83 protein-coding genes and 2 pseudogenes (1 of these 85 running past the window's edge) are annotated in these 106,978 nt (G+C 49.5%); 51 read left to right on the forward strand and 34 right to left on the reverse strand.

All coding sequences use genetic code 11. The features are described 5' to 3' along the window. The 4 genes from adhP to malQ form a co-directional block, all read right to left on the reverse strand. A protein-coding gene (gene adhP, locus J7438_RS01690) for an alcohol dehydrogenase AdhP (protein ID WP_209275178.1) crosses the window boundary here: on the reverse strand, positions 1–642 show its 5' portion. It extends 378 nt beyond the left edge of the window; 642 of the gene's 1,020 nt are visible here — the first part of the coding sequence; the start codon lies at positions 640–642; the stop codon falls past the left edge of the window. 460 nt (positions 643–1,102) lie between these two features. Continuing rightward, positions 1,103–2,452 (reverse strand): carbohydrate porin, encoded by a 1,350-nt coding sequence (locus tag J7438_RS01695; protein ID WP_209275179.1) that lies wholly within the window; start codon positions 2,450–2,452, stop codon positions 1,103–1,105. 540 nt (positions 2,453–2,992) lie between these two features. After that, positions 2,993–3,484, reverse strand: a complete 492-nt coding sequence (locus J7438_RS01700; protein ID WP_209275180.1) for a DUF2244 domain-containing protein — start codon at positions 3,482–3,484, stop codon at positions 2,993–2,995. A gap of 54 nt (positions 3,485–3,538) precedes the next feature. Beyond that, positions 3,539–5,770: a 4-alpha-glucanotransferase gene (gene malQ / locus J7438_RS01705; protein ID WP_209275181.1), complete on the reverse strand. Its 2,232-nt coding sequence runs from the start codon at positions 5,768–5,770 to the stop codon at positions 3,539–3,541. A 1,008-nt stretch (positions 5,771–6,778) separates the two neighbouring features. Between malQ and J7438_RS01710 the strand changes: the two genes are divergently transcribed. The 4 genes from J7438_RS01710 (at position 6,779) to J7438_RS01725 (ending at position 7,696) form a co-directional block, all read left to right on the forward strand. Further along, entirely contained in the window at positions 6,779–7,138 is a 360-nt protein-coding gene (locus tag J7438_RS01710; protein WP_209275182.1) for a hypothetical protein, read from the forward strand. Positions 7,139–7,216: 78 nt separating this feature from the next. Beyond that, complete coding sequence (locus tag J7438_RS01715) at positions 7,217–7,390, forward strand: hypothetical protein (RefSeq protein WP_209275255.1); 174 nt, start codon at positions 7,217–7,219, stop codon at positions 7,388–7,390. Continuing rightward, positions 7,350–7,514, forward strand: coding sequence for a transposase (locus tag J7438_RS28155; protein WP_209275183.1), 165 nt, complete (start codon positions 7,350–7,352; stop codon positions 7,512–7,514). Before J7438_RS01715 ends, J7438_RS28155 begins: the two co-directional genes overlap by 41 nt. Further along, entirely contained in the window at positions 7,457–7,696 is a 240-nt protein-coding gene (locus tag J7438_RS01725) for a hypothetical protein (RefSeq protein ID WP_209275184.1), read from the forward strand. The genes J7438_RS28155 and J7438_RS01725 overlap by 58 nt, the downstream gene beginning before the upstream one ends. Positions 7,697–8,313: 617 nt before the next feature. Here the strand turns inward: J7438_RS01725 and J7438_RS01730 are convergent. After that, positions 8,314–9,042 (reverse strand): hypothetical protein, encoded by a 729-nt coding sequence (locus J7438_RS01730; RefSeq protein WP_209275185.1) that lies wholly within the window; start codon positions 9,040–9,042, stop codon positions 8,314–8,316. 874 nt (positions 9,043–9,916) lie between these two features. Between J7438_RS01730 and J7438_RS01740 the strand changes: the two genes are divergently transcribed. The 5 genes and pseudogenes from J7438_RS01740 to J7438_RS01760 all read left to right on the forward strand — a co-directional run bounded on the left by J7438_RS01740 (position 9,917) and on the right by J7438_RS01760 (position 12,841). Continuing rightward, on the forward strand, positions 9,917–10,123 hold the full coding sequence (locus J7438_RS01740) for a transposase (RefSeq protein WP_209275186.1): 207 nt from the start codon (positions 9,917–9,919) through the stop codon (positions 10,121–10,123). 14 nt (positions 10,124–10,137) lie between these two features. After that, a pseudogene (locus tag J7438_RS28160) lies at positions 10,138–10,347 on the forward strand (IS110 family transposase); the annotation flags it as partial. 49 nt (positions 10,348–10,396) lie between these two features. After that, positions 10,397–10,609: a hypothetical protein gene (locus J7438_RS01750; protein ID WP_209275188.1), complete on the forward strand. Its 213-nt coding sequence runs from the start codon at positions 10,397–10,399 to the stop codon at positions 10,607–10,609. 341 nt (positions 10,610–10,950) lie between these two features. Beyond that, positions 10,951–12,345, forward strand: a complete 1,395-nt coding sequence (locus J7438_RS01755; RefSeq protein ID WP_209275189.1) for a hypothetical protein — start codon at positions 10,951–10,953, stop codon at positions 12,343–12,345. Positions 12,346–12,370: 25 nt separating this feature from the next. Continuing rightward, the gene (locus J7438_RS01760; RefSeq protein WP_209275190.1) at positions 12,371–12,841 is read left to right on the forward strand and encodes a hypothetical protein; all 471 of its coding nucleotides are present in this window, start codon (positions 12,371–12,373) and stop codon (positions 12,839–12,841) included. 393 nt (positions 12,842–13,234) lie between these two features. On the opposite strand, the gene J7438_RS01765 is transcribed toward J7438_RS01760, so the two are convergent. The 4 genes from J7438_RS01765 to malE form a co-directional block, all read right to left on the reverse strand. After that, the gene (locus tag J7438_RS01765) at positions 13,235–14,371 is read right to left on the reverse strand and encodes an ABC transporter ATP-binding protein (protein ID WP_209201766.1); all 1,137 of its coding nucleotides are present in this window, start codon (positions 14,369–14,371) and stop codon (positions 13,235–13,237) included. Between the two features lie 111 nt (positions 14,372–14,482). Continuing rightward, positions 14,483–15,373: a maltose ABC transporter permease MalG gene (malG, locus tag J7438_RS01770; protein ID WP_209201767.1), complete on the reverse strand. Its 891-nt coding sequence runs from the start codon at positions 15,371–15,373 to the stop codon at positions 14,483–14,485. Between the two features lie 175 nt (positions 15,374–15,548). Beyond that, positions 15,549–17,105 (reverse strand): maltose ABC transporter permease MalF, encoded by a 1,557-nt coding sequence (gene malF, locus J7438_RS01775; RefSeq protein ID WP_209275191.1) that lies wholly within the window; start codon positions 17,103–17,105, stop codon positions 15,549–15,551. A gap of 28 nt (positions 17,106–17,133) precedes the next feature. Then, positions 17,134–18,351, reverse strand: coding sequence for a maltose/maltodextrin ABC transporter substrate-binding protein MalE (gene malE, locus J7438_RS01780; RefSeq protein ID WP_209201769.1), 1,218 nt, complete (start codon positions 18,349–18,351; stop codon positions 17,134–17,136). A 544-nt stretch (positions 18,352–18,895) separates the two neighbouring features. On the opposite strand from malE, the gene J7438_RS01785 reads away from it, so the two are divergent. The 4 genes from J7438_RS01785 to dmsD all read left to right on the forward strand — a co-directional run bounded on the left by J7438_RS01785 (position 18,896) and on the right by dmsD (position 25,049). Then, positions 18,896–21,352, forward strand: coding sequence for a glycogen/starch/alpha-glucan phosphorylase (locus J7438_RS01785; RefSeq protein WP_209275192.1), 2,457 nt, complete (start codon positions 18,896–18,898; stop codon positions 21,350–21,352). Then, positions 21,345–23,564, forward strand: coding sequence for a 1,4-alpha-glucan branching protein GlgB (gene glgB / locus J7438_RS01790; RefSeq protein WP_353620084.1), 2,220 nt, complete (start codon positions 21,345–21,347; stop codon positions 23,562–23,564). The genes J7438_RS01785 and glgB overlap by 8 nt, the downstream gene beginning before the upstream one ends. 47 nt (positions 23,565–23,611) lie before the next feature. Further along, complete coding sequence (locus tag J7438_RS01795) at positions 23,612–24,361, forward strand: class I SAM-dependent methyltransferase (protein ID WP_209275193.1); 750 nt, start codon at positions 23,612–23,614, stop codon at positions 24,359–24,361. Between the two features lie 94 nt (positions 24,362–24,455). Then, complete coding sequence (dmsD, locus tag J7438_RS01800; protein WP_209275194.1) at positions 24,456–25,049, forward strand: Tat proofreading chaperone DmsD; 594 nt, start codon at positions 24,456–24,458, stop codon at positions 25,047–25,049. 156 nt (positions 25,050–25,205) lie between these two features. Here the strand turns inward: dmsD and ydiJ are convergent, their stop codons facing one another. Together ydiJ and J7438_RS01810 are read right to left on the reverse strand one after the other, a co-directional pair. After that, entirely contained in the window at positions 25,206–28,280 is a 3,075-nt protein-coding gene (gene ydiJ, locus J7438_RS01805) for a D-2-hydroxyglutarate dehydrogenase YdiJ (protein WP_209275195.1), read from the reverse strand. A gap of 188 nt (positions 28,281–28,468) precedes the next feature. Beyond that, positions 28,469–29,035 carry a DUF4202 domain-containing protein gene (locus J7438_RS01810; protein ID WP_209275196.1) on the reverse strand — a complete coding sequence of 189 codons (567 nt, stop codon included), beginning with the start codon at positions 29,033–29,035 and terminating at the stop codon, positions 28,469–28,471. A 111-nt stretch (positions 29,036–29,146) separates the two neighbouring features. Here J7438_RS01810 and J7438_RS01815 point away from each other — a divergent pair, with 111 nt between their 5' ends. The 11 genes from J7438_RS01815 (at position 29,147) to J7438_RS01865 (ending at position 42,338) form a co-directional block, all read left to right on the forward strand. Further along, entirely contained in the window at positions 29,147–29,815 is a 669-nt protein-coding gene (locus J7438_RS01815) for a Rossmann-fold NAD(P)-binding domain-containing protein (protein WP_209275197.1), read from the forward strand. A 104-nt stretch (positions 29,816–29,919) separates the two neighbouring features. Then, positions 29,920–31,635: a VRR-NUC domain-containing protein gene (locus J7438_RS01820; RefSeq protein ID WP_209275198.1), complete on the forward strand. Its 1,716-nt coding sequence runs from the start codon at positions 29,920–29,922 to the stop codon at positions 31,633–31,635. 283 nt (positions 31,636–31,918) lie between these two features. Continuing rightward, positions 31,919–32,182, forward strand: a complete 264-nt coding sequence (locus J7438_RS01825; protein ID WP_209201777.1) for a hypothetical protein — start codon at positions 31,919–31,921, stop codon at positions 32,180–32,182. Between the two features lie 254 nt (positions 32,183–32,436). Beyond that, entirely contained in the window at positions 32,437–34,359 is a 1,923-nt protein-coding gene (locus J7438_RS01830) for a PrkA family serine protein kinase (protein ID WP_209275199.1), read from the forward strand. Positions 34,360–34,454: 95 nt separating this feature from the next. Next, on the forward strand, positions 34,455–35,744 hold the full coding sequence (locus J7438_RS01835) for a YeaH/YhbH family protein (RefSeq protein WP_209275200.1): 1,290 nt from the start codon (positions 34,455–34,457) through the stop codon (positions 35,742–35,744). Next, on the forward strand, positions 35,731–37,314 hold the full coding sequence (locus J7438_RS01840; protein ID WP_209201778.1) for a SpoVR family protein: 1,584 nt from the start codon (positions 35,731–35,733) through the stop codon (positions 37,312–37,314). Before J7438_RS01835 ends, J7438_RS01840 begins: the two co-directional genes overlap by 14 nt. Before the next feature lie 1,434 nt (positions 37,315–38,748). Next, entirely contained in the window at positions 38,749–38,844 is a 96-nt protein-coding gene (locus tag J7438_RS28165) for a VRR-NUC domain-containing protein (protein ID WP_353620086.1), read from the forward strand. Between the two features lie 111 nt (positions 38,845–38,955). Continuing rightward, positions 38,956–39,195, forward strand: coding sequence for a type II toxin-antitoxin system VapB family antitoxin (gene vapB / locus J7438_RS01850; RefSeq protein WP_209201785.1), 240 nt, complete (start codon positions 38,956–38,958; stop codon positions 39,193–39,195). Beyond that, positions 39,195–39,608, forward strand: a complete 414-nt coding sequence (vapC, locus tag J7438_RS01855; protein ID WP_209201786.1) for a type II toxin-antitoxin system tRNA(fMet)-specific endonuclease VapC — start codon at positions 39,195–39,197, stop codon at positions 39,606–39,608. Before vapB ends, vapC begins: the two co-directional genes overlap by 1 nt. Before the next feature lie 174 nt (positions 39,609–39,782). Further along, positions 39,783–40,961: an RING finger domain-containing protein gene (locus tag J7438_RS01860; RefSeq protein WP_209275201.1), complete on the forward strand. Its 1,179-nt coding sequence runs from the start codon at positions 39,783–39,785 to the stop codon at positions 40,959–40,961. 213 nt (positions 40,962–41,174) lie between these two features. Next, entirely contained in the window at positions 41,175–42,338 is a 1,164-nt protein-coding gene (locus tag J7438_RS01865) for an RING finger domain-containing protein (protein ID WP_209275202.1), read from the forward strand. A 78-nt stretch (positions 42,339–42,416) separates the two neighbouring features. On the opposite strand, the gene ettA is transcribed toward J7438_RS01865, so the two are convergent. Continuing rightward, the gene (gene ettA / locus J7438_RS01870; protein ID WP_209275251.1) at positions 42,417–44,084 is read right to left on the reverse strand and encodes an energy-dependent translational throttle protein EttA; all 1,668 of its coding nucleotides are present in this window, start codon (positions 44,082–44,084) and stop codon (positions 42,417–42,419) included. A gap of 309 nt (positions 44,085–44,393) precedes the next feature. Here ettA and J7438_RS01875 point away from each other — a divergent pair, with 309 nt between their 5' ends. Next, positions 44,394–45,362: a hypothetical protein gene (locus J7438_RS01875; RefSeq protein ID WP_209275203.1), complete on the forward strand. Its 969-nt coding sequence runs from the start codon at positions 44,394–44,396 to the stop codon at positions 45,360–45,362. Here J7438_RS01875 and J7438_RS01880 read toward each other — a convergent pair. Next, a complete protein-coding gene (locus J7438_RS01880) occupies positions 45,357–45,566 on the reverse strand; it encodes a hypothetical protein (protein ID WP_209275204.1) in 210 nt (69 codons plus the stop codon). The two genes, J7438_RS01875 and J7438_RS01880, sit on opposite strands and share 6 nt — an antisense overlap. On the opposite strand from J7438_RS01880, the gene J7438_RS01885 reads away from it, so the two are divergent. Beyond that, the gene (locus J7438_RS01885; RefSeq protein WP_209275205.1) at positions 45,557–46,975 is read left to right on the forward strand and encodes an SET domain-containing protein; all 1,419 of its coding nucleotides are present in this window, start codon (positions 45,557–45,559) and stop codon (positions 46,973–46,975) included. The genes J7438_RS01880 and J7438_RS01885 overlap by 10 nt on opposite strands. Positions 46,976–47,193: 218 nt before the next feature. On the opposite strand, the gene J7438_RS01890 is transcribed toward J7438_RS01885, so the two are convergent. Then, complete coding sequence (locus J7438_RS01890; protein WP_209275206.1) at positions 47,194–48,180, reverse strand: SET domain-containing protein; 987 nt, start codon at positions 48,178–48,180, stop codon at positions 47,194–47,196. A 357-nt stretch (positions 48,181–48,537) separates the two neighbouring features. Here J7438_RS01890 and glyA point away from each other — a divergent pair, with 357 nt between their 5' ends. From glyA to J7438_RS01910, 4 genes and pseudogenes are all read left to right on the forward strand, one after another. Further along, a complete protein-coding gene (gene glyA, locus J7438_RS01895; protein WP_209201792.1) occupies positions 48,538–49,803 on the forward strand; it encodes a serine hydroxymethyltransferase in 1,266 nt (421 codons plus the stop codon). A 262-nt stretch (positions 49,804–50,065) separates the two neighbouring features. After that, positions 50,066–50,527: a transcriptional regulator NrdR gene (gene nrdR / locus J7438_RS01900; RefSeq protein WP_101746570.1), complete on the forward strand. Its 462-nt coding sequence runs from the start codon at positions 50,066–50,068 to the stop codon at positions 50,525–50,527. After that, positions 50,528–51,211, forward strand: a complete 684-nt coding sequence (locus J7438_RS01905) for a zinc metallopeptidase (RefSeq protein WP_209201793.1) — start codon at positions 50,528–50,530, stop codon at positions 51,209–51,211. Between the two features lie 127 nt (positions 51,212–51,338). After that, a pseudogene (locus J7438_RS01910) lies at positions 51,339–51,623 on the forward strand (LysE family translocator); the annotation flags it as partial. A 26-nt stretch (positions 51,624–51,649) separates the two neighbouring features. Here J7438_RS01910 and J7438_RS01915 read toward each other — a convergent pair. The 3 genes from J7438_RS01915 to nrdD all read right to left on the reverse strand — a co-directional run bounded on the left by J7438_RS01915 (position 51,650) and on the right by nrdD (position 55,687). Then, a complete protein-coding gene (locus J7438_RS01915; protein ID WP_209275207.1) occupies positions 51,650–52,933 on the reverse strand; it encodes an Rcat domain-containing protein in 1,284 nt (427 codons plus the stop codon). A gap of 68 nt (positions 52,934–53,001) precedes the next feature. Continuing rightward, positions 53,002–53,487 (reverse strand): anaerobic ribonucleoside-triphosphate reductase-activating protein, encoded by a 486-nt coding sequence (nrdG, locus tag J7438_RS01920; protein ID WP_209275208.1) that lies wholly within the window; start codon positions 53,485–53,487, stop codon positions 53,002–53,004. Positions 53,488–53,554: 67 nt separating this feature from the next. After that, positions 53,555–55,687: an anaerobic ribonucleoside-triphosphate reductase gene (gene nrdD, locus J7438_RS01925; RefSeq protein ID WP_209275209.1), complete on the reverse strand. Its 2,133-nt coding sequence runs from the start codon at positions 55,685–55,687 to the stop codon at positions 53,555–53,557. 494 nt (positions 55,688–56,181) lie between these two features. Between nrdD and J7438_RS01930 the strand changes: the two genes are divergently transcribed. From J7438_RS01930 to J7438_RS01940, 3 genes are all read left to right on the forward strand, one after another. After that, entirely contained in the window at positions 56,182–57,129 is a 948-nt protein-coding gene (locus J7438_RS01930) for a C2H2-type zinc finger protein (protein WP_209275210.1), read from the forward strand. Between the two features lie 233 nt (positions 57,130–57,362). Continuing rightward, the gene (locus J7438_RS01935; RefSeq protein ID WP_209275211.1) at positions 57,363–58,427 is read left to right on the forward strand and encodes a C2H2-type zinc finger protein; all 1,065 of its coding nucleotides are present in this window, start codon (positions 57,363–57,365) and stop codon (positions 58,425–58,427) included. 220 nt (positions 58,428–58,647) lie between these two features. Further along, on the forward strand, positions 58,648–59,388 hold the full coding sequence (locus J7438_RS01940) for a UPF0149 family protein (protein WP_209275212.1): 741 nt from the start codon (positions 58,648–58,650) through the stop codon (positions 59,386–59,388). Positions 59,389–59,510: 122 nt separating this feature from the next. Here the strand turns inward: J7438_RS01940 and J7438_RS01945 are convergent, their stop codons facing one another. Both J7438_RS01945 and J7438_RS01950 read right to left on the reverse strand, forming a co-directional pair. Next, positions 59,511–61,271, reverse strand: a complete 1,761-nt coding sequence (locus J7438_RS01945; RefSeq protein ID WP_286196312.1) for a mechanosensitive ion channel family protein — start codon at positions 61,269–61,271, stop codon at positions 59,511–59,513. Between the two features lie 104 nt (positions 61,272–61,375). Then, complete coding sequence (locus tag J7438_RS01950; RefSeq protein WP_209275213.1) at positions 61,376–62,515, reverse strand: RING finger protein; 1,140 nt, start codon at positions 62,513–62,515, stop codon at positions 61,376–61,378. Between the two features lie 215 nt (positions 62,516–62,730). Here J7438_RS01950 and J7438_RS01955 point away from each other — a divergent pair, with 215 nt between their 5' ends. Then, positions 62,731–63,003, forward strand: coding sequence for a hypothetical protein (locus J7438_RS01955; protein ID WP_209275214.1), 273 nt, complete (start codon positions 62,731–62,733; stop codon positions 63,001–63,003). Positions 63,004–63,086: 83 nt separating this feature from the next. Here J7438_RS01955 and J7438_RS01960 read toward each other — a convergent pair whose 3' ends face one another. The 5 genes from J7438_RS01960 to J7438_RS01980 form a co-directional block, all read right to left on the reverse strand. After that, on the reverse strand, positions 63,087–64,592 hold the full coding sequence (locus J7438_RS01960; protein ID WP_209275215.1) for a CoA-acylating methylmalonate-semialdehyde dehydrogenase: 1,506 nt from the start codon (positions 64,590–64,592) through the stop codon (positions 63,087–63,089). A gap of 175 nt (positions 64,593–64,767) precedes the next feature. Further along, entirely contained in the window at positions 64,768–65,946 is a 1,179-nt protein-coding gene (locus J7438_RS01965) for a pyridoxal-phosphate-dependent aminotransferase family protein (protein WP_209275216.1), read from the reverse strand. Between the two features lie 118 nt (positions 65,947–66,064). Then, on the reverse strand, positions 66,065–66,547 hold the full coding sequence (locus tag J7438_RS01970; protein WP_101746558.1) for a MaoC family dehydratase: 483 nt from the start codon (positions 66,545–66,547) through the stop codon (positions 66,065–66,067). A 130-nt stretch (positions 66,548–66,677) separates the two neighbouring features. Beyond that, on the reverse strand, positions 66,678–67,682 hold the full coding sequence (locus J7438_RS01975) for an alpha/beta hydrolase (protein ID WP_209275217.1): 1,005 nt from the start codon (positions 67,680–67,682) through the stop codon (positions 66,678–66,680). A 36-nt stretch (positions 67,683–67,718) separates the two neighbouring features. Next, positions 67,719–69,068, reverse strand: a complete 1,350-nt coding sequence (locus J7438_RS01980; protein ID WP_209275218.1) for a hypothetical protein — start codon at positions 69,066–69,068, stop codon at positions 67,719–67,721. Positions 69,069–69,272: 204 nt separating this feature from the next. Here J7438_RS01980 and J7438_RS01985 point away from each other — a divergent pair, with 204 nt between their 5' ends. The 3 genes from J7438_RS01985 to J7438_RS01995 all read left to right on the forward strand — a co-directional run bounded on the left by J7438_RS01985 (position 69,273) and on the right by J7438_RS01995 (position 76,517). Continuing rightward, positions 69,273–70,970 (forward strand): AMP-binding protein, encoded by a 1,698-nt coding sequence (locus J7438_RS01985; RefSeq protein ID WP_209275219.1) that lies wholly within the window; start codon positions 69,273–69,275, stop codon positions 70,968–70,970. 113 nt (positions 70,971–71,083) lie between these two features. Then, positions 71,084–74,980 carry an ATP-dependent RNA helicase HrpA gene (gene hrpA / locus J7438_RS01990; protein ID WP_353620085.1) on the forward strand — a complete coding sequence of 1,299 codons (3,897 nt, stop codon included), beginning with the start codon at positions 71,084–71,086 and terminating at the stop codon, positions 74,978–74,980. Positions 74,981–75,278: 298 nt separating this feature from the next. Further along, on the forward strand, positions 75,279–76,517 hold the full coding sequence (locus J7438_RS01995; RefSeq protein ID WP_209201808.1) for an OprO/OprP family phosphate-selective porin: 1,239 nt from the start codon (positions 75,279–75,281) through the stop codon (positions 76,515–76,517). A gap of 122 nt (positions 76,518–76,639) precedes the next feature. On the opposite strand, the gene J7438_RS02000 is transcribed toward J7438_RS01995, so the two are convergent. The 4 genes from J7438_RS02000 to msbA all read right to left on the reverse strand — a co-directional run bounded on the left by J7438_RS02000 (position 76,640) and on the right by msbA (position 82,037). Beyond that, positions 76,640–76,828: a hypothetical protein gene (locus J7438_RS02000; RefSeq protein ID WP_209201809.1), complete on the reverse strand. Its 189-nt coding sequence runs from the start codon at positions 76,826–76,828 to the stop codon at positions 76,640–76,642. Between the two features lie 41 nt (positions 76,829–76,869). Beyond that, positions 76,870–78,312 carry a bifunctional D-glycero-beta-D-manno-heptose-7-phosphate kinase/D-glycero-beta-D-manno-heptose 1-phosphate adenylyltransferase HldE gene (gene hldE / locus J7438_RS02005; RefSeq protein WP_209201810.1) on the reverse strand — a complete coding sequence of 481 codons (1,443 nt, stop codon included), beginning with the start codon at positions 78,310–78,312 and terminating at the stop codon, positions 76,870–76,872. Between the two features lie 224 nt (positions 78,313–78,536). Further along, positions 78,537–80,006 (reverse strand): hypothetical protein, encoded by a 1,470-nt coding sequence (locus J7438_RS02010; RefSeq protein ID WP_209275220.1) that lies wholly within the window; start codon positions 80,004–80,006, stop codon positions 78,537–78,539. Between the two features lie 216 nt (positions 80,007–80,222). Next, a complete protein-coding gene (gene msbA, locus J7438_RS02015; RefSeq protein ID WP_209275221.1) occupies positions 80,223–82,037 on the reverse strand; it encodes a lipid A export permease/ATP-binding protein MsbA in 1,815 nt (604 codons plus the stop codon). Between the two features lie 334 nt (positions 82,038–82,371). Between msbA and J7438_RS02020 the strand changes: the two genes are divergently transcribed. Beyond that, positions 82,372–82,650: an AbrB/MazE/SpoVT family DNA-binding domain-containing protein gene (locus tag J7438_RS02020; RefSeq protein WP_209201813.1), complete on the forward strand. Its 279-nt coding sequence runs from the start codon at positions 82,372–82,374 to the stop codon at positions 82,648–82,650. Next, complete coding sequence (locus J7438_RS02025) at positions 82,650–83,036, forward strand: type II toxin-antitoxin system VapC family toxin (RefSeq protein WP_209201814.1); 387 nt, start codon at positions 82,650–82,652, stop codon at positions 83,034–83,036. The genes J7438_RS02020 and J7438_RS02025 overlap by 1 nt, the downstream gene beginning before the upstream one ends. Positions 83,037–83,055: 19 nt before the next feature. On the opposite strand, the gene J7438_RS02030 is transcribed toward J7438_RS02025, so the two are convergent. Together J7438_RS02030 and J7438_RS02035 are read right to left on the reverse strand one after the other, a co-directional pair. Next, positions 83,056–84,864: an anthrax toxin-like adenylyl cyclase domain-containing protein gene (locus tag J7438_RS02030; protein ID WP_209275222.1), complete on the reverse strand. Its 1,809-nt coding sequence runs from the start codon at positions 84,862–84,864 to the stop codon at positions 83,056–83,058. Positions 84,865–85,317: 453 nt separating this feature from the next. After that, entirely contained in the window at positions 85,318–86,577 is a 1,260-nt protein-coding gene (locus J7438_RS02035) for a hypothetical protein (RefSeq protein WP_209275223.1), read from the reverse strand. Between the two features lie 348 nt (positions 86,578–86,925). On the opposite strand from J7438_RS02035, the gene typA reads away from it, so the two are divergent. Then, the gene (typA, locus tag J7438_RS02040) at positions 86,926–88,743 is read left to right on the forward strand and encodes a translational GTPase TypA (RefSeq protein WP_209201818.1); all 1,818 of its coding nucleotides are present in this window, start codon (positions 86,926–86,928) and stop codon (positions 88,741–88,743) included. Between the two features lie 55 nt (positions 88,744–88,798). Here typA and J7438_RS02045 read toward each other — a convergent pair whose 3' ends face one another. Next, entirely contained in the window at positions 88,799–89,881 is a 1,083-nt protein-coding gene (locus J7438_RS02045) for a hypothetical protein (protein WP_209275224.1), read from the reverse strand. A 226-nt stretch (positions 89,882–90,107) separates the two neighbouring features. Between J7438_RS02045 and pip the strand changes: the two genes are divergently transcribed. Together pip and dtd are read left to right on the forward strand one after the other, a co-directional pair. Beyond that, positions 90,108–91,061, forward strand: coding sequence for a prolyl aminopeptidase (gene pip, locus J7438_RS02050; protein ID WP_209275225.1), 954 nt, complete (start codon positions 90,108–90,110; stop codon positions 91,059–91,061). A 38-nt stretch (positions 91,062–91,099) separates the two neighbouring features. Then, positions 91,100–91,537, forward strand: a complete 438-nt coding sequence (gene dtd, locus J7438_RS02055) for a D-aminoacyl-tRNA deacylase (RefSeq protein ID WP_209275226.1) — start codon at positions 91,100–91,102, stop codon at positions 91,535–91,537. Between the two features lie 67 nt (positions 91,538–91,604). On the opposite strand, the gene J7438_RS02060 is transcribed toward dtd, so the two are convergent. Beyond that, positions 91,605–92,201, reverse strand: coding sequence for a hypothetical protein (locus J7438_RS02060; protein WP_209275227.1), 597 nt, complete (start codon positions 92,199–92,201; stop codon positions 91,605–91,607). Positions 92,202–92,346: 145 nt separating this feature from the next. Continuing rightward, positions 92,347–94,089 carry an arginine--tRNA ligase gene (argS, locus tag J7438_RS02065; RefSeq protein WP_209275228.1) on the reverse strand — a complete coding sequence of 581 codons (1,743 nt, stop codon included), beginning with the start codon at positions 94,087–94,089 and terminating at the stop codon, positions 92,347–92,349. Positions 94,090–94,281: 192 nt separating this feature from the next. Here argS and J7438_RS02070 point away from each other — a divergent pair, with 192 nt between their 5' ends. From J7438_RS02070 to J7438_RS02095, 6 genes are all read left to right on the forward strand, one after another. Then, complete coding sequence (locus J7438_RS02070; protein WP_209275229.1) at positions 94,282–94,875, forward strand: SPOR domain-containing protein; 594 nt, start codon at positions 94,282–94,284, stop codon at positions 94,873–94,875. 104 nt (positions 94,876–94,979) lie between these two features. Further along, on the forward strand, positions 94,980–95,522 hold the full coding sequence (hslV, locus tag J7438_RS02075) for an ATP-dependent protease subunit HslV (RefSeq protein ID WP_101749044.1): 543 nt from the start codon (positions 94,980–94,982) through the stop codon (positions 95,520–95,522). A 28-nt stretch (positions 95,523–95,550) separates the two neighbouring features. Continuing rightward, entirely contained in the window at positions 95,551–96,888 is a 1,338-nt protein-coding gene (gene hslU, locus J7438_RS02080; RefSeq protein ID WP_209201825.1) for an ATP-dependent protease ATPase subunit HslU, read from the forward strand. A gap of 76 nt (positions 96,889–96,964) precedes the next feature. Further along, complete coding sequence (locus tag J7438_RS02085) at positions 96,965–97,342, forward strand: gamma-butyrobetaine hydroxylase family protein (RefSeq protein WP_209275230.1); 378 nt, start codon at positions 96,965–96,967, stop codon at positions 97,340–97,342. A 75-nt stretch (positions 97,343–97,417) separates the two neighbouring features. Beyond that, positions 97,418–97,648 carry an antitoxin MazE family protein gene (locus tag J7438_RS02090; protein ID WP_209275231.1) on the forward strand — a complete coding sequence of 77 codons (231 nt, stop codon included), beginning with the start codon at positions 97,418–97,420 and terminating at the stop codon, positions 97,646–97,648. Next, positions 97,645–97,968, forward strand: a complete 324-nt coding sequence (locus J7438_RS02095) for a type II toxin-antitoxin system PemK/MazF family toxin (RefSeq protein ID WP_209275232.1) — start codon at positions 97,645–97,647, stop codon at positions 97,966–97,968. Before J7438_RS02090 ends, J7438_RS02095 begins: the two co-directional genes overlap by 4 nt. Here J7438_RS02095 and J7438_RS02100 read toward each other — a convergent pair. Continuing rightward, positions 97,903–100,662, reverse strand: coding sequence for an ankyrin repeat domain-containing protein (locus J7438_RS02100; RefSeq protein ID WP_209275233.1), 2,760 nt, complete (start codon positions 100,660–100,662; stop codon positions 97,903–97,905). The genes J7438_RS02095 and J7438_RS02100 overlap by 66 nt on opposite strands. Positions 100,663–101,007: 345 nt before the next feature. Here J7438_RS02100 and J7438_RS02105 point away from each other — a divergent pair, with 345 nt between their 5' ends. From J7438_RS02105 to J7438_RS02115, 3 genes are all read left to right on the forward strand, one after another. After that, a complete protein-coding gene (locus J7438_RS02105; RefSeq protein WP_209275234.1) occupies positions 101,008–102,957 on the forward strand; it encodes a hypothetical protein in 1,950 nt (649 codons plus the stop codon). A gap of 240 nt (positions 102,958–103,197) precedes the next feature. Beyond that, positions 103,198–104,550 (forward strand): ankyrin repeat domain-containing protein, encoded by a 1,353-nt coding sequence (locus tag J7438_RS02110; RefSeq protein WP_209275235.1) that lies wholly within the window; start codon positions 103,198–103,200, stop codon positions 104,548–104,550. A gap of 128 nt (positions 104,551–104,678) precedes the next feature. Further along, a partial coding sequence (locus J7438_RS02115; protein ID WP_209275236.1) for a DUF1601 domain-containing protein occupies positions 104,679–106,978 on the forward strand: 2,300 nt, incomplete at its 3' end.

Here is a 106,978-nt window from a genome sequence, read left to right on the forward strand (position 1 = left end):
GTCGATAAAGTGAGTGGCTCCCAGATCCAGGGATAATGCTTTCTTATCAGCCCCGGTATCCACAGCAATCACATTAAGCCCCATGGCCACGGCATACTGAATGGCCAGGTGACCAAGCCCGCCCACACCGACAACGGACACCCAGTCACCGGGTTTGGTGCGGCTGACTTTCAGGGCCTTATAAGTGGTAACCCCGGCACAGAACAGGGGGGCAGCATCAACAAAGCTGATGCCATCGGGAATCTTGACCAGATAGTCGGCGGCGGCTAAACAAAACTCGGCATAGCCTCCGTCCACGGAGTAGCCGGCGTTGTGCTGGGCCAGGCAGAGGGTCTCCTTGCCTTCCAGGCAGTATTCGCAATAGCCACAGGCGGAGTAGAGCCAGGGAATACCCACACGGTCGCCGGTTTTGATATGACCTACCTGGTCACTGACTTCTATAACGGTACCGACGCCTTCATGGCCGGGCACCAGCGGCAGTTTCGGTTTAACCGGCCAGTCGCCATGGCAGGCGTGGAGGTCGGTGTGGCAAACGCCACAGGCATGGATTTTTACCAGGGCATCCCGGGCACCGAGTTTTGGCACCGGCAGGTCTTCGATGGTGAGCTGTTCTTTAAAGTGATGGATGACGGCGGCTTTCATGGTGTCTCCTGTTGGTTGGGGTAGTTGGTCCGGTTCGCTGTTAAGGGGAGCCGACATGGGCGTAGGAGGGTGTTGGGTTGAACTCTGAGCTCGAATGGAATCGTCACGAAATAATTTGTACATTTCTGAGTCTCAAAACTTCGTTCGTCCTGAGCCTGTCGAAGGGCGTGAACTCCGGCCTCATCCATCGTGCCAGCCATCCTTCGACTCCGCTCAGGATGAACGGAGTCCAGGTTCAAAATGTCCCAATAATTTAAGAATCATTGCTTACCTTCATCCGTTCATCCTGAGCGGAGTCGAAGGAGGCTCGGGGTGAATGGAACTGGGAAGTTATTTCAGGGCCAACCCCTTCACCCAATCTTCGTCTGGGCATCAAAGGTGGCCCATCGGAGGTGGTAACAAAGGTGCTTTTTATGCAGAGCACGGGAACGAGGGAATTGTCCAACTTACATTCAGTGGATCAAAACCAGATTTCTCCTTCTACACCGAACTGGTAGGTGCTCTTGTCTTTGCCATACTTCTCACCCCAGCCATCTTTGTCAATAATTTCGTTGCTTGAGTCTTTGCTCATGAAAGTAACGAACGGTTTGATCTGTGGTCGGCCGAAGTAATCGGAGTTCACCGTAAATACTGCTGCAATTTCAGCGGCGTAGATATTAGTTTTGTTCTCTACATTGCCAACACCGAGATTTATATCACCCCAGTAGTCTTTCTCGAAGCCGTAAGAAGCGGTGAACTCCCAGCGGAAGTTATCGTTAACCATGTAGGAAGGGCGCAGGGCAATCAGCAAACGATCAACGGTATCACCGTCAGCATTCGGGTTTGATCCCAGGCCCCAGATCTTCTCACCGTGCAGGTAGGTGACTTCAGAAGCCATCTGCCAACGATCATTGATATTCAAAACACCGTAGGAAGTAAAAAAGATACTATTACCCTTATCGCTATCAACTGTGGATGTGCCACCACTCCATTGACCAAAGTTTACACCCCGGTTGGCCGCTAAACCCCTGCCATAGGCCAGGGCTGTGGTAGTCCAGCCATCGAGCCCGTAGTAGTTACCGTTGTAAGTGATAGCAGCACCAATGCCGTCAGTGGCTTCCTTATCAGTGTACTTATCTTTATCTCCGGCCATCATGAATTTGACATCAAAGTTAAAGCTGCCACCGAGCGCTTCGTGATTGTAGCTATAAAGGTCTATAGAGTGGAGGGTCTTGCCATCCGGTTTGTCGGCCTTTTCACCAGGGTCTACAGAAACAACCGCAATACCGCTGCTGTTCTGCTCATAACCAAAGCCAACACCGGAAGACTGCTTCCAGAATTCACCGGAGAGCAGGCCAGCTGCACGGTTCAGGAAGCGACGACCCGCCCAGATGTCGGCATCTTCTGGCAGATAGCTCAAGCCCCCCAGACGGAGATAGGCTTCTTTGACTTCAAAGGGGCCTTCATTTCTGTTGTTGCTGTCTTCACTACCAGTGGAGGAGTAAAAGCTGGAGTCACCATTGCCGTATTCCGCACGAACACCGAGCTGCGACCAGACGCCGTTCTGGAACGCGGTGTTCTTGCTGATATTGAACTCTACCTGGTTCGGATTTTTGCCGGTAGTAGCCGCCAGGTTGTAGTCAGGCTTGCCATATTCATTGCTGGTAGAGGTACCGTTTTCATCCACCCGCCAGCTGGCACGAATGTAGCCATTTACCTCCCAACCATCGGTCAAAATATCGGTCGGTTCAGGAGCTTCATTGGCCATAGCGTTGCCGGATAGCAGAGCGATGGCACCAGCCAGAGGCAGAATGCGTAGATTTTTGGTCACAACCAGTTACCTTCATGTGTGTGTTGCTATGGCTCCAGCTTCCTCCAGCGTCATGTTGTCAGGGCAAGCATGATGCTGATTAAGTGGCCGCGAAATTGAAAACCGGCAAACAGGTAAAGCAGGTAGCCATTCGTTAGTTTGTGTTGAAAAAACAAGGCCCGCTGTCCATGCAGTAAAATAAGTAATAGGAACGTCGTATAAATTGAATTGTGTTTAATGATTTAACACAGTCTCGACGGAAGGTTGAGGTTCATCCTGGTTAGTTATCTGTGTGTTGCTCAGATTTTCAATGCTGCTCAGCTGCGTACGTTCACCGGCCCGGTGCCAAGGAAAACATCAGGCACAATGAAAAATCTACTAATACAGCCAAGCGTTGAAAGTCATACCCTGCTAGCTGAGTGAAGTTAAAATGCGCTGCCATCCTCGCTACGGGCGCTATTCTCGGACAGCCACCTCGCTAGCCAGAGCCTTTTAAGAATTTAGTTCAGGGTCTGGAGATGGGCAAAAAAAATGTTCTCCGTATGAGCTGTTTTTCTGAATTTACTGAGACATGTAAGCGTTGCTGAACAGTTTTTTCAGGCGCTCAATCAAGATCAGCTTATCCTGCCGGTTCAGAAAAGATCCCAGCTCCAATTCCTTGCCGTGAGAGCGAATATGAATGGAGGGTGCTTGCCATGGATGAGTTGCCTCACGAATGATCAATTGACACCATAGGCGGTGATAATGGTGAGTGCTCAGTGGTGTATAAAAGCCCTTTTGAATGGTGACCTGATGCTCCTGAAAAGTGATCAGCTCTTTCCGCTGACGTTGCCATGCACAGTAATAAATACCGGCAAACAGGGCAGTCACTTCCAGTATGGAAAAAGGCAGGATAACTTTAGCGCCTGCCAGAAAGAAGCCAGCAGCGATGGCCAGGGACACTAAGGTTATCAGCCCCAGTAACAGCAGATTCTGCCGCCAGCTCATGGAGTTATTGGGCTCCAGAAGTATCCTGCCATCCATGCTTTTAGGGGGGAAGTTTATCGTTACCATTACTCCTCATATCTAATTACCCATTATTACTGACATTGTAGTCAGTTATTGTGTTCAGGCCTTGCGGGTCAGCCCAAGATTTTTGAACAACACCCGGTTTTCCTCACTGGCAAATATCTCGCTGATAGTGCGGGTCAGTTTGCGGCTCCAGTTACGGTACTCGCTGCTGGTTCCGGGAACATTCACCGGTGTATCCAGTTCAAGCACATCTTCCAGCTGGATAACAATGATTTTGGATGCGGTTTTGCCCAGGTAGTAATGGATCTTTTCCATCAGTTCCCGGCTATAGCCCATAGAATTTAAATCACTGGGGTCTACGCCATGAGGCGCTTCGCCAATATCGGCAAGTGTGTTGAGCAGAGCCAGTTTGTCTTCATGGCGTGCAACTTTTTCCTGCTCTGTTCTGGCCCAGTCGTAGATACCCAGCTCCTGTCGTAGATCAAGGTCATTACAGTTCCACCAGGCCCTGAGCGTGGGAATATCGTGATTGGAAATACAGGTCAGGGCTCGCGATTTGTACTTTTCTGGTGCCAGAAAATGATCTTCGACCCTGGAAAAGAGCACCACTTCATTGGAGTAGCAATGGGCTGGTGGCAGCGCTGCTTCTATTTCCGGCGGTACGGTCCCCAGGTCTTCACCAAAAATCAGGCATTGCTGTCGCTGGCTTTCCAGTTTAATGATGCCTAGCAGGTCATTAAATGGATAATTAACGTACACGCCATAGTCTGCGGTTTTATCCGGCGGACACCACCAGAGCCGGAGTATTCCCATCACATGATCAATCCGCAGTGCAGCGCAGTGCTGCATATTGGCATAAACCATATCTATAAATGGTGCATACGCCTGCTCCCGCAGCCTGTTTGGGTTGAAGGGCGGGAGTCCCCAGTTCTGCCCCTGTGGCGCAACGGTATCGGGGGGAGCGCCGACGCTGGCATTGAGAACATAGTCGTCACGGTGGGCCCAGACATCGGCTCCGCCCCGGTCTACGCCTACGGCAAGGTCCCGGTAAATACCGACACGCATTCCGGACTCAAGGGCGGCCTGCTGGGCCTCAACCAGTTGTTGCTCGGCCAGCCACTGCAGGTACATATAAAATCGAATTCGTTCTTTTGATCGGGCAACAAAATCCTTTACCTTTGGGCTGTCAGGGGCCTGATAGTCCGCAGGCCAGCAGTTCCAGCCCCAGCTATGGATATCTCTGGATCTGAAGTGCTCAAAGAGGGCTTCATAGGTGGCCTGAAGTTCGAGGTCTTGCCCTTTTTCTTCACAGTAATGGCCAAAGTCCGCTGACTTGCAGGATTGGTTGGCGCTCTCTTTTTGACCAGAAGCTTTTTGACCAGAAGCGTGTTTCTCAAAAAAGTTGAAAGCCATTTCCAGAACAGAAAATTTCAGCGAGGCAACCCGGTCATACTCCACATGTGAGCTGTCCCTGGCTTTCTGTAACTGACGCAGAAAGTCGTCACTGTTCACATGTTGCTGTATTTCCGCTGAATTCTGAAACTCCTTCAGCGCCGTAACATCGATATACAGTGGGTTAATAAAATTCCGGCTCGACGGGCTGTAAGGGCTGCAATGCAGAGGGTTGGACGGGTAGAGCGAATGAATTGGATTCAGGCCGACAATATCAGCCCCTTGTGGCCCGAGTTTGTTCACCAGCTGCTTAAGGTCACTGAAATCCCCCATTCCCCAGTTGTTTTCTGAGCGAAGGGTATAGAGTTGCACACTGACGCCCCAGATTTTTTCGGTAGGGCCGGGTTGTTCAAAACTGAGGATATTTGGTTCATAGCAGGTCTGTGGTGCGACGATCAGGCGGCAACTTTCCTGATGGGATTCCAGGGCAACGGATAGCTCATGGTAGCCTGCAGGAAGATCTTCCGGCAAAGGGCAGAGCAGCCGGATCCGCTCCTGTTGATCCACCGAGAGCCTGTCTTGTTCCGGAAGTTCTGACAGGTTTATGGCGAGGGGTATTGAGCGGCTGTCTTCCAGAATGATTTCACCATGTAGCGATTTATTCCGATGGGCTTCATCAACCTGAACGGGAACCGTAAAAAGCTCTCCGCAATGAACCACGTGAACAATAGGAATCAATGATGACCATTGCTTTCGGAGCATGCTGTCGATTGAGGCCTGGACTTCCAGCTCGTTACCGGCGGCAATACCCATGGCTTTTAACGCATTGCGTTTATAGTCCGTCTCAATGGTGACTGGATTGCCAGCTGCATCAATATAATGGGCGGGAATACCACAAAGCTGGGCCAGAGCATCAATCTGCTTTATCTCGTGCATGGTGGACTCTTTTATGGGTAACTTCAGGGGTAACGAAACATAACCGTTGATGACGGCGGGGGGCGGATATTAGTGAAAATAGTATAGACGGTATCTGAATTGATTTAATGGTCAGGTACTCCCAATCAGAGTGGCTTATAATGAACAGCTTATTGAGTTTGGTGAAGAATTGCTGGATACACCCAAAGCTGACCCTAACCCGGATATTTCATAAACATGCTCCCGTTCTCGCTTGTCCTTTGCCGCTCTAAGGGTTTGTCCCAGAATAACTTCATCATTTTACTCAGTCCGGGAAAATGTCGCCGCCCGCTGCCCGCATAAGCACAAGCGGTTCCGGATTTTCGGGAAGCGGGAGGCGTGCAGCGGGCAGCGTCTGTAGAAATATGGAAGATATTTCAGGACAATTCCTTACCGGGCAAGAGCAGGAGATGGAACCGCTGATCAACACATGCACAGGATCGGTTGGATGAGCTGTTGGAATATCAACAGGAAGAGAACATTCTACTGGATGCCTGATGCTCTTGTCGGAAATTGATAATCCGGTTTTCTGACCATAGCCTCCTGGGGAAAGTCATTTGGTTAACTGGTTCTCGTCCAAAAACACAACCCGCAGTGTAGTATGGAACTCCATTACGTACCTCATGAAATCTGCTCCCAGCTTTCCGGTATCTCGCAATGGCTTGATGCCCATCCACAGTTCAATGACTGGATTTATGAGGACTTAAGTTCTGGTGATAAACAGAACACTGGGCGGAACGGACTATCAGCAGAATCCGTTCTTCGTGCGGCACTCCTGAAACAGTATTTGAATTGTGATTATGACTACTTGTCGTTTGTTTTGATGGACTCCATGCTCTTTCGAGACTTTTGTCGCCTCGAACCAAACCAGCACCCCAGTCGCTCCAGTTTGCATGGGCTCATCAGCCTCCTTACTGCATCTACTCTGGTAAAGAAGAACGGCATCAGCATTATAAAAAACTGCTGCAGTTGACCCGAAAATCCCGGAAGGTGCATATCGTAGCAACTTTCAAGCTTGCAGACGCCCGTCAGCAGGGGCAGTGTCTCCTGGCTGATGATGCCGAAAAATGGCAGGCTGATGTGGATCACCGGTTGCCCCTGGTGGATGCAATAGTCTCTCAGACAGAGCGCAGGGTCTTGAAGGGTGAAAAGATGCCAGCCCGGGAGAAAGTGGTTAGCCTGTATGAACCCCATACGGATATCATCGTAAAAGACAGGCGGCAAGTGCAGTATGGCCATAAACTGAACCTGGTTCAGGGAAAAAGTCGATTGATCCCGGATCTGGTTATCAAGGAAGGTAGTCCAGCGGATTCTGACCGATTCATTCCGATGATGGAAAGACAAAAATAACTTTATGGACGTGTACCTCGCCAGACAAGCAGTCACGGCGGATACGCGTGTCGCGCAAATTTGTAAAAAGCCAAAGCCATGGGAATCAGCGATGTGGCTTTTAATAAAAAACGTGGACTTGAAGTCGAAGAGATGACTAAAAGTCAGTATGTGTATAAAACGCTCTTTCGCTTCCGGGCAGGTATTGAAGCAGGAATTTCCCGGCTAAAAGATGTTGCTCAGTGCTACGGCACTGTTTGCTGCGATTGGTGATATATCAGCATTTAAAAATGGCAGGGAAATGGCTGCCTGGCTGGGCTTGGTCAATCGACCGGTAGCGTGCCCACGTTGCTGGGGATCAGCAAACGGGGCGATACCTACCTGCGAACCCTGTTGATACACGGTGGCAAAACCGTTGTCAGGGTAGCCGACAAACACGACGATCGCCGTAATAATTGGATTAAAGAGCTTGATCAGTGCAAGGGCAAGAATATATCAGCAGTAGCTGTTGCCAATAAAAACGCTCGCATTGCCTGGGCTGTGTTAACCAAGAAAGAGTCGTACAAGGCAGCAGCATGAGCATCGGCATCAAACTATTAAACATTTGTCGTTAGAAAAGAAAAGCAAAAGCGGTTAATCAGTGTAAGAAGCCTGCAACGAGTTGCGTGGATAAAGTTCAAATGTTGGCATAAAAGGTAAGACCTGCACTCCCTTGAACCTGACCGGGGGCAGGGCCCGAAGAGGCCGAAGACCTGATGAGGTGGGAGTGAGCGGATTCCATCAGGGCCAGAGGCATTGAGACCTCACCCCAAAGGCCGGTCTCTTTATTAAGAGAATGGAAGCATTACTCTTTAAAAGCCATTGTGACAACTTTCCCTTGCATCGCGGGGCGGACCATATATGACCCCTGCTTTCTTCGGTAAGCAATTTATATATCGGGTGACTGTCTTTATAAGACAGTCACCTGTTTTGATGAATTTTTTTCCTGCTCTGGTGATCAGCGAAGGCATCAATGGTCTCTTTAGATAGCCATGTTGATGATAATACTGCGACAAATATATGGCTGGCAGGGCGTTCGCCGCAAACTTGGCAGAGCCCCCATATAACATTGCGTGATCGCACTGTGATGATTATCGTTTTTTATCCCTGAGAAAAAAACATTCGTGCGACTATCCAACTTTTGGATATATTGACTTTTAAGTTGGATCATCATCCGTTGCCAGTTTTTTTAGATTTATAACCTCTCGCTCATTCAGGATTCTTGCTTGAGGTATAGAAGATATTGATATGGTGCCGTCAGGTTCAATGGATACTTGGGGTGAGGTTACTATCTGGCAGTCAATGTCAGATGCCGAAAGCAGGCTGATTAATGGTTGTGCACCATTCAGATCTTGTCTCAGGAGCATTGCTCTCATATAGTCACTGCTGTTTGCTTCTCCAAAAGTCAAGATTGCCTTGCCCGGGTTTTCTGTGGTGGAACGTTCAAGAAATTCATTGATTAAACTGGCGGGATTAGGATCTGCCAGAATCAGACCGGTATCATCAATGCTTCCTCCAATCAAATGCATCAGGCTTCTGTTTTGATAGTAGCCGTTGTTTTGGTCGAATTTATCCAGGAGTCCTATTCCTGTGCAATATGTCAGTCCTTCGGTGCGCAGTATAGTTTTTGTGTCAGTGGCAACATAGCGTTTACCCATGGGGACATTATGTGTATTGGCCTCACGAGACAACGTGCGAATAGTGTTTTGCTTTTCTGTATTGTTTGTTTTTCCTATCCTGCGGCCAAATTTGTTGCTGTTGATTTTCTCTACCGCTTGATCTCGCCGGGTTCCTGTATAACTCAGGTCGCTCTGAAGCCTGTTTAGTTCATTGCTGCTGATTGACATAGAAGTTGCGTGTCTAAATGATGAGATAAGGCTTTGCACTGTTTAATCCTCAAAATTGCAAGGTAAGTTTCCTCGTAATTGTTCAGCACCCAGCAAAGGCATATTACTGTAATTCTGAACAGCTTTAAGTAGAGACTGGTATATACCCATAAGTAGCTGACGACAAATAGCTCCGATTTCTGTAGCAGCCTGAGATTTTCTGCTTTAATTTGGCCATTCGAACATCCTGTTCGTTGCCATCGTTGTCGAAGGGGGTTGTAAAATCTGACATTAAGCGCAATGTTTCAGTTTTGAACTCAATGAGTCGTTTAAACAGGTCGTAGGCTTTGGTATGTTTGATTTTTTTTACGCCCAGGCCCTTGCCGATGTTTCTCCATATAGGCGACTAGGCGACTGTTAAAGCACGCTGAAGTAAGTGGTCATAAATCTTCTCAATTCGTTCACTGATAACCCCCCGGCATTCGCTGCATATCGGTGATCTTAAAGCCCTTGCAATAATGTCAGGAAAGACTGAGTAATTTCATCAGACGGTGGTGGCTTACTGTTGTTTTGATTTTGCCAACCCTGTCTTCCAATTCTCTACATCGTTCTTCCAGGCAGGCAAATCTTATGCGAAGCTGCGTATTCTCTTTCAAGAGAACCTCAGTCGATAAAGTTGCAGGTGACTGTGGAACCATGTTGGCAAATGTTGGTAAAAAATATTGCTTGAGAGTTTGGTATAAAAATCAGAAAATTCCAGATTTAGGTGAGGGGTGCTGAACAGTTACAAATTATCCTCTCTTTTCTTGCCAGTAATTATTGAATTTTATTGCTATTGCAGGCCAAAGCCGTTCATCTAATCAGCTCCATAACTACCCGGATTGCTTAAAGCGGATTTTCCTACCTGATAGCGTCTGAAAGCCTGCGACCATCCATGGGCAAGGTTAACAAATCAGGAACTAATCAAAAAGGCCAGGTTGCTTTTCTCGGAATTGATCTGAGCAAAAAGAGTTTCCAGCTACATGGTGTTGATGCCAAAGGTCATGTGGTTATCAAAAAGAAACTTAATCGCAAAGCACTCTTGCCCTTTATTGCTAATCTGCCTCAATGCGCTATTGGCATGGAAACTTGTGGAGGTTAACTACTTATTATGGCCCCCAGTTCGTAAAACCTTACGTAAAGTCAAACAAGAATGATGCTGCTGATGCTGAGGCTATCTGTGAAGCAATGCAACGGCCCAGCATGTGCTTTGTACCAACCAAAACGATTGAGCAGCAGGATATTCAGAGCCTGCACAGAATACGCAGCCAGGCCGTGGCCAGAAGGACTGCATTGGGTAACCAGATCAGAGGTTTGTTAATACAGGGTCATTATTCCCAAGTGCATAGCCTTCATTCGTAAACAGATCCCCCTGGTGCTGGAAGATGCTGAAAACGGTTTAACAGTGTTGTTCCGTGAACTTCTCAGTGAACTGTACGAAGAGATGAAACACCTGGACGAGCGAGTAGAAAAGCTTGAACAAAAGCTCGAAACCATTGCAGCCAATAATGAAGCTTGCAAACTATTGCTAAACTCTTTAGTCATGATGGAAAACTTTTCCTTGCAATGCGGGGCGGAGCATATATGACCCCTGCTTTCCCCAAGTCCTGAGCAGCCTGGCTGCTCATAAATGATGTTTTATCAAAGCGCTGATTGCCTTTGTCCTTTCTGGACATTGATTACCGACAAAAAAACTGATTTTTTGGATACTCCCGGTCGTGATATTTGGTTATTTTGGCTTTAGATTCTTTGGATGTCCTGTAATCCGTTATCCTGTAATCCGCCTTGTTTCACCTTATCTCGCCTCCAGCTTTCAATCTCAATGTTTCGGGAATTTTTTGTTAGGCATTCTTACACACTTGTTAGCAATAATTTGCTACCAACAAGTTATAAGGCTCAAAATACTTAAAATTATGAAGGAATAAAGACTTGGATCAATTAGTAAACCCGTCCCTGTTGCCAGGGGCATATACCCCAGAACACTCTAAAATGGAGGCAAACAGCTTATCTACAAATAGTGATGATAAGAAGTATCTTCCAGGCGCAGCAGGACACAAAGAAATTAATTGTGGAAATATGGGGCTTTCATCAAGGTGCATTTCTGAGGTTATGATCGAAAAAGATAAGGATAATCACTACATCGACCTTGCAAAAAATATAGTCCTCACTGTAGATCCCACGCTTCATGATTCAATTGATGAGGACTCCTGGAAAAACATGGCTGATAGTTTACAGTTTTCAGGTATTGATTCATTAGAGAAAGCCACTGCTATGGATTTAAAGGTATGCCCTCCATGTCCGGTCTTTCACACATGGGTCGCACTGCATGGTACCACCATATTTAATGGCTTGAATAATCCTGAAAAATACCAGGGGATGAATTATGTTCAAAGGATATTAGAAGAAGGAACTGAACTCAGTAAAAATGATATCCCACTGCTTATAGTGTTTTCAGATATGAAGCTAAGAGAATCTCAAATTGATCAGATGAAGGGTGAATTTAAAAAACATGATAATATCTTATGTGTCTCTTTGGAAACAGACCTACAGCTAGAATTCCCAATAGAATTAAAGGAATATGCTTCATCTATGGACGTTAGGTTTTTGGATTCTATTAGAATTGTTGTATCTCAAAACATTACTAAGACTATAAGTTTTTGCATGGATAAGGCAAAGTCTGAAAACAAACCCCAACTGGCTGATCGTTTAGAAAAGCTCGGCGTTAATCATTTGTTTTATTCAGATATTGATAATCAATGGTTATCCAAACCACCTTATATATTAGCTAGACATGGGATGTTTACTCTGCCAATAATGGCAAAAAAATTGCCACTCATCACCTTTCATTGTGGTGATTGGTTTGTAGAAGAACTATCTGATTATGATAGAGAGCGTTTAAAGGCGCATAGGTCATTTTTCTCTGATTTTCCTTACTTAAATAAAAATAATTCAAAAAAATGGTCTAAGGAGAAAGCGAGAAAGCTATTTGATTATATTTTAAGTGGTAAAGCAAAATTGAATTATCAATATCTATCAAAACAGATCGTAAAAATTTCCTCTGACTATCATTCTCTATTGAAACCTGATGATGAAGTTGTTTCCTGGGAAGGTGACAATGGTTGTTTCTTTGTGACAGAGCACTCTAAAGATGCTTTTTTAAGAGCCGCTTCAAAGAGAATCCAAGAGATAAACCTTCATCAAAAGCCAAATACTAAATGTTGTCATAATCCAGACCCATCATACTATAGAGAAGCTCATAGTCTCGTTGGAATGCAATTACTCAAGCATTATTATTATGGAAAGGATTACACATGGGACGTTTGATAGAAGAGAGGAATGGATTTAAACCATGCAATGTAATAATCGTTTCTATCGGGCCATTGGCACGCTGGCATCACTGAAAAGCTATGCTCAGAAAATGGCAACTATTTCTAACAAAGTATTCTATGAACTTCTTGGTGCACCTCTCAAAAATTACCGTTGGAGTTGGGGAGCTGCCCGTCCTGATAATTCTGTTATGTTGACATGTTGGAACGAAAAGCGTCGGAAAATAAACGGCAAGACGTATGCTTTGATTCTCTGGTCCGATAAGGCTATCGAAGCTTGGCCAGAAAGTAATCAGAAATCACCTGGTATGGCTGAGCGTCGTCATCATGCCGAGATGATTACCCAAGGTGCGAAAACATATATTCGTCTTGTCAAGGGAGAGGCTGGTGTGATTGATGATGTTAATGACCGTGGCGATGTATCCATTGATGAAGACGGTGCAATGCTTGTGGCTCTTGATGGTAGAATGCCCATTCGTAAACTGAAGATTTGATACAATGTTTGATATCATTGTGATTGTGTTGATAGTGTTATCTCCATTAATTATTCATCTGTTTAAACGCTGGATGACAGTTGACCCACAGAATGCATCCAGACCGAGACAGCATAAACCCCGTGAGCATGTACTGCATCAGTACGGATACGACAAATATGGGAATAGGCTAAAATAGCGGATTTTAACGACCTGTAAGAGTAACCAGTCCTCCCTCTACCTTCTCCCTCCTGATCCGGATATTTCTTGATTATTCGGGCAATTTGTCTACTTACCCTGAATACTGTGCCAATCAACCTTCGACCGTGCATCCTGAGCGGGGTCGAAGGACGCTCAGGGTGAACGGAGATTTTACACATCAAACTCATCGAAATGATGTACCAGGGTCAGTGGTTATTGATCAATTTCCGGTGCCCGGGTTCGGCGAAAGGCAACGCCGTTGGCATCGAACAGATAACAATGCTCAGGTGACAGCTCGATACGTATTTTACTGCCTTCTTCCCGGCGAAGGGAGTCTTCTACCCGCACAATAAAATGCTCTCGAATGGTGTCGTGGCCCATATAGATAAATGACTCGGCACCCAGGCGCTCCAGTGCTTCAATACGTCCATCAACGGCATTGCCATTGTCGGTCTCCGCCAGGGTATGTTCCGGTCGAATCCCTAACACAACACGGGAGCCCGGATCGGCTTTGCTGGTATCGACACAGGCTTTCAGTGTTTCGCCTGTGGTCAGACGAACATGCGTCTCTTGTTCTCCATTTTTTTCAATGACGCCGTCAAAGAAGTTCATTTTGGGTGAGCCAATAAAACCGGCAACGAACAGGTTGGCCGGATGGTGATAAAGTTCCAGCGGTTTGCCCACCTGCTCAAGGTTGCTGGCCGCGCCTTGTGCCAGGGGGCTCAATACCACAATCTGATCCGCCAGGGTCATGGCTTCCACCTGATCATGGGTGACGTAGATGGAGGTGGTTTTCAGTCGGCGATGTAATCTGGCGATCTCCTGCCTCATCTGGACACGCAGGGCGACATCAAGGTTCGACAGAGGCTCATCAAACAGAAAGACCCTGGGCTGTTGCACAATGGAACGGCCAATAGCAACCCGCTGTCGTTGGCCTCCGGACATGGCTTTGGGTTTACGCTCCAGCAGTGCCTGCAGTTGCAGGATGCGGGCGGCTTCATCAACCCTCTCATCAACAACGCTTTTTTGTGCCCTGGCCAGCTTCAGGCCAAACGCCATGTTTTCGGCAACGGACATGTGGGGATAGAGGGCGTAAGACTGGAAGACCATGCCCACACGCCGCTCATTGGGTGGCCAGTCATTCACCTTCTCGCCATCAATGCTCAGCTCACCGCTGGTGATATCTTCCAGTCCACAGATCATCCTCAGCAGCGTTGACTTGCCACAACCGGATGGGCCGATGAACGCGATAAATTCACCATCACCAATGTTCAGGTTGATATCTTTCAGAGTCCAGGTTTGCCCCTGGTCATAACTTTTCGCAATGTTGACGAGTCTAACTTCTGCCATAGGACACCTTTAACAGATCGCTGCCCGCCGCCCGTTGCCCGTTGCCCGCAAAAGCCGGATTTGCTTACGCTTTTACGGGCAGCGGGAAGCAGGCGGCGGGCGGCGTTTTTTTTAACCTTTGACACCGCCCGATGTTAGTCCTCCGACGATCCAGCGCTGGCAGGCAAGGAAAATAATGGTAATGGGAAAACCGGAGAGCACAGCGGCAGCGGCAAAGTCGCCCCATAAATAGTTCTGTGGGTTCAGGTACTGCCTTGAGCCCACCGCAAGGGTGAGATTATCCATACTCTGGAGTAGCACGGATGCCACCGGGTATTCGGCAATACTGGCGATAAATGCCAGGATAAAAACAACCGCCAGAATGGGAACGGACAGCGGCAACAGCACAAAACGGAATGCCTGCCAGGGCGTTGCCCCATCAATAGCCGCTGCTTCTTCCAGAGAGTTATCGATGGTTTCAAAGTACCCTTTGATCAGCCAGATATGCAGTGCCATGCCTCCCAGGTAGGCGATTGTGACGGAACCCAGGCTATCCAGACCGAGCCAGGGGATGTAGTCACCAATCTTGTCAAACAGTGAGTAGATGGCAACAAGCGCAAGGACGGCCGGGAACATCTGCAGGATCATCATGGCCGTCAGCATCTGTTGTTTAAACCGGAACCGCAGCCGGGCAAAGGCATAGGCACCGGTTGTCGCCAGAATCAATATCAGGGCAGAGCTGGTGATGGCGACCTTGATGGAGTTCCACAGCCAGGTCAGCACCGGAAACGGTGGTTGGGTAATAGAGCCATCGGCATTCTCCCAGGGGATACCCAGTGCCAGATACCAGTGTTCAAGGCTGGGGTTTTGAGGAATCAAAGAGCCCGTGGCAAAGTTACCGGTGCGCAGGGAAACCGAGATAATCATGAAAAAAGGGAACAGGATAATCAGCAGGAAAAGCCACATCACAATACGGGCTGACCAGACCCGGTACTTCAGATTTCTTGGTTGCACCATTGCCATGACACAGTCTCCTGTATGGCTACGTAAAAGCTTTACCACAAAGGCACAAAGTCACTGAGAAGAGATGTTTCCCGTTTCCAAAGCTTCAGGATGTTGAATAAATGCATCAAAATAAGTCTGCAAAAAGCGCTTTGTGTCTTGGTGTCTTTGTGGTTCAAAAAAATGGTTCCCGGCATTACTGCAATCGTCGTGTTGCTGTCAGGTTTGCCCAGGCAATAAAGCCCACCATCAGAAAGATCGCTGTGGCAATCGCGGAGGCCAGACCGTAATCCTGGCCATAGGAGCCAAAGGCAATACGGAAGGTGTAGCTCACCAGGATATCCGTAGTTCCGGCCGGGGTAGTGGCGTGGAGCATGTCCGGAGCGCCACCGGTTAACAGGGCGATCAGAACCAGGTTGTTAAAATTAAAGGCAAAGCTGGCAATCAGTAGTGGAATCAGCGGTTTGATGATCATCGGAATGGTAATGTGGAAAAGATTCTGGATCGGTGAAGCGCCATCAATGGCCGACGCTTCATAGAGATCATCCGGAATACTTTTCAGCAGCCCGATACAGAGGATCATCATGTAGGGGTAGCCCAGCCAGGTGTTGACAATAATGACCATGGATTTGGCCAGCAGCTCATTACTGAACCATTCTGGTTTAATTCCGAAGAGCATATCCAGTAGCAGGTTGATTTCACCAAAGTTCTGGTTAAACAGCCCTCTGAAAATCAGGATGGAAATAAAAGCCGGTACCGCGTAAGGCAGGATCAACAGCAACCGGTAAACACCATTCCCTTTCAGCGGCTCCCATTGCACCAGACAGGCCATTAACAGGCCGATGATCAGTGTGAAGGCGACAGAAAGCCCGGCAAAAATAACCGTCCAGGTAAAGATCTTCAGGAAAGGTCCCTGAATACCCGGGTCAGTAAAGACCCGGACAAAGTTATCCCATCCCGTATAGATGGTGAAACCGGGACCCATCTGCTCGGTACCGGCTTCATTGGTGTAATACCCCGTAGCCATATCCGGATAGATGATCTCTCCCGTGCGGTTATCGACTAGGGCAAGGCTTTGTTCCGGGTATTGCCGGTCAGAGTGGTCATCGGGACGATAAATCCTGGCAATAGCCCCGAACTTTCTCAGACTGGTCATGGCCAGCTCAGTGCCATCAGGCAGAACAATATCCAGCTTCTGCAGGGTCGAACGCTTTTTGATGACGTCCCGGATAGGGAGGGCCGCTCCGGTTGGCACATGGATGGATTCAAAGGCTTTCAGCTCCTGAGGCTTGTCACTTTCGGTAAATGGCTCGGTCAGGTAGTGCGCCTCACCGCCTGCAGCGCTGGTCAGCATCAGCCGGAAGCTGGGGCCTTCCTGATACATTTTGAAAGAAAACGATTCGCCGCCCGTACGGTAGGTCTTTGCCAGGTGTATAGCCCTGACCCGTTCAAGAGAAAGCAGGTGGTTGGAGCTGTAATTGGTAAAGGCGACATTGACCGTGTAAACCAGCGGAAAGACGATAAAGGTAATTATCCCCAGAAGGCTGGGGTAAACATAGCGATAGTTGTACCCTTTTCTACTGATAACAACCCATGTACCTACCGCTGCGAGAAGCAGCACGAGCATGGCAAAAGCCAGTTCTCCCTGGGCATACATCAAGGTCACACCGTATAAAAGTACCAGATCAATAACGGCAACAATACCGATCACCAGATAGGCACCGTTACTGTTGCTGGCTCTTGATGTGCTCATGGGGTGCTGGCCTCTCGACAGGAAACGGTTAGCCGATGATGCGTTTTGCCGCGTCGTTCAGGGCTTCACGGTAGTTTTGTCGGCCACTGGTAATATTGCGCAGAGCGGTCTCCATGGCAGACCAGAATTTACCCATCTCGGGAACATTTGGCATGATCAGGCCCTGTTCAACATTCTTGTACGTTGCTGCGATACGAGGGTCTTTCATCAGTTTTTTCATCAACGCCCTATTGGCTACGGCACCAAGAGGGACGTCGTTGTTCATAACGGTCAACCCCTGTTCGGTGAGCAGGTAATTCTCCAGAAACTCTTTGGCAATGGACTTGTTAGGGCTGGCATTATTAAGTGCTGCCCCCCATACGCCAACGAATGCCTTGGCCGGTTTGCCATGAAGTTTGGGCAGTGGTGCAACACCATAGTTGATTTTACTCTTATCCAGATTCGCCCAGGCCCAGGGGCCGGTGATCATCATGGCGACTTTCTGCTGGTTGAAATTGGCTTCCATCACGCCATAGTCAACGCCACGTGGCATCACGCCTTTATCGATCAGGTCGAGCAGCATCTTGGCACCTTCCATTGCGCCTTTGTCGTTTACACCGGTTTTCTTAACGTCATAGCCTTTGGCCGTTTTCTGAAAAACATAACCGCCATCTGCTGCCAGCAGTGGCATGGTGAAATAGGGTTGAACCTGATCCCACATAATCGTAATGATGCCTTTTTCATTCTTCTTGTTGGGGACTGGCTGCTGTTTCAGTTTACTGGCCAGGGGAAACATTTCTTCAAAGGTGGCAGGCGGTGTTGGCAGGATCTCTTTGTTATAAATAAGGCTGATGGCTTCCAGAGAGACAGGGTAGCCATAGATTTTGCCATTACTGGTCATGGCTTCCCAGCCAATGTTGTTCACGCCTTTTTTAAACTCTGATGATGGGCGGACAGGTGCCAGCAAACCACTTCTCGCCCATTCACCATATCGGTCATGGGCCCAGAAAATAATGTCAGGTCCGCTGCCGGAGGCTGCTGCCTGTTGAAAGCGGTCGGTAATATTTTCCGGGATTTCGACTTTAACGGTTATCTCCATGTCTTTGGTAAACTGGGCACCGACCTTGCGAATACCTTCATAGGCTTTGTCGCCACCAACCCATATCAACAGCTCGTCAGAGCTGAAGGCCGATACGCTACCGGCAAAGATCAGTGACAGTGCTGTCAGGATAGCTGGGAAAGTTTTTTTAATCAGCGAAGGGATCATTTCTGATTTCTCCGGGCAAACCAGGCTGCTTGAAAGCGGCTGGCTATTCGGGTAAGGGACGTCGTTAACAGGTTAAAAGAACCATGGTTGATTACTAAAAAACCAGTCAGGTCTTAGCCAGATGAATGAATCGAATACCGACTAATAATAATCGCTGTGTTTGAGTATGCCAGTAAGAATATCCAATACATTAATTAAGGTGATGTTTTGGTTATTAACAGTTTGTTTTTAATACTACTTTTCCGCTGCGTGGTTATATTTGAATGTCAGTTGTTATTTGATTTATATAAATCAGTTATTTGTCGTCGTTTATATTGCTTAAATTGATATAACTCTAAAAAAAAACGACAAAAGTATACCTAATCAGGGTCAGGCAACTATAACTTACTCATGGTTTTCCATTATTGGTAATGGCGCAAGGACTAACTTTGCCTCCATATACCGGTTCTTAGTTTTTAGTTACTTCTCTCAAGCTGTTTTCTGTGACGACTCCTCTCAATAGATCAATCTGACAAGCTTGAGCTGCCACAAGAGAGTGTTTGATATGGATAGAATCAATGTAGATCTGAGTTCAGTTCGTAATATGGATACGGTTCAGATTGAACAGGGAATTCGTCGTCATCTTGAACAGTCTCTCGGGGTTGAACCCGAGGAAGCGACCCCCGGCGATTACTGGGAATCATTAAGCCTGCTGGCCAGGGAGATCAATCTGGATCGTACCAGGAATACCCGGAGGGATGAAAAAGACCAGGGAGCCCGAAGGGTTTACTACCTGTCACTTGAGTTTATGGTAGGGCGCTTGCTGGGCAATAACCTTCATAATCTGGGGATCTACCATCAGGCTGAAAAAGCCATGGCCAGTTTTGGCGTGAGCCTTGCGGATGTTCTGGAATACGAAACGGATCCGGCACTGGGTAATGGCGGGCTTGGACGACTGGCGGCCTGTTTTCTCGACTCACTGACCACTCTGAACGTTCCCGCATTTGGTTATGGCATTAATTACCGCTTTGGTCTGTTCAAGCAGGGCTTTGTCAGCGGTAAACAGGTGGAAAGCCCGGATGCCTGGCGGGAAGACAATTTTCCCTGGGGCATTGAAAAACCGAAAAGAAAACAGGTTATACGATTATACGGCAAGGTCAGGGAGGTTGATGGCAAAAAGCTGTGGGAGGATACCCAGGAAGTGCTCGGTGTTCCCTGGGACTTGCCAATAACCGGCTATAACACTGAGCGTGTTAACACCCTGCGCCTCTGGGAGGGGCGGGCGACAGAAGGGTTCGACCTGGACAGCTTTGATGCCGGTCGTTATCAGGATTCCAGGTTCCGGGAAATTCTTGCAGAAAATATCAGTCAGGTGCTCTATCCAAACGACAGTCATCCGGAAGGCAAAGAGCTGCGCTTTATTCAGCAGTATTTCTTTGTTGCCTGCTCGCTGGCGGATCTTATTGCCCGTTACAAGCGTGAGCATAAAGGCTGGGAAGAATTCACCAGTAAAGTCGTTATTCAGTTAAATGATACGCACCCGGCAATCGCTGTGCCTGAGATGATGCGAATACTTATGGATGAAGAGGATTTTGTGTTTACCAAGGCTTTGGAAGTATGCCGCAGCGTTTTCTGCTACACCAACCATACGCTGCTGCCTGAAGCCCTGGAAACCTGGCCTCAGGGGTTGGTCGCAAGGGTTTTACCCAGACACATGCAGTTGATCTATAAACTGAACTACCACTTTCTGAATAAGGAGGTAGAAGCACGGTGGCCCGGTGACCATCAGATGAAACGTCGCCTGTCTATTATTGAAGAGCCGGCAAATCCTGCGGAACCACAAATGGTACGTATGGCATACCTGTCGGTTATTGGCAGTCATAAAGTCAATGGTGTGGCTGCTTTGCACTCAATGCTGGTGAAGGCAAATCTCTTCCCGGAATTTGACCAGCTCTGGCCTGAGAAAATTGTCAATGTCACCAATGGCGTAACCCCCAGACGCTGGCTTGCCAACTGTAACCCTGAACTTGCTGAGCTGATTGATCAGACGCTCAGCGGCGACTGGCGCAGCGATCTTGCCCAATTAAGCGAGTTAAAGACCCGGGCTGATGATCCACAGTTTCAGGAAACATTTGCCCGGATCAAACTGGACAATAAGAAACACCTGACTGGTGTTATAGATGAGCTGGGCGGTGTCAAAGTCAATCCTGAGGCGATCTTTGATGTGCAAATCAAGCGTCTGCATGAATACAAACGGCAGCAGCTGAATCTTTTGCATATCATCGCGATTTACCGTCGTCTGCTCGAAGACCCCGACCTGGATGTACCACAACGGGTGTTTATTTTTTCAGCCAAAGCAGCGCCGGGTTATCTGGTGGCGAAAAACATTATCTACGCCATTAATCGTGTGGCTGAGCGAGTCAATAATGACCGCCGCATTCGGGACAAGCTGAAAGTGGTGTTCCTGCCCAATTACCGGGTCAGTCTGGCTGAGAAAATCATTCCTGCGGCCAATGTTTCTGAGCAGATATCCACCGCCGGTTTTGAGGCTTCAGGTACCGGGAATATGAAATTTGCCCTGAATGGCGCGTTAACCATAGGAACCCTGGATGGTGCCAATGTGGAAATTGCTGAAGAGGTGGGCGAGGACAATATCTTTATTTTCGGCAAGACGGTGGATGACGTCAGTGATCTGCGTCAGCGGGGTTATAACCCCCGGGATGTCTATCAGCACAATGAAGAACTGAAGGCGGTTATTGACTGGCTGGCATCGGGAGACCTCACTCCTGACGAGCCGGATGCCTTTCGTCCACTGGTGGAATCTCTGCTGGATTCGGACTACTTCCTGACCCTGGCAGACTACCAGTCTTACAGTGACGCCCATGACCGGATCGTTCAAGCCTGGAAGAATCCATCCCACTGGTGGCGAATGGCGATCATTAATACCGCATCCATGGGCAAGTTTTCATCGGATCGGTCCATTGTCGACTACTGTAAAACCATCTGGAATATTGATGTCTAGGATTATGGACGATGCTCTTGAAGGTATCCGGCTGGATTCTGACAGCCGGGATACCGTGCTTGATGACCTTCTGAATAGCTGCTGTGCCAGCCCCTTTGATTTGCTTGGTTGGCATCCCGCCAGAACCGGTAAAGGGCTGGTAGTCAGAGTATGGCGGCCAGACGCCATCAGTGTGGATGTTATTGATGAGGTTACCGGAAAGAGCCTGGGGCCCGCGACTGATATTGCACCGGGGCTGTTTGAGCTGCAATTTCCGGAGATCTCTCAGCCTCTGGCGTATCACCTGCTGGTCACCAATGCCCAGCATCATCAGTTCAGGGCTAACGACCCTTATCAATTTTCCAGCCTCTGTCGCACAGAGCCGGTCATCCGCCACAACTGGCTGCACCATACACTGGGTGCGCACCTCCATTCTGTGACGCTTTCAGGCCATAGCTGGCAAGGCGTCATATTTCGTGTTTATGCGCCCCATGCCCGCAGTGTCAGTGTGATTGGTTCATTTAACCACTGGGATGGTCGGCTGCACCAGATGGCCGGCAGCAACAGTGGTATATGGCAGTTGTTTATTCCTGAAGTAACAGCGGGGGATCTGTATAAATTTGAGCTGAAAGACCCGAATGGTCAGCTTCTGCCCCATAAGGCGGACCCCTTTGCCTTTTATGCAGAGCAGCCACCGGGGAATGCATCCATTGTCTATGATTCCCGCAAATATCAATGGCAGAATACGGTGTGGCATCAGCGCCAGGGGTTAGATCGACCGGTCTGTATTTATGAGGTACACCTGGGCTCCTGGAAAAAAGGCAAGCTTGGGCAGCTGTTGAATTACACTGAACTGGCTGAACAACTGGTGCCTTATGTGCAAGAGATGGGGTTTACTCATGTTGAATTTCTCCCGCTTCACGAGCACCCTTTTAATGGTTCCTGGGGTTATCAGCCGGTAGGTTTATTTGCGCCAACCAGCCGTTACGGTGATCCGGATGGGTTGAAAGCATTAATAGACCGGTTTCATGATGCTGGTATCGGGGTCATTCTTGACTGGGTTCCGGCACACTTTCCCTCTGACACTCATGGCCTGGCCCGCTTTGATGGCACCCATCTTTATGAATATGAAGATCCCCAAAGGGGATGGCATCCGGACTGGCAGACACATATTTATAACTACGGACGCCCGGAGGTCAGACACTTTCTGATCAGCAATGCGTTGTTCTGGTTTGAACAGTTCCATGTGGATGGTCTGCGGGTGGATGCGGTCGCTTCCATGCTCTATCTCGACTATTCAAGGGGCGCAGGCGAGTGGCAACCTAATGTTCTGGGGGGCAATGAACACCTTGAGGCCGTCCAGTTTATCAGGGAGCTGAATGAAACCGTATACCAGCACTATCCCGATGCCATGATGATTGCTGAAGAGTCTACCAGCTGGCCGGGAGTCTCGATGCCTACTTACGACAACGGGCTGGGGTTTGGTTACAAGTGGAATATGGGGTGGATGCATGACAGCCTGAATTACCTGGCCCGCTATCCGGAGCATCGTCGTTATCACCATGATCAGATCCTGTTCAGCATGGTGTACAACGACAGTGAACACTTTATTTTACCGCTTTCCCATGATGAGGTGGTCCATGGCAAAGGCACACTGCTCAGCCGAATGCCGGGAGATGAGTGGCAGCAGTTTGCCAACCTTCGCGCTTTGTACGGTTATATGTTTGGGCATCCCGGTAAAAAATTGTTGTTTATGGGCGCGGAGCTGGGTTCCTGCCGTGAATGGAATCACGATGGTCAGCTGGACTGGTTGTTACCGGAGGAAAGTCAATTTTCCCGTGGTCTAACGACTATGGTCAGGCATTTGAATGCCACTTACCGGGCCTCACCTGCCTTATGGCATTTCGATTACAACCCAACGGGCTTTCAGTGGTTAATTACCGATGATGAGCTTCAGTCAGTTATCGCCTTCAGTCGGCATACCGTCAATGACTCACCGGTGGTGGTCATTTGTAATTTTACCCCGGTGGTCAGGCCCCATTACCGGCTGGGAGTCCCCGTAGCCGGTGTCTGGAAAGAGGTGTTTAATTCCGACAGTCGTGAGTTTGCCGGCAGTGGTGTGTTGAATGAACTGTCCCTGGTGGCAGAACCTGTGCCAATGCATCATCAGCTGCATTCATTAGTGATGACGCTACCGCCATTAGCGACGGTTTTTTTGCACCTGAACGAATAAACCATTTCTCTGGATATGAGCAGATTGCTCATTAAGGATGCGCGAATATGAGTCATTTTTTCACGCCGGATGATTATGCCATTGCAGTGGCTGAGTCCCCCGTTGGCAAATACGTCTACACCCCTTATGTAAAAAGTCTGTTTATGACGCATCCAGTGAACTCTGTGCTGGATCTGCGCTGCAGCGAAGGTTTCTTTTCCCGCCTTGCCCTGGCGGCCGGGGCTGAGTATGTGGTGGGTGTGGATCAGTGTCCGGCCATGCTGGATCGGGCTATACAGTTGAACGAGTCTGCTGACCCTGGTATTGAGTACAAGCAGGCGGATCCAACAACATTGCGACTGGAGCGTTCATTTTCAGCGGTGCTGGCCTTCTGGCTGACCTGTCGTCTGGCGAGCCTGAGCCATCTGAAAGAGCTGGCTGAAACCCTCTGGTATCATACGTCACCGGGCGGCTATAGTTATCTGCTGGCGCTGGATTCTGAGCGTCATGCCCGGGTACAGGGTAATCCTCAGGCACCGGATGACTGCTATGGAAAAAAAGTGGACGCTGTGGCAAACCTGCAGGACGGTGATCCGTTTGAACTGGCCATTCAAGTCGGGGAAACTGAGGTTCATTTTACCGATTACTGCTGGTCTACCGATACTATTGTCCAGTGCTTGCAAGAAGCAGGTTTGACCAACGTGAATGTGCTTTACCCAAACGTTTCTGAAGAAGGGCTTAAGGCCAGGGGGGGCGATTACTGGGCAGCATATCAGGCCGATCCGTTTATTGTGGCGATTGAGGCGTTCAGGAAGTGAGGGATAGTTTTTCGGTATTACTCCATATACTCAAGAAAATCGCCCGCTACTATAGTTCGTCGTCTCCGTATGTTTGATTTCAGGAAGTGCCGAGTTGTCTGCTGTTGCCGTTCTTCCCAGAATGCTGGGAACCCTGTTTTATTACTCTCCAATCTCCGAAGAAGCCAGCAGCGTTATCGCCGAACTGGCTGAGCTGCCTGCTCTGCTGGACTGGCAGAATCCTTCTCTTATTGAAGAAGCTGCTGCACAGCTGTGTTCTGTGGATATAGCGGAATTGACTTATCAATTTTCCCTGCTGTTTGAGGGGCAGGGCGCTATGCCAGCGCCGCCCTGGGGATCGGTTTATCTGGACCGGGAGAATTTGCTGCTGGGTGAAACGGCGCAGGCTTATCGCCAGTTTCTGCGGGCAAACCAGGTGGAACTGGATACCGATTTGAATGAGCCGGAAGATCAGTTTGGCCTGATGATTCTGGCCATGGCTTACTTTATGGAAACGGAGAATGACGATGCGGTGGTGGAATTGCTTGGCACCCATCTGCTGCCATGGTCTGGCCGTTATCTGGAATTGCTGGCAGAGGCGGATGAGAGCGGCTTTTACCGTGCGCTGGCGGTGGTGGCTGATGAATTCCTGAAGGAAGTCTCTGCAGCGTATGATGTAATGGCGGAACCCCGTCAGTTATATCGATAAGCTTTTTGCACCGCAATATACATTAAGGCTGTCGTACTAGCACTTGAACCACAAAGGCACAAAGACACAAAGTTTTTATGGGCTTGCCTGAGCTACGCACGGCAAACAATAAAGGCTTCCTTTGTGTCTTCGTGTCTTTGTGGTGCAAAAAACTGGCTAATTCACAGCCTGTTGTTTCATCACCTGCAGCAGTGCCTGAACCGGGTGTGGAATCTTGCCATCACCATAACGTTTCACCTGGCTGCGACAGGAATAACCGGTAGCCACCAGCCTGCCACTGTGTTCAGGGTTCTGCACAACCTCCTTCCAGCTCATATCGTAGAGCTTTCTTGAGGTTTCCTGATTACGGGTCTCATGGCCGTAGATGCCCGCCATGCCACAACAGCCGGTGGCTTTATAGGTGAGTTTAAGGCCCAGGTCACTGAATAACTGTTGCCATTGAGCAGGAGCTGCGGGGACATTGGAGATTTCTGTGCAGTGGCCCAGTAGCACAAAGTCTTCGCTTTTGTTGGAAAGAGCCGTGCTGGCAAGGTTTAATTGCAACTGACGTATTGTTTCTGACTGTTTGGCAAACCATTCGGACAGGAGCAGTACTTCCGGGGATCTGTCGCCCATCACTTCCCGGTACTCATCCCGATAGGTCAGGGTAACCGCCGCATCAATGCCCACCAGGCTGATGCCAGTGTCGGCCAGTGCTTTCAGCTCCTCACCATTGGTTCTGGCGATTTTTTCAAACCGACCCAGGAAGCCATAGACATGGAGTACTTTTCCATTGGGGCGGTAAGGGGCAATCAATGGGCGGTAGCCAAGACGAATCAGCAGTTCAACCAGGTCGGTCAGCAGCGGTGTTTCAAAGAAGCTGGTAAAGGCATCCTGAATAATAATGACGGTTTTATCCCGTTCACTATCGGGGATGGCATCCAGCAACGTGCGGTTGGCAATGGCCGCACCAGCACGACAGCAGTCGTTAACCGGCGATGAACTGGTAATCGCCGGAATATCCTGCAGACCAATGGTTTTGCTGGCAAGGGTATTGGCCACTGACCAGCCCATAACCAGATTGTAAGCCGGTTTGATCCTGGCGAGTACCGGCAGCATTGGCTCCAGTAAACCGGCCACATGGTGTTTGACCGGTCTCGGGTAGCGGCCATGATAAAGTTCGAAGTAACGGGAGCGCAGGTCGGGCACATTGACCTGAATCGGGCATTGCCCGGCACAGGACTTACAGCTCATGCAGTTATCCAGAGCTCCATACACCTGATGACTGAAGTCCTCTTCACCCCGCCATTTGTTCACCAGGTTTATCAGTTTCTGACCACCGTTGTAGAGTGGGCCCGCCTGACGGATCTTATGGCTTTCGCCAGCTATGTCGGCACCAGCGGCGGTTTGTAACCGCAGCCACTCCCGCACCAGACCAGAGCGGCCTTTCGGGGATTGCGTCCGGTCATAGGTGGCTTTCCAGGTGGGGCACATGGCGCTGTTGGGGTTGTAATTAAAGCAGGCACCGTTGCCGTTGCAGTACAAACTGCTGGTAAACGCGGCAAAGGCATTGCGCTCAATTTCCCGGTCCTGCTGGCCACGGGTGGGCACTTCATCAATCTTCAGCAGCTGAACCGGTTCGGTGGCGGGGGTGGCAATCTTGCCGGGGTTTAACTGGTTGTAAGGATCAAATACGCCTTTAATTTCCTGCAGCACCGGGTAGAGTTCGGCAAAGAAGTCCGGTGCGTATTCCGAACGGATTCCTTTACCGTGCTCGCCCCAGAGCACACCACCATAACTTCTGGCCAGGGCGGCCACGTCATCACTGATTAACCGGACCAGTTTCTCCTGTTCCGGGTCTTTCATATCGATGGCCGGGCGCACATGGAGAACACCGGCATCCACATGCCCGAACATGCCATAGGAAAGGTGGTGACTGTCCAGTAGTGCCCGGAAAGCCTGAATAAAGTCAGCGAGATTTTCCGGAGGAACCGCCACATCTTCCACAAAGGGTATAGGGCGTGCGTCGCCTTTCATATTGCCCAGCAGCCCGACAGCCTGCTTGCGCATGTTCCAGATTTTTTTAACATTGCCGGTGCCTTTCACGACGCTGTGACCGGCACGCCAGATACTGACCGGTTCTTCCAGTACGGCTGTCAGGCGATCGATACCCTGCTGAATCTCCGTTTCATTGTCGCCGGTAAACTCGACAAAGTTGATGCCGTCAATATCATCACTCTGCCCGGGAAAGAAGTCTTTGACGTTTTCCCAGACACTGTCAGCCTTTGCCAGCCCAAGCACACGGGAGTCGATGGTTTCAATGGAATCTGGCACAGCGGACATCAGTGTCTGGGCATCCTGCAGCGAGTCCTGGAAACTTTTGTAGAAAACCAGCACCAGGGCAGAGTGTTTGGGAATAGGCAGCAGGTTAACTTTAATCTCACTGATGATGGCCAGGGTTCCTTCGGAACCGCAGAGAATGGCATTCAGATCATGCTGGTTATCTTTATTGACAATATTGGCCAGGTCATAGCCGGTCAGGTTTCGATTCAGGTGAGGGAATACGTCAGACACCTGTTGTTGATGTTCGCGGTGGGTCTTTTTCAGGGTGTTATAAATCTCGCCAATGCGGTCCTGTCGTTGACACAGCTGCTCTAGTTGATCGTTATCGACTGGTGAGGAGTTCCATACCGTGCCATCGGCAAGCACCGAGGTCAGTTCAAGTACATGGTGCCGGGTTTTGCCATACACCACAGAACCCTGACCGCTGGCATCGGTATTCACCATGCCGCCCACGGTTGCCCGGTTGCTGGTGGAGAGTTCCGGGGCAAAGAACAGGCCTTCTTTCGCTGCCAGCTCGTTCAGGTAGTCTTTGACCACGCCGGATTGAACCCTGGCCCAGCGCTCTCTGGTATTGATCTCCAGCACCTGGTGCATATAACGACTGGTGTCCACCATAAAACCAGACGTCAGCGACTGACCATTGGTGCCGGTACCACCACCGCGGGGAGACACGACGATCTGATGGAACGCCGGTTTATTGGCCAGGGTGAGAATCCTGCTGATGTCTGCCGTTGAGCGAGGGTAGAGTACTCCCTCTGGCAGTACCTGATAGATCGAATTGTCTGTTGCCAGAACGGTCCGGTCGGCATAGCCCAGCTCAATATCCCCGCTAAAACCAGCAGAGGCCAGTTCACGGGCAAAGTGGCTATACAAGGTGTTTGTTGTTTTCTGATCCAGCCTGCTGATCACAGCTTTACTCCCCATCAATCCCGTGGGGTATTGTACGTAAAGCAGAGAAGGTAGGGAACAAAAGGTGGTGGGTTTGGGGGTTGCTCTGGCAAGTTGTGTTTTCTGAAGTCGCTTCCCGCTTCCCGCACAAGCACATGCAGTCTGTCTTTTTCGGGCAGCGGGCAGCACTTATTGCAATATGACCGTTCCTACGCCAACGCCTCCTGAAGAACCTGCAGGTCAGGCTCTGCAAATGGCAAAGCCAACGCTTTCTGCTGAGCCTGCTCAGACATTTTTTTCCAGGTTTTCTGTACAATGGTGATCACCTTGTCCCTGGGGTGTTTGGCGGCAAAGGCCGAAAAGTCCCGGGTCAAAAAGACCAGGCAGGCACAGTCTTCCAGCGTCTGGGTGTCGGCATTTCGCTTGATGCCCTGCTTGCGGATAATCGTTGACGCTTGTGCACAGCTTGCTTCTGAATAACCGTTTCTGGCCATGATTTCACCGGCTTTTCGGGCATGCAGTTTGCCCAGTTCGGTGCGCCACTTCAGGTAGCCGGTGCGTCCTTCAGGGTATTCTGAACGGGGGATTTCCCAGCGGCAGAGGTGCTGACTGCGAACGGCGATCTGCAACTCCTCAGAAGCATCCGGAGCCAGCTGTTGTAACCAGTGGGTCATTTGCCGGGCGTAGCTTAATTCTGCCGGGGTATCATCAATGACGCTTGGGTCCATCTGGTGAAGCTGGTCAATGGCGGCCAATGTTTCTGCAAGCCTGGTCATAAACTGCGATCTCATTTTAAAAATAGTTATGTCGCACTTTTTACTTGATTTGCCAGTGGATTTCGACTGGTATTTGTGATTCTACTCAACTGGATAGTCGGGTTAAAAAGGATGAGTAAAGAAAAGTCCCCGAGGGTTGCCATGGTGGTTGGTGCGACCGGTGCCACCGGGCAGGTGTTGATGCAATACTTGCTGGAGCGAAGCCACTACTCTGAGGTCGTTGTTCTGCACTACCGGACGACACAATGGGCTGGCCACGCCAAAGTCAGGGAGGTGGTGCTGAGCCTGGATCAGTTACAGGATCTGGATTTAACCGTTGACGTCTTGTTCTGTTGTCTTGGTACTACCATAAAAAAGGCTGGCTCAAAGCCAGCCTTTGCCAAAGTTGATCGTGACTATGTTCTGGCACTTGGTCAGTGGGCAGTGGACCATGGACAGCCGTCGTTTCATCTGATCAGTGCTTATGGGGCAGATAAGGGGTCTCTGGGCTTTTATATGAAGGTGAAAGGTGAGGCGGAGAGTGGGCTGAAAGCACTGGGGCTTCGCTCTCTGGCTATTTACCAGCCGTCATTGCTGCATGGCAGGCGAGATGAGTTCCGGCTGATGGAGTCTGTTGGATTTTATCTGCTGTCGCTGTTAGGCAGCCTGCCGGTTTCCGGTTTGAAAGTACTTCGTCCCACCCGGATTACAGCACTGGCAACATTGATGTACCAGCAGTCATTACTGGATGTGTCCGGTTTGCAGGTGTTCCGCCCTTCCGATATTGCTGTCTGTGAATAAGTAGTTAACCAAATGAAATCGTATGTTTCTGACTTAGTGGACAGCCACTCTGCTGCGTTACAACTCCGGTCACATAGCTAAGGCTATGCTCCCTGCGTTGAGCCTTGCATAGTAACTGCTCACTAAGCCAGAAATATACGATTCCATTTGGTTCACTACTTAATAGCGAGGCTGCATTGCACACACCGATGGTATTACCTGAAGACTATTACCTGACCAATTTTCAGCGGCTGCTTGGTTTTGTTGAGCAGCAGTATGCTGATTTATTGAGTTGCCGCGAAACCGCTTTTCTCAACACCTTCCGACGGCTGGAGGAAGATGCACAGAAACTCTATGTGCGGCTGGTAGGGCGCAAAGGCCCGATGTTTCGGTGGGATAAACTCAACTATCCGGAAATTGCCTCCATTGAATTGGCGATTAATGAATTGGTCGGTGCGGGTCTTATGCAGGTTAACCCGCCGCTGGATCTGGTTGCGGTGTCCGATCTTATGACCAAAAGTGAGTTACTGTGCTGTTTTCCTGACCAGCTTGGCCCTTACCGAAGCGAACGTAAGCAGGCGTTGGTAAACCGGCTGGTTGATAGCGGTAACCCATGCCCTGACCTGCCATTTACCATACTTCAACCTCTGTACCGGGAAGAACTGAGAACCTTATTGTTCCTGTTCTTTGGTAACCTCAGTCAGGATTTGACGGAGTTTGTACTTCAGGACCTGGGATTGAATCGTTTTGAAAGCTATCCGCTAAACTCCCGGTTATTTGACAGCCGGGAGGAGCTGGAGCAGGGATTGAGCCTGTCGCTGCTCTGGCAGGAAGTTGCCCGGGACAATAAGAAGCTTGACCTTGATGAGTTGCAAGCCCTGGCCGCTAAGTTACCACCGTCGTCTGATTTCAGCCATCCGACCCTTAAGCGACGTTATGCCCGGCTGGTGAATGCCATTGCCCGTGATCTGGAAAGGCAAGGTGCTTTGCGGGAGGCAGTCGCCAGTTTTCAGCAGTCGTATTTGCCCCCATCCCGGGAACGGCGGGCTCGCATTTTGGCCAAACTCAATGATACGGCTGGCGCTTTGGCACTTTGTGAAGAGATACAGGCTTCACCAGCCAGCAGCCTGGAGATGGCCTTTGCCCATCGGTTTGCCAAAACCCTGAAGGGTGAGAAGCGCAGGCGGCAAACCGCATCGTTTAACCAACGGACTCTTGAGCTGAATGACAATGGGCAGCGGGTTGAATTTCAGGTGCAGGCGCATTTCAAAGATCAGGGTTGGCAGGTGTTTTATGTGGAAAATGCCCTGATCAATGGGCTTGCTGGCCTGTGGTTCTGGGATATTATCTTTGCCGACAGGGAGGGGGCGTTTTTCCACCCGTTTCAGAGTGGACCAGCAGATCTGATGACTCCGGATTTTTATCGAAGCTGTAAGGATTCGATTCATCACCGGCTGGCAGAAATGTCTGAAAGCAATCTTCTGAATACTCTGCTGACAACCTATAACGGGAAGCAGGGGATCAGCAATCATCTGGTTATCTGGCCAGTACTCAGTCCGGGGCTGATTACCCTGGCCGTATCGTTGATACCGATAGAACAACTGCGTGCCATGTTTCAACGACTGATGTTTGATATTGCCCACAACCGAACCGGGTTTCCGGACCTGATCCTGTTTGATCCGGCAAATAACCGGTACCAGTGGCTGGAGGTTAAGGGGCCGGGAGACAGGCTGCAGGAAAACCAGAAATTGTGGTTGGCTTTTTTTCAGGAAAACGGGATTCCAGCGGAGGTGGTGTATGTCAGATGGGCAGCGGACAGAACGCAGCTCAATATAAAGTAGCGAATATCGTACTTCCCTTAGGAACTGCCCTGAAATAACTTCCACCAAGAAAGAATTTTACCACGGAGACACGGAGGCACAGAGAAAAAAATCTTTCTTCCGTGACTCCGTGGCAAAAAAGAGGAAGTTATTCCGGGACAATTCCTCATTTTTTTTTTGGTGTCAATTGTGACCAAACAGCCAGCAAGCTCAGGGAGTTTGAGAAGATACCGATTTCTAAAACGCTTCAATTCTATTTGATTTGCTACAATTAAGCGACAGCTGATGATTGAGGAGGTTGATCATGGTTATAAAAACTGGTCACGACAGTCCTGTTGCATTTGAAACCGATCTCTCCGCCGATTTGCTCAGCAAAGCCAGAGCGCTGCATGTGGATGTCCACGCAGTGATTCAACGAGCGGTGGCGGCACAAGCGAATCTTGCAGATATTGAACGACAGATTGCTCTTGTCTGTGAACAGCAGAGCAGTCTGGTTTATCACCATTTGATCGACAATTACCCCTTGAAAGAGGTGGGCATCAGGGATTGTTACCGAAAGAGCAAGTAGTATTTTCAGCATATCCAGCACCTGATTCAGTCACGGTATATACGCTGTCAGGTCTTTTTTTACATCGAGTGTTACCCGGGTTTGATTCGCCGATCATTTAACGGTCAAGGGGCGTTCATTTCTTGTCAGACTGCAGAGACCACACGGGCAGCGTGTGTACACTGAACCAAGGGATCAGGTGATGTTGCCTGTTCTCTGGCGCTACCCGGTTAGATGTCTACTCTCTCCCTTTCTACACGGTGGGGTCGTTTGCTATGTCCATTTTTGCGCAATTCCAGCAACGGTATGAGGCAGTTCAGCAGGAAGAGCTGAGCCTGCTGGACTACCTGAAGCTCTGTAAAGAGGATTCTTCGGCCTACGCCAATGCAGCCGAGCGCATGCTGAAGGCCATCGGTGAGCCGGAAGTGATTGATACCGCCCGTGATCCGCGACTGAGCAGGATTTTCTCCAATAAGTTGATCAAACGTTACCCGGAGTTCAAAGAGTTTTATGGCATGGAAGAGGCCATTGAACAGCTGGTCTCTTATTTCAAACACGCGGCCCAAGGCCTGGAAGAGAAAAAACAGATCCTTTACCTGCTTGGTCCCGTAGGGGGTGGCAAGTCCTCCCTGGCCGAAAAACTGAAGCAGCTGATGGAAAAGGTGCCGTTTTATGCCATCAAGGGGTCGCCGGTGTTTGAATCGCCGTTGGGACTGTTCAACCCTGAAGAGGATGGGGCCATTCTTAGTGAGGAATACGGCATTCCCGGTCGCTATCTCAGCTACATCATGTCCCCCTGGGCGGTCAAGCGCCTGAACGAGTTTGGTGGCGACCTTACTCAGTTCCGGGTGGTCAAGCTCTACCCAAGCAGGCTGAACCAGATTGCCATTGCCAAAACTGAACCCGGTGATGAAAACAACCAGGACATTTCCAGTCTGGTGGGCAAGGTGGATATCCGCCAGCTGGAAGAGTATGCCCAGGATGACCCCGACGCCTACAGTTTTTCAGGGGCGTTGTGCCGGGCCAACCAGGGCATCATGGAATTCGTGGAGATGTTCAAGGCACCCATCAAAGTGCTGCACCCATTGCTGACCGCCACCCAGGAGGGCAATTACAACAGCACCGAAGGGCTGGGGGCCATTCCCTATGAGGGGATTCTGCTGGCGCACTCCAATGAGTCTGAGTGGCAGTCCTTCCGGAACAACAAGACCAATGAAGCCTTCATCGACCGGGTCAACATTGTCAAGGTGCCCTATTGCATCCGGGTCAGTGAGGAGGTGCATATTTACCAGAAATTGCTGGAACACAGCTCGCTCAAAGCGGCACCCTGTGCCCCGGATACGCTCAAGATGTTGGCCCAGTTCACGGTGCTTTCCCGCATCAGGGAGCCGGAGAACTCTTCTATCTACTCCAAGATGAAAGTATACGACGGTGAAAACCTGAAGGACACCGACCCCAAGGCCAAGCCGTTGCAGGAATACCGGGATATGGCCGGGGTGGATGAAGGTATGAACGGGCTTTCCACCCGGTTCGCCTTCAAAATCCTGTCCAAGGTATTCAACTTCGATCCAACCGAGGTGGCGGCCAACCCGGTGCATCTGCTTTATATATTGGAGCAACAGATTGAGCAGCAACAGTTTCCGGAAGAGGTTCATGACCGTTACCTTGCTTTTATTAAAGAGTACCTGACGCCCAAGTACATTGAGTTTCTCGGCAAGGAGATCCAGACTGCTTACCTGGAGTCTTACTCAGAATACGGCCAGAACATCTTTGACCGGTACATCACCTACGCTGACTTCTGGATTCAGGACCAGGAGTACCGTGACCCGGACACCGGGCACATTCTGGACCGGGGTGCCTTGAGCGAAGAGCTGGAAAAAATCGAAAAACCGGCAGGCATCGCCAATCCCAAGGATTTCCGCAACGAAGTGGTCAACTTTGTACTGCGGGCCCGGGCCAACCTCGATGGCAAAAACCCCAGCTGGTTAAGCTACGAAAAGATGCGCACCGTCATTGAGAAGAAAATGTTCTCCAATACTGAAGACCTGTTGCCGGTCATCTCCTTCAATGCCAAGGGTTCGCAGGAGGACCAGCGCAAGCACGCAGACTTCGTTTCCCGTATGGTGGTTCACGGTTATACCGAAAAACAGGTGCGCCTGCTGTCGGAATGGTACATCCGGGTCCGGAAGTCCCAATGATCCGGTACTGACCGGTCCGTCCTACTGCGGGCCCATCTCCAGCCCCACGACCGGGGTTGATCTACCGAGCTGCAGCTATCGGGAGAGCGTTCATCATGAGCCTCATCATCGACCGGCGTCTCAATGGAAAAAAGAAGAGCACCGTGAACCGGCAGCGGTTTCTGAAGCGCTACCGGCATCATGTCAAAGCTGCCGTCCAGGATGCCATTGACCAGCGTTCCATCACCGACGTTGACAGTGGCAGTGATATCACTATCCCCAGAAAAGACCTCAGTGAGCCGTTTTTTCACCACGGGCAGGGTGGGCATCACGGCCATGTTCATCCCGGCAATCACGAGTTTCACCGTGGTGATCGCATTCAGCGGCCACCGGGTGGCGGAGGGCAGGGCAGCGGTGACGGGCAGGCCAGCGACAGGGGCGAAGGGGCGGATGAGTTTGTCTTCCAGATCAACCGGGACGAGTTCCTGGAATACCTGTTTGATGATCTGGAGCTGCCCAACCTGCTGCGAAAAGAACTGAAAGACAGCACCGACTATCAACTCAAACGGGCAGGGTTTACCACTGCCGGCTCCCCGGACCGGCTGAATATCGTGCGCTCACTGCGGGCTGCCCATGCCCGTCGCATAGCCCTGTCCGGTAAAGACCGAAAAGTGATCCGAACCCTCAAGCGACAGCTCAGGGAAATGGAAGTGAGCCCGGATCCTGTCGATCAGCAGCAGGCTACCCTCCTCCGGGAAGAGATCAAGTTGCTCAACAGGAAACTCAAACGGCTGCCGTTTATTGACGACTTTGACCTGCGCTTCAATAACATGACCAGGGTACCCCTGCCCTCCAGCAAGGCGGTGATGTTTTGTGTTATGGATGTCTCCGGGTCCATGACCCAGGAGATCAAGGACATGGCCAAGCGTTTCTTCCTGTTGCTCTACCTGTTCCTGGAGCGCAACTACGAGGCCGTGGAAGTGGTCTTTATCCGGCACCACAGTGAAGCGCGGGAGTGTGATGAGCACGACTTCTTCTACGCCCGGGAAACCGGGGGCACCATTGTCTCAAAAGCCCTGCTGCTTACCCACGACATCATTCAACAGCGATACCCGCCCGGCCAGTGGAACATCTACATCGCCCAGGCCTCGGACGGAGATAACTGGGGCGAAGACTCCAGCACCTGCACCAACATCATCCTGGACAAGCTGTTGCCAGTTTGCCAGTACTTCGCCTACGTGGAGATTACCGACCGGCATCACCAGAACCTCTGGTACGAGTACGCAACCATTGCCGAATCCTACCCGGATCACTTTGCCATGCAGCACATCCACAGCTATCTGGATATCTACCCCACCTTCCGGCGTCTCTTTGAAAAAAAGGAGGGTTCCCATGTTGGCCGCTGAAGCGCCGGAAAGGCATACCGTCCGGCGAGAAAAACCGCTGTCCACCGGGTCCGAATGGACGTTCGAACTGCTGGACCTTTACGACCGGGAGTTTGCCCGGTTGGCGGATAAATTCCGGCTGGACACCTACCCCAACCAGATTGAAGTGATCAGCTCCGAGCAGATGCTGGACGCCTATTCATCGGTGGGGATGCCCCTGATGTACAACCACTGGAGTTATGGCAAAACCTTTCTCAACAATCAGCAGAACTACCAGCGGGGACGGATGGGGCTGGCTTACGAGATCGTGATCAACTCCAACCCCTGCATTGCCTACCTGATGGAAGAGAACACCATGCCCATGCAGGCCCTGGTGATCGCCCACGCCTGCTACGGCCACAACTCCTTTTTTAAAGGCAACTACCTGTTCAGACAGTGGACGGACGCCAGCGCCATCATTGACTACCTGCTGTTTGCCAAGCACTACATCGCCCGGTGCGAAGAGAAGCACGGCGTTTCGGTGGTGGAAGCGATACTGGATGCCTGCCATGCGCTGATGAATCAGGGCGTCAATCGCTATATCCGCCCCGCTCCGGTCTCGGCAGAGCAGGAACAGGCACGCTCGCGGGAGCGTGAAGCGTATATCCAGCGCAACCTGAACGATCTCTGGCGCACCATCCCGGTGAGCGAGCCACCACAGTCACGTCAGGATGAACGGTTTCCGAAAGACCCGGAAGAGAATCTGCTCTACTTCATCGAAAAGAATGCGCCGCTGCTGGAGACCTGGCAGCGGGAGATTATCCGCATCGTGCGTAAAGTGGCGCAGTATTTCTATCCGCAACGACAAACCCAGGTCATGAACGAGGGCTGGGCAACGTTCTGGCACTACCACCTGATGCATGAGATGTATGATGAAGGGTTGATCACCGAAGGCTTTATTCTGGAATTCCTGCATTCACACTCCAGTGTCGTGTTTCAGCCGGCCTTTGATGATCCGCGGTACAGCGGGATTAACCCCTATACTCTTGGCTTTAACATCTTCCGGGACATTCGCAGGATCTGCGAACAGCCCACGGAAGAGGACCGTGAATGGTTCCCCGACCTGGCGGGCAGTGACTGGCTGGACGCCGTGCACTTTGCCATGCAGAACTTCAAGGACGAGGGATTCATTCTTCAGTACCTGTCCCCCAGGGTCATGCGGGACATGCGCTTGTTCAGCATCGACGACAACGACATCAACCCCTACCTGGAAGTGGATGCCATCCATGACGAGCAGGGCTATCGGCAGTTGCGGGAAAACCTGGCTGCCCTATACAACCTGGGCAACCGGGAACCCAACATACAGGTCTACAACGTGGATGTCCGGGGCGATCGCTCGTTGACCCTGCGCCATTACCTGCACCAGCGACGTCCGCTGGATCGAGACAGCACGCATGAACTTTTGAAGCATCTGCATCGCCTGTGGGGATTTGATGTCAAACTGGACTCGGTAGACCAGGATAACATCATCCATTACACCTTCAGCACGGAAAGCACCAGCGAAAGGAAAGAACAGGTTCAGGTTACGTCGAAAAAGCGGGTCAACCCCTAGCCCGGATATTTCATAAACATGCTCCCGTTCTCGCTTGTCCTTCGCCGCTCTAAGGGAGTTTTGTTCAGTCGACCGTACTCCCCGGTACGGCGCTTCCTCACAAAATCCCATAGAGCGACAAAGCCCTGCGCGAGATTCGGGGCAGTTTATGAAATATCCGGGCTAGGAGGCTGTCCGAGAATAGCGCCCGTCTAGGCGACCCCGTAGCGAGGATGGCAGAAAATTGAGGATAAAAAGTCGGAAATTTTTAGTGAATAGTGGTTCTATTTGCTAAAAATTTCCGACTTTTTAGACCAATTTGCTGCCACCGCAGTAGGGCAGCCTATTCTCGGTCAGCCTCCTAGCGCCCATAAGCAGAAAGCGCCGTAGCAAGTGGATGGGTGCCAGGTGCAGGTTAAACCGGGGCCTGGTGCTCCAACGCAAATGCCCATGGTGCGTGAAAATGTTTTGCGCCACCCTCTGGGATGAAAAATCGTTAAGCAAAATATTTTCACGGCAAAGCCGGGGATTTCCAGCTGAGCTACTGGCCAATCTGTTTTAATTTTTCGTATTTGGATGTTCAGAAAGCATTGCCGATGGTAAAGCAGGTACCGACGTGGGCAGCTTTGCCTTCTCGATCTATCCTGAGCATCCCAGCGGCCACCAGATCACACAGATCGATCATTATTCCATTCGACCCACAGAGTCAGCTATCGTAGCCGCCACGCCTACTGAAGGGTTTGTTCACTCAACCAGGGAAGTGTTAGCTGAAATGGGTTATGACAGTGAGTCTATTGAATCAATGATTGAGCGTGGAATTGCGGGTACTGGCTGGGGCAAGGAGTTCCTTCCCAGCCGATATCAAGTGGCAGCCATAACCTGCCACCCTCTTCCATAAGCATACCGAATTAAGGAATTGCCCCGGAATAATTTGCACATTTTTGAGTTTCAAAACTACGTTCGTCCTGTAGCCTGTCGAAGGGCGTGAATTCGGGCCTCTTGTATTGTGCCAATCACCCTTCGACAAGCCTCAGGATGAACGGAGATCGAGTTCAAAATGTCGAAATTATTTCGGGACAATTCCTTAGTGACAACACTGATTACGGGTGATCAGCATCAATACGTTTGTACTTAATCCGGTGCAGGCCAATGGCTTCTGCACCCAGACGGTCGGCTTCGTACTTGGCAAAGAAGGTCACTTTGGAGTCGCCTTAGAATATTGACCATTAGAAATAACTTCCCAGACGGTTTTGCAGTCGTCCGTTAGAATTCGAGTCACCGGCTGGCAGAAATGTCTGAAAGCAACCTTCGTTGGTAATCACTTCAATTGTTTTCATCAGTCAGTGTCAGATCTTTCATAAATAACACCATGGGTGAACGGTGATCCAGCTCAAGGGTTATCCGGCAGTTGATACGCTGCGGACCAGCGACTTATAGCGGCTGGAGGTTAAGGGACTGGGAGACAGGCTGCAGGAAAACCAGAAATTGTGGTTAGCCTTTTTTCAGGAAAACGGAATTCCAGCGGAGGTGGTGTATGTTGGCTGGGTATAGTCTTTTTAACCTGAATAAAAAAGCCTCATACCGGAAATATAATTTCTTTGTTACAGCCTTTGGATTGATGCTATATACTTCATGTATATAGCTTGGAGGGTGGCGACTGATATGGCGCAAGGTACTGTTTTTGAAAATAATCGGACTCAGGCAGTCCGCTTACCGGCGGAGACCCGTTTTCCCGGTGGTGTTAAAAAGGTCAATGTCAGGGTACGGGGGCAGGACAGGATATTATCTCCGGTGGGTCAGACGTGGGATTCCTTTTTTAATATCAACCCTGATGACGGGGTTACCGATGACTTTATGACTGAAAGGGCTTCACAGGAACAACGGGAGCGGGAGTCACTTTGATGCTGAAATACATGCTGGATACTGACATTTGCATTTATGTGATTAAAAACCGTCCGGCTGTTGTTGGCTCTATATTCAACCGGAATGACGGACTGATTGCCATCAGTGCAATCACCTTGTCAGAGTTGAGCCACGGTGTTGAAAAAAGCAGTAACATCAAAAAAAATCGGGATATTGTTGAGGATTTTGTCAGTCGGCTTGAGGTTCTTGATTATTCCCCAAAGGCTTCAGCTCATTACGGTGATATCCGGTCTGACCTTGAGCGTCGCGGGGAGGTGATTGGTGTTAATGACCTGCATATTGCCGCCCATTGTCGAAGTGAGGGTCTGGTACTGGTGACCAATAATACCCGGGAGTTTAAACGGGTGGACGGACTGCGAATTGAGAATTGGGTAGAGGACTCGCTTGCCTGAATCAGAATTCAGGTTTAAATATTGACGATGGTATCTGCTCCCCAGCCAGCTCGGGTGAAGTTCGCAAAGACCTTGTCATGCCCATCCAGTTTCACCGGTAAGCCCAGTTATGAACTTTTCACTGTGAAATTAGTCGAAAAATGAAATTAACTTCAGGAAAAGTGGAGATACAATTTGATTAACACCAGCAGTGGTTTACAGCCCAAATACGTTATCCCTGAATCTGCCGCCTCTACATCTGAGTCAACGTCTCCCGCTAATAATGCAAACTTTAAGGGGCACCAGCTTCAAGCTACACAGTCAACCCGGCGAGTAGAAGCTGCTCTACAAGGTAAGTGCGCTCTTTGCCTGGAAACTTTCACCAATACTGAAATCAAGCAATTATCCTTGTTGCCATGTTTCCATGTGTACCACTCAGAATGTTATGCTCAAGCATTAAATCAACAGTCCTGTCCTGACTGCAGGGCTCTTGCCAGTCCTTCAAAAATTAAAATTTACCAAAACAGCACATTATTAAGAGAGAATTTGCCACTGGAATGCACTAAAGACCTTTGTCTTGTCGTAGGTGCCAATGCCTCGATCAGCTCCGGCACGCAAGCTCTCTGTCCTTATCCTCTTGCAACTTTCCCACATCAAGAGGCAGAAAATTTTCTGGAAAACAACCATACCCAAATTATTGAATGGCTCCTTGAGTCATTTGCTCAAAAACACTACACAACCGCTAATGTGCGTTATTACGAAAAATATTACGGAACAGAATTCGAACACATTCACCAGAAACCAGCGATTACGCTTTCTGTGCAGCACAACCCCAACGAGCCCATGAAAGGATTGTACTATTCGTCTGCAGATATTAATAAAGCAAAAACGGCAGAATCTGCTTTCACAAATCTTGTGGAAGACATTCGAACCGATTTATTAATTCTCAGCCTGAGAAACACACATCCAGCCATTTTTGACCGCAACACAGACTTATACATCTACCGTTATGATTTATGGACACATAACGCTTTTTTTATCAATGACATAAATAACTCCGTCCCTCTTCGCAACATATTCGATCCATCGACTAAATCTTTTAGCTGGGACAGATTGAAACAGGAGCTGGAAAAAAAGGGTTTTGAATATAAGAAATTATTCGAAACAATCCCTTCTGAAAAATTTTTCGAGCGTAATCAATTTTCCCGGATGAGATCCTTTCAGAGCCGGGGAGTTGATTCTGTTGATGGTTTTCGCAGCCGGAGGGGAACCGTAGACGCAGAATGTAGCACGCCCGGCTCTCAATACCCTGCTAGTGAAAGTACGTTGGAAATTCCCTCTGGGGATTTTGATACCGATAGTTTCTTATTCTGATCTGAAGAAGCTTAACCGGGTAACACCCGATCACCTCGAAATAACTCAGGTTTATTAGCAGCAAATAAGTAGTTGGCCAAATGGAATTGTATATTTCTGGCTAAGTGGGCAGTGACCATTTGAACGAAACCTCCTGTAAGTCCGGTCAGGAACTTTTCATTGTGAAAATAGTCCAAAAGATGAAATTAACTTCAGGAAAAGTGGAGATGCAACTTGATTGACACCAACACTGGGACACAGTCTGAATACGTTATCCCTGACCCTACAGTCCATACATCTGAATCAACGTTTCCATCTAATACCAGTAATGCAAACTTTATGGGGCACCAGCTTCAAGCTACACAGTCATCCCGGCGAGTAGAAGCTGCTCTACAAGGTCAGTGCGCTCTTTGCCTGGAAACTTTCACCAATACTGAAATCAAGCCATTATCTTTGTTATCATGCTTCCATGTGTACCACTCAGAATGCACTAATAAGCTATTAAAGTATCAGCAGCCCTGTCCTGAGTGTAAGGGTGTTGTCAGTCCTTCAACGATTAAAGTCTACGATAACAGCACATTATTAAGTGAGAGTTTGCCACTGGAATGCACTGAAAACCTTTGTACCGTCGTAGGAACCAATGCCTCGATCAGCTCCGGCACGAAAGCTTTCTGCCCTTATCCCCTGGTAACTTTCCCACATCAAGAGGCAAAAGACTTTCTGAAGAACAACCATACCCAAATTATTGCATGGCTCCTTGAGTCATTTGCCCAAAAACAGTACACAATCGCTGATGTGTTTTATGATGAAAAATGTTGCTACACAGACGAATTCATCCAGTTTCACCCTCAACCAATGATTATCATTTCTGTGCAGTTCAACCCCAAGGAGCCCAAGGTTGATTTGGGCTATACGTCTGCAGCTATTGACAATGCGACAACTCCAGAAGCTGCTTTCACAAATCTTCTGGAAGACCTTCGAACCGATTTATTATTTCTCAGCCTGAAAAACACGTATCCAGCTATTTTTGACAGCAAAACAGATCTCTGGATCTGTCGTTATGATTTATGGAAACAGAACGCTATTTTTATCAATGACTTAAATAATTCCATCCCTCTTCGCACCGTATTCGATCCATCGACAAAATCCTTTAGCTGGGATAGATTGAAAAAGGCGCTGGAAGAAAAGGGTTTTGAATATAAGAAGTTATTCGATACAACCCCTTCTGAAAATCTTTTCGAGAGCAGGCCGGTTGATTCTGTTGACGGTTTTTACTCCAATAGGCGGAGTGAAACTATAGACTTAGAATGTTTGATATCCAGCTCACAATGCCCTGTTAGTGACAGCACGTTAGACATTCCCTCTGGGAAGTTTGATACCGATAGTTTCTTATTCTGATCTGAAGAAGCTTAACCGGGTAACACCCGATCACCTCGAATTATCCTTGGTGATCGGACGCATCAGTAGCAGATATAGTCAGGCATCAATACGTTTGTACTTAATACGGTGCGGACCAGCCGCTTCTGCACCCAGGCGGTCCAGGCGGTCAGCTTCGTACTCGGTGTAGTTACCTTCAAAGAAGGTCACTTTGGAGTCCCCTTCGTAGGCCAGAATATGAGTAGCAACACGGTCCAGGAACCAGCGGTCGTGGGAGATCACCATGGCACAGCCGGGGAATGCCAGCAGGGCTTCTTCCAGGGCTCGCAGGGTTTCAACGTCCAGGTCGTTGGAAGGTTCGTCCAGCAGCAGCACATTACCACCGTCTTTTAATGTGGCCGCCAGCTGGAGACGGCCCCGCTCTCCACCGGAGAGTTCACCGACACGCTTCTGCTGATCGCCACCCTTGAAGTTGAAGCGGCCAATATAAGCACGGGATGGCACTTCATAGTTATTGATGCGCAGAATGTCCTGGCCATCAGAAATGGCTTCCCAGACGGTTTTGCTGTCATCCAGCTCATCACGAAGCTGCTGAACGTTGGAGATTTTAACGGTGTCTCCCAGCTCAACGATTCCGGAATCCGGCTGCTCCTGCCCGGTGATCATTTTGAACAGGGTGGACTTACCGGCACCGTTACCGCCGATAATGCCGACAATGGCCCCTTTGGGAATGCTGAAGCTCAGGTCGTCAATCAGCAGGCGGTCACCGAACCCTTTGCTCAGGTTGTTGACTTCAATCACCTTGTCACCCAGGCGTGGACCGGGTGGAATGTAGATTTCATTGGTTTCGTTACGGCTCTGGAAGTCCTGGGACTGCATCTCTTCAAAGCGGGCCAGACGGGCTTTGGATTTGGACTGACGGCCCTTGGCATTGGAGCGAACCCACTCAAGTTCGTGCTCCATGGCTTTGCGACGGGCATCCTGTTGCTTCTGTTCCTGTTCCAGACGTTGCTCTTTCTGTTCCAGCCAGGCGCTGTAGTTGCCCTGGTAAGGAATACCTTCACCACGGTCCAGTTCCAGAATCCAGCCAGCGGCATTGTCCAGGAAGTAACGGTCGTGGGTGATGGCAACAACGGTTCCGGGGTATTCAACCAGGAAGCGTTCCAGCCAGGCAACGGATTCTGCATCCAGATGGTTGGTGGGCTCGTCCAGCAGCAGCATTTCAGGGCTGGAGAGCAGCAGGCGGCAGAGAGCCACACGGCGACGCTCACCACCCGAGAGGTGTTCAATTTTTGCATCCCACTCAGGCAGACGCAGGGCGTCTGCTGCCACTTCCAGCTTGCGCTCCAGATTGTGAGCATCGGCGGCCTGAATAATGTTTTCCAGACGGGCCTGTTCTGTGGCCAGGGCATCAAAGTCGGCATCCGGATCAGCGTAGGCGGCATAAACTTCATCCAGACGCTGTTGCGCCGCCTTAACTTCGCCCAGTGCTTCTTCAACCACTTCACGGACGGTTTTGGCCGGATCCAGCACAGGCTCCTGGGGCAGATAGCCGACGTTCAGGTTGGGCTGAGGGCGGGCTTCACCATCAAACTCTTTATCCACACCGGCCATAATCCGCAGCAGGGTGGACTTGCCCGCACCGTTCAGGCCCAGAACACCTATTTTGGCACCCGGGAAAAAGGAGAGAGAAATATCTTTTAGGATCTGACGTTTCGGGGGAACGATTTTGCTCACCCGATTCATGGTGTAAACGAACTGAGACATCATGTTTATCCGTGATAAATTGAACTGAATAATACAATACAACAAAGAATGGTAAAACAATGTTTGAGAGTATTCGGGATTTGAAGAAGCGGTATTGGGAGGCACTTTTGTGATGCTTTTGTGATTACAGAAATTTTATCCCTGCTCTGAAAAATTCCTCTGGACCCACCCCGCGAAAATGGTGGAAAACGCCGTTGAAATCAGCATGGAACTTTTTCATAACTGCCAATGTCAAAAAATTAATATGTTTCTACTACCATACCAACCTCCATAGGTTGGGCACTTTAATTTTTGAATGAGGATTTGCTTATGTTAATGGGACCTTCTGCAGATATTACTTCACAATTTAATATCAAACTGCGCGAAGACTTGAACAATGCCACTGGCCAAATGGAAGGCAATTTTAAGGGTCGATTTATTACCAGACTTGAAGGCTGTTATGAGAAAAATTTAGTGCGTCAGGTATACCAGGACACAAAAGACTTAAGAAGTATTAATGAAACTCATGGCCCAAATGAAAAGATTTTCCACCCAATCCATGGCCTTTCCCCTAATCATTGCCAATATATGGATCTGTTCGGGGGTTCAGTTAATTCGGGACGTGTATTAAAAGCACCCATTGTCAAATTTGACAAATCTTGTAAATTAGCTGACGAAGGTGAGGTGAGAACCAGGCTAGCTAAAAATAATGTCACTGAATCAATGGCTAATTTCGTTTGCTCCAACCTGGAAAAAATGGCAACTCTAGGCAACTGGTCCGGTCAGTCAGTTCCTATGAGTGCCAGAATAGTAAGATACACGCTCAATTCAGACAACGCTGAAATAGTGAATCTTCCCTGGAGTACTGGCTGGGCCCCTTTAACCATGGCATCAGTCATTTCGCCATGCAAGCAGGAGGGCGGTAAATACTCTGGTGGAGACCTGCTCTTTGCTGAAAAAGTACCAGAAACGTATTTTTGGAATTATTTCCCCCAGATATCTTCTATGTTGTTTTCTACATTTTCGAATTATTTTCCCCAGATATCTTCCATGTTATTTTCTACAGAAAAACACATTGCTGAAACAGTTAAACAATATCCCTATCCAGAAAACGGCTGCCTTATTACAGAAAACGTCTTTTCAATAGGCACAGCTAGTGACATAAAATCCAGTGGGAAATCATGTCAACGCATGGTATTTATCTTGTCCGCATACCCGGATAAACACCAATTTTTGTCCTTTATGGAAAAAAATTCAGGCCAAAACCTGGTGTTAAAAGATAGCCCGGATATTTCATAAACGTGCTCCTGCTCTCGCTTGTTCTTTGATGCTCCGGGAGGCTGTCCGAGAGGCTCCCGGCAACCCCGGAGCGAGGACGGCAGAAAATTGAGGATAAAAATCAAAAAGAATAATAGCGATATTTTTTGAACTAAAAGTTGTTTTTATGGTCAGAAAAAGTGGAATACCAATAAAACCATGTAAGGATAAAATCAATGCTTCCATCTGGAATCGGGTTTGGCCAAACGCCGACAAATGGACCATTTTACTCAAGAGAGGTACAATCTGATTCAACAGAAAGTACCCCTGCCCCGGCAAAAAAAATGCGATTCGACCAGGTTGAAAGAAATGTAGCAATTAATAATTGCACTCTGCCTTCCGTTAATTCCCGGCCACCCAGCTGCAATCATTGCCTTGGTGATATGGAAGCTGTGTTTCGTTATTTAATGGTTCTTTTACGCGCCAGATCTATCGAGTTAGTTCCCGGGGGAGATTATTCAGGAGTGACAAACCAACTGTTAACTCTCAGAAATACGGTTGACGAACAAATTCAACGTTTAAATCAGGGTGCCGGGATCACGGTTGTTAATGGTCAAGAGGTGGTGTATTTCCCGGACTCTCCTGTTTCAGAAAGGGCAATGACGCCAACATCCCCGGGCACAGATCTCCCTCCCCCGTGCATAAGGTCAACAGAAGGTGTTGTACATGGTACCGGTGTCATTGCTAACCGAAATCTCAAAGCGGATCAGGTTATATGCCCTTACGATGGACCATTGGTGTTCAGAATCCTTAATCAGAAAAAAAATGGCAAATATTTTGTCTTTACCATCAAGGGCTCGGACAATGATGACACTGCTGGTGTTAATATCCTGGAAAACGACACCTATGTAGCATGGTCGAACGTTTTTATTGCCAGATCTGGCGTACCTGGCATTGAGCTTGGCCGTGACTGTGAACATGATATCCGATTCCTGAATCACTCCAAGCAACCCAATGTATTGATCCGCAGTGCAGGTGTGAACTCGTTAGCGTGGGGTGACCGGGATACTCTTCAGCTGACAGTTGTGGCCCTGAGAGATATTAAGAAGGGAGAAGAGCTGGTATTTGATTATGATAAAAACCAGGCTGACTCTGAAATAGACTTCAGCATTTCGACAGTAGATCAGGTAACCAAAAATCAAAGAAATAACATAATCCAAAGAGTTAAATCCCTGAATAAAAAATGTTTGCAAGGTGGAAAGAAAAGACCGGCAAAAACAATGGAAAAAGAAGTTGACCTGCCAGAATCTCTTGATATTGAAATTGGCAAAATCATGGATAAAATTAAGGCTATTCGTGGTAAATCACATCATCCAGTAAGCCTTAATCAACTGAAAGCAGGTCTGAATAACAAAAATAAAGAACTACTGAAAATAATTTTTTCTAATAACCCGTCAATTTTGGAAGATATCGCTTCTTATTTGTCTTCATTAAAAATTGAACTAAGCAATGATATGGATAAGTTAACAATGAAAAATATTGACGATCTGAAGAAATATTTAGCAGGTACAATCTTTAACGGTAAACAAACCTGGTTTGATGTTGCTCAATTAAAAGAATATCTCGATTCCTTTAAGTGGAATAAACTTGGTTAATTGGTGCTATAAATAAACCGTTGCCCTTAGGGTACACATTAAGCGCCTACTCCTATCTTCGGCAAGTTAAAGATGGAACCACAAAGGACACGAAGAGCACGAAGGAAAAGAATAGCTCTTCTTTGTGCCCTTCGTGGTTCCTCCGAAACCTGATGAAAGTGGAGGGATAAGCTTTAAGCTTAATGTCCAACCTAAGAACTGTTGCCAGTACCACACATTCAGCTTGCTATTGTTTTTTGATGAATTTTCCTGACGGCATTATGAAGGGCTATAGCCCTATTTTTCCCGGGTTTTTCTACTGTTGATAGCGTAAAGTCAATCTCTGACTCTTCAAGGTCCGGATCGTAATCGAATAGCAGTTCTTCTCCGCGGGCAATGTCTTTCAGGGCATTAACCCTTAACAGAACCTGCTCGCATTCATTAACTGGCAATCTTCTCACTACCCGGGGCGAGGTGACTTTTACATTGGCATTTTTGGAGTGGTTCAGATATCGAATGGGGCCGACAGCATCACGACCAATCTCAATGCCGGGCGTTCCGGAATACTTGAGAAAAATACCAGACCAGGCAGCAAAAGTATCTTTCTCCATAAATCGCGGAACAGGCCCTTTTTTGCCCTGTTCCAGTTTGAATACATTGAATTTTTGCCGCTGGCCCGACTTTCGACTTCTTATGCGGTATATCAGTGGGCCATGATACAGAGAGATGAATTCACCTTTTTTAAACTGCGTTTTGGCTACAACGCCGGTGCCGTGGACGACGCCTTTACTGCTGGCCTGGATCTGTGCCCTGAGTCTGCGGTGATTGCCGTGGTCGGAACCATCAGCGGACCCGGCTTCATGGGAAAGCAACGAGACAGGTGACTCCGGAGCAGTAAATGCAGCCTCCTGCGTGTTTTCTGTTTCTTGTAACCGCAGTAAGGCAAGACTGGTCATGTCTCTCAGCTTTTGTATTCTGGTAATCGTCTCTTTATTTTGAAATAACGTGAGTTCTGTCGCATTGACAGTAGTAATTGATCTGACGCTCCGGATGGTTTGTAAATCATCCAGAATCTCATCACGCATCAATTTTTCATGAGGAGGCTCTTCAGCAACTGACCGGTTGAAGCAGTGCTTTCTGGCTCCGGGATCAATGCCAAAACGGTGAAGTGCAGGGGTTTCAACGGGTGGTTCAGTCCTTTTGGGTGAACAGATTGCTGGTATCATGTTGTGGCGTGTTTTTTGAAAAGTTGGATCTATTCGACAGAGAAGTTAACTGCTGGTTCAAAACTGTTTGTCAGCATTTTTTATTATTTCGCTGGATTATCTGTCAGGGGGGGAACGTTGTTGCTCAGACACAGTTCCGGGAGCGGGGCGAATGTACGGAGTCTAAGCCATTCCTGAGCCAAAAATCCTTTGAGCCTGTCTTTGCGTAAAAGAGGCGTTAAACAGGGTATTCATCATGGACATTGAGTGGTTTTTACTGCCGATTTCCTGCGGGCTGTATTAGAATAGCGTCTCACCACCAATATCCAGGCATTTCACAGCCTCTTGGAGGCTGTTAACAGGCAACCGAGGTAATGAATGTTCACAAAGGACATGACCATCGCTGAATTTGATCCGGAGCTGAAGGCGGCTATTGATGCGGAAACCCTGCGTCAGGAAGAGCATATCGAGCTGATCGCTTCCGAGAACTATGCCAGTCCAAGAGTTATGGAAGCTCAGGGCAGTGCGCTGACCAACAAATACGCTGAAGGCTATCCCGGCAAACGTTACTACGGCGGCTGCGAGCACGTTGATGTGGTTGAGCAGCTGGCCATTGATCGTGCCAAGGCGCTGTTTGGCGCAGGCTACGCCAACGTTCAGCCGCACTCGGGTTCCCAGGCTAACTCGGCGGTATTCATGGCGCTGCTGAAGCCCGGTGATACGATTCTTGGCATGAGCCTGGCCCATGGTGGCCACCTTACCCACGGTGCCAGCGTCAGCTCCTCCGGCCGAATCTATAATGCAGTGCAGTACGGTATTACACCTGATACCGGTGAGTTGGATTACGAAGAAGTTGAGCGCCTTGCCCTGGAGCATAAACCCAAACTTATTATTGGTGGCTTTTCTGCCTACTCCAGAATTGTTGACTGGCAGCGTTTTCGGGATATTGCCGATAAGGTCGGTGCTTACTTCCTGGTTGACATGGCTCATGTTGCCGGGCTGGTGGCTGCGGGCGTTTATCCTTCGCCAGTGGGTATTGCTGATGTGGTCACCACCACCACTCACAAAACCCTGGGTGGACCGCGCGGTGGTTTGATTCTGGCCGCTGAAGATGAAGAGCTGAACAAGAAACTGAATTTTGCCGTCTTCCCTGAATCCCAGGGCGGTCCTCTGTGCCATGTGATTGCTGCCAAGGCTGTCTGCTTCAAAGAAGCGATGTCCGATGAGTTCAAGACTTATCAGGCCCAGGTGGTCGAGAATGCCCGGGCCATGACCCGGGTGATGATGGAGCGGGGTATCAATATCGTTTCCGGTGGGACCGATGACCACCTGTTCCTGATGGATCTGATCGGTAAGGAATACACCGGTAAAGATGCCGAGGCAGCCCTTGGTCGTGCCAATATCACGGTGAACAAGAACGCGGTGCCTAATGACCCTCGTTCACCTTTCGTAACCAGTGGCCTTCGTATCGGTACTCCGGCTATTACCCGTCGCGGCTTTAATGAAGAAGACTCTGCCGCTCTGGCTGGCTGGATCTGCGATGTCCTGGACGCCCTGGGCGATGGTTCCGGTGATGCACAGGTGGAAGCCGAAGTGAAAGCCAAAGTGCTGGAAATCTGTTCTCGTCTTCCGGTTTACAAGTAACAGTTTGGGTGGTAACAGAAAGCCGCTGTGCCTTGAATGAGTGCAAGTTCAGCGGCTTTTTTTATAGATCGCAATAGAGGTCCTGAGGTTAAAAAGCGGCTTTCTCCGTTGAGTGCTTCAGTCGCTGAAACTGCTTCGGGTTCTGATATACGGGTAGAAACCGGGAACTTGTAATAAAACCGCAGCTGGTTATCATTGCTTTGGGACATATAGCAAATGGTGTCCCCTGATCCCCTCAAAAACTCAAGGATTAACTTGCTCAATGCATTGTCCATTCTGTGGTGCTGCTGAAACAAAAGTGATCGACTCGCGTCTGGTTGCAGAAGGCAGCCAGGTGCGCAGGCGTCGCGAATGCCTGTCCTGCATTGAACGTTTCACCAGTTATGAAACAGCAGAACTGCTAATGCCAAGGCTGGTAAAACGGGATGGTACCCGTGAACCCTTTAATGAAGACAAGCTGCGGGCGGGCATGTCCCGTGCCCTGGAAAAAAGGCCGGTAGGCGTTGAGCAGCTTGAAGAAGCGGTAAGCCGCATTACTCATCGCCTGCGGGCCATGGGTGAACGGGAAGTCAGTTCCCGGATTCTGGGTGAAGAGGTTATGCGCGAATTAAAGCAGCTGGATGAAGTGGCCTATATCCGTTTTGCTTCCGTCTATCGTCATTTCAAGGATCTGAATGAGTTTCGGGAAGAGATCGACCGACTGGAGACTGAGGATCGGGATTAAATGCCTCTGATTCTGTTACTGCTGGCGATTCTGATCCTGGTTTTCGGGCCTCAGTTCTGGGTCAGGCACACGTTCCGTAAATATGGCAAAGACCGACCGGATCTTCAGGGCACCGGCGGCGAGCTGGCACAGCACCTGATTGAACGATTCCAATTGGATGGTGTATCCGTTCGTGAAGGTCAGGATGGGGAGGATTATTATGATCCGGAAAACCGGGTGGTTTCGCTCTCCTCATGGCACTATCGGGGGAAGACCATCGCTGCTGTTGCCGTTGCTGCCCATGAAGTCAGCCATGCCTTGCAGCATCAGGAGCAGCACCCCGGGTTTATGCGTCGGCAGAAGCGGGTAAAAATGGCCATGATGATTGAGCGGTTCAGCGTTATGGCCCTGATGGTGACACCTTTTATCTTCTTATTCACCCGGCTTCCCCAGAGTACTCTGATCACTTTGCTATTGGGTGCTTCCGGGATGGTTGCCTCACTCTGGGTGCAATTGATGAACCTGCCCATTGAGATGGATGCCAGTTTTAACAAGGCCCTGCCGATTCTGGAGGAAGGGTATCTTGCCAGAGACGATCTACCGGGGGCCAGAAAGGTCCTGAAAGCCGCGGCAATGACCTATGTTGCTGCGGCACTGGCAAGCTTGCTGAATATCGGACGATGGATAGCTATTTTAAGGCGATAACGATAATAAGTAGTTGGGCAAATGGATGCCTTTGGAATTGAGTTAAATATGGTCAGTTTATCCCTGTTGGTTCTTTTTGTTCCTACGTTTTTCTTTGTGTCTGCCACCAAAAGAGACCGGTATCAGAGAGCTTATGGTTCAGGGGTTTTTCACTGCGGTAGCGAATCCCAAAGGATGGGCATTCTTTATCTCATTGCTACCACCCTTTATTTCAGCAGATCAGCCGCTGACTCCACAGCTGATTATTCTGGTGGCCATTATTCTGGTTATTGAATTTATCTGCCTGAATATATACGCAGCCGGTGGCAGAACGCTGCGACATTTTCTGCAGAAAAGCGGTAATGTTCGGATGATGAACCGGATAGCCGGTTCTCTGATGATGGGGGTCGGTATCTGGCTGGCGTTTGGTTGAATCTGGAGGTGGTTTGGCTGAATAAATCAATTGCCAGCGGAGAGTCTGTTGCCAGAGAAGAATTTAGTTAATCTTTGGAAGAATGTTGTGGACTCCTCCTTTCCCAAGGTTCGAATTTCTTTTTTTAAATCAGCAATTTTTTTGTTGTAAAGACGTTGACGATTGCTGGTATCATTGCAATGAATAAAATCATGGTCGTCTACTCCAAATATGCGTATTTTTCGGAAATAATATGCTTCATTCCAATCTTTAAGGCACTCAAAGCAAATGTCATGGTCACAAAAGCTGGCATCTGCGGGTATATTCTCATTTGCATGCGCGCCTGACCGTCGAATGTGATTACAGCCTTCCGGTCTCTCAATGAGGTTATCACATTTTGGGCATGGCCTGAATCTACTGTCATCCGCTTTGGCCATCCTGTAAACCTCCAGTTTTGCATTCAAATCAGCAAGCTGCTGTGCCGGTCGCATGGCTTTTGCTTCATCACAACTCATATCGAAATGAGGCGTTTCTTCACAGCTGGCGCAAAACCTGCGATCACAAGGTGCGCTTTCAATAATGCGGCTGGTAATGCGTCTGGTAATTCGTGCGGAGCATCTGATTATAACTTGTTCAGGATCTCTCAGATTGACAAAATGCTGCTGCTGGCAGCCTGGGCATGTAGCATTTTTGAACACTACAGGATCCAGCAAGGGGGAGAACGGATCCCGGGCAAAAATCCGGAATTGTGATTCCAGGTGGAAATCTTGCAGGATCCGCAAACAATCCGGGGATGAGATCTGTGGAGCAAGCTTTTTAACGGGTATGGAGTGTTGCCTGGATGAATCGCAAGTTGGGCAAGCTATGCCAACCCCATTTATTTCATCATTTGTTATGGGGTCTGCGATTCGATATTGAGTGTGCTGTGACAGGCAGTCAGAGTGAATCCACGTTGGTGTTTCACATCCGGAAATAAATGCTGCTTCTGGTGCATTTTGAAAATCACTCAGGCAGACAGAGCATTTTGCATCGGTGGGTGGTTGAGTCTCACTTGCATCCGACGTTTCTTGTCGTAGAACAGGTTCCGGGCTCTGTGCAGCAGTAGATTCTGGAATGGGAGCAACAGGATTTAATAAATGGCGGGTTCCGCGCAGGTAGGTACCATCAGTTGCTCTCACTTCATAAGTTATAGTTCTGGGTATGTTGGGATCAGCCTCTAAAACGGACTGTAAAGTACGATCCAGCCATGAAGCCAGGGCATCAGTATTCGAGCCTTCATCAGATTGTCCAATATTGTTAGAAGCGATGTTTAAAGTGGAATTGGGAATCATATTTAGTTCTTTCAATTCTTGATTTGCCCTCATCAGACTAAATTTTGATCCCAAAGTTCCATTTTTTTTTAAGTAATCTGTCTCGGAGTAATATTGATATTAATTATTCTTTGATTGCTGCTGCCCCGCCAGGGCAGTGACAGATCTCTCTTATCCAGTTCAAAGCGTCCATCAATCAGCACATCAATGTATTGCACAACGTCCTGTTGAGCCTGGCTGAGTTCTTCCAGCGTGTAGCCAGTCCAGAGCCAGATATTTTTCTGCGGATATTCGGCTTTTACCCGCTGAACCAGCTTCAGCATGCCGGATAGATTGCCGGGAAACAGAGGGTCTCCGCCGGACAGCGACAGCCCATCGCGCTTGATGCGGGAATCACCCAGGTCGGCAATAATCCGGTCTTCCATGGCCTGGTCAAAAGCGGTTCCCTTGCGGGCATCCCAGGTGGTGGCGTTATGGCAGCCTTTGCAGTGGTGTTCACAGCCACTGACAAACAGGGTGCAGCGGGTGCCTTCACCATTGACCACATCGATTGGATAGTACTGGAGATAGTTCATGCTCTTTGCGTTTCCATGGTACCTGTGGTGCTTATTCCCACGCAGAGCGTGGGAATAAGCAGCCGTATCAGAGGTGCTTCACCCGACGAACCACTTCTTCCTGCTTACCTTTAATAAACGGTCGGCTGTTGGGTTGGCCCAGGTAACCACAAACACGACGGGTTACGGACATCCTGTCAGAGTCGCGGTTTTTGCACTGTGGGCATTCAAAACCACGGCTGGTGGCGTTGAACTCACCTTCATAATCACAGCTGTAGCAGGAGTCATTGGGTGTATTGGTGCCGTAGTATGGGACCTTGTCGTAGGTATAGTCCCAAACGTTTTCCAGTGCCTTCAGGTTGTTGACCATGTTCGGGTACTCACCGTAGCAGATGAAGCCACCGCTGGCGTGTTTGGGGTATACCTGTTCAAAGTCGACCTTGTCGTATGGGTTGACCTTCTTTTCCACATCCAGATGGAAAGAGTTGGTGTAGTAGCCTTTTTCAGTCACGCCTTCAATAACACCAAATTTCTTTTTGTCCAGGCGGCAGAAACGGTCACACAGGCTTTCGCTTGGGGTTGAGTAGAGGCTGAAACCGTAGCCGGTTTCCTGTTTCCACTTATTCACCGCTGCACGCATCGTTTCAACAATGGCAACGGCTTTCTGGCGCAGCCCTTCACTGTCGTAAAGATCACCAGAACCATTTTGGCCACCATAGAGGGCAATGATCGTCTCATGGATACCGATGTAGCCAAGCGAGATGGAGGCGCGACCATTTTTGAAAATATCGCTGATCTTGTCATCGGGCTTCAGGCGAACACCGCAGGCACCTTCCACATAGAGAATCGGCGCTACCCGTGCACGGACACTATCCAGACGTTGTATACGGGTCATCAGGGCTTCTTTCGCCAGCTGCAGACGCTGTTCCAGCAGTTGGTAGAAGGTCTCTTCACTGCCTTTGCTTTCAATCGCTATGCGGGGCAGGTTGAGAGAGACGACCCCCAGGTTATTACGGCCATCGTGAATCATCTTGCCGTCTTCTTCATAAACACCCAGGAATGAACGACAGCCCATGGGTGTTTTAAAGCTGCCGGTCACTTCAACCAGCTTGTCATAGTTGAGAATGTCCGGGTACATCCGCTTGCTGGCACACTCCAGTGCCAGTTGCTTGATATCGTAGTTCGGATCTTCAGGGCTGAAGTTCACACCTTTTTTGATGGCAAAGACCAGCTTTGGAAAGACCGGTGTCTTGCAGTTTCTGCCCAGACCACGAATCCGGTTTTTCAGAATGGACTGCTGCACCAAGCGCTCTTCCCAACTGGTACCCAGACCAAAGCCAAAGGTGACAAACGGCGTCTGACCATTGGCGGTGTGCAGGGTATTTACCTCATACTCCAGTGCCTGGTAGGCGTCGTAGCAATCCTTTTCGGTCATTTCCATGGCGTATTCACGGGCTTTTTCTTCATCACGGATCCAGCGCATGCCTTGCAGCAGGTGCTTTTCAAAGGTTTTGCGTACGTAAGGTGCGTGAATACGGTCAATCTCATTGATGCTGGTACCGCCATAGATATGGCTGGAAACCTGGGCAATGATCTGGGCTGTGATGGCCGCTGCGGTAGTGATTGATTTGGGCGTTTCAATTTCCGCATTACCCATGCGGAAACCGTTGGTCATCATCCCTTCAATGTCGATCAACATGCAGTTGAACATCGGGAAGAAGGGCGCGTAGTCCAGGTCATGGTAATGGATTTCACCACGGTCATGGGCAGCGGTAATGTGCTTTGGCAGAATATGCTGCCTGGCATAGTGCCTGGCGACAACACCGGCCAGAAGGTCCCGTTGGGTGGGGATAATTTTACTGTCTTTGTTGGCGTTTTCGTTGAGCAGCTCTTCATTATCCTGGTTGATAATGCTCAGAATGTCCCGGCTCAGGGCATTACGCGACTCACGTTCAATATCCCGGGTCTGACGATACTCAATGTATTTGCGGGCAGCGTTATGGTATTCGCTACTCATCATCAGGTGCTCTACCTGATCCTGAATATCATAGATATCCACCAGTTCCAGACCTTCCACGGTGCTGGCTACTTTTTTCGCAACGTACTCAGCAAAGTCATGGTCTTTGATCTGAGCATCATTGAGGGCGCTGGCAACGGCTTTTACGATGCGTGGTGCATCAAAAGGCTGGCGTGAGCCATCGCGTTTGATGATCTCAGTCATGGTGGGTCTCCGGACAAATAAAGTAATGAGATATTGCGCCTTTTCGGGTGGAATATCTACAGGTAGTGGTATGTGTGCCTGGTTGGCACTATATGATGTGGTGTTTTGCGGCGACTATGATCTACTAAACTGTTTGATTCTGCAATATTGACAAAACGTAAATCTGCTGGGGAAAGCACGGTTTTCATTCGAAAGTCAGGAGTTACTGACAGGGAAAGCCTTGCATACTGTGTGGTTAAACACGATGGGTCTACTGGAAATAGCATTTTGCAGGTATATGCCGAAATATTTTCATATCAAGAGGAAAATGACGGCGACTGTGCAAAACAGTTGCAGCATGGAAAGCGCACTTCATCGCCATTCGGCAAAGCTTTCCTGGTTCAGAATCGGTATTGAATAAAATGTTAAAAAATTTTGGAATGAAGGAATTTTTTCTTGGGAAAGTGGTCAAATTCTGAATCTAATGAAAATAATTTAGTAATAAAGTGCAAAAAATGAATCCATTTTCTGATTACCTGTTTTTTTCCCCTGATACTTTTGATTGGCTCACTGAAACAACATGTGATACAAAAGAGATCAGAATAAATAATGGGTTTTTTTATAATAAAAAAGTTAAAGCAACTGAATCGGCTGTTTCTGGCTATGTTACTGAAATGATCGAACGAAATGCTGTTTCTGATTCGTCCATTTGCCCGCTAATAATGGAGGAGATTCCACCATTATTTCCTGAATTAGATAATATTGACTCTACGTCTGCAAATATCGAAGGAAATAAACGTCCACTATTCTCGAACCACGAAAATTGTAATAAATCTGGTAATGGTGATATTTCCATAGAAATAAAAATGAATGAGCCGGATGCTCAGATAGAAAATTCAACAAAGGTCTTGCACACTGTCAAGAAGTCTTTTCAGTGTAATGTATGCGAAAAGAGCTTTAATCGAAAGCAGACTCTGGAAGCACACATCCGTATACACACTGGCGTAAAGCCCTTTAAGTGTAATGTATGCGAAAAGAGCTTCAGGTATTTCAATGGCCTGACAATACACACCCTCCGCGTCCATACTGGCGAGAAACCCTTTAAGTGTGAGTTCTGCGACAGGCGCTTTGTCCAAAGATGTGAACTGAAAAATCATATCCGCATCCATACTGGCGAGAGGCCCTTTAAGTGTGAGGTGTGCAAAGAGAGTTTCCGTGAAGCCAATAGCCTGAAAAAGCATACCCGCACCCATACCGGCGAGAGGCCCTATAAGTGTGAGTTATGCGATAAAAGCTATATCCAAAAAAGTGGCCTGATTGGCCACACCCGCCGCCTCCACTCCAGTGAGAAGCCCTTTAAGTGTGAGGTGTGCGAAATATGCTTTGCATTAAAAAATCAACTAACACGGCACCAGAAAACTAAACGCCATTTGCAGAAACTGGCTGAACTGTCATCAACCTGACCATCAGGAAATACTGGTCGCTGTCCTCTGGACAGGCAAACGGTAAGTAGCTAACCATATGAAATCGTATATATCATTGTTTTACTGGCCGCCCTGCAAAGAGCAAACAGGCTCCTGGCAAGTCCTTATACCTGGTTGTGACAAATTAAAAAGTTTGGAATGAAGGAATTTTTTCTTAGAAATGTGGTCTAAAAGGAATATAACGAAAACAATTTAGTAATAAAGTGCAAAAAATGGATCTATTTTCTAATTACCTTTTTTTTCCCCCTGGGACTTTTGACTGGCTCACTGAAACAACAAAATGTGATAAAAAAGAAATTGAAATGGAAAATGGGATTTTTTATGGAAAAAAAGTTCAAGTAATTGGGTCGGCTGATTCTGATTCTGATTCTGATTCTGATTCTGATTCTGATTCTGGCAATATTCCTGAAATAATCGCAAGAAATGGTGTTTTTGATTCGCCCATTTGGCCAAAAATAAAGGAGATTCCTTCACTATTTCCTGGGCCTGATGATCTTTGCCCTACTTCCGCTGATAGCGAAGGAAATAAACGTCCACTATCTTCGCACCTCGAAAATTGTGATAAATCCGGAAATGGTGATATTTTCACAGAAATTAAAATGAAGGAACCGGGTGCTCAGATAGAAAATTCAACAAAGGTCTTGCGCACTGTCATAAAGCCTTTTCAGTGTAATAAATGTGAGAAGCGCTTTGAGCGAAAGGTGAATCTGGCAAAACACATCCGTATACACAATGGCAAAAAGCCCTTTAAGTGTGAGGTATGCAAAAAGAGCTTCGATCGATCCAGTAACCTGAAAGTACATGCCCGCAGCCATAATGGCGAGAGGCCCTATAAGTGCGATACTTGTGACAAGAGCTTTACCCAAAGCAGTGACCTGAAAAAACATATCCGCATACATACCGGCGAGAAGCCCTATAAGTGTGAGGTGTGCGAAATGAGCTTCAGGATTGCCACTAGCCTGAGAATACATACCCGCAAACACACCGGCGAGAGACCCTATAAGTGCAAAATTTGCGATAAGAGCTTCAGACTCGCCAATGGCCTGTTAAAACATAAAAGAACACATATCATACGTACCAGTAAGAAGGCCTTTAAGTGTGAGGTGTGCGAAAAGAGCTTTGCACTTAAAGCTTATCTAATAAAGCACCAGAAAACTAAACGCCATTTGCATAAACAGGCTCAACTGTCATCAACGAAACCATCAGGAAATACTGGTCGCAGCCCTCTGGGCAGGCAAGCGGTAAAACCTGCTTTGCTTATCCGGGAGCCCCGTTAGATCGGTCAAAAATTACGGAGAACTGTCGGTTATCCGTGAGGGGTAATATCATTGTTTTACTGGCCGCCCCGGAAAGAGCAAACAGGTTAATTAGTCGTTTATGAAAACAATTATAAAATTTACGGTATCTTTGTGGCAGGGATATTGATGGACTCTGTTGATGATGCGATGATTTGCGCCTTTTTTTGTATCTGTCCCTTAGTGGAGAGAGGAGATTGAATTGAGCGCTAGTTCTGGAAAAGCATCCTTGGCCAATGACGAGTTTGATCAGCAGCAGGAAACCGTATTATCTGCCTATCTGGCATCACGCCCTGGCGGGAAAAGCGGTCAGGTTATGACGCTGACAGCCATCAAAGGCCTGATGTTTGCCGTTGCCAACTCACCGGTTAATGTTCCGCCGGATCGTTGGATGACCTTGGCGCTGGCGACCAAAACACCAGAGTTTGAATCCCCACAGCAGGAAGATGATATCCGCCATATCCTGTTTAACCTGCTGGATAAAACCAGAAAGACCATCACAGGTGGTTTTGAGGTACTGCCGGAAGAGTGCCGGGCTGAAGATGTTCATTGTTCAGAATTTTCCCGCCTGCAGGAATGGGCGACAGGTTATGGGCAGGGTTGTCAATTGCTGATGGACGTCTGGACCCAGGTACTGAAGCATCCCGGGGTTCAGCCTATGGAAGAGTCCTGGTCCAGCTGCATGGTGCTGCTGAACGTCTGGAGTCGTGCAGACAGCCTGCTGGAAAAAGCCAAAAAGAAAGATGGCCCGGATGTGAATAAGATGCTGCAGGCAATGCCAGCGGTTGCCCGGGAAATGGCGGTGATGTGTCACGATATTCGCGAGATCTGGCAAAAGTCCCTGGAAAAGCCCGCTCCGGTAAAGGTGACCAAAGTTGGCCGCAATGACCCGTGCCCATGTGGCAGCGGCAAAAAGCACAAAAAGTGCTGTGAAAAGGGTTAAAAGAAAGAAATTTTAACCACCAGGACACAAAGTAAAGGCATTTTCAGGGTAAGAGCTTCGCTCTTACCTTCTGTTGCTCTTCTTTGTGTCCTTTGTGTCCTTTGTGGTGCAAAAAAAGTCTTTTAAGTACGTCCGTCTTCCCCTTCACCCACCGTGCGCAGCCCGATATCTGATCGTTGCACGGTTACCCGCTCACCCGGCAGTTCGGCTGGTGCTTTATAAAAGTGCAGTTCCCGTTGCGGGAATGGAATGGTTATGCCTTCCCGGTCAAACCGGACTTTTACTTCACGGGTAATATCCCAGTATACATCCCAGTAGTCGTCTGTTTTTACCCAGGGACGAACGACAAAATCCACGGATGACTCATTGAGAACATGCAGACGAATAATATGCTCTGGCGTTTTCAGAATTTTCGGGTGGCTGTTGACAATATCTTCGAGAATTCCTTCTACCTGCTCAACATTGTCGCCGTAGGCAACCCCGAAGACCATATCCACCCGGCGGATTCGTTCCGAGGTGATGTTTTTGATGGTTTCTCCCCAGATCTTGGCATTAGGCACCATAAAGACCTGGTTATCGAAGGTGCGAATGGTGGTGTTGACCAGGCTCATCTTGCCGACTTTACCGGCAACACCGCCCGCCTCAACAAAGTCACCCACATCAAAAGGGCGGTAGATCAGGATCATCATTCCGGAGGCGAAGTTGGACAGGGTATCCTGCAGGGCAAAACCGATGACAATACCGGCAACCCCCAGACCGGTCAGTACCGGTGTCAGGTCCAGACCCACCTGTGCCAGGGCGAACAGGAGGCCAAAGATGATCACCAGGTTACCACCAATATTGATAAAAAATTCCTGAACCAGTGTACTGAAACGGGCTTTTTTATGGGTGACGGCACGGGATATTCCCCGCCGAACCAGGCGCGCTAACACTATCGCTGCCGCCATCAGGGCGGCAAACAGGAACAGGCGGGAGAGGATGCCGCCCAGATTGGCTTTGAACCAGTGCGTCAGGTCGTCCCATAGCCCGACAATTACCGCACGCAGCGTATCAAAGTTAACCACGGCTTCGGCCAGATTGCCGGTTGCCTTGAAGATCAGTTCATTGTAATGATCCACCGGCAGCCCCTGTTCTTCCATCATCATCACGATCTGCCTCAGGTTAGCGACCGCGCTGCGCACCAGGCGATCCTGATCGGCAATTTTGCTTTCCAGAGAGCTGCGGGCATCAGCAGGAAGGGATTTAAGCTCGGTCTGCAACAGCTCTTTCTGACGGTTATTGTTGCGCAGGTAGGTAGCCATAAACTCGGCATAGCGAGTGATCTCATGGTCAAGCTTCTGCTGTAATGCGGTGGTATCAACCTGCCAGCTTTTCAGTAAATTCAGGTTGTCCAGCCTTTCTCTCTGTAGCCAGTTGATATAGGCGTAAAAATCATTGATATTGAACAGCACCAGCAATTGTTTATCGGTTTCAGCCTGTTCGTATTGTTCAAACATTTTACGCAGGTCGGATGAGGCGGGGGTCAGTCGGGCTTCAAAAAAGCGATTTTCTGCGTTCACCACCTCCTCGCCCAGTTGTACGGCTGCTGTTGTATTAACGACCTTAACCTGGTCCAGGAAATTATTTACCCGTTGAGTGGTCGTGCGAATATCGGAGACGATCTGTTGCTGAATCAGGTCGCGGCCCATTTCGGATGTGGTTGTCTTCCAGCTGGCTTCCATTTGGAGCACACGCGTGCCGGTGGCTTTAATATCCTTTATTACCGCAGCATGAGCATCAATAAGCTCCGTTGGTAACGGTGGCTGGGGAGCGATGTTGCCGGTGGTGTCTGTAAAGGCGTTGAAGGAAAAAAACAGTAATATCCAGACAAGGTTTCTGAACATCGGAAGTCTCCGAAAGGAACATCAGTTTCTGTTCCGGTTTAGGTGTTGATTGTTTCTCAGGCTTGAACGGGAACGGGATTCTATGTCCTGCGTACAAAGCCTGATCAGTCGGTTACATTTATTTTGCCACACAAGGCTCTCACGGATAGCCTGGTTCTTTGTCCGAGAGGTTCGTCATGGTTGGCAACAGTCACTTCACAATTAGGCCCCATAGTTTCAACTTTTACCCGTGTGCCATCAACTGCGATACGGATATTCCCCACCTGCGAAGCGATTAATCCCCCATGTTTGATCTGATAGTCATTATCAGTGGTGACATGCCCGTTAAAGCTGAAGATTTTAAGAGGCTGAGCAAACGCCTGTGGTAATTTGACAGTAACATCACTATCAATGCCGCGAGAGGCAATCTTAAGGTAGCCGTTACCCAGTATCTCCGGGTTTGTTAATGCCGTAACTGACACGGTATTTTGGTGCTGTGGATGTTGTTCAGTAAGCACTATATCGCCTTGCCTGGTAAAAATATCAAGACCCTTAATCTGATTAAGCGGATACTCCCGGACTTGATCAGGGTGGCCAGACACGGGAAGGCTGATCGGGATCTGATGAAGGGGTTGCGAAACGGAGGCACAGGGATCTGGAGGATTGCTGTTATTTGACAATGGGCGTGTACCTGCTGATGAGGCTAATAAATCTGGCAGAGCACCATATCCAAAAATTGGTATTATAGTTCCAGTTACCCTCGCAGAGCTCAAGTCTACCCTGGAAGACACTGGACGGGAGGGCTGATGTCTTGTTGTGCCACTGGCGGGCCGACTTTCCAGTGCTGCCAATGCAGCCTGTTGCTTCTCGCTTTTGCTGGTATCGGTGCCGGTTGCCTCGATATCTGTAAAGTGTTCCAACAGGCGTTCTATCTGGTTGTTCACTATTCTACCCATCGGTTTAAGATCGCCACTTGGGGTGTTGGTTAACGGTTTTCTGTCCATTGGGCACACTTTCGGGGTTGTCAGCTGGTTGTAGCATGAGGCACACAGGACTGCCTCACAGCACCTTGTTTGCAAAGGCTTGCTGTGTACATCTGTGCAGACAATACACTGATAAAAGGACAGGCTCGTTAGAGCACCAGCCCGGATAGCTCTGAGGGTTTCGGTTCCGGCCAGGGATGTGAGTACTTTTTGCTGGCCAGTAGTGGAGGAAATAAAATTAATCAATGATGTTTGTTGTTGTGAAATTTGCGAAACATTCATAAAAAATCTCCTGATCGATTGCAGGCGTCGGCGATTAATCCTGAAAGTTCAAATTTAAAGAAATATTCAAATGTTGCATTTTGGCCAAAACATAATAATTTAAGCTTTGAAAATGAGATAGTATCTTCGTAATTTATTTTCCCAATAGAAACATCAAAACAGAAAAATCAAAGCAAATTAATAATCATGAATTCAGGAATAAAAGGTTTTACAAAATGAATACTAACTTTGCTGCTGATTGTCGTGTAACCCAAGGAAGCTATTTTCCTGATGATGCTGGTAGTGGTAGTTCCGGGGTTGCCTTAAATGTCAGGCATATGAATAGGGGGATTGGACATGTGAAACTTCCTCGCGCCATGTTGTCCATGCTTAAAGAAATAACATTATCTCCTGACCAGCAAAACGATTTTACAGCACGGCTTAAAAAGCATGAGCAAGAATGCAGTCAATGCACTAAAAATGCCTTGAAAAGGTTGTCATCCGAATAGAATCCCTGCAAAGACTGCCAGAATTGAGAAAAATTCTTTTTCTCCGGATGGGATAAGGCTGACAAAGGCCAGCCTTTGAATGGTTATTTCAGATTGATTGTCAGGTTTGGCTGATCACTTTGTTTAACCGCCTCTTCATCATAGTTCCAGAGGGAGGTCACGGTTTTCGTTTCTGTATAGAAACGCACCGCCTGCTTGCCATAGGCATGGAGGTCACCCATAAACGAACCTTTCCAGCCGGTGAATGAGAAGAAGGGGAGGGGGACAGGAATAGGAATATTAATGCCTACCTGACCCACTTCAATGTCACGCTGGTATTTACGGGCAGCAGCACCAGAGCTGGTAAAGATTGATGTGCCATTGCCGTATGGGTTGGCATTGATCAGCTCAATGGCTTCCGCCAGTGTATCCACCGTTATGCAGCAGAGCACCGGGCCAAAAATCTCTTCCCGGTAGATGGCCATCTCCGTGGTGACATCGGTAAACAGTGTTGGCCCGACCCAGTTGCCTTCCGGAAGTCCTGCAACCGTGCAGTCACTGCCGTCCAGCAGGCAGGTTGCTCCTTCTTCCCTGCCTTTGGCAATTAACCCCAGTACACGATTTTTGGCGGTTTTGGAGATGACCGGGCCGTAGCCGGCTTTGGGGTCGTCCCAGGCACCCGGTTTAACAACGGATAGCTGGTCTTTCAGCGCATCAATCCAGTGTTTACTGTCCCCGACAAACACCGCCACGCTGATGGCCATGCAGCGTTGACCGGCAGCCCCCACGGATGCACCAACAAGACCATTCAATACCCGGTCTTTGTTGGCATCGGGCATGATCACCATATGGTTTTTCGCCCCCGCCATACACTGTGCACGCTTCATATTTGCGGTAGCTGTCTTGTAGATGTATTGACCAACAGGTACCGAGCCTACAAACGACACCGCTTTGGTATCAGGGTGATTCAGGAGGTAGTCTACCTGCTCTTTACCGCCGTGAATGGCTTGCAGTACCCCCTTGGGAGCACCCGCTGCCACAAACAGCTCAATCAGGCGCATCACCGCGAGCGGTACCTGCTCTGAGGGCTTCAGAATAAATGTATTGCCTGCGGCAATCGCCAGAGGGTACATCCACAGTGGAATCATGGCCGGAAAGTTAAATGGGCTGATACCAACACAAACGCCCAGGGGCTGGGTATAGCTGAAGGTGTCGATATTGCTGGCCACATTCTCAACGGTTTCACCCATCATGGCTGAAGGGATATTGGCCGCCTGTTCGACCACTTCAATGCCACGCCATACATCGCCCCTGGCATCAGCAAACGTTTTGCCGGTATCCAGGGAAACCAGTTCTGCAAGGGCATCATGGTTTTCTTTAAGCAGGGCAACATAGCGCATCATCAGACGAGCACGGTCCGATACTGGGACATCCCGCCACTGCTTAAAGGCCGCTTTGGCACTTTCCACGGCTTTTTCCATTTCGGCTTCGGTGGCAAAGGGCAGTTCCGCCAGTAGTTCCTGGGTTGCAGGGTTGGTGACAGGAATAAACTGTGAGCTTTCACTGGCGATGAATTCGCCATCAATAAACAGGGGGATTCTATTGGGCATGGGATTACCTGTCTTATTTTATGATTAAGCGTGCTTTTCCCTTCCCAGAGGGTTTGGCGTTAATGCGCGCTCTTGCGGCCGCGTAGCAACTCCAAGCCCTATGGGTATACCAATACATCTTATGGCAGGCTCAAAGGGAGGTGCCCTTTGAGCCTTTCTTACTATGGATAAACAACTATTGATAAACAGAGATGGCGGCCTTTACCGCTTCGCCGGGTGTGAACCTGTGGCCTTGTCTCAGCAACGCAGATTCCAGTGCCGAGAGACAGTTCAAGACATTGGTTTGATTGGCAGCATACCCCATCAGGCCGATTCGCCACACTTTGCCGGCAAATGCACCGAGACCTGCACCAATCTCCAGGTTATATTCCGCCAATAGCTGCTGTCGAACCGCAAGGTCATCGACACCTTCCGGTATGACCACGGCATTCAGCTGGGCCAGTCGCTCCCCTTCAGGAACCAGCATTTCCAGTCCCATGGCGGCCAGTCCGGCAACCAGTGCCTGATGATGCCGCTGGTGCCGCTGCCAGCTGTTGTCCAGCCCCTCTTCCTGCAACAGGCAGAGCGCTTCGTGCAAGGCGTATAATTGGTTGACGGGTGCCGTATGATGATAGGCTCTTTTGCCATCACCCCCCCAATAGCCCATAACCAGGTTCATATCGAGAAACCAGCTGCGTACCGGTGTTTTTCTGGCTTGAATTTTCTCCACAGCGGCTTCGCTGAAGCTAACCGGTGATAAACCGGGAACACAGGACAGGCACTTCTGGGAACCGGAATAAACGGCATCGACTCCCCAATCATCAACTTCCAGCTCTGAGCCGGCCAACGAGGTTACGGTGTCGACAATGGTCAGGCAATTATGCTTTCTGGCCAGCTGACACAATGTTTTTGCATCCGAACGTGCGCCGGTAGAGGTTTCGGCATGAACAAAAGCCAGAACTTTGGCATCGGGGTGAGCGTTCAGTGTTTCTTCCACAGCTTTCGGATCCACTGCACGCCCCCAGTCGGAATCGACGGTAATCGCGGTACCGCCCATGCGTATGACGTTTTCTTTCATACGGCCGCCAAAGACGCCGTTTATGCATACGATGACCTTGTCGCCTTCTTCGACCAGGTTGGCAAAACAGGCTTCCATTCCTGCCGAACCGGGTGCAGAAATGGGCAGTGTCAGCCGGTTGCTGGTCTTGAAGGCATATTGAATCAGTGACTTCAATTCATCCATCATCCGGATGAACTCAGGGTCCAGATGCCCAATAGTGGGTCGCGCCAGGGCTTCGGTAATTCTGGGGTGAACATCCGAGGGGCCGGGGCCCATCAGGGTACGTTTCGGGGGGTGAAAAGGGGCGATAGTCATAACTGCCTGTTATTCTCCACTTATGGGCACTGCTGTCGTGTAGAGCGGGTGCCAGTCTATTATTCTGGGGAAGCCTGACAGCAGAGGACGTGTCAGGCAGGGCTTTTTGTCGATGTTTCTATTCGGCTCGCTTCAATACTACTTCGGGCAGCGGATATTCATCAACAACGACCTTACCAGAGGAAGGCATGATTTCCGCTTTGCCTTTCACAACGGTTTTACCATTCTGGTTGATCACATTGGTCGAGACGGTTGCACGTTTTCGCTGTTCGTTGATTTCCAGAATTTCCAGCTCAACCGTTACCGTATCACCGACTTTTACCGGGCGCAGGAATTTTAGCTCCTGGCCCAGATAGATACCACCGGGTCCCGGCAGTTTTGTCGCCAGGGCACAGGAAATCAGTGAGGCGGTCCACATGCCGTGGGCAATACGACCTTCGAACTGGGTGGTTGCGGCAAATGCCTCGTCCAGATGAACGGGATTAGTATCGCCGGATACTTTGGCAAACAGCAGGAGGTCTTCGTCGGTCAGTGTGCGGGTCAGGCTGGCTCTGGTGCCAATGGTTAATGCTTCGAATGGGATATTTTCCAGCTTGCGCATAAGTTAAGGCTCTATTGCTTTGTTAAGTATGGGTAACTGTTTGAGCAGTATATTTTCATTGGCAATGATTATCGCACCTATTGTGGGGTGTCGGGTACCGGAGAACTGCCGTCATGGTTTTTTCCTGACTTCAACGCTTTATTACCTGAGGGCAGGTGTCTGAATCGAGTGTGATTTGACTGCCGTGCCCGGATTGCCGCTTTTCAAGCCAGTTGCACAGCTGATCAATCACTTCCTGATGGTTGGTTTCATGAAATAATTCGTGTCTGGCACCTGGGTATAGCGTCAATGTCGTATTGCTGTGACCAGAACTGATCCATGCCTTTTGCAGGTTTTTTAAGCCATCCGGTGCGCTGACAGGGTCTTGGTCTCCCCCTATGATTAGCACTGGCAGCTGGTGGTTAATCTTCTTTAACAGGCTTTTGGAACTGATTTCCTGCAGTCCCCCGAACAGGTCATGCCAGAGCTGGTTGCTGCAACGAAAACCACAAAGCGGATCCTTGACATATCGCATAACCGATTCAGGATTGCGGCTTAACCAGTCAAACTCGGTCGTATTGGGTTTAAAGCGGTTGTTGTATCCGGCAAATGTCAGTTGGTGGATGACAGGGCTGTGCCCCATCACTCCCTGGCGCAGGGTTTCAATTTTGGCGATCAGCCGGGCCAGCATCAGCAATGGCTTGGCCACAAAGTTTGACCCGGAGAGAATGGCACCGGATATATTGGGGTTATGCCTGCCCAGATAACTTTGCAGTATATAACTTCCCATGCTGTGACCCAGAAGAAAGCAGGGTAGAGTCGGGTGCTGGGCAAGAGTGTGGTCAACAACCCGCTTCAGGTCCTGAACCACATTATTCCACCCATCATGATCACCAAAATGCCCCTGGCTGGACGTTTTATCTTTGTTGATGGTTGCGCCATGCCCGCGGTGATCATGGGCATAGACATGAAACCCTCTTCTGGTCAGCTGCTCAGCCAGCTCTTGGTAGCGGGCACCGTGCTCAGCCATGCCATGACTGATATGTAGCACAGCCTTTGGATTTTTTTTCACCAGCCACTGGTAAACCGGAATACGGTGGGGGCCTGATTGGCTGTTGATGGTTACCAGTGATGGTGGCGATTCCAAGTGTGTCATACAGCGTCCTTGAATAGGCTTTTAGATTCATTATGCTTAACATCTGAATTGAATGGAAACTGGCTCGAGTATTTTCACGTTTATTTTGTCAAAGTGTGGCTGAAGGTTGTCAGTAGTGATCACGGACAGTGCTTCTACCTCAATCATCTGTTCAATATCAAAAGAGGTGGCGTCACCGGAGCGGCTATCGATCAGCTTGTATTTTTGCAGTGATAAAATCGTCCTCACTGATACATCACCATTATCAAGAACTCTTGCTTCCGTTCTTATTTCTCTTTCAGGCATTGACAAACTCAGGTTTTTGCCAATGAAATACAGATTTAATAAATTGTGGAAAATATTGGCAGATCGTTGGCTACAGAAAAAAGTAAAAATGTGCATCTGTTTATGAGAGCACAGGATCTTGTCAAGTTTTGCTTCAATCAGGGATTGGAACAGCTGTTCACGAGAATCACGGTCTGTAAGTTTACGTGTGTCAAAGGTCATTTGGTCGATAATAACACCACTCTCCTCCCTTTCCTTGAATGAACAGGTTTTTGTGTTGCTATAAATGCTAAGCAGGGGGCGGTCTGACGGAGAGTAAATGTCAATATTCATGCCTCTTAATAAATCATTGGAAAAAATGTCACTTAATTTCGTGTTGGAGGAGATTTTGAGATCTTTTTGATATTCAGTTTGCAGGTGCAGGTTGCACTCATCCAACTCTTTGTGCTCCAAATCGTCCATTGACATTGAGTAATGGTTTTGTGACAGGTTGGTTAAATGTCTTTTAATACCCAGGCCGCTATTGATACAGGCTTCGGCCTGGTCAAAAACTGTGGTAATCGTTGTTATACTCCGGGCGGGATGGTCCGGGGTTTTTAAATGGTGTTCCACTGACTTTCTGTCATCTGTAAAGCGTTGAATAGCGCTGCCCGGGTTTTCGCCGAATGTTATCAGGTAGTAATTTGTCAGGGTTTGTAATTGCTCATCCCAGGATAATGTCAGCTTATTTAATTGGTTCAGAAGTTTGCTCATTCTATTTGGTGAAAGAATGCTGCCAATAAAAACCTTAATTGCCCTGGTTTCGGTGATATACTGCCAAAGACGTATAAATTCCTTAACGGGTTTGGTCATGTCAGGATCCCCGGATAAACGAGGTGTACTCTTGTTGTAGAGTGGCGTTGTCCGCTTGCTCTGAAGCGATGACACAGGCCATCGCTGACTCACTAATGGCTGAAGAAGAGGTACCGATATCAATCGCTCGGAAAGATTGGTGCTCATTGATGAATTTATGGGGCAAGAAGATTGTGGTTGTGCTGTCTTCAGTGGCCTTTGTGCTTTATGGTGATCAGATGGTGGCGTGTAAGTGCCTGTCAGCAGGTGATTGCCGTTTATTCTGTCCATTGGCTTTTCTCTTGTGAATACTATTGTTCAGCCCTTCGTTGAAAACAGGTTAGAAGTATTTACCGCAGGTCGTCTATCAGGAGCAGCAGAAAACTGATAATCTCGAAAGATTTTCCAATGCGATAGTCTGCAAGACAGGTTGAACAGTTTGCGAGCCAGTTTTTATTCTATACAGCTCCATCATGGATGTGGGAGGCGTACTCCATGACCACCGGTTTCTGGAAAGACAAGTACCCGAAAGGTATTCCTGCAACGATTGATGTTGGTCAGTATCGCTCAATTATTGATGTACTGGAGTACAGCACCCGCAAGTTTGCCAGCAAACCGGCATTCAGCAACATGGGGCATGAGCTGAGCTATTCCCGTCTTTATGAGCTTAGTGGGCATTTCTGCAGTTATCTGCAAAATCACACCGATTTGCGCCCCGGCGATCGTATAGCCATTATGCTGCCCAATGTCATGCAGTTTCCTGTGGCAGTCTTTGGTGCACTGCGTGCGGGATTAATTGTGGTGAACACCAATCCGCTCTATACCGAACGTGAGATGGAGCACCAGTTCCTTGATTCCGGTGCCAAGGCGCTGGTGGTGTTGGCCAACATGGCGCACATGGCTGAGAAGGTGATTCCCAAAACAGCCATCAAGCATGTTGTGGTGACGCAGGTCGGAGATTTGCTGCCCACCTTTAAGCGGACGCTGGTGAATCTGGTGGTCAAATACGTTAAGAAAATGGTGCCGGATTATTTGCTGCCATCGGCGGTGTCATTTACCACTGTTCTCAGCCGGGGAGCCCTGCATCATTGCACGGATATTCGCCGGGAAAATGATGATGTTGCCATCTTGCAGTATACCGGTGGTACGACAGGTGTCGCTAAAGGTGCCATGCTGACTCACCGCAATATTCTCAGCAATATGTTCCAGGTCAAGGCGCTTGTTGGGGGTAATTTGCGGGAAGGCGAGGAGCTGATTATTGCGCCACTGCCGCTTTATCATATTTTTGCTTTTACCGTGCATTGTATGGTGGCTATCTTGCTGGGTGAGCATAACATGCTTATTACCAACCCGCGGGATATGAAATCCTTTATCAGGGATTTGACCGGTAAGCCTTTCAGTATGTTTATTGGTCTGAATACTCTGTTTGTCGGGCTGATGAACCAGGAAGCCTTCCGTCGTCTTGATTTCTCCTATTTGAAAAACACTATTTCTGGTGGGATGGCGCTGCAACTGGATACTGCGGAGCGATGGGAGAACCTGACCGGCAGTCGCATCTGTGAAGGTTATGGTATGACAGAAACATCGCCGGTGGTGACGATTAATCCACTGGGTAAAATCAAACTGGGCACCATTGGCCTGCCAGTGCCGTCCTGTGAATTGAAAGTGGTTGATGCTGAAGATCAGGACCTGCCCATTGGCGAAGTGGGTGAACTCTGCATAAAAGGCCCTCAGGTGATGAAGGGCTACTGGCAGAGTGAACAGGCCACTGAAGAAGCGTTTCTGGATGGCTGGTTGAGAACCGGCGACATTGCCCGAATAGATGAGGAAGGTTATGTTACCATTGTCGATCGCAAAAAGGACATGATCTGTATTTCCGGTTTCAATGTGTACCCGAATGAACTGGAGGAGGTGCTCTCTGCCCACCCTGATGTCTCTCAGTGTGCTGTGATCGGTGTTCCTGACAAGCGCTCGGGTGAGGCGATCAAGGTGTTTGTGGTGTCCAGTAATCCGGGGCTGACCAAAGAAGAAGTGATTCACTTTTTCCGGCAGAACCTCACGGGGTATAAAGTACCCAAAATGGTTGAGTTCAGAGATGAGCTACCCACGACCAATGTGGGTAAAATCCTCCGTCGTCATTTGCGTGATGAAGAGTTGGCAGCCAGTAGGGGAAAGTGCTACTTGTCCGGGTAATGACAGTTGTCCGGGATATTTAATGTGTGGATAGAATTCCTGTCGGGCGGCCATTCAGGCCGCTTTTCCAAACCAGTATAATTCACTGATTCCATATAAACGGGAGTACCTGGGTGTCCGGCTTTTCCGATAAGCAACTGCGCCAGTCCATCAATCAATGCATGATACGTGACCGTTACCGCTTGCGTGGTCAATTGCGTCGGCTGAAACGGGATGATGAGGCAGGTCTGGAGCGGATTCAGAAAAAAATAGCGTCATCGCTGTTGCTGGTAGAGCTGCGACAAGCAGCGCTTCCTGAAGTCCGTTATGAGCAGTCGTTACCGGTGATTGACCGGAAAGAGGATATCGCCGGGGCTATCCGTGATCACCAGGTAGTGGTGATCGCCGGTGAAACAGGCTCAGGCAAGACAACCCAGTTGCCAAAAATCTGTCTTGAGGCGGGTCGTGGTATTTTTGGCACGATTGCCCATACTCAGCCCCGGCGACTGGCCGCCCGTTCCGTTGCCAATCGCATTGCTGAAGAGCTTGGGGGAGTCGTGGGTGAGCAGGTTGGTTACCAGGTGCGTTTCACCGATCACTCCACCGAAACCACCCTGATCAAGTTGATGACTGACGGTATTCTGCTGGCTGAGATCCAGAATGACCGGTTTCTTAACCGCTATGACACCCTGATCATTGATGAAGCCCATGAGCGCAGCCTGAATATTGATTTCCTTCTGGGCTATATCAAGCTGATTCTGCCTAAACGACCAGACCTGAAAGTCATCATCACGTCAGCTACCATTGATGTCGAACGGTTTTCAAAGCACTTTGATCAAGCGCCGGTGATCGAAGTCTCCGGCAGAACCTATCCGGTAGAGACATTATATCGTCCACTGGAAGATCTTGAGCTGGAAGGGCGTGATGCCGACCAGCGATTACAGCAGGGGGTTCTGGCCGCACTGGAAGAGATTGACAGCCTTGAACGCGCAGGAAAGGGCAAACCACTGGGCGATGTGCTGGTGTTTCTCAGTGGTGAACGGGATATCCGGGAAACTCACCAGTTCCTCCGGGATGCCAAACTGCCCCATACTGACATTCTGCCATTGTATGCCCGCCTTTCTGCCGCCGAGCAGAACCGGATCTTTCAGGAACACTCCGGTCGTCGTGTTATTTTGTCCACCAACGTTGCCGAAACCTCGTTAACGGTGCCGGGTATTCGCTATGTGATTGATCCGGGTACTGCCCGTATCAGCCGCTACAGTGTCCGGTCAAAAGTCCAGCGATTGCCGGTAGAAGCCGTGTCACAGGCATCGGCCAATCAGCGTAAAGGGCGCTGTGGTCGTGTTGCCGAAGGTATCTGTATTCGCCTTTACTCTGAGGAGGATTTTCTTTCCCGTCCGGAGTTTACCGATCCGGAGATTCTCAGAACCAACCTGGCGGCGGTGATCTTGCAGATGTTGCGAATGGGGCTGGGTGATATCGCCGCGTTTCCGTTTGTTGATCCACCGGATGGCAAAGCCATTAATGATGGCTTCAAGCTGCTGCAGGAGCTGGTGGCGGTGGGGAAAGGCCGGCGTATTACCCCGATTGGCCGACAGCTGGGGCAGCTGCCGGTGGATCCCCGCCTTGGACGGATGCTGATCGAAGCTAATAAAAACAATGCCCTGCATGAAGTATTGATTATTGTCAGTGCCCTGGCGGCACAGGATCCCAGAGAACGCCCGCAGGACAAACAGCAGGCAGCAGATCAGCGACACCGTGAGTTTTATCACGATGATTCGGACTTTATGACCTATGTGAATCTCTGGGAAGCCTATGAGGAACAGCGGCAGGCTCTGTCCCAGAACCAGCTGCGCAAATACTGCAATAAACAGTTTCTGTCTTTTATGCGCATGCGCGAGTGGCGCGACCTCCATCGACAGCTGACACTGGCCTGTAAAGACCTGCAATTCCGCTTGAATGACAGCCCTGCCAGCTATGGTGATGTTCACAAATCACTGCTATCCGGCCTTTTGTCCCAGTTGGGCAGTAAAGATGATGAAGCGGATTATATGGGGGCCAGAAACCGGCGCTTTTATCTGTTTCCGGCATCGACGCTTTATAAGCGCAAGCCCAAATGGGTGATGGCGGCGGAGCTGGTGGAAACCTCCAGGCTTTTTGCCCGAACCAATGCCAAACTGGAGCCCCAATGGATTGAGCCGCTGGCAACTCACCTGGTGAAGCGGAATTATTTTGAACCCCACTGGGAGAAGAAGCGTGCCCAGGTGGTGGCGTTTGAGCAGGTCACACTGTACGGATTGATCATTGTCGGCCGTCGTCGGGTAAATTATGGCCCGATAGATCCGGTGGTTGCCCGGGAGATCTTTATCCGTGAAGCCCTGGTTGAAGGGCACTTTGATTCCAAAGGGGCGTTTCAGAAGCATAACCTGGCATTGATTGACGAAGTGGATGAGCTGGAAGCGAAGTCCCGCCGCCGGGATATTCTGGTGGACAGTGACACGCTCTACCACTTTTACGATGCCCTGATTCCTGCGGATATCTGTAATGGTGCGGGCTTTGAGCAGTGGCGCAAGGGGGCTGAACGACAGAAGCCTGATTTGCTGCACCTTACCAAAGACTATCTGATGCAGCATGAAGCAGAGCATATCACCGTCAACCGATACCCGGATCGCTTCCGCTGGGAGGGGTTGGAGCTGCCCCTCAGTTATCACTTTGCCCCGGGTGAGCCGGATGACGGCGTCACCCTGACCGTGCCGGTGGAGGCATTAAGGTTGCTGCCCAGGCATCGTCTGGAGTGGCTGGTGCCCGGAATGCTGTTCGACAAGTGTGTGGCCCTGGTTCGATCCATGCCCAAGCCGGTGCGCAAGAACTTTGTCCCGGTGCCCGATTTTGTCAATGGTGCCCTGGAATCGCTCTCTGCCTGTGACGAGCCGCTGACCGACATGCTTGGGCGACAGCTGACCCGTATGTCCGGTGTGCGTATTCTCGAAGAGCACTGGAACCGGGATAACCTGGAGGCGCACTTGCTGATGAATATCCGGGTGGTGAATGAAGATGGCGATGTTATTGGTCAGGGGCGTGATTTGCATCAGCTCCGGCAACAGTTCTCTGATCATGTGCAGGATACGATCCGCAAGCTGGCGAAAAGTCATCTGGAACAGGAAGGTCTGCTGGACTGGACCTGTGGCGAGCTGCCCCATGAAATTACCCGCAAAGCCGGGGGGCTGGTATTAAAGTCATACCCGGCCCTGGTTGACCAGCGTGATTCCGTGGCTGTTCAACTGTTCGAAAGTCCGGCGATGGCCGACTTTGAAAACCGCAAAGGGTTGACCCGACTGCTCAGGATCAGGCTGTCCACCCAGCTGAAGTTTGCCTTGAGTAAAATGGCTCGATTGAAAGAAACCAGTTTGCTGGCCACTAACCTGATGAATCAGAACCTGCTTGAAGATGATGTGCAGAGTTTGATTATCAGCGGCGTCTATCTGAATAAGGACAGCGAGCTGCCCAGAAACCGTGAATTATTTATGGCATTGCTGGAGCAGCGTAAAGGCGACATTGTACCTTTTGCCGAGAAGATTGATCCCATTCTTAATGAGATCTTTCGTATTGCCCAGGGGATTAGCCGACAGCTGAAAGGTAAGATCAGCTTTGATCGGGCCCTGGCCCTGGCGGATATCAAGCAGCATATGCAAAGGCTGTTGCAACCGGGGTTTATGACGTCAGCGGGTATGGAGTGGCTACGCCATTATCCTCGTTATTTCAAGGCGATTGAGGTCAGGCTGGAGAAGCTGCCAGCCCAGGTAAACCGTGATCGGGCCTGGACGGAAGAGCTGACCGCTCTGCAGCAGAAATATGATAAGCGCCGGGAGGCTCATTATCAGCATAAAGTGATCGATCCAAATCTTCAGCAGTTCTATTGGATGATTGAAGAGTACCGGGTTTCCCTGTTTGCCCAGCAACTGGGCACTCGATTTCCGGTATCGGACAAACGACTGCGGAAATTGTGGGAAGAGGTGGAAGCGATTTAAGTCATCAGTGCTTTCCCTCTAAGTAGCTGGCACAAGGAGTCAGAAATATATGATTTCAATGGTTAGCTACTTATGACTCTGTAGTTATGGAGTGTTACTGGCTGTATTACCGTTGAAATAAAAACTTCATTTGATCTTAACCTTTCTGAAATATCCCGTCTCCAAGATACCTTCCGCAGTAATCAAAAAGTGCCAGGGGAAAATGATTTAATTGGTACCGCTGAAAACAGCTGTCATTAATCACGATCATTTTGGCATTGAAGGACAAGACAAAAACACTAAATGGGAATATCTGGGAATGAAACTTAAGCCAATTGCACTTTTTCTGGGGATGGGTGTTTTTCTGCAGGCAAACGCAGGTGTGGTTAAAACAGAAGGTGAAGATATCATTGTCAGCACCAAAAATGGTGGCCTTCAGTTAAAAACAGAGAGTGGTGATTTCTCTTTTAAGGTCAGCGGCAAGCTCCAGTGGGATGTTGCCAGCTATGACGATCTTTATGGACAGGACACGACGAATTTAGCGAACCCAAAAGATGGCTTAACCTCCTACATTCGCCGTGGTGAAATCAAGGTCAGCGGCAAAGCCTATGGCCTTTGGAAATACGGACTTAAGCTGAAAACAGGCAGTGATGATTCCATCGATCTGGATGATGCCACCATCGGTTATACCGGTTTTAAACCTGTTGAAGTTACCGTAGGCCGATGGGATATGGATTTTGGTCTGGAAGACTCTACCAGCTCTTCATGGATTACCGGTATTGAAAGGCCTTTTGTCCTTAATATGATGAATGGGGCCGGTGGTAATGAGTATGGTGTGAGAGCATCCAGCTCAGCAAAAAACTACACCGCACAGCTGGCATTGGTTAATACCGGTAATAGCGAAAGCAATAATTCCAGCAAAGACAGTATTGGCTATTCATTCCGTGGTACCTATGTTCCCATTATGAATGACGAAATGCTTTTGCACCTCGGTCTGAGCGTTTTTGACGGCAATCCGGATAATGCTGATGTTGATGGTGACACCCGGTTAGGCATCAAAAAAGGTGAGAAGAGCACACTGTTTGACACTGTAAATACTGTGACCAGTGATCGTGAATACGCTGTTGAAGCAGCCTTTCAGATGCAGTCTCTGAAGCTGCAGGGTGAATATCTGCAAAGGAAAATCAAGTCAGGTACTGCGAGTTCTGATGTTAAGCTGAATGGCTACTATGGTGAGATTTCCTATATGTTGGATGGTGGCAAGCGCTCCTACAAGAAAGGAAGCTTCAGTAAGCCCAAAGGGGGTAAGTGGGAGGCCTTCGCCCGTTATACAGCAATGGATGTTGACGCCCAGAGTGCCGTATCAAAAGGTAATAATGGTAAGGATGTAGAAGCTTCCAGTTATACGGTAGGGGTGAATTACTTCCCAACCGCTAATATTCGCGCCAGCCTGAACTATGTCACAGGCCAGCTGGATAACCATGCAGATATTGAGGGGGTAGCCAATGCAGAGGATAAGGGAACCGCGATTGTTGGTAGAATTCAGTACGTATTCTGAGTGAAATAGTAACTTGAGGCCCTGATGCCATCAGGGCTTTTTGCGTCTTTAAGGGCTGTGATCAATCATGATCTCATGCATAAATGCTGGCAGGCTGAATAAATATAAGTGTTGGACGCAGGTTATTCGGCAAAGTCAAGCGCATTGACATTGTTAATCAACTGCTTGCCCGGGAAGTCTGCCCACAGCAGACCAAGTCGCTTGATAGATCCGGTTAATGAGTACGTGTTATTTGACCTGTCAGAACCTGTGGATGTCGTTAAGTCCCACAGGCTCTTACTCTGCCGGGTGATACCCGGCAGGTGATTCATGAGATCAGGAGCTGGCCACAGAGGTTATGGCCAGGCAATCGTCAGGCAGGTTGTGCTTCTTTTTCATCGCGGATTTTATCGACAATGGCAGTGGTTGAGCAGTTTTCCAGGAAAGCCAGTACTTTCACTTCACCACCGTATTCATGAACAATCGGGGCACCGACCACTTCATCCAGTGAGTAGTCGCCACCTTTTACCAGTACATCCGGCTTGATTGCCTGAATCAGATTTTCCGGGGTATCTTCATCAAAACTGACAACCCAGTCCACCGCTTCCAGGCCGGCAAGTACTGCCATTCGCCGGTCCACCGGGTTAATCGGACGTCCTTCGCCTTTCAGGCGGGTGACAGAATCATCGCCATTAATGGCAAGAATCAGCCTGTCCCCCTGTTTGCGTGCCTGCTCCAGGTAGCCAACATGGCCAGCATGGAGGATATCAAAACAGCCATTGGTAAATACGATCTTTTCGCCATGAGCCCGGGCATCTTCAACCGCAACCATCAATTGCTCGGCAGATACGGCACCTCTTTCAGCACCCAGCTCCCGGTTCACTTCACGTCTCAGTTCGGGCATGGAGACGCTGGCGGTGCCTAACTTGGCCACAACAATGCCGGCGGCAATATTGGCCAGACCGGCAGCCTGGGGCATGTTACAGCCAGCGGCCAGGGAGGCGGCCAGTACCGAGATAACCGTGTCGCCTGCACCTGTTACATCGAAAACTTCTCTTGCCCTTGCCGGGAAGTGAACCTCAGGTTCATTTTCCCGGATCAGGGTCATGCCGTGTTCACTGCGGGTAATAAGCAGTGCTCCCAGCTCAAGGTCTTTTAACAGTTGTTGACCTTTACTGACCAGCTCTTCTTCGCTGCGGCAGGGGCCAACAATTGTCTCAAACTCTTTCAGGTTGGGCGTTATCACCGTGGCACCACGGTAACGCTCAAAGCTGCTGCCTTTGGGGTCCACGAGAACGGGAATATTATGGGATCGGGCCAGGCGAATCAGCTGCTGGCAGCCCTGCAGAGTTCCCTTGCCGTAATCAGAAAGGACAATGGCGCTCAGATTATGGATAAGCTGGGCGGCCTTTTCTTCAATGACATCGGGACTCAGACCATCAAAGCTTTCTTCATGATCCAGACGAATCAATTGTTGATGCTGGGAAATGACCCGTAACTTGGTAATGGTGGGTGCACCGGGAATTCGGGCAAAGCTGCAGTAAATGCCAGCGGCCTCCAGTCGGGTCTGAAGGGCGTCGGCGGCTTCATCGTCACCGGTCGCTGCGATAACCCATGCCGGTGCGCCCAGTGTGGCAATGTTGAGGGCAACATTGCCCGCTCCGCCCGGACGGTCTTCTATCTGTCCGACTTTGACTACAGGCACTGGCGCTTCCGGTGAAATCCGGGAGGTGGCACCATGCCAGTATCGATCCAGCATGATATCGCCAATTACCAGGACTTTGGCCAGATCAAAACGGGGAATCGTCAATTTCATCAATGAGGTCCAGTCAGCTTAATGGCAGTTGCTTACCATACCACAGCCGTGCAATATGCACCTTAAAGTCAGTTGACGGGTATTTTGGCAAAGGTTGTACAGCGTGCGCTGGTACACCTTATACGCCTTGTTTCGTGTTTCCGGATCGGGGGCAGTACAGCTGTTTTACGGTAAATCGGCGACTTTACCATAGATGTTTTCTGCTGCGTAAGTGAGAAAGAATATTAATCCTGTGACGTCAGATGGTCGTCGTACTCCTCGACACTCGTATCATCGTCTGCATCTTGGCAATCCTGGCATTTAGACAGGTATTTTTGCAGTTTATTATTCTGGGAGTCTTTAAGTTCAGTGGCGTATTGAGGGTTATGTTCAAGTAGTGTTTTGAGCTTGGCTTTATCATTACGCTCGATCAGCAAAGCGATTTGTTTGGCGAGGGATAGTGTTTTTTCTGAGGGATTTTCTAATTTATAAGAACTGGCAGGGACTACGGCTGGTGATGGTTGAGCTGATGCAGATGATTGGGGTTCTTTTGGTTTTGACGATCTTGCCGATTGCTCGCTCAAACTATTCAGCAGAGATTTTAAGGTTCTCTTTTGAAATTTTTCAAGGTTATCCGATTGAACTTCTTTTGTTTTTGGGCAATAAGTCAGCCCTGCCGGGTTCAGCTTAGGCCTTTTGAACAACGCATGGTAGGGGTGGCTTTCAGCCAGCGACTTTGAGAATGAGGTGATTAATTTGAATGGCGGGATGTGGCTGGATTGTGTTTTTATGCAGGGAATAACAAGGGTTTTATCCTGACTTTTCCATAATCCCAATGTCTTGAAGAGTATGGCAATGTCACAATTATCATCGCTGGTATCAGGGCAAGTTGAGTCAGTTTGAGCTTGAACACGTTTTGAGGTCGCAGGATGATCATAAAAAGTACAAATTGTGGAGAGCAATGCCCCAATAAAATCCGCAGTGGTATGACATGTTTTAAAAGGGTCATCAGGTATAAAAAACGTAGCATCCTGGTGGGAGATGGTCTCAGTAATTATTTCACTTACTTTTTTATGTCTGAAAGCGATCGATAGTTTATAGGTGCTATGTTCGCTGAACATTATTAGTGCGTTAGTCTTATCAGGTGGAAATAATTCTGGCACTAAAATGTGCTTTGGTATGTTGGAGACTCTGCGGGTTGCCATATTCAACGTACCTGACAGAAAAGCCTCGGCAATGTGTGCTGGATTTTCCCTGTCAAACCTGCCCAGTTGAATTGATCGGAGTATCAATGCTCTTTTGCATTTGGTCATGAACTCGATGAGTTCCTTAAACATTAAATTTCGTGGGTATTTAGTCGAGATCTTTTGCCACTGCTGAATACACGCTTGCAACTCATTGGGCAGAGAGCTTTCCGGAATGTCATTATTTTGAGGGCCTTTTAGCGGTATAGAAGAACCAGAGCCTGAAGAGGCAAGTATTGTTGTGTCGGCACTACCGGGAAGCACAGCTCTTGATTCAATGTTAGTGGTCCTGGTGGATGTTATATCATTGGAGTCGGACTGAATGGATGTATGCGTTTGACATGTTGCTAATGTTCGGTGAGGAGAAAAAACACATTTGGAGCTATCAGAAGCGGGTGCTAAAGGCCGGGTTAACTGATTGGAAGGTGCTGCCGAGACGTTTGCCGGGTTAGTGTCTGGATATGTTTCCATTGGAAATGCCTGTTCAAGCTCAAGATACTACAAGTACATGGTTTCAATTTAATTGATGAGTTCCTTCTATCAATGGCTTCCAAGCTCCGTTCATCCTGAGCTGAGCCGAAGGGCACCCGGGGTGAACGGAGATTCTGCACATCAAACTTATTGAAATGATGTACTAGGTAGGATTGAAAAAGGGAGCAAAAGTTCCATTTTCTTCCTGTGTAATATTTAAACTTGTTCCACGGTAACAGGCGGTTCATCCTGAAACTGCATCTTGTGCAGTTTGGCGTAATGTTCACCTTTCGCCAGCAGTTCAGTATGGGTTCCCCGTTCAATAATTCGGCCATGCTCCATTACCAGGATGCAGTCGGCATTCTCAATGGTTGACAGGCGGTGGGCAATCACCAGGGTGGTACGGCCTTTCATGATGCTATCCAGGGCTGCCTGAATATGGCGCTCGGATTCCGTGTCCAGGGCTGAGGTTGCTTCATCCAGAATCAGGATGGGCGCATCTTTAAGCACCGCACGGGCAATGGCCAGACGCTGACGCTGGCCACCGGACAGGAGAACGCCGTCTTCGCCAACAATCGTGTGAATACCGTCCGACATGTCTTTGATGAACTCTGTGGCATGGGCCGCTTCTGCAGCCAGGCGGATATCTTCCTGATCGGCCGTATCCCCCAGGGCACCGTAGGCAATATTTCTGGCAACGGTATCATTGAACAGGGTGATGTTCTGGCTGACCAGGGCAATTTGGCTGCGCAGGTTTTTCAATTCAAAGTCATTCAGGGGGACACCGTCAATCAGGATATCGCCTTCGGTATGGTTATAGAACCTGGGAACAAGATTGGCGAGGGTGCTTTTGCCGGAACCGGATCGTCCTACCAGGGCGTAGGTTTGTCCCGGTTGAATGGTGAAGCTGATGTCTTTCAGTGCCGGTGATTCCGCACCCGGATAGGCAAAACCAATCTGCCTGAATTCAACGCAACCGGTTACCCGGTCGCAGGTGTACTGGCCATGATTGGCTTCTGGTGTTTCATCCACCATGGCGAAAATACTTTCTGCCGCCGCGATGCCCTTCTGGATACTGGCGTTCACTTCGCTGAGCTGGCGGATCGGCTTGGGCAGCAGGGCGGCCGCAGTCACATACCCCACCAGGGTTGCTGTGGTTGAGTCACCTTTGACAAAAAGAACCATAAACAGCAAAAGGGCAAGGGCTATGGAGACAATAAATTGCAGAACCGGTGTATGGACGGAGCCCGCTTTCGCCAGCTTAAGGTTCTGGCGGGTATTGGCGGCACTGGAAGACCGGAAGCGATCACATTCATAACCTTCACCGCCAAACCCCCTGACCTCCCGATAGCCATTAATGGTTTCCGAGGTGACATGGGTCAGGTCACCCATGGAATTTTGCATATTCCGGCTGATCCTTCGGAAACGTTTGCTGGCATAGGCAACCACCATGGCGATGATTGGCAGTGCGGCAATAAAGATCAGGGTCATCTTCCAGCTGGTGTAAAACAGGAAGCTGAGCAGGAAGACAACGGTCAGGCCTTCCCGGACGGCAACACGAATGGCATCAGTAGCCGCGGCAGTCACCAGGCTGACGTTATAGGTAATACGGGCAATCAGGTGACCGGAGTTGTTGTTATCAAAGAATGCATTGGGCAGGTTGATCATGCGCTCGAACATCTCGGTTCTCAGGTCATGGATAACAAAGTTCGCGACCTTGGAGATGTAGTAATTCCCCAGATAAGAGCCAATGCCCCGAACGATGGCGATAATGACCATCAGTGACGGGATCAGCCAGAGTGATGAAACAGATGAGTTGGGAAGCCATGCCTGGTTCTGCAGCAGGGTGACCTCTTCACCTTCCAGCGCCTGGACAAAGTATTCAAGCAGTTTGGCAAAACCGGGCTGGGTCAGGGCAAATATAGCCAGGCCAAGGAGGCTCAGGGCAAAATAGCCTGTGTAGGGTTTTACGTAAGTCAGCAGTCGAAGGTAAATCTGCAGACTGCCAGGATTAGGGTTCTGTTCTGACATGGTATAGGATCATTTCCGGCTCTGGACAGATGTTGCCATGAGCGTAATTGCCGCTTCCCTGTTGATTAAAAGAAAAGTCTGGCTGGGAAGAACATTCTGGCGGCATTTTCATTAAAATAAAAATGAACCCGCGAGCATAACAGCGAAATCAGCCATTTAAAAAGCCTTTTTACGAGGCGTTTGCCGAAGCGCTTCAGGAAAAATAGCAGGTTTGTTTATTCGGTTGCGGAAAAAGGACAGGCTTAAAACTGGAATGTGCTAGCTACCCCGTCCGTTTTGACAAGCTGCTGATCAGGTATTACCTTTTGTAATACTCGAACCAGAGACCTCAGCCATGTCAACCAGCTCAATCACCAGCAAAGGGCAGGTCACCATTCCCAGTGCTATTCGGGAAAAATATCAGTTGCAACCCGGTGATAAAGTGCTCTTTCAAGAAAAAGACGGGGTAATCATCCTGACCCCCATGTCTGACGATATTGAAGCCCTTGGAGGGTGCCTGGCCCAACACACCAATGGTCGCAGGGCATCGCTGGACGATATGGAAAAAGCCATTAAGGCGGGTGCCTCTGAAACCTGGATCAATAAACATGACCAGCACAAAGGCAAGCAGTAATGGACGGTATTGATACGAATATCCTGATTCGCTATCTGGTTCGGGATGACGAGCCTCAGTATCAACAGGTTCTCAACTTCCTCACCGGTTGCCAGAAGTTTTACATCAGCCCTCTGGTGTTGATAGAAACTGTGTGGGTACTCAGTCATTTTTACAGGGTAGACCCCGAACAGCAATGTCAGAAACTCAGAGCTGTTTTGCACCTGCAAAAGTGCGTAACTGATCGTTGTCCGGAAACCCTGAAAGCTCTTGATGATTATCAACAGGGTTATGATTTTGCGGATGCCATGATCGGGCATCATAACAAACAACAATGTGCAACAACCCTGACCTTTGACCGCAAGGCTTCAAGGTTGCCTGAGTTCAGCCTGCTCTGGCCGCAGTGATCGCCGGGAGGTACAGGTCCTAAGGACCAAAGTCAGAATCATCATCCTCAGAGTCAATGTCGCTGAAATCGGAAATATCCGCTATTGTTGAGTCTTCCTCTGATCCCTGGTCGACGGAGTCGATACTGCTACTGAAGCTGACAGCGGAATCACGGCGCTCATGAACGCCACCTTTCAGATAGTCCTCCTGTTCAGAGATCAGCGCTGCCCGGTAATCTTCATCGGGATCATCCACCCGGGCCATCTGTTCAAGACCCCTGACAAACTCTTCAGGATTGATTAACGAAGCTTTCATACTGGCTGCCACATGGGCCTTGGCATTGATAAAATTAGGATTTTTCGGACGGATTTTCCAGAGTGGATTTTGCTGGACTGCATAACCTCGATTCATCAGCTCACCCAGCACAGAGTGAAACTGCTCCTCATTGAAAATCATGCAAATCCCTTCAGCCATATTTAATGAGGCTGGCAGAAAAGCGGTAATGGGATAATTGGCCTGTTCATCAGTGGCCAGACTGTGAGCATCAACATTATGATGAATAACCCGATGTTTTCTGCCCAATGCCCGTTCATAATAGCTAACCATATTCCGGGTTCGGTTTGACACATTGCCCATATCCGAATCCTCCCTGAAGAGGGTCTGCCCGGATTCATCTTTTACCGAATAAAAATCGTTCTGCAGTTTTTTTTCCAATTGATCGTAGTCAGCCAGTTTCTCCTGCAACACCTCTTTGGATATTTCCCCGGCAGCAAAGGATTTCTTCACCCTCGACCGGTACTTGTCTACCTGCCGGGTGACAACTTTGTCTGATACCAAAGGTATGGGTAGTCGGTCCAAATGCTCCAGATCCAGTTTCTCCAGGGGAAAAACCTCCATCAGTGGATCAATATCTGCGGTCATGGGTTGTACCGTGTCGCCAGGCTCTGTTGCCGGCTGCGCGATCACCATAACAGGCGCTGGAGATATATGATCAGCGTCGTAAACAGCCCATTGGCCATCGGGTTCTCTGATCAACAGTTGGGTATGTTCAGGCCCGTCACTGCGATTGCAGGCCCGTGTCTTGAAATAGAGACACTGGGCACCGTGTTCATTGATCTGTTCATTTCGTTGGTACAGATAGCCATTGCGCTCAAGCTCCTCAAGACGGGCCTGGCTAATTCTTAATGGCACAGCCTCGGCGTACTGGTTGCCTTTGCGATCGACCTCTTTCAGGCACTTTTCCGCCAGCTTACTGTACTTCTCTATTTTACTGTCCCTGTCCAGGGCCAGTTTGCTGTACTGCTGAAGCACCGGAATGGTACCTGCCTGAGCCCCCCAGTTACTGCTTTTAGCCTTGATCCTGAAATGCTTGGTGGGCCACCCTTCATCAATCAGGGTGCGGCAGACCGGTTCTACAGGTCGGGTAAACAGTGCTGCACCGCGGTTATCAGCGGCCTCTTTCAGCCGACTCAGAAGATCATAAGGGATTCCCTGGAGGGAGTGCGCTGCAACCTGTTGCAGGCCGGTGATCACTTTGTCCCGGGAGGCATGTTCCGGTTCAGGGTCAGCCAGAGTGATTAATGATTCACTGAGTTTTTTTTGTGAGTCTATCCGTCTCACAGGCCTGTCACCGTTAACACCCTTGCTAATATGGTTATCACTGCCCTCAGTGATGGGGGAAACCTGCCGGGTATTGGCAAAAACACCCCGAGTGTTATCGTTGACCGGCCTTGGTTTATTTTCTTGAGCTGGATATTGAGTAGGTGTGTTTGTGGTAATTTTTTTGGCCATAGTATGCAGGCTTCCCCAGCTCATCCCTTTGCGAACGAAACTTTCAACGTTCTGCATCGGCAATCTTTGCTCCCGTTAAAGGACAGGATATCCGCAAATTCGCATGTCCAGCATAGTTGGTGGTGAGGGTTTGTAATCTGAATTTTTGTGTCACCCTGCACAATGAAAATGCCCCGCTTTGCAGGGCAAGCGCAGAGAAGTTTCCGGAAGAGATTGCGAAGCGTTTCCCGGTTTAGTTGCCCATTAGCGGTCATGGTTGGAGCGTTTGCCTGCTGGGGGCTGCTGATAGGTTTATGTTCAGCCCTGCGAAAGCCTGGCGGGGAAGTTCAACGGCCTGCTTCAAAGGCTTGTGTGATTCATATTTGTTCTATTGCTGAAGCTGCTTTTTCCTCGTTCCCACCCAGAGCGAGACTGTAGTGACACCTGAACCAACCGCTATGCAATGACCCTTGAGTGGGAAAGCCAGGGTCTTTCTTTTTGCTGGTTTCCCTTTTTGAACATATTCAAGATTCAAGGCCTGACACTGGCTTCCTCTCTCACCTTATGGAGATAGAGCTGCACCTCAATTTTTCCATAATCTACATGGCCATCATTATCGATAGTGGCAGTACGACTGAGCGAGATGCGAGATTGACTATCATATTTAAGCGGCTCACCATCAGTAGCTCCTGCCCCTCCCACAAGGGTTGGAATAGCGTTCATGCGGTAGGTGATGTCAGTGCTGTTGTCGTTACGTATCACATCGATAGCCAGCTCTGGGTTTTGTTGGGTTAGCAGACCCCAATCGGGCATCATCTCAAACAGAGTACCCTGGAGGCAGTAGAGCATATGATTAAGCTCGGTCTGGTTGATGTGGCTGAGTATCTGCATCTGTGTTTCGATCGGTAGCCCATCAAGGCTACTGATAATCTCGCCTTCTAACGCCTGACGAACGTCTTTGGCGGCATCCGTCTCAGAATGAGCCATCTTGTGGCGGTATTCAGCGCATAGAGCACTATTGTCAAAGTTGACTCCATCGTTGTTGTGAATACGTACAGTGTTTCTGATCAAATCGACACCGATCTGGTTGGGGATGACAAGTAGACCTTGTTTATCTAAATCGGCTTTCATGGCGAGCATATCGCTTTCATGGCAACTGTCACTGGGGATTCGCACCTTCCTTTCAATCTCAGCCGGTATGGCCAGATCCTCAAAAATATGGTCTGGAGCCTGTATAGTAGCAATAATCTTATCGTTGATTTTGGTCGCCATTTCACTGAGAAAGCGCTTGTTGGTATTTGGGCTGGAGAGGAGAATACCTTTGTAGACATTGGGCATGAGAACCAATTGCTCTTTCAGGTAGTCTCGAAACAAAGCCAGTTGCCGGGTCGTGCAGGGTGGATCGTCCAGCATCTCGAGTTCATCCATATAGGCGTTGATGAGGGCCTTGATTTGCTGACACTGCTCTGGACTATTATGGGTCGTGTCGGTCAGATTTTTAGTTGCGGTCTGAATTTTCTCCTCGAGAATTATAAGCTGATCCTTCTCTTGTTTACTCTGTTTGAGGTCAGTGATCTTATGGGACGAAGATAGGGTGATTTGGCGTTTCTCCAGACCAAAATCTGTCCACTTATGGGGTAATGCATGATCAGCTTCGCTAATTGTTGGCTCCATCTTGGCATCTGCTATTTGAGAAATTCGGCCTGCACTGGTGTTTTGAGTTTTCTTCGGATTGTTGTTGTTTGGTGGGATGGCTGGCTGACTCGGGGTGCTCTCATCGACCTTACTCATTGGCTTCATCCATGTGCGCTGTTGGGTATCTCCTGAAGTATAGGAAACGGATCAGGCATCTCACGATCAACGACTTTATGGCTTTGAGCGTTAACAAATCCCTTCGGCTGGTTTCCTTCGCAATGTCAACGTGGTAACCCGGTTATATCTGGTCATATACGTATGCCCGTGCACTTAAATGCCGGTAAGGCGGGCAGATATAAGGGTGTATAAAACTTGCGTATGAATGGCGGAGTGGTAGGATTGCCGCCATTTTAGTTGCTCAGCCTCCTGCAGCAGACAGATTTAAAAGTGTGTACAAATATGTGTACGAAAAAAATTCAAAGATTTCGAAAGGCGGAATAAGTTTTGGAAATTAATAAGTTAAGAAACGTTGCCATTATCGCCCACGTAGACCATGGCAAGACTACGCTGGTGGATAAGCTGCTGCAGCAGTCAGGTACTCTGGGTCGTAAGGACCAGGGCGCTGAGCGTATCATGGACTCCAATGACCAGGAAAAAGAGCGTGGCATTACCATCCTGGCCAAGAACACCGCGATTGAGTGGCAAGATTTCCATATCAATATCGTTGATACCCCGGGACACGCTGACTTCGGTGGTGAAGTTGAGCGGGTGCTCTCCATGGTTGACTCGGTTCTGCTGCTGGTGGATGCCGTTGATGGTCCGATGCCACAGACCCGCTTTGTGACCCAGAAGGCCTTTGAGCAGGGCCTGAGCCCGATTGTGGTGATCAACAAGGTTGATCGTCCGGGCGCTCGCCCTGACTGGGTTATGGATCAGGTGTTTGATCTGTTTGATCGTCTGGGCGCTACGGATGAGCAGCTGGACTTCCCGGTGATTTACGCCTCCGCACTGAACGGTGTTGCCGGTGATGACCCGGACAACCTGGCTGATGATATGACGCCGCTGTTTGAGATGATTACTGAGCGTGTGCCTGCACCACCGGTCAATGTTGACGGTCCTTTACAGATGCAGATCAGTGCCCTGGATTACAACAGCTACGTCGGAGTTATCGGTATTGGCCGTATTACCCGTGGTGTACTGAAGCCTGGTCAGCAGATTGTGCTGGTGGATCGTGACAACAAGCAGCGTAAGGCCAAAGTGCAGCAGGTCATGGGGCATCTGGGGCTGGAGCGTGTTGAAGTGGCGGAAGCCCGTGCCGGTGATATTGTCTGCATTACCGGTATTGATAAGCTGAACATTTCTGACACGATCTGTGACCCTGAGCGTCCGGAAATGCTGCCGCCGCTGACGGTTGATGAGCCAACAGTCAGCATGACCTTCCAGGTGAATGACTCTCCGTTTGCTGGTCAGGATGGCAAATTCGTTACCTCCCGTAATATCCGTGAGCGTCTTGATCGCGAACTGATCTCAAACGTAGCGTTGCGTGTTGAGCAGGGCGATGATGCGGATAAGTTCAAGGTGTCCGGCCGTGGCGAGCTTCATTTGTCCGTTCTGATTGAAACCATGCGCCGGGAAGGGTTTGAGCTGGCGGTTTCCCGTCCACAGGTGGTGGTAAAGGAAATTGACGGCGTTAAGCAGGAACCCTTTGAGCACGTAGTGGTGGACATTGAAGAACAGCACCAGGGGCCGGTTATGGAAGAGCTTGGCCAGCGTCGTGCTGAACTGAAAGATATGGTGCCGGATGGTAAAGGCCGCGTGCGTCTTGACTTCATTATGCCGGCCCGTGGTCTGATCGGTTTCCGTTCCCAGTTCCTGACCATGACTTCAGGTAGCGGTATCCTGACCTCCATCTTCGATCACTACGGCGAAGTCAAGGGTGGGGAAGTCGGCCAGCGCAACAACGGGGTTCTTATCTCCATGGTGAATGGCAAGGTGCTGGCCTATGCGTTGTTCAGCTTGCAGGAGCGTGGCCGTCTGTTCATTAACCCTAACGTCGATGTCTATGAAGGCCAGATTATCGGGCTGCACAGTCGCGATAACGATTTGACGGTAAACCCGACTAAAGCCAAGCAGCTGACGAACATTCGTGCGGCAGGTACCGATGAGAATATCATTCTGACACCGCCGGTTCGCCATTCTCTGGAGCAGGCCCTGGAGTTTATTGATGATGATGAGCTGGTTGAGGTGACGCCCAACTACATCCGTATTCGCAAAAAGTTCCTGAAGGAACATGAGCGTAAGCGTGCAAGTCGTTCGAAGTAATACTGGCGAATAACTGAAATACTGTATGCAAAACCCCACTTATTGTGGGGTTTTTTTATGGCCCTAACCAGGGGTTGCCGGGGTATGGGACCGTGGTCGTTAGCTGAGTTATAATCGCTGCAATAACAAGGCATGCCACAAAGGTATAACCCGGTGATGCTATCCAGCCTTCCAGAAAGTGAGGGTTACGTTTTCCCTCCGCTAAAAAGTGTCTTTTCTTTTCATGTTTAACCCGTTTGCTTTTATCTGCCTTGTAGCGCTGTCGCATTTGTTCAATGTCGGATGTTGTCAGGGGAGATATCGGGGGTCTGTTGCTTTGCTGGCTCAGTCGGTGAGAGACCAGAAAACCGTATTCCAACGGTGAGGTGAGTAATATGACCGGGTTGATGTGCGGGTTGTCGTAGAGATCAGGAATGGCTGCAAACAGGTCTTCACTATTGTCCAGAACCACTGCTGGCGAGGACGTCAGATCGGTGCTGACGGGCCCCGGACCCAGTATTTTGCTGGTGGCTATTCGGTTGTGGCTGATATCGATATCAACAATATACAGATTCGCTGACAGGGCGATGCATTGCAAAACAGCATGCCGCTTCTCCTTAACCCCCTTGAAGTTCTCCAGCATTAACACTTCCGGGCAAACCCGGGTGTTGTTAATGGTGGTTCTGGTTAATAGTTCAAACAGCTTGTTATAGAGCTCGTCATCACGGGCGAGATGCTTCTCCAATTCTGTGTGATGGCTCAACCAAACCGCGAGGTCATCCTTGCTCTGCTCAAGGATGAACGTTTCAAAGACGTTTTTCTCTTTTTTATTTAAATCCAATGCTGGCTGAAGCAGTTGATTCAGCTCATCATCCGCCGTTCTGCCTGCCGAAATAAGCAGTTGTGAAAGATATAGATAAAATTGTTCGGGTCGACAGGTATGCAGGGCTTGTAAAGCCGTCAGGGTATATTGCCAGCGATCATTCTGTTGGGTTTCAGGATTGGTCGAGTAAATCTTAAAGCCCGTCCTGGCTACCCATTGCTGAATCATTATTTGATCATCATCAGAGAAGTACCGGGATGCTCTGGCGGGTATTGCCATTAAGATGATCAAAAAGACCACAATTGTTTTAATTACTTTTCCAGGTTGGTATTTCATATTCTTCGGGCTGTTGCTGTTTTATTACCCTCTCCTGAGAGGTCGGTGTACGTAGCTGAATGGCGTGGTGTTATCAGTAGAGGATATTTATATTCTAAGTCTCAGACAGGCTGTCGCCGAATTAGTTCAAATTATGTTTTTAAAAGTGACGACGTGCCCTTTGCCGCAATAACCGTTTAAGGTTAAGGTTAGGCATTGTTCTGGTGTTTTCCTGAAAGGATTTTCCATGCGCACCCTGTATCCTGCCATCAAACCCTACGCTACCCGGCACCTGCAAGTTGATGATATTCATGAGATATACATTGAAGAGTGTGGTTCTCAGGATGGGATACCGGTTCTTTTCGTGCATGGTGGACCGGGTGCCGGTTGCACAGAGCAGGATCGCCGTTTTTTTGATCCGGAAAAGTATCGGATTATTCTTTTTGATCAGAGGGGTAGTGGCCGCTCCAGACCCCATGCTGAACTGGAGCACAACAATACCACTGCGCTGATTGCAGATATGGAGCTGATTCGCGAAAACCTGGAGGTTGAGCGATGGCTGGTATTTGGTGGCTCCTGGGGCTCAACACTTTCGTTGCTCTATGCCCAGGCGCACCCGAAGCGTGTGTCAGGATTGGTTCTCAGGGGAGTTTTTCTTTCCCGGCAACAGGATCTTGACTGGCTTTATAAAGAGGGAGCCAGCAGAGTATTTCCGGATCACTGGGCCCACTTCCTGGAGCTGATACCGGAAGGTGAACGAGGCGATCTTCTGGAAGCTTACTATCAGCGGCTGTTTGGCGAGGATGAACTGGCCAGAATGAATGCTGCCAAGCACTGGTCTTTGTGGGAGGGCAATACGGCAACCCTGCGACCCAACCATGAACTGGTGGATCATTTTGCCGATCCCCATCTGGCCTTATCCCTTTCGCGGATAGAGTGTCATTACTTTAAACATAAGTCCTTCATTAACCCGAATCAGATTATAGAGAAGATGAATCTGATATCAGCCATTCCCGGCGTGATCGTGCATGGGCGTTATGACATGATCTGTCCGCTGGATAATGCCCAGGCGCTTGCGGATCACTGGGCGCAGGCAGATTTGCAGATTATCCGGGATGCCGGTCATGCCTCCTGTGAACCGGGCATTGTGGATGCACTGGTCAGGGCAACGGATGATTTTGCCCGAAGATTGGCTCCATAAAAGCAGGGCGTATTGGAAAAACAACTCGAGATGTATCGATGAAAGGTTTGATTCAGCGGGTCAGTCATGCCAGCGTGGTGGTGGATGGGGAAACGGTCGGAGAAATCGGTTCCGGCATTCTTCTGTTGCTGGGTGTCGAAAAAGGGGATGACCTGGCTCTGGCGGATAAACTGCTGGAAAAAGTGTTGAAATATCGAATTTTCAGTGATGATCATGGCAGGATGAACCTTGGTTTGCGCGATGTGGGGGGCGGCCTGCTTATTGTTTCCCAGTTCACCCTGGTTGCGGATACCCGTAAGGGATTGCGCCCGGGTTTCAGCGCCGGTGCCTCTCCTGAGCAGGGAGAAAAGCTATATCACTACTTTGTTGAGCGGGCTGAAGCTCTGCATCACAATGTTGCCACCGGCCGCTTTGGTGCAGATATGAAAATTTCCCTGCTCAATGATGGGCCGGTGACGTTTCTGCTGGAGTCTTAGCGTCAAATACTGAAAAACAGAATGGATCATCAAGCCCGGTAACAGGCTGATGATCCATGTTTTTTGGCTACAGTGCAGCATTATCATCCCCGGAAGCATCTGTTTCGACCGTTTTGAATACCTCCATTTCAAACTCAGGCTTGCCATTGAGGGGAAGCAGGGGTGGCATGCCTTCAGCATCTTCCTTGTTGAAGAAACAGTAAGTTGACTCATCAACAGGGAGGGGCTCGTAGGTGTAATTCACATAGCCCTCTTTCACTCCTTCAAGTTCCACATCTTCAGCTTCCAATCGCGTCGGGTCAAAGTCGCTTTTGTCAAGCTCGGCCAGATAACGCTGATGGTAGAAGTATGGAGTAATTTTATCGGCAATCGCTACAGGCCCCGGGCTTACTGCTGCAAGGCCGGAAAATAGCACCTGGCCGGCAGGGTAATAGTATGGGCCAAAAAACGCATTTGCTGTTAGACAGCAAAGCTGCTTTGCAAAATAGCCAGTAACTGTATAGTCGACAACAGCTTTAACAGCCCTGGGGCCAAACTGTACAGTTATACCTCCGCCAATACGTCCAGCTATGTACATGGCTAAAGGTCGAGACACAGGCTCGGAATAACTGATAAACCCCTTGGTTAATCGGGCTATTCCGTTTGGTATGGCAGAACCAATCATGGTTAACCTCCTTATTAAAAATTCTTTTGAACTATTGTTCTAGACTATGAGGTTTCGGAAAAGTTCCGCCAATGTTGGCTAATTGGGCAAAATAATTGCAAATAAGGCGATAGAGGGCCTGACATTGGGTGTCAGGCGGGTATTATTACATCTGCTCGACGGTTTCAATGCCCAGCAGGCCAAGACCCAGCTTCAGGGTTCTGGCGGTCAGGGCGCAGATCTGCAGGCGGCTGTTGCGCAGGGCTTCAGAAACGCCTTCCTTGTTCACCGGGCATGCTTCATAGAACTTCATAAAGGCACCGGAGATGTCGTACAGATAGGCGCACAGCTGATGTGGCAGGCCTTCTCTGGCAACGGATTCAATGGTTTCACTAAAGCGGCACAGCAGCAGGGCCAGCTCCCGTTCAGCATCGTTCTCAATCAGGATATCACCCGTGAGGTCAGACTCGCTGATACCGGCCTTGCGGAAGATGCTCATGATCCGGGTGTAGGCATAGAGCAGGTAAGGTGCCGTATTGCCCTCAAAGGCCAGCATGTTATCCCAGTCAAAAACATAGTCGCTGGTCCGGTTTTTGGAAAGGTCCGCATATTTTACCGAGCCAATGGCCACAGAGCGGATCACATTTACCTTCTGTTCTTCTGAAAGGTCGCCGGATTTACTGGCAATCAGGGCTGCTGCGCGTTCTTCCGCCTCGTCCAGAAGGTCTGCCAGCTTGATGGTGGTGCCGGCACGGGTTTTGAAGGGTTTGCCATCTTTACCCAGCATCATGCCAAAGGGGTGGTGCTCAAGTGAAACGTGGTCAGAAGCAAAGCCTGCCTTGCGGGCAATGGTGAATACCTGGTCGAAATGCTGTCCCTGGCGTGCATCCACGTAATAGAGAACGCGATCGGCGTTCAGGGTATGGCAGCGGTGACGGATCGCCGCCAGGTCGGTGGTGGTGTAGAGGAAACCACCACCGGACTTCTCGACGATGACGCCCATTGGGTCGCCATCCTTGTTTTTGAACTCATCCAGAAAGACAACCCTGGCACCATTGTCTTCGCTCAACAGTCCTTGTTCATCCAGCAGCTTGATGATGACGGGCAGGCTGTCGTTATAGGCGCTTTCCCCCATCACATCAGCAGTGGTCAGTGAGACATTCAGGCGGTCGTAGGTATCCTGGTTGTGTGACAGGGTGGTATCCACCAGTTTTTTCCACAGCTTCAGGCAGTGCTCGTCGCCGGCCTGCAGGCGGACCACATAGCTTCTGGCGCGGGTGGCGAAGTCCGGGTTGTCATCAAAATGCTTCTTGGCTTCGCGGTAGAACGTTTCCAGGTCAGAAAGCTCCATGCTCATGGCTTCCTGGTTCTCTTTCTCAAGTTCTTCCAGGTGGGCGATCAGCATGCCGAATTGCGTACCCCAGTCCCCCAGGTGGTTCTGGCGGATCACCTTGTGTCCGAGAAACTCAAGGGTTCTGGCGGTTGAGTCACCGATAATGGTGGAGCGCAAGTGGCCCACATGCATCTCTTTGGCAACGTTCGGCGCTGAGTAATCAACCACCACGGTTTGCCTGTTGTCGGTCTCGGCAACACCAGCCCGGGGATCGTGGACGGCAGACTGAAGGCCGCTGGCCAGCCATTGGGGGGCGAGATGAATGTTGATGAAACCGGGTCCGGCAATGTCAACCTTGCTGGCAATGCCATCAAGGTCCAGATTGTCGATCACTTTTTGTGCCAGTTCCCGTGGGTTCATACCCATTTTTTTGGCCGCAGCCATCACGGCGTTGCACTGGTAATCACCAAAGTTCGCCCGTGCGCCGGGGCGAACCATGGCCGGGGTCTCCTCCGGAGCACCCGCTGCAATAAGCGCTTTGATGACCTTGTCTTCAAGCAGCTTGAGAATATTCATGCATGAGTCCTTGGTTAAAACTCGCTGGAATTTAAATGGCGGGAATGCTATCGAAAAAGGCCATTTGTCTCAATAGAAGCAATAGCCGTGCTTGAACTTATATCAGTAAGGCTGGAGATAATGGTATCTTTATCCGGTTGTGTTCATAAACAGCCGGGCAAACACAGACCTGACATAGATAAGTTGAGAGATATGACATCCAGATCAAACAATAGCAGGCGGGGAGCCAGTAAATCGACCAATGCCGGTAAATCCGCCGGTGTGTCTCTGCCCAACTGGGCCTGGCTGCTGGCAGGTCTGGTTATTGGTGTGTTTGCTGCTTTTCTGGCAGGGCTGACGCCCTCTGCCAAAGATGTGCGCAGCGTAGCCGGGCAGGTCAAGTCATCGTCCGGGGATGAACAGAAAAAAGATAATCAGCCGGTGTTTGATTTTTATACCCTGCTTCCCGAGTCGGAAGTGACGGTATCAATTGCGGAGCCGGAACTGAAACCGGAACCAGTCTCTGCCAAAAAACCAGATAGTAAGCCGGATCAGAAACCGGCAGCCAGCGCTAAAAAGTATCTTCTGCAGGCCGGTTCCTTCCGCAGCGACAAGGATGCCGAGCGACTCAGGGCGCAATTGCTGCTGGAAGGTTTGACTCCCAAAGTCGAGAAAGTCAGTGTCGGCACAGGGGAAACCTGGCACCGGGTGCAGCTGGGACCATTTACCGACCGGGCCTCACTGCACAATGCCCAGGAAGTGCTGGCCAGAAAAAACATTGATAGTCTTCTGTTACAGCTGAAATAGAAAAAAGCGCAATTACGGGCGGGTTTTCTCTTCCGCCCCTCTTGATAATTTATTTACCTGCCCCATATAAGGCCCTGTTATCCGTTTTTATTAAGGAGCGAGCCTTGGAACAGTATCGTGGCACAACTATTCTGTCGGTACGTCGTGGCGGCAGTGTCGTGATCGGTGGTGATGGCCAGGTTTCGCTGGGTGATGCCGTAATCAAGGGCAACGCCCACAAAGTACGCCGACTGCATAAAGGTAAAGTGATTGCCGGGTTTGCCGGTGGTACCGCTGATGCCTTTACCCTGTTTGAGCGTTTTGAAGCCCAGTTGGAAAAACACCAGGGACGACTGACCAAATCAGCGGTTGAACTGGCCAAAGAGTGGCGAACCGAGCGGGCCCTGCAACGTCTGGAAGCCATGCTGATTGTTGCTGATGCCACTGCCTCCCTGATCATCACTGGTAATGGCGATGTCATGGAGACGGAAGATGGCATCCTGGCCATCGGTTCCGGTGGTTTTTATGCCCAGGCAGCTGCCAAGGCACTGTTTCACAACACGGAAATGGGTGCCCGGGATATCGTTGAAAAGAGTTTGGGTATCGCCGCAGATATCTGTGTCTACACCAACTCAAACCAAGTCATCGAAGAGCTTCCTGCAGCTTGAAACAATAGCGATCTAACGAGTTTCTGATATGTCAGATATGACACCCCGTGAAATTGTCCATGAGCTGGACAAACATATTATTGGCCAGGACGAGGCCAAACGCGCTGTAGCCATTGCCCTTCGAAACCGCTGGCGCAGAATGCAGTTGAATGAAGATCTGCGTAACGAGATCAGCCCGAAAAATATTTTGATGATCGGCCCCACCGGGGTTGGTAAAACCGAGATTGCACGTCGTCTGGCCAAACTGGCCAATGCGCCATTTATCAAGGTGGAAGCCACCAAGTTTACCGAAGTGGGTTATGTGGGCCGCGATGTCGAGTCCATTGTCCGTGACCTGATGGATGCTGCCATCAAAATGCTCCGTGAGATGGAGATGGAGCGCGTTCGCCACCGTGCGCTGGATGCCGCTGAAGAGCGCATTCTGGATGCCCTGCTGCCGCCTCCCCGTTCTTTTGGTGAAGAGTCTCAGCCCCAGGACAACTCAACCCGTCAGGTGTTCCGCAAAAAACTCCGTGAAGGTGATCTGGACGATAAAGAGATTGAGATTGATGTTCGTGAAGCGGCCATGGGTGTTGAAATCATGGCACCTCCTGGCATGGAAGAGATGACCAGCCAGCTGCAGAACATGTTCTCAAACCTGAATACCGGCAAATCCAAAAAGCGGAAGCTGAAAGTCAAGGATGCCATGCGTCTGGTTCAGGAAGAGGAAGCAGCCAAGCTGGTTAATGAAGACGAGCTCAAGACCAAGGCGGTTGAAGCTGTTGAACAGAACGGTATCGTCTTTATTGACGAAATTGATAAGGTGGCCAAGCGCTCAGGGGCTTCCAACGCCGATGTCTCCCGTGAAGGTGTTCAGCGTGACCTGCTGCCATTAATCGAAGGTTGTACCGTTTCTACCAAGTACGGCATGGTGAAGACGGATCACATTCTGTTTATTGCCTCCGGTGCGTTCCACCTGGCCAAGCCTTCCGATCTGATTCCAGAGCTACAGGGACGTCTGCCCATCCGTGTTGAACTGAAAGCGCTCTCTTCTGAAGACTTTATGCGTATTCTGACCGAGCCTGATGCGTCTCTGACGGAACAATACCAGGCGCTGATGGCCACAGAGTCTCTCAATATCGAGTTTGCCGACGATGCCATTCGCCGCCTGGCGGAGGTTTCCTGGCAGGTGAATGAGCGTACTGAGAATATCGGTGCCCGCCGTCTCCATACAGTGATGGAGCGTCTGCTGGAAGAGGTTTCCTTTGGTGCTGCAGATCTGGCCTCTGCCCAGGATGGCGCGCCACTGAAGATTGATGCGGCTTATGTTGATAAACACCTGGGTGAACTGGTTCAGGATGAAGACCTGAGTCGTTATATCCTCTGATGTTTGATAGGGAGTGGTCAATTGGTCACTCCTTTCACTCTCTTACTCTTTTCTATGAGTGGAACCCCCGCCCGAAATGACTACCCCAATTCCTTCCGCCATTAAACTGCATAAGCGCTCCAAAACCCTGGAGATTCAGTTTGGTCATGACACGTTCCAGCTGGAAGCGGAGTTTCTCCGGGTATTAAGCCCATCTGCCGAGGTTCGTGGTCATGGCAACCCTGTTTTGCAAACCGGTAAACTGAATGTGGCCATCACCGGCGTGGAAATGGTTGGCCAATACGCCATCAAGCTGGTGTTTGATGATGGGCATAACAGTGGGATTTATGACTGGGGTTACCTCCATGAGCTGTGTCATAACAAAGACGCGATGTGGGGCGAGTACCTCCAGGCTCTGAGGGATGCAGGTGCCAGCCGTGATCCGGATGTTTCCGTGGTTCGTCTTTTTCAGTAACTTGACATTAATGCCCTGCCTGCTACGTTACATGTAACATAATCACCATGATGAAAACTTAGCCACGGAGGCGTTATGTCTACCAATACTAACCAGCCCAAAACCACCCGGGAACGTGTAGAAAGTCACAGAGAAACACTGCGTCAGGCTGGTTTGCGCCCTTTACAGATCTGGGTTCCTGATACACGGATCAAGGGCTTCGGTCTGGAGTGTCAGCGACAATCTGCCATGCTCAAGTCCGATAAACTGGAACGCGACACCATGGACTGGATTGAACAAACCAGCGACGATGAGGGCTGGGCGTGAAGCGCGGCGACATCGTTACCGTCTCAATCAAGGGAGACTATGGCAAACCCAGGCCAGCCTTAATCATCCAATCCAACCTGTTTCCAGAACACCCTTCGGTCACTCTTTTGCCAATCACAGGAGAGTTGAGGGATGTGCCCCTATTCCGCTACACCCTGTTTGAAAGTAAAGAAAACGGGCTCAACAAAACCTCTCAAGTGATGATTGATAAAATCACCACTATAAAAGCAGACAGAATCGGCAAAACCATCGGCTCACTCAGTCAACAAGAACTGACAGAAGTCACCCGGCTGATGGCCTTGTGGTTGGGAATGGCCTGAAAGCGCTTCATCCACAACGGATTCCCGGGAGCGCGAGCAATCAGCAATGCACGACAATTGCCCTTCATCATGGTCAGGATTTCGGCCCAGGGAGTGTTCTGCCTTCTCAAGCATCAATATCAGCTGCTCACGTTGTTTCTTCCTGGCCAGCTCAAGGGGTGTCTGGCCATGGCAATCCCTGGCATGGATATCAGCGCCGCTATCGATCAGGACGGGCAAAGACCCAACGGCATTTCTCTTAACCGCAACATGCAGCACCGTCTCGTCTGTGCTGGTGGTCGCATGGATATTTGCCCCGTTACGGAGCAGGAATTGTGCACTTTCTACCTTGTCTTTCTTTATGGCCATGTGCAGGGGCGTAAAGCCAGCAGCCGACCTGTTATTAACATCTATCCCTTTGTTAACCAGGATCTGGGCACAGTCGATCTGGCCACACTGGGCAGCGATATGCAAAAGAGATAGCCCTCCCCGCAACTGACTGAGGGAAATTCCAGTCTTTTCCATCGCATCAAGCAACAGCTCCATGCATGCGGTATAACCACGGCGGACAGCGTGGCATACGGGTGAGTAGTTGTTGTCATCCAGGGTACTGATATCGGCATTGTTGTCGACCAGAACCTGCACACACTGCCTCTGATCGCCTATGGTGGCCAGGTGCAGGGGAGTCTGGCCACGTTTATTCTTGAAGTTGATATCCGCTTTGTAAGCCAAAAGAAGCTCGACACTTTCCAACTGGCCCAACTGTGCGGCTATATGCAAGGGGCTCGATTTCTTATTACTCTTGGCATTGATATACACCGAGTCTTTGTGATTCAACAGCACAGTCATACAGGAAATCCTGCCAAACTGGGCAGCGATGTGCAGGGGGGTATGGCCCATCTTATCCTTTGGATTAATGCTCGCCCTTTTGTCCATCAACAGCAACCGAAGGCATTCGCTGTGACCATGTTTGCTGGCAAAATGCTGGGGCGTCCATCCCCCACCGCGTTGGGAGCTTATGATCAGCGCCTGATGCTCAAGCAAGACTTTCATACACTTCACACTCCCTTCCCGGGCAGCAATATGCAGAGGCGTCAAGCCATAAAGAGTCCTGGCATTGATATCAGCCCCCAGCCTGATCAAGGTCTGCAGATACTCCACGCTGTCGAACAGGGTCGTATTATGGAGGGGGGTATTGTGGCCCTCTGTGAGGGCATGGATATTGGCACCATGCCTGATCAGGATGTCCACGGAATTCCGCTGGGGAGTCTGGGTGGCCCTGTGCAGAGCGGTTATACCGTCACGGTTGACCGCATTGACGTTGTGCCCGGCACCAAGCAAAAGCTCCACACATTCAACATGCCCATGGTCAGCGGCACTGTGCAAAGGCGACCAGCCAAGGATGGTGCTGGCTTCAATAAACCCGGCACCATGAGCCAGTAAAAGTTTTATACACTCTGGATACCCTTGATGGGCAGCGTTGCTCAGGGGTGACAGGTTCCTGTCGTTTCGGCAGTTGACGTTTGCCTGCCGGTTCAGCAGTAATTCCACGCACCGGGCCTTGCCCGCCAGGGCTGCCAGGTGCAGGGGAGTGGAGCCCTCGTTGTCCCTGGCGTCAAGCAGGCTGACATTGCGATTGAGTAACAGTTCCATAAAGTTCACACCGCCACTAAGGGCGGCAATGTGCAGGGCTGTTTGCCCATTGTTGTCTTTGGCATTGACATCCAGCCCTTGATCAAGGAGCACTTGCAAGAAATCGATGTGGCCACTGCGGGTGAGAACATGCAAGAGTGTCTTGCCCTTGTCCAAAATGGCGTTCACATTGGCACCATGATCGAGCAGGATTTGTGCACACTTGCCATGACCATTAAGAACGGCAAGGTGCAGCGCTGTATGATGGTGATCACAGGTGGCATCTATATTCTCTTCATACTTCACCCAACTCCTCTCACTCCTCTCACCGTGCTTCTCTCTGCGCCCGGTGAAGAGTATGGCTGCCACACAGGCATCATGCCCCATCATGGCCGCGAGATGCAGGGGGGTAGTGTCAAACAGGTCAATTTCATTGCCAGCCGCCCTGAATTCAAGAAAACGCTCCACACACGTCACTTGACCATGCAGGGCAGCACTGTGCAGGGGGCTTCTGCCCATACTGTCCCGGATATTCATATTGGCACCATTGGTGATCAATGTTTTGACACACGGCTCGTGGCCAAATCCCGCGGCAAAGTGCAGGGGTGTCATGCCGACAGAGGAGACGGCATTGACATTAGAATTATGGTTAACAAGCATCTGTACACACGCCTCATTGCCCGTCTGGGCAGCAATGTGCAGCAGCGTGACATGGCCGCCGTAAAATGCTGAGTAAAATCTCTGGCGGGCCAGCATGGGCTCCCGCCCCAGCCAGCCAGACAACGCCTCCATATCCCCGGAACGACAGTATTGCAGGGGCAGGGCTTCATCGAGAACAGAGGCCTGGTCAAGCAGTGGTTCAGCTGTACTGCCATGGCGAGGTACCTGCTGCACAACATCGACACTGCGCTGGGCAATCCCTTTAGAGTTGTTCAGCCAGGGAGTGATGCACTGTTCATGATATCGATGCTGACAAGTGGCAACGGTGATTTCTTGTTGATCAGCAAATGTCTGCTGGCACAGGGGGCAGGAATTATTTAAAACGAAAGGGACTGCTGGGGCTGGCGAAATAGCAGTATTCATCAGATCTCCTGGCTAATGGTGGATGACCATGGGAAGACAAGAGAAGCGTAGCAGAGATATTTTGGCTGGCAGGGATTATCACCAGGGAAAGACCGGGCTGTGTGTCAGCGGTTGGATAGGAAGAGCCGGATAAGGGAGACCTTCCAGTCCGGAGCTGTGAGCAATTAATGAACGGTTTGTCACTTTTTTTGTCTTAATTCATGCTTGTTCAGCTGGTTCTGGTTATTAGACTTCAATTGCCCACCAGTTTTCATGCCTGCTGATTGCATCAGTCTTTATCTGTCCATCCATTAGCCGGGGCAGAGCAAAGCAACGTTAAAACATTATTATCAGAGGAGCTGAAAGATGATCAATTTAACCAATAATCAACGGCCTCCCCAACTTGATAAGCCCGGCTGTCTCGCACAAGTTCATCAACCAAAAAAGGATGTAACCACTAAAGATCCTGAGTTTGTTTTTAACGGAAAGCCGGTCACTCTTGCCGAAGCTACCCACCCAGCCCCGGTGTCGGGATCAACCGTAACAGATATAGCCCCGGAGTTGGCATCAACTGTGATAGATATAGATATGACACCGGAGTCGGCATCGACCGTAATAGATATGGCAATATTGGCAAGGAGTGTAAAACCCACTTCTGAACCTGCCACATTACCTGAACCACACCTTGATGATCTTGTTTCCTGGTCGCAGTTGCCGCCGCAAATCAAGCAGGAACTAACACCCTATCATCAGCTTCTATTTGCTATATATCTGGGCTTACCGATAGCGGAGATCAACAAAAAAAATGTACGACACAAATATGAGCACTCAACAAAAACATTTGATTATTTATCCTGGTATTCACAGCAGCATGGACAGGCCCGGGAAAAACTAACCATCCCCCATGGTGAATTGCTGACCATGCTGGGGGGGATCTCAAGGCCTGATCTGGTTGCACGGCACTGTGACTCCTTTGGTATTGCGGTTGATCAAAAACAGTTCTGCAGTGAATGGCCTGCCGGTGTCCGGGCTGTTGACGACAATGCTGCACTGAATCATGAACTGGATTTTTTCAAGTTGCACAAAATCTTCATTGGCGATGATTACCTCCGCTCTGTCCCGACTGCAACCGTTGCCTATTCGGCTGGATACCTGGAACTGATGCAGGATCAGGATTTGCAGGAAGGCTCCATTATGGTTGACAAGTGTCTGTCAACCCCCCTGCTACTGAAAAAAATTCTGGATACCAAAGAGGGGCGAATGACCGTAAATGAGCTGGTAAAAATATTGAGCAACCCTGAAATTATGGCCATCAATACTGCACACCAGTTAATTGAATCACTGGAAGGGTTTCCACCTCGTTTTAATCTTTCTGAACAACACAGTTTGAGTTTGAGAAATCAGATTCACCATTATGCCTATGATCTTGGAATCATAGGAGTGGATGCTGAATCTTTCGGTCGTGCACTTGGGTTGCCGCTGCACATAATCCAGAAAATTCTCTATAGAATTTGTAAAAAAGAACCCGGCTACCTGTATATCACAAAATTACTGCATGCAGCATTCCGTTGTCTGCCCCAACTTACTTCGGAACATGTTGCGTATGCTTCGTCGCAAGCTGTTAAGTCCAGCAACTGTGTTGAGAGATTAGAGGATTTGATCGCTGGAAAAATAAAACGTTATCCCTGGTTTTGCGTCTCCAGTCCTGAAAAGCCTCCCGTCCTCAAACCGCTCTTCTGGCAGGATGTGCACAATGATGGCACAGACCCGGAGATGACCGGTTCGAAACCGCTGACGCTGGATTTTTTGAGGTGTTTGCCATTGAGCCACAACTGGTATTTGATTGGTCTTACCATGGGATTGTCACCGGATGAGCTAAGTCATATTGGCAAAAAAACCAAAGTGGACTTCAGGGTATCGGCAAATGAACTCAGTCTTGCTGCTTCTGAGTTGTCCCGAATACTTTCTCAATCCAAGAGAGGACTGGAAACAGGACATCTCTATCAGGCACTGCAATATTTGGATGATCAAGCGACACTGGCTTACTTTCCTGAGCATCTGTCAGTCCATCCTGACAAACCATTACCAGAGCACATCGCTGAATCCGTTGAAAGTGGAAGATCTATAGCCCATCTTTTGCGCACTTACAAGACAGAGGAACTGGAACGTTTTCTGAAGTTGTTCAGTAGTTATGAGGAAATGAAATACCAGCTGCCCAAGGTCTATAAGGTATGGGATGGAGTTTGGGAAAAAGGTAAATATTACGAACCCGGTAAACCCTATGTAGCCTGGTCTTCAAGAAGTAAGGCAAAATGAAAGCTGGGGTCTTTCTGCTTGACGCAAAAACCAGGGAAGCCGAAACTGGTTTGGTTCTTTCTTTTAAAGGGATTCAAGGTTTATGATTGGGGTTACCTCCCTGAGCTATGTCTTAACAAAGATCACTCTTCAATAAATCCTTGGGATCTGCCGAGCGACAGGCTTTTTTTTGCTTGACCGGGATAAAAAACAAAATTTGATTGTCTTGTGTAAGTAAATACAAACAGAGGTTTCAAGACCATGAATATCAGAGGTGAACACACTACTGCTGCCAGCTCTTCATCTCCGGCACCTGCTCAAGCCAATGACAAAAAAAACAAACGCAAAAAAACGGCAGCAAAACGCGAAACACCACTCCCGGTTGAACATTCCAGCCAGCCCGCAACGGGTAAAAAAACAAGAAAGATGATCGTACCGGAAAAAATTGTCAAGCCCATGATGTCGTCCGCCCTGACCACCTCCAAAGCGTTGAGCGAGCAACAGAAAAAGCTGAGCAAGCAACTGACTGAGGCGGCCCGAGCTGGCAACAAGGATGCCGTGGAAGCATTGCTTGATCAGGGCGCGGATATCAATATGAACTGGAGGAGGGATAAATGTCCCATTGCAGCAGCAGCCGGGGAGGGTCATCTTGGGCTGGTGCGCTACCTCCATGAGAAAGGGGCAAGGACCGACAAGCTTTTTTCATCACCGATCATGGAAGCAGCCAGACATGGCCATGTTGAAGTTGTAAGTTACCTGCATCAGGCAGGCGTCAGTGAAGATATCTGCATAAACTGTGACACCCCGATCGATGAAGCCATCGTTGGGGGGCACATTGACGTAGTGAAGTACTTTATTGAACAAGGTGCAAACGTCAACGGCTCTATGAAAAGCTTTAACATTCCCCTGTACCTGGCGGCCAGTTCGAAGCACCTCGATATAGTGACATTATTGGTTGATAACGGTGCTGATATTGACGGCTGCAAAGCAGGCCGTAAGACCCCGATCTGGATTGCAGCCAAAAAAGGCCACCGTGATATTGTGCGTTTTCTGATTGCAAAGGGTGCTAACGTCAATGCATTCAGTTCAGGCTACGAGACTCCGATCTGGGTTGCGGCCCGAGCTGGTGACCATGATCTGGTTAAGTACTTGCTCGAACAGGGGGCGGATCTGAACGCCAACAGTACCGGCTATGGGACCCCGATTCGTGCTGCGGCCCAGGCCGGTGACCGCGAGCTGGTCAAGTACTTTCTCGAACTGGGTGCGGATGTGAATGCCAACAGTGTCGGCAGCCTTACCCCGATCTGGGCAGCGGCCTCGGCCGGTCACTACGAGTTGGTCAATGACTTGCGCCGTGCAGGGGCAACCTTTGAAAAAAACAGCACAAAGCATGAAACCCTCATCTCGGCAGCTGCCATGGGCGGAAGCATGAAACTGGTTAAGGAATTGCTTCAGGAGGGCGGTTACATCCAAACCCGTGGTGACTACATTCCCCTTATGAATCGGGCGAAGGAGTATCACCGGAATCAGCTGCAAGAATACCTGGAAAAAGAATATGATCTTTTGCCAGACCCGCTTGGTCCCAGGCCCAGGAAAAAAAGAAAAGAACGCTGATTCGACATCTGCTTATACACAGTGGCAGGATCTTTGCCAGGGTGACTGATAAACATTTCAGAAAAATGAACTTCTGAACCGCACAGTAGTCTGCTTTTTATATTTTCATGAATTAATGAAATATAATTATGGATAGAAGTTCTGGTGGTGTCAGTGGTAAATGCGCAAGATCAAATAATGTTTACAACCGACCGGATGACCATGCCGCTTCTTCAAGGCGTGGGCGATATAGACATGCCACAGTCAGACAATTGGATAATCCCCCCCGCACTCCCCCGGGGCGTAATGAATTTTACCATTCTTCTGGTGCACGCTCTTCTCAACATCTACAGTGTCGCTTGGTAAACCCTGCTCAAGATTTTAATGCCCTCATCAAACAGGAAATAATGGCTGATCTGGTAAGTAAATCCGATCGTTTCGGTCATCGCTATGATGGGAGAAATCACGGTCAATACGCCAGTTCAATTAAAAAATACTCGTCAGCTTCTAAAAGACCTTTAAATCGGGATGAACAAAGCCAGCTGATACGTTTGCTGCAAAATTATACAGCAACACGGAGCTGGAATTGGCGAAGCCTGACGACAACACTTCATTCATTGACTTCAGCGGGTGTTTTTACCCTTCATAAACCCGTGGATGAGCGTGTTAAGCTTACTCAGGCTACCTTATTGTCAACGCTTTTTGATGCAATAATTTTCAAGTGCAACCAAAAACCTGAAGCCAGGGATATTGGTGCCCAGGAAATCGCCAACCTGCTGTGGGCCATGGCGAAACTGGTGGACAACGGGCAGGAGCGAACACCAGAGTTCAAAGAGGCCGTGGCCGCGCTGTTGCCCAACGTGAACGCACAGAAAGACCAATTTCATGCCCAGGGTATTGCCAACCTGCTGTGGGCCATGGCGAAACTGGTGGACAACGGGCAGGAGCGGACACCAGGGCTCAACGAGGCCCTGGCCGCGCTGTTACCCCACGTGAACGCACAGAAAGACCAATTTCATGCCCAGGGTATTGTCAACCTGCTGTGGGCCATGGCGAAACTGGTGAACAACGGGCAGGAGCAAACACCAGGGCTCAACGAGGCCGTGGCCGCGCTGTTACCCCACGTGAACCCACAGAGATACCAATTTAATGCCCAGGGTATCGCCAACTTGCTGTGGGCCATGGCGAAACTGGTGGACAACGGACAAGAGCAGACACCAGGGTTTAAAGAGGCCGTGGCCGCGCTGTTACCCCACGTGAACGCACAGAAATACCAATTTAATGCCCAGGGTATCGCCAACTTGCTGTGGGCCATGGCGAAACTGGTGGACCATGGGCTGGAGCAGACACCAGGGTTCAAAGAGGCCGTGGCCGCGCTGTTACCCTACGTGAAAGTAAAGAAAGACCAATTTATTCCTCAGCATATTGCCAACTTGCTGTGGGCCATGGCCAAACTGGTGGACAACGGACAGGAGCAGACACCAGAGTTCAAAGAGGCCGTGGCCGCGCTGTTGCCCCGCGTGAACGCACAGAAAGACCAATTTAATGCCCAGGGTATCGCCAACCTGCTGTGGGCCATGGCGAAACTGGTGGACAATGGGCAGAATCGGACACCAGGGCTCAAAGAGGCCGTGGCTGTAGCGTTGCCCCACGTTAACGCACAGACAGCTAACTTTAAACCACAGGCTATCGCCAACCTGCTGTGGGCCATGGCGAAACTGGTGGACAACGGGCAGGAGCGGACACCAGGGCTCAACGAGGCTCTGGCCTCGCTGTTGCCCCACTTAAACGCACAGAAAGCTAACTTTAAACCACAGGAAATTACCAGCCTGCTGTGGGCCATGGCGAAACTGGTGGACAAAGGGCAGGAGCGGACACCAGAGTTCAACGAGGCCCTGGCCTCGCTGTTGCCCCACTTGAACGCACAGAAAGCTAACTTTAAACCACAGGGAATCGCCAACCTGCTGTGGGCCATGGCGAAACTGGTGGACAACGGCCAGGAGCGGACACCAGAGTTCAACGAGGCCGTGGCCGCGCTGTTGCCCCTCGTGAATGCAAAGAAAGCTAACTTTAAGCCACAGGAAATCGCCAGCCTGCTGTGGGCCATGGCGAAACTGGTGGACAACGGGCAGAAGCAAACACCAGAGCTCAACGAGGCCGTGGCCGCGCTGTTGCTCCACGTGAATGCACAGAAAGCTAACTTTAAACCACAGGAAATTGCCAACCTTCTGTGGGCCATGGCGAAACTGCTGGACAACGGGCAGGAGCGGACACCGGAGTTCCAAGAGGCCGTGGCCGCGCTGTTACCCCACATGAACGCACAGAAAGGCCAATTTATTCCTCAGCATATCGCCAACCTGCTGTGGGCCATGGCGAAACTGGTGGACAACGGGCAGGAGCAGATACCAGAACTCAACGAGGCTGTGGCCGCGCTATTGCCCCACGTGAA

The sequence above is a fragment of the Thalassotalea sp. G20_0 genome (genome assembly GCF_017744175.1).
GTDB lineage: Bacteria > Pseudomonadota > Gammaproteobacteria > Pseudomonadales > Endozoicomonadaceae > Endozoicomonas.

What these genes read in the sequence shown, in the direction of transcription:
- J7438_RS01765 (WP_209201766.1), bottom strand. Translation starts at nt 14,371, where the DNA reads ATGGCAGAAGTTAGACTCGTCAACATTGCGAAAAGTTATGACCAGGGG.
- hslU (WP_209201825.1), top strand. Translation starts at nt 95,551, where the DNA reads ATGTCAGATATGACACCCCGTGAAATTGTCCATGAGCTGGACAAACAT.
- malG (WP_209201767.1), bottom strand. Translation starts at nt 15,373, where the DNA reads ATGGCAATGGTGCAACCAAGAAATCTGAAGTACCGGGTCTGGTCAGCC.
- J7438_RS01955 (WP_209275214.1), top strand. Translation starts at nt 62,731, where the DNA reads ATGAATACTAACTTTGCTGCTGATTGTCGTGTAACCCAAGGAAGCTAT.
- J7438_RS01875 (WP_209275203.1), top strand. Translation starts at nt 44,394, where the DNA reads ATGTTAATGGGACCTTCTGCAGATATTACTTCACAATTTAATATCAAA.
- J7438_RS02035 (WP_209275223.1), bottom strand. Translation starts at nt 86,577, where the DNA reads ATGAGTAAGGTCGATGAGAGCACCCCGAGTCAGCCAGCCATCCCACCA.
- J7438_RS01815 (WP_209275197.1), top strand. Translation starts at nt 29,147, where the DNA reads ATGAGTAAAGAAAAGTCCCCGAGGGTTGCCATGGTGGTTGGTGCGACC.
- dtd (WP_209275226.1), top strand. Translation starts at nt 91,100, where the DNA reads ATGAAAGGTTTGATTCAGCGGGTCAGTCATGCCAGCGTGGTGGTGGAT.
- J7438_RS02030 (WP_209275222.1), bottom strand. Translation starts at nt 84,864, where the DNA reads ATGCAGAACGTTGAAAGTTTCGTTCGCAAAGGGATGAGCTGGGGAAGC.
- J7438_RS01810 (WP_209275196.1), bottom strand. Translation starts at nt 29,035, where the DNA reads ATGACCAGGCTTGCAGAAACATTGGCCGCCATTGACCAGCTTCACCAG.
- nrdD (WP_209275209.1), bottom strand. Translation starts at nt 55,687, where the DNA reads ATGACTGAGATCATCAAACGCGATGGCTCACGCCAGCCTTTTGATGCA.
- J7438_RS01830 (WP_209275199.1), top strand. Translation starts at nt 32,437, where the DNA reads ATGTCCATTTTTGCGCAATTCCAGCAACGGTATGAGGCAGTTCAGCAG.
- J7438_RS01905 (WP_209201793.1), top strand. Translation starts at nt 50,528, where the DNA reads ATGCCTCTGATTCTGTTACTGCTGGCGATTCTGATCCTGGTTTTCGGG.
- glgB (WP_353620084.1), top strand. Translation starts at nt 21,345, where the DNA reads ATGTCTAGGATTATGGACGATGCTCTTGAAGGTATCCGGCTGGATTCT.
- J7438_RS01995 (WP_209201808.1), top strand. Translation starts at nt 75,279, where the DNA reads ATGAAACTTAAGCCAATTGCACTTTTTCTGGGGATGGGTGTTTTTCTG.
- malQ (WP_209275181.1), bottom strand. Translation starts at nt 5,770, where the DNA reads ATGCACGAGATAAAGCAGATTGATGCTCTGGCCCAGCTTTGTGGTATT.
- J7438_RS01740 (WP_209275186.1), top strand. Translation starts at nt 9,917, where the DNA reads ATGGGCAAGGTTAACAAATCAGGAACTAATCAAAAAGGCCAGGTTGCT.
- J7438_RS01785 (WP_209275192.1), top strand. Translation starts at nt 18,896, where the DNA reads ATGGATAGAATCAATGTAGATCTGAGTTCAGTTCGTAATATGGATACG.
- J7438_RS02105 (WP_209275234.1), top strand. Translation starts at nt 101,008, where the DNA reads ATGATCAATTTAACCAATAATCAACGGCCTCCCCAACTTGATAAGCCC.
- J7438_RS02085 (WP_209275230.1), top strand. Translation starts at nt 96,965, where the DNA reads ATGACTACCCCAATTCCTTCCGCCATTAAACTGCATAAGCGCTCCAAA.
- vapC (WP_209201786.1), top strand. Translation starts at nt 39,195, where the DNA reads ATGCTGAAATACATGCTGGATACTGACATTTGCATTTATGTGATTAAA.
- J7438_RS02110 (WP_209275235.1), top strand. Translation starts at nt 103,198, where the DNA reads ATGAATATCAGAGGTGAACACACTACTGCTGCCAGCTCTTCATCTCCG.
- vapB (WP_209201785.1), top strand. Translation starts at nt 38,956, where the DNA reads ATGGCGCAAGGTACTGTTTTTGAAAATAATCGGACTCAGGCAGTCCGC.
- nrdG (WP_209275208.1), bottom strand. Translation starts at nt 53,487, where the DNA reads ATGAACTATCTCCAGTACTATCCAATCGATGTGGTCAATGGTGAAGGC.
- glyA (WP_209201792.1), top strand. Translation starts at nt 48,538, where the DNA reads ATGTTCACAAAGGACATGACCATCGCTGAATTTGATCCGGAGCTGAAG.
- J7438_RS01890 (WP_209275206.1), bottom strand. Translation starts at nt 48,180, where the DNA reads ATGATACCAGCAATCTGTTCACCCAAAAGGACTGAACCACCCGTTGAA.
- nrdR (WP_101746570.1), top strand. Translation starts at nt 50,066, where the DNA reads ATGCATTGTCCATTCTGTGGTGCTGCTGAAACAAAAGTGATCGACTCG.
- J7438_RS01835 (WP_209275200.1), top strand. Translation starts at nt 34,455, where the DNA reads ATGAGCCTCATCATCGACCGGCGTCTCAATGGAAAAAAGAAGAGCACC.
- J7438_RS01795 (WP_209275193.1), top strand. Translation starts at nt 23,612, where the DNA reads ATGAGTCATTTTTTCACGCCGGATGATTATGCCATTGCAGTGGCTGAG.
- J7438_RS01880 (WP_209275204.1), bottom strand. Translation starts at nt 45,566, where the DNA reads ATGGAAGCATTGATTTTATCCTTACATGGTTTTATTGGTATTCCACTT.
- J7438_RS02060 (WP_209275227.1), bottom strand. Translation starts at nt 92,201, where the DNA reads ATGATTGGTTCTGCCATACCAAACGGAATAGCCCGATTAACCAAGGGG.
- J7438_RS02100 (WP_209275233.1), bottom strand. Translation starts at nt 100,662, where the DNA reads ATGAATACTGCTATTTCGCCAGCCCCAGCAGTCCCTTTCGTTTTAAAT.
- J7438_RS02090 (WP_209275231.1), top strand. Translation starts at nt 97,418, where the DNA reads ATGTCTACCAATACTAACCAGCCCAAAACCACCCGGGAACGTGTAGAA.
- J7438_RS01965 (WP_209275216.1), bottom strand. Translation starts at nt 65,946, where the DNA reads ATGACTATCGCCCCTTTTCACCCCCCGAAACGTACCCTGATGGGCCCC.
- J7438_RS02045 (WP_209275224.1), bottom strand. Translation starts at nt 89,881, where the DNA reads ATGAAATACCAACCTGGAAAAGTAATTAAAACAATTGTGGTCTTTTTG.
- J7438_RS01715 (WP_209275255.1), top strand. Translation starts at nt 7,217, where the DNA reads ATGGGAATCAGCGATGTGGCTTTTAATAAAAAACGTGGACTTGAAGTC.
- J7438_RS02020 (WP_209201813.1), top strand. Translation starts at nt 82,372, where the DNA reads ATGTCAACCAGCTCAATCACCAGCAAAGGGCAGGTCACCATTCCCAGT.
- J7438_RS02000 (WP_209201809.1), bottom strand. Translation starts at nt 76,828, where the DNA reads ATGAATCACCTGCCGGGTATCACCCGGCAGAGTAAGAGCCTGTGGGAC.
- J7438_RS01970 (WP_101746558.1), bottom strand. Translation starts at nt 66,547, where the DNA reads ATGCGCAAGCTGGAAAATATCCCATTCGAAGCATTAACCATTGGCACC.
- J7438_RS01885 (WP_209275205.1), top strand. Translation starts at nt 45,557, where the DNA reads ATGCTTCCATCTGGAATCGGGTTTGGCCAAACGCCGACAAATGGACCA.
- ettA (WP_209275251.1), bottom strand. Translation starts at nt 44,084, where the DNA reads ATGTCTCAGTTCGTTTACACCATGAATCGGGTGAGCAAAATCGTTCCC.
- J7438_RS01760 (WP_209275190.1), top strand. Translation starts at nt 12,371, where the DNA reads ATGCAATGTAATAATCGTTTCTATCGGGCCATTGGCACGCTGGCATCA.
- J7438_RS01945 (WP_286196312.1), bottom strand. Translation starts at nt 61,271, where the DNA reads ATGTTCAGAAACCTTGTCTGGATATTACTGTTTTTTTCCTTCAACGCC.
- argS (WP_209275228.1), bottom strand. Translation starts at nt 94,089, where the DNA reads ATGAATATTCTCAAGCTGCTTGAAGACAAGGTCATCAAAGCGCTTATT.
- J7438_RS28155 (WP_209275183.1), top strand. Translation starts at nt 7,350, where the DNA reads ATGTTGCTCAGTGCTACGGCACTGTTTGCTGCGATTGGTGATATATCA.
- J7438_RS01700 (WP_209275180.1), bottom strand. Translation starts at nt 3,484, where the DNA reads ATGGTAACGATAAACTTCCCCCCTAAAAGCATGGATGGCAGGATACTT.
- J7438_RS01975 (WP_209275217.1), bottom strand. Translation starts at nt 67,682, where the DNA reads ATGACACACTTGGAATCGCCACCATCACTGGTAACCATCAACAGCCAA.
- J7438_RS02010 (WP_209275220.1), bottom strand. Translation starts at nt 80,006, where the DNA reads ATGGAAACATATCCAGACACTAACCCGGCAAACGTCTCGGCAGCACCT.
- J7438_RS01980 (WP_209275218.1), bottom strand. Translation starts at nt 69,068, where the DNA reads ATGGACAGAATAAACGGCAATCACCTGCTGACAGGCACTTACACGCCA.
- J7438_RS02025 (WP_209201814.1), top strand. Translation starts at nt 82,650, where the DNA reads ATGGACGGTATTGATACGAATATCCTGATTCGCTATCTGGTTCGGGAT.
- malE (WP_209201769.1), bottom strand. Translation starts at nt 18,351, where the DNA reads ATGATCCCTTCGCTGATTAAAAAAACTTTCCCAGCTATCCTGACAGCA.
- pip (WP_209275225.1), top strand. Translation starts at nt 90,108, where the DNA reads ATGCGCACCCTGTATCCTGCCATCAAACCCTACGCTACCCGGCACCTG.
- J7438_RS01915 (WP_209275207.1), bottom strand. Translation starts at nt 52,933, where the DNA reads ATGATTCCCAATTCCACTTTAAACATCGCTTCTAACAATATTGGACAA.
- malF (WP_209275191.1), bottom strand. Translation starts at nt 17,105, where the DNA reads ATGAGCACATCAAGAGCCAGCAACAGTAACGGTGCCTATCTGGTGATC.
- J7438_RS01840 (WP_209201778.1), top strand. Translation starts at nt 35,731, where the DNA reads ATGTTGGCCGCTGAAGCGCCGGAAAGGCATACCGTCCGGCGAGAAAAA.
- hldE (WP_209201810.1), bottom strand. Translation starts at nt 78,312, where the DNA reads ATGAAATTGACGATTCCCCGTTTTGATCTGGCCAAAGTCCTGGTAATT.
- J7438_RS01935 (WP_209275211.1), top strand. Translation starts at nt 57,363, where the DNA reads ATGGATCTATTTTCTAATTACCTTTTTTTTCCCCCTGGGACTTTTGAC.
- J7438_RS02070 (WP_209275229.1), top strand. Translation starts at nt 94,282, where the DNA reads ATGACATCCAGATCAAACAATAGCAGGCGGGGAGCCAGTAAATCGACC.
- J7438_RS01950 (WP_209275213.1), bottom strand. Translation starts at nt 62,515, where the DNA reads ATGAATGTTTCGCAAATTTCACAACAACAAACATCATTGATTAATTTT.
- J7438_RS01930 (WP_209275210.1), top strand. Translation starts at nt 56,182, where the DNA reads ATGAATCCATTTTCTGATTACCTGTTTTTTTCCCCTGATACTTTTGAT.
- J7438_RS01960 (WP_209275215.1), bottom strand. Translation starts at nt 64,592, where the DNA reads ATGCCCAATAGAATCCCCCTGTTTATTGATGGCGAATTCATCGCCAGT.
- msbA (WP_209275221.1), bottom strand. Translation starts at nt 82,037, where the DNA reads ATGTCAGAACAGAACCCTAATCCTGGCAGTCTGCAGATTTACCTTCGA.
- J7438_RS01825 (WP_209201777.1), top strand. Translation starts at nt 31,919, where the DNA reads ATGGTTATAAAAACTGGTCACGACAGTCCTGTTGCATTTGAAACCGAT.
- J7438_RS01985 (WP_209275219.1), top strand. Translation starts at nt 69,273, where the DNA reads ATGACCACCGGTTTCTGGAAAGACAAGTACCCGAAAGGTATTCCTGCA.